Annotated in this window: 102 protein-coding genes, 3 tRNA genes and 1 pseudogene (1 of these 106 only partly in view); 39 read left to right on the top strand and 67 right to left on the bottom strand. The window is 71.6% G+C overall.

The genetic code is table 11. From position 1 onward, the window contains the following. Positions 1-70: 70 nt before the first annotated feature. Positions 71-2,365 (bottom strand): polyribonucleotide nucleotidyltransferase, encoded by a 2,295-nt coding sequence (locus Q9R26_RS11010; RefSeq protein ID WP_209133385.1) that lies wholly within the window; start codon positions 2,363-2,365, stop codon positions 71-73. 281 nt (positions 2,366-2,646) lie between these two features. On the opposite strand from Q9R26_RS11010, the gene Q9R26_RS11005 reads away from it, so the two are divergent. Beyond that, positions 2,647-3,864 (top strand): hypothetical protein, encoded by a 1,218-nt coding sequence (locus tag Q9R26_RS11005; RefSeq protein ID WP_262137407.1) that lies wholly within the window; start codon positions 2,647-2,649, stop codon positions 3,862-3,864. A 34-nt stretch (positions 3,865-3,898) separates the two neighbouring features. On the opposite strand, the gene Q9R26_RS11000 is transcribed toward Q9R26_RS11005, so the two are convergent. The 8 genes from Q9R26_RS11000 to Q9R26_RS10965 all read right to left on the bottom strand — a co-directional run bounded on the left by Q9R26_RS11000 (position 3,899) and on the right by Q9R26_RS10965 (position 9,097). Further along, on the bottom strand, positions 3,899-4,156 hold the full coding sequence (locus tag Q9R26_RS11000; protein WP_311227288.1) for a ferredoxin: 258 nt from the start codon (positions 4,154-4,156) through the stop codon (positions 3,899-3,901). Continuing rightward, positions 4,153-5,457: an NADH-ubiquinone oxidoreductase-F iron-sulfur binding region domain-containing protein gene (locus tag Q9R26_RS10995; protein WP_311227287.1), complete on the bottom strand. Its 1,305-nt coding sequence runs from the start codon at positions 5,455-5,457 to the stop codon at positions 4,153-4,155. Before Q9R26_RS10995 ends, Q9R26_RS11000 begins: the two co-directional genes overlap by 4 nt. Next, positions 5,454-6,011: a ferric reductase-like transmembrane domain-containing protein gene (locus Q9R26_RS10990; RefSeq protein ID WP_311227286.1), complete on the bottom strand. Its 558-nt coding sequence runs from the start codon at positions 6,009-6,011 to the stop codon at positions 5,454-5,456. Before Q9R26_RS10990 ends, Q9R26_RS10995 begins: the two co-directional genes overlap by 4 nt. Then, positions 6,011-7,009, bottom strand: a complete 999-nt coding sequence (locus tag Q9R26_RS10985; RefSeq protein WP_311227285.1) for an FAD:protein FMN transferase — start codon at positions 7,007-7,009, stop codon at positions 6,011-6,013. The genes Q9R26_RS10990 and Q9R26_RS10985 overlap by 1 nt, the downstream gene beginning before the upstream one ends. Further along, complete coding sequence (locus Q9R26_RS10980; RefSeq protein ID WP_311227284.1) at positions 7,006-7,362, bottom strand: hypothetical protein; 357 nt, start codon at positions 7,360-7,362, stop codon at positions 7,006-7,008. The genes Q9R26_RS10985 and Q9R26_RS10980 overlap by 4 nt, the downstream gene beginning before the upstream one ends. Before the next feature lie 141 nt (positions 7,363-7,503). Continuing rightward, positions 7,504-8,121, bottom strand: a complete 618-nt coding sequence (locus Q9R26_RS10975; RefSeq protein WP_182066710.1) for a CE1759 family FMN reductase — start codon at positions 8,119-8,121, stop codon at positions 7,504-7,506. A 156-nt stretch (positions 8,122-8,277) separates the two neighbouring features. Next, positions 8,278-8,547 carry a 30S ribosomal protein S15 gene (gene rpsO / locus Q9R26_RS10970; protein ID WP_017885935.1) on the bottom strand — a complete coding sequence of 90 codons (270 nt, stop codon included), beginning with the start codon at positions 8,545-8,547 and terminating at the stop codon, positions 8,278-8,280. A 100-nt stretch (positions 8,548-8,647) separates the two neighbouring features. Continuing rightward, positions 8,648-9,097 carry a VanZ family protein gene (locus Q9R26_RS10965; protein WP_084741173.1) on the bottom strand — a complete coding sequence of 150 codons (450 nt, stop codon included), beginning with the start codon at positions 9,095-9,097 and terminating at the stop codon, positions 8,648-8,650. A gap of 183 nt (positions 9,098-9,280) precedes the next feature. Between Q9R26_RS10965 and Q9R26_RS10960 the strand changes: the two genes are divergently transcribed. From Q9R26_RS10960 to Q9R26_RS10950, 3 genes are read left to right on the top strand one after another with little or no spacing between them, the layout of a single operon-like run. Then, the gene (locus tag Q9R26_RS10960; protein WP_311227283.1) at positions 9,281-10,357 is read left to right on the top strand and encodes a glycoside hydrolase family 6 protein; all 1,077 of its coding nucleotides are present in this window, start codon (positions 9,281-9,283) and stop codon (positions 10,355-10,357) included. Between the two features lie 59 nt (positions 10,358-10,416). After that, positions 10,417-11,466: a M4 family metallopeptidase gene (locus Q9R26_RS10955; protein WP_311227282.1), complete on the top strand. Its 1,050-nt coding sequence runs from the start codon at positions 10,417-10,419 to the stop codon at positions 11,464-11,466. Positions 11,467-11,495: 29 nt separating this feature from the next. Further along, positions 11,496-11,765: a protealysin inhibitor emfourin gene (locus tag Q9R26_RS10950; protein WP_182066713.1), complete on the top strand. Its 270-nt coding sequence runs from the start codon at positions 11,496-11,498 to the stop codon at positions 11,763-11,765. Positions 11,766-11,908: 143 nt separating this feature from the next. Here Q9R26_RS10950 and Q9R26_RS10945 read toward each other — a convergent pair whose 3' ends face one another. From Q9R26_RS10945 to Q9R26_RS10935, 3 genes are all read right to left on the bottom strand, one after another. Beyond that, positions 11,909-14,152 carry an ATP-binding domain-containing protein gene (locus Q9R26_RS10945; protein WP_307804553.1) on the bottom strand — a complete coding sequence of 748 codons (2,244 nt, stop codon included), beginning with the start codon at positions 14,150-14,152 and terminating at the stop codon, positions 11,909-11,911. Positions 14,153-14,230: 78 nt separating this feature from the next. Beyond that, on the bottom strand, positions 14,231-15,067 hold the full coding sequence (locus Q9R26_RS10940) for an aldo/keto reductase (protein ID WP_182066715.1): 837 nt from the start codon (positions 15,065-15,067) through the stop codon (positions 14,231-14,233). Next, positions 15,067-15,438, bottom strand: a complete 372-nt coding sequence (locus Q9R26_RS10935; protein ID WP_182066716.1) for an FKBP-type peptidyl-prolyl cis-trans isomerase — start codon at positions 15,436-15,438, stop codon at positions 15,067-15,069. Before Q9R26_RS10935 ends, Q9R26_RS10940 begins: the two co-directional genes overlap by 1 nt. 69 nt (positions 15,439-15,507) lie before the next feature. Here Q9R26_RS10935 and Q9R26_RS10930 point away from each other — a divergent pair, with 69 nt between their 5' ends. Both Q9R26_RS10930 and Q9R26_RS10925 read left to right on the top strand, forming a co-directional pair. Next, a complete protein-coding gene (locus Q9R26_RS10930) occupies positions 15,508-16,827 on the top strand; it encodes an MFS transporter (RefSeq protein WP_182066717.1) in 1,320 nt (439 codons plus the stop codon). 186 nt (positions 16,828-17,013) lie between these two features. Beyond that, positions 17,014-18,099 carry a YihY/virulence factor BrkB family protein gene (locus Q9R26_RS10925; protein ID WP_311227281.1) on the top strand — a complete coding sequence of 362 codons (1,086 nt, stop codon included), beginning with the start codon at positions 17,014-17,016 and terminating at the stop codon, positions 18,097-18,099. Positions 18,100-18,165: 66 nt separating this feature from the next. Here Q9R26_RS10925 and Q9R26_RS10920 read toward each other — a convergent pair whose 3' ends face one another. The 3 genes from Q9R26_RS10920 to Q9R26_RS10910 all read right to left on the bottom strand — a co-directional run bounded on the left by Q9R26_RS10920 (position 18,166) and on the right by Q9R26_RS10910 (position 21,922). Continuing rightward, positions 18,166-19,626, bottom strand: coding sequence for an aspartate ammonia-lyase (locus Q9R26_RS10920; RefSeq protein ID WP_259362931.1), 1,461 nt, complete (start codon positions 19,624-19,626; stop codon positions 18,166-18,168). 743 nt (positions 19,627-20,369) lie between these two features. After that, positions 20,370-20,666 (bottom strand): hypothetical protein, encoded by a 297-nt coding sequence (locus Q9R26_RS10915; protein ID WP_182066720.1) that lies wholly within the window; start codon positions 20,664-20,666, stop codon positions 20,370-20,372. Then, positions 20,666-21,922 (bottom strand): inorganic phosphate transporter, encoded by a 1,257-nt coding sequence (locus Q9R26_RS10910; protein ID WP_111023186.1) that lies wholly within the window; start codon positions 21,920-21,922, stop codon positions 20,666-20,668. Before Q9R26_RS10910 ends, Q9R26_RS10915 begins: the two co-directional genes overlap by 1 nt. 115 nt (positions 21,923-22,037) lie before the next feature. Between Q9R26_RS10910 and Q9R26_RS10905 the strand changes: the two genes are divergently transcribed. The 3 genes from Q9R26_RS10905 (at position 22,038) to Q9R26_RS10895 (ending at position 25,561) form a co-directional block, all read left to right on the top strand. Further along, positions 22,038-23,726: a sodium:proton antiporter gene (locus Q9R26_RS10905; protein WP_311227280.1), complete on the top strand. Its 1,689-nt coding sequence runs from the start codon at positions 22,038-22,040 to the stop codon at positions 23,724-23,726. 229 nt (positions 23,727-23,955) lie between these two features. Next, a complete protein-coding gene (locus tag Q9R26_RS10900; protein ID WP_311227279.1) occupies positions 23,956-25,257 on the top strand; it encodes an ABC transporter permease in 1,302 nt (433 codons plus the stop codon). 16 nt (positions 25,258-25,273) lie between these two features. Beyond that, the gene (locus Q9R26_RS10895; protein WP_027464737.1) at positions 25,274-25,561 is read left to right on the top strand and encodes a hypothetical protein; all 288 of its coding nucleotides are present in this window, start codon (positions 25,274-25,276) and stop codon (positions 25,559-25,561) included. A 3-nt stretch (positions 25,562-25,564) separates the two neighbouring features. Here Q9R26_RS10895 and Q9R26_RS10890 read toward each other — a convergent pair whose 3' ends face one another. Next, complete coding sequence (locus Q9R26_RS10890) at positions 25,565-26,083, bottom strand: 8-oxo-dGTP diphosphatase (RefSeq protein WP_311227278.1); 519 nt, start codon at positions 26,081-26,083, stop codon at positions 25,565-25,567. Between the two features lie 64 nt (positions 26,084-26,147). Here Q9R26_RS10890 and Q9R26_RS10885 point away from each other — a divergent pair, with 64 nt between their 5' ends. Next, complete coding sequence (locus Q9R26_RS10885; RefSeq protein WP_027464736.1) at positions 26,148-26,498, top strand: tryptophan synthase subunit alpha; 351 nt, start codon at positions 26,148-26,150, stop codon at positions 26,496-26,498. A gap of 19 nt (positions 26,499-26,517) precedes the next feature. Continuing rightward, entirely contained in the window at positions 26,518-27,408 is an 891-nt protein-coding gene (locus Q9R26_RS10880) for an aminodeoxychorismate lyase (RefSeq protein ID WP_311227277.1), read from the top strand. 88 nt (positions 27,409-27,496) lie between these two features. On the opposite strand, the gene Q9R26_RS10875 is transcribed toward Q9R26_RS10880, so the two are convergent. Further along, on the bottom strand, positions 27,497-28,696 hold the full coding sequence (locus Q9R26_RS10875) for an amidohydrolase (protein ID WP_311227276.1): 1,200 nt from the start codon (positions 28,694-28,696) through the stop codon (positions 27,497-27,499). 161 nt (positions 28,697-28,857) lie between these two features. Here Q9R26_RS10875 and Q9R26_RS10870 point away from each other — a divergent pair, with 161 nt between their 5' ends. Beyond that, on the top strand, positions 28,858-30,057 hold the full coding sequence (locus Q9R26_RS10870; protein WP_311227275.1) for a Fic family protein: 1,200 nt from the start codon (positions 28,858-28,860) through the stop codon (positions 30,055-30,057). A gap of 29 nt (positions 30,058-30,086) precedes the next feature. Beyond that, on the top strand, positions 30,087-32,258 hold the full coding sequence (locus Q9R26_RS10865) for a S9 family peptidase (RefSeq protein WP_311227274.1): 2,172 nt from the start codon (positions 30,087-30,089) through the stop codon (positions 32,256-32,258). Between the two features lie 122 nt (positions 32,259-32,380). Here Q9R26_RS10865 and Q9R26_RS10860 read toward each other — a convergent pair whose 3' ends face one another. Beyond that, the gene (locus Q9R26_RS10860; RefSeq protein ID WP_311227273.1) at positions 32,381-33,910 is read right to left on the bottom strand and encodes a CYTH domain-containing protein; all 1,530 of its coding nucleotides are present in this window, start codon (positions 33,908-33,910) and stop codon (positions 32,381-32,383) included. 58 nt (positions 33,911-33,968) lie between these two features. Between Q9R26_RS10860 and Q9R26_RS10855 the strand changes: the two genes are divergently transcribed. Then, entirely contained in the window at positions 33,969-34,241 is a 273-nt protein-coding gene (locus tag Q9R26_RS10855; protein WP_182066730.1) for a mycoredoxin, read from the top strand. Between the two features lie 110 nt (positions 34,242-34,351). On the opposite strand, the gene Q9R26_RS10850 is transcribed toward Q9R26_RS10855, so the two are convergent. Beyond that, a complete protein-coding gene (locus Q9R26_RS10850) occupies positions 34,352-36,478 on the bottom strand; it encodes a DEAD/DEAH box helicase (RefSeq protein WP_209133412.1) in 2,127 nt (708 codons plus the stop codon). 452 nt (positions 36,479-36,930) lie between these two features. Further along, positions 36,931-38,175, bottom strand: a complete 1,245-nt coding sequence (locus tag Q9R26_RS10845; protein WP_182066732.1) for an aminoglycoside phosphotransferase family protein — start codon at positions 38,173-38,175, stop codon at positions 36,931-36,933. A gap of 80 nt (positions 38,176-38,255) precedes the next feature. Between Q9R26_RS10845 and Q9R26_RS10840 the strand changes: the two genes are divergently transcribed. Continuing rightward, on the top strand, positions 38,256-39,350 hold the full coding sequence (locus tag Q9R26_RS10840) for an aromatic acid exporter family protein (protein ID WP_259581054.1): 1,095 nt from the start codon (positions 38,256-38,258) through the stop codon (positions 39,348-39,350). Positions 39,351-39,422: 72 nt separating this feature from the next. On the opposite strand, the gene Q9R26_RS10835 is transcribed toward Q9R26_RS10840, so the two are convergent. Then, on the bottom strand, positions 39,423-39,761 hold the full coding sequence (locus Q9R26_RS10835) for a hypothetical protein (protein WP_027464726.1): 339 nt from the start codon (positions 39,759-39,761) through the stop codon (positions 39,423-39,425). A 171-nt stretch (positions 39,762-39,932) separates the two neighbouring features. Between Q9R26_RS10835 and Q9R26_RS10830 the strand changes: the two genes are divergently transcribed. Together Q9R26_RS10830 and Q9R26_RS10825 are read left to right on the top strand one after the other, a co-directional pair. After that, positions 39,933-40,610 carry a response regulator transcription factor gene (locus tag Q9R26_RS10830; protein ID WP_017885962.1) on the top strand — a complete coding sequence of 226 codons (678 nt, stop codon included), beginning with the start codon at positions 39,933-39,935 and terminating at the stop codon, positions 40,608-40,610. Next, a complete protein-coding gene (locus Q9R26_RS10825) occupies positions 40,607-42,115 on the top strand; it encodes a HAMP domain-containing sensor histidine kinase (RefSeq protein ID WP_311227272.1) in 1,509 nt (502 codons plus the stop codon). Before Q9R26_RS10830 ends, Q9R26_RS10825 begins: the two co-directional genes overlap by 4 nt. Positions 42,116-42,173: 58 nt before the next feature. On the opposite strand, the gene Q9R26_RS10820 is transcribed toward Q9R26_RS10825, so the two are convergent. The 15 genes from Q9R26_RS10820 to rplU all read right to left on the bottom strand — a co-directional run bounded on the left by Q9R26_RS10820 (position 42,174) and on the right by rplU (position 58,423). Beyond that, positions 42,174-45,584, bottom strand: coding sequence for an error-prone DNA polymerase (locus tag Q9R26_RS10820; RefSeq protein WP_209133416.1), 3,411 nt, complete (start codon positions 45,582-45,584; stop codon positions 42,174-42,176). Positions 45,585-45,612: 28 nt separating this feature from the next. Further along, positions 45,613-47,241 carry a DNA polymerase Y family protein gene (locus Q9R26_RS10815; protein ID WP_182064812.1) on the bottom strand — a complete coding sequence of 543 codons (1,629 nt, stop codon included), beginning with the start codon at positions 47,239-47,241 and terminating at the stop codon, positions 45,613-45,615. Continuing rightward, a complete protein-coding gene (locus Q9R26_RS10810; RefSeq protein ID WP_311227271.1) occupies positions 47,238-48,077 on the bottom strand; it encodes a hypothetical protein in 840 nt (279 codons plus the stop codon). Before Q9R26_RS10810 ends, Q9R26_RS10815 begins: the two co-directional genes overlap by 4 nt. A 75-nt stretch (positions 48,078-48,152) precedes the next feature. Beyond that, entirely contained in the window at positions 48,153-49,670 is a 1,518-nt protein-coding gene (locus tag Q9R26_RS10805; RefSeq protein WP_311227270.1) for an anthranilate synthase component I family protein, read from the bottom strand. Next, a complete protein-coding gene (locus tag Q9R26_RS10800) occupies positions 49,649-50,572 on the bottom strand; it encodes an aldose 1-epimerase family protein (RefSeq protein ID WP_311227269.1) in 924 nt (307 codons plus the stop codon). Before Q9R26_RS10800 ends, Q9R26_RS10805 begins: the two co-directional genes overlap by 22 nt. A 103-nt stretch (positions 50,573-50,675) precedes the next feature. After that, positions 50,676-50,748: transfer RNA gene (locus Q9R26_RS10795), tRNA-Ala, on the bottom strand. Positions 50,749-50,856: 108 nt separating this feature from the next. After that, positions 50,857-51,231 carry a ribosome silencing factor gene (gene rsfS / locus Q9R26_RS10790; RefSeq protein ID WP_027464721.1) on the bottom strand — a complete coding sequence of 125 codons (375 nt, stop codon included), beginning with the start codon at positions 51,229-51,231 and terminating at the stop codon, positions 50,857-50,859. Between the two features lie 132 nt (positions 51,232-51,363). Next, positions 51,364-52,842, bottom strand: coding sequence for a hypothetical protein (locus Q9R26_RS10785; RefSeq protein WP_262137369.1), 1,479 nt, complete (start codon positions 52,840-52,842; stop codon positions 51,364-51,366). Then, the gene (nadD, locus tag Q9R26_RS10780; RefSeq protein ID WP_110859233.1) at positions 52,839-53,438 is read right to left on the bottom strand and encodes a nicotinate-nucleotide adenylyltransferase; all 600 of its coding nucleotides are present in this window, start codon (positions 53,436-53,438) and stop codon (positions 52,839-52,841) included. The genes Q9R26_RS10785 and nadD overlap by 4 nt, the downstream gene beginning before the upstream one ends. 11 nt (positions 53,439-53,449) lie before the next feature. Next, entirely contained in the window at positions 53,450-53,650 is a 201-nt protein-coding gene (locus Q9R26_RS10775) for a hypothetical protein (RefSeq protein WP_110859232.1), read from the bottom strand. A gap of 40 nt (positions 53,651-53,690) precedes the next feature. Then, on the bottom strand, positions 53,691-54,956 hold the full coding sequence (locus Q9R26_RS10770) for a glutamate-5-semialdehyde dehydrogenase (protein WP_071405563.1): 1,266 nt from the start codon (positions 54,954-54,956) through the stop codon (positions 53,691-53,693). Between the two features lie 401 nt (positions 54,957-55,357). Then, complete coding sequence (gene proB, locus Q9R26_RS10765) at positions 55,358-56,176, bottom strand: glutamate 5-kinase (protein WP_259581043.1); 819 nt, start codon at positions 56,174-56,176, stop codon at positions 55,358-55,360. A 7-nt stretch (positions 56,177-56,183) separates the two neighbouring features. Beyond that, positions 56,184-57,746, bottom strand: coding sequence for a GTPase ObgE (obgE, locus tag Q9R26_RS10760; protein WP_182064819.1), 1,563 nt, complete (start codon positions 57,744-57,746; stop codon positions 56,184-56,186). A gap of 104 nt (positions 57,747-57,850) precedes the next feature. Then, positions 57,851-58,102: a 50S ribosomal protein L27 gene (rpmA, locus tag Q9R26_RS10755; RefSeq protein WP_017885976.1), complete on the bottom strand. Its 252-nt coding sequence runs from the start codon at positions 58,100-58,102 to the stop codon at positions 57,851-57,853. A 12-nt stretch (positions 58,103-58,114) separates the two neighbouring features. After that, positions 58,115-58,423 carry a 50S ribosomal protein L21 gene (gene rplU, locus Q9R26_RS10750; RefSeq protein ID WP_027464715.1) on the bottom strand — a complete coding sequence of 103 codons (309 nt, stop codon included), beginning with the start codon at positions 58,421-58,423 and terminating at the stop codon, positions 58,115-58,117. A gap of 179 nt (positions 58,424-58,602) precedes the next feature. Between rplU and Q9R26_RS10745 the strand changes: the two genes are divergently transcribed. After that, a complete protein-coding gene (locus Q9R26_RS10745; RefSeq protein ID WP_110859229.1) occupies positions 58,603-58,875 on the top strand; it encodes a DUF4031 domain-containing protein in 273 nt (90 codons plus the stop codon). A 112-nt stretch (positions 58,876-58,987) separates the two neighbouring features. Here Q9R26_RS10745 and Q9R26_RS10740 read toward each other — a convergent pair whose 3' ends face one another. Both Q9R26_RS10740 and Q9R26_RS10735 read right to left on the bottom strand, forming a co-directional pair. Then, entirely contained in the window at positions 58,988-59,809 is an 822-nt protein-coding gene (locus Q9R26_RS10740) for a hypothetical protein (RefSeq protein ID WP_311227268.1), read from the bottom strand. Position 59,810: 1 nt separating this feature from the next. Continuing rightward, entirely contained in the window at positions 59,811-62,771 is a 2,961-nt protein-coding gene (locus tag Q9R26_RS10735; protein ID WP_311227267.1) for an Rne/Rng family ribonuclease, read from the bottom strand. A 347-nt stretch (positions 62,772-63,118) separates the two neighbouring features. Between Q9R26_RS10735 and Q9R26_RS10730 the strand changes: the two genes are divergently transcribed. Both Q9R26_RS10730 and Q9R26_RS10725 read left to right on the top strand, forming a co-directional pair. Beyond that, positions 63,119-63,721 carry a vitamin K epoxide reductase family protein gene (locus tag Q9R26_RS10730; RefSeq protein WP_311227266.1) on the top strand — a complete coding sequence of 201 codons (603 nt, stop codon included), beginning with the start codon at positions 63,119-63,121 and terminating at the stop codon, positions 63,719-63,721. A 31-nt stretch (positions 63,722-63,752) separates the two neighbouring features. Further along, on the top strand, positions 63,753-64,616 hold the full coding sequence (locus Q9R26_RS10725) for a thioredoxin domain-containing protein (protein ID WP_311227265.1): 864 nt from the start codon (positions 63,753-63,755) through the stop codon (positions 64,614-64,616). Positions 64,617-64,686: 70 nt separating this feature from the next. Here the strand turns inward: Q9R26_RS10725 and Q9R26_RS10720 are convergent, their stop codons facing one another. The 5 genes from Q9R26_RS10720 to ileS are packed head-to-tail and all read right to left on the bottom strand — an operon-like array spanning position 64,687 to position 71,165. Beyond that, positions 64,687-65,535, bottom strand: a complete 849-nt coding sequence (locus tag Q9R26_RS10720; protein ID WP_182064823.1) for a thioredoxin domain-containing protein — start codon at positions 65,533-65,535, stop codon at positions 64,687-64,689. 14 nt (positions 65,536-65,549) lie between these two features. Next, entirely contained in the window at positions 65,550-65,969 is a 420-nt protein-coding gene (ndk, locus tag Q9R26_RS10715) for a nucleoside-diphosphate kinase (RefSeq protein WP_017885984.1), read from the bottom strand. A gap of 35 nt (positions 65,970-66,004) precedes the next feature. Next, on the bottom strand, positions 66,005-66,421 hold the full coding sequence (locus tag Q9R26_RS10710; RefSeq protein WP_311227264.1) for a DUF4233 domain-containing protein: 417 nt from the start codon (positions 66,419-66,421) through the stop codon (positions 66,005-66,007). After that, positions 66,418-67,911 carry a folylpolyglutamate synthase/dihydrofolate synthase family protein gene (locus Q9R26_RS10705; protein WP_311227263.1) on the bottom strand — a complete coding sequence of 498 codons (1,494 nt, stop codon included), beginning with the start codon at positions 67,909-67,911 and terminating at the stop codon, positions 66,418-66,420. The genes Q9R26_RS10710 and Q9R26_RS10705 overlap by 4 nt, the downstream gene beginning before the upstream one ends. Further along, positions 67,908-71,165 carry an isoleucine--tRNA ligase gene (gene ileS, locus Q9R26_RS10700; protein WP_311227262.1) on the bottom strand — a complete coding sequence of 1,086 codons (3,258 nt, stop codon included), beginning with the start codon at positions 71,163-71,165 and terminating at the stop codon, positions 67,908-67,910. Before ileS ends, Q9R26_RS10705 begins: the two co-directional genes overlap by 4 nt. A gap of 243 nt (positions 71,166-71,408) precedes the next feature. Between ileS and Q9R26_RS10695 the strand changes: the two genes are divergently transcribed. Further along, on the top strand, positions 71,409-72,431 hold the full coding sequence (locus Q9R26_RS10695) for a cation diffusion facilitator family transporter (protein WP_311227261.1): 1,023 nt from the start codon (positions 71,409-71,411) through the stop codon (positions 72,429-72,431). Between the two features lie 31 nt (positions 72,432-72,462). On the opposite strand, the gene Q9R26_RS10690 is transcribed toward Q9R26_RS10695, so the two are convergent. Further along, positions 72,463-73,062 (bottom strand): TetR family transcriptional regulator, encoded by a 600-nt coding sequence (locus Q9R26_RS10690; protein WP_182064829.1) that lies wholly within the window; start codon positions 73,060-73,062, stop codon positions 72,463-72,465. A gap of 32 nt (positions 73,063-73,094) precedes the next feature. Here Q9R26_RS10690 and Q9R26_RS10685 point away from each other — a divergent pair, with 32 nt between their 5' ends. The 5 genes and pseudogenes from Q9R26_RS10685 (at position 73,095) to Q9R26_RS10665 (ending at position 78,183) form a co-directional block, all read left to right on the top strand. Beyond that, positions 73,095-74,714 carry an ABC transporter substrate-binding protein gene (locus Q9R26_RS10685; protein ID WP_311227260.1) on the top strand — a complete coding sequence of 540 codons (1,620 nt, stop codon included), beginning with the start codon at positions 73,095-73,097 and terminating at the stop codon, positions 74,712-74,714. A 5-nt stretch (positions 74,715-74,719) separates the two neighbouring features. Continuing rightward, positions 74,720-75,715 carry an ABC transporter permease gene (locus Q9R26_RS10680; RefSeq protein ID WP_311227259.1) on the top strand — a complete coding sequence of 332 codons (996 nt, stop codon included), beginning with the start codon at positions 74,720-74,722 and terminating at the stop codon, positions 75,713-75,715. Continuing rightward, positions 75,712-76,611: an ABC transporter permease gene (locus Q9R26_RS10675; RefSeq protein WP_110864858.1), complete on the top strand. Its 900-nt coding sequence runs from the start codon at positions 75,712-75,714 to the stop codon at positions 76,609-76,611. The genes Q9R26_RS10680 and Q9R26_RS10675 overlap by 4 nt, the downstream gene beginning before the upstream one ends. After that, a pseudogene (locus tag Q9R26_RS10670) lies at positions 76,515-77,084 on the top strand (ATP-binding cassette domain-containing protein); the annotation flags it as partial. The gene Q9R26_RS10675 and the pseudogene Q9R26_RS10670, both read left to right, overlap by 97 nt. 322 nt (positions 77,085-77,406) lie before the next feature. After that, positions 77,407-78,183, top strand: coding sequence for an ABC transporter ATP-binding protein (locus Q9R26_RS10665; RefSeq protein ID WP_311227258.1), 777 nt, complete (start codon positions 77,407-77,409; stop codon positions 78,181-78,183). A gap of 148 nt (positions 78,184-78,331) precedes the next feature. Here the strand turns inward: Q9R26_RS10665 and proP are convergent, their stop codons facing one another. Next, positions 78,332-79,909, bottom strand: coding sequence for a glycine betaine/L-proline transporter ProP (proP, locus tag Q9R26_RS10660; RefSeq protein WP_247737501.1), 1,578 nt, complete (start codon positions 79,907-79,909; stop codon positions 78,332-78,334). A gap of 287 nt (positions 79,910-80,196) precedes the next feature. Between proP and valS the strand changes: the two genes are divergently transcribed. Then, the gene (valS, locus tag Q9R26_RS10655) at positions 80,197-82,791 is read left to right on the top strand and encodes a valine--tRNA ligase (protein ID WP_311227257.1); all 2,595 of its coding nucleotides are present in this window, start codon (positions 80,197-80,199) and stop codon (positions 82,789-82,791) included. Between the two features lie 65 nt (positions 82,792-82,856). Continuing rightward, entirely contained in the window at positions 82,857-83,108 is a 252-nt protein-coding gene (locus tag Q9R26_RS10650) for a hypothetical protein (protein ID WP_027464702.1), read from the top strand. 119 nt (positions 83,109-83,227) lie between these two features. On the opposite strand, the gene Q9R26_RS10645 is transcribed toward Q9R26_RS10650, so the two are convergent. Next, positions 83,228-84,067 (bottom strand): alpha/beta fold hydrolase, encoded by an 840-nt coding sequence (locus Q9R26_RS10645; RefSeq protein ID WP_209133439.1) that lies wholly within the window; start codon positions 84,065-84,067, stop codon positions 83,228-83,230. Between the two features lie 122 nt (positions 84,068-84,189). Here Q9R26_RS10645 and Q9R26_RS10640 point away from each other — a divergent pair, with 122 nt between their 5' ends. After that, positions 84,190-84,771, top strand: a complete 582-nt coding sequence (locus Q9R26_RS10640; RefSeq protein WP_209079827.1) for a TetR/AcrR family transcriptional regulator — start codon at positions 84,190-84,192, stop codon at positions 84,769-84,771. A gap of 244 nt (positions 84,772-85,015) precedes the next feature. Then, positions 85,016-87,040: a M3 family metallopeptidase gene (locus tag Q9R26_RS10635; protein ID WP_311227256.1), complete on the top strand. Its 2,025-nt coding sequence runs from the start codon at positions 85,016-85,018 to the stop codon at positions 87,038-87,040. 104 nt (positions 87,041-87,144) lie between these two features. Here Q9R26_RS10635 and clpX read toward each other — a convergent pair whose 3' ends face one another. Further along, positions 87,145-88,425, bottom strand: coding sequence for an ATP-dependent Clp protease ATP-binding subunit ClpX (clpX, locus tag Q9R26_RS10630; RefSeq protein WP_182064836.1), 1,281 nt, complete (start codon positions 88,423-88,425; stop codon positions 87,145-87,147). 235 nt (positions 88,426-88,660) lie between these two features. Here clpX and Q9R26_RS10625 point away from each other — a divergent pair, with 235 nt between their 5' ends. Both Q9R26_RS10625 and Q9R26_RS10620 read left to right on the top strand, forming a co-directional pair. Next, a complete protein-coding gene (locus Q9R26_RS10625; RefSeq protein ID WP_311227255.1) occupies positions 88,661-89,380 on the top strand; it encodes a YcnI family protein in 720 nt (239 codons plus the stop codon). 50 nt (positions 89,381-89,430) lie between these two features. Beyond that, positions 89,431-90,048 (top strand): copper resistance protein CopC, encoded by a 618-nt coding sequence (locus Q9R26_RS10620; protein WP_311227254.1) that lies wholly within the window; start codon positions 89,431-89,433, stop codon positions 90,046-90,048. A gap of 62 nt (positions 90,049-90,110) precedes the next feature. On the opposite strand, the gene Q9R26_RS10615 is transcribed toward Q9R26_RS10620, so the two are convergent. The 5 genes from Q9R26_RS10615 to Q9R26_RS10595 form a co-directional block, all read right to left on the bottom strand. Further along, positions 90,111-90,770 carry an ATP-dependent Clp protease proteolytic subunit gene (locus Q9R26_RS10615; RefSeq protein WP_027464696.1) on the bottom strand — a complete coding sequence of 220 codons (660 nt, stop codon included), beginning with the start codon at positions 90,768-90,770 and terminating at the stop codon, positions 90,111-90,113. A gap of 26 nt (positions 90,771-90,796) precedes the next feature. After that, complete coding sequence (locus Q9R26_RS10610) at positions 90,797-91,426, bottom strand: ATP-dependent Clp protease proteolytic subunit (RefSeq protein WP_182064839.1); 630 nt, start codon at positions 91,424-91,426, stop codon at positions 90,797-90,799. Between the two features lie 168 nt (positions 91,427-91,594). Next, on the bottom strand, positions 91,595-92,902 hold the full coding sequence (tig, locus tag Q9R26_RS10605) for a trigger factor (protein ID WP_182064840.1): 1,308 nt from the start codon (positions 92,900-92,902) through the stop codon (positions 91,595-91,597). A 53-nt stretch (positions 92,903-92,955) separates the two neighbouring features. After that, positions 92,956-93,032: transfer RNA gene (locus Q9R26_RS10600), tRNA-Pro, on the bottom strand. A 93-nt stretch (positions 93,033-93,125) separates the two neighbouring features. Continuing rightward, positions 93,126-93,401 carry a hypothetical protein gene (locus tag Q9R26_RS10595; RefSeq protein ID WP_111054863.1) on the bottom strand — a complete coding sequence of 92 codons (276 nt, stop codon included), beginning with the start codon at positions 93,399-93,401 and terminating at the stop codon, positions 93,126-93,128. 54 nt (positions 93,402-93,455) lie between these two features. Here Q9R26_RS10595 and Q9R26_RS10590 point away from each other — a divergent pair. Together Q9R26_RS10590 and Q9R26_RS18605 are read left to right on the top strand one after the other, a co-directional pair. Further along, positions 93,456-93,526: transfer RNA gene (locus Q9R26_RS10590), tRNA-Gly, on the top strand. Positions 93,527-93,560: 34 nt separating this feature from the next. Further along, entirely contained in the window at positions 93,561-93,698 is a 138-nt protein-coding gene (locus Q9R26_RS18605) for a DUF3761 domain-containing protein (RefSeq protein WP_396136824.1), read from the top strand. Between the two features lie 47 nt (positions 93,699-93,745). Here the strand turns inward: Q9R26_RS18605 and Q9R26_RS10585 are convergent, their stop codons facing one another. From Q9R26_RS10585 to Q9R26_RS10550, 8 genes are all read right to left on the bottom strand, one after another. Then, a complete protein-coding gene (locus Q9R26_RS10585; RefSeq protein WP_311227253.1) occupies positions 93,746-94,078 on the bottom strand; it encodes a hypothetical protein in 333 nt (110 codons plus the stop codon). Between the two features lie 348 nt (positions 94,079-94,426). Further along, positions 94,427-94,717: a DUF1905 domain-containing protein gene (locus tag Q9R26_RS10580; protein ID WP_311227252.1), complete on the bottom strand. Its 291-nt coding sequence runs from the start codon at positions 94,715-94,717 to the stop codon at positions 94,427-94,429. A gap of 283 nt (positions 94,718-95,000) precedes the next feature. Beyond that, positions 95,001-95,969: an endo-beta-N-acetylglucosaminidase H gene (locus Q9R26_RS10575; protein ID WP_311227251.1), complete on the bottom strand. Its 969-nt coding sequence runs from the start codon at positions 95,967-95,969 to the stop codon at positions 95,001-95,003. A 28-nt stretch (positions 95,970-95,997) separates the two neighbouring features. After that, positions 95,998-99,018: a glycoside hydrolase family 38 C-terminal domain-containing protein gene (locus Q9R26_RS10570; RefSeq protein ID WP_311227250.1), complete on the bottom strand. Its 3,021-nt coding sequence runs from the start codon at positions 99,016-99,018 to the stop codon at positions 95,998-96,000. Between the two features lie 14 nt (positions 99,019-99,032). Beyond that, on the bottom strand, positions 99,033-100,430 hold the full coding sequence (locus Q9R26_RS10565; protein WP_311227249.1) for a glycosyl hydrolase: 1,398 nt from the start codon (positions 100,428-100,430) through the stop codon (positions 99,033-99,035). After that, positions 100,430-101,398: a carbohydrate ABC transporter permease gene (locus tag Q9R26_RS10560; protein WP_311227248.1), complete on the bottom strand. Its 969-nt coding sequence runs from the start codon at positions 101,396-101,398 to the stop codon at positions 100,430-100,432. The genes Q9R26_RS10565 and Q9R26_RS10560 overlap by 1 nt, the downstream gene beginning before the upstream one ends. Continuing rightward, entirely contained in the window at positions 101,395-102,273 is an 879-nt protein-coding gene (locus tag Q9R26_RS10555; protein ID WP_182064847.1) for a carbohydrate ABC transporter permease, read from the bottom strand. Before Q9R26_RS10555 ends, Q9R26_RS10560 begins: the two co-directional genes overlap by 4 nt. A 33-nt stretch (positions 102,274-102,306) precedes the next feature. After that, positions 102,307-103,581: a sugar ABC transporter substrate-binding protein gene (locus Q9R26_RS10550; protein WP_311227247.1), complete on the bottom strand. Its 1,275-nt coding sequence runs from the start codon at positions 103,579-103,581 to the stop codon at positions 102,307-102,309. Between the two features lie 118 nt (positions 103,582-103,699). Here Q9R26_RS10550 and Q9R26_RS10545 point away from each other — a divergent pair, with 118 nt between their 5' ends. Further along, a complete protein-coding gene (locus Q9R26_RS10545) occupies positions 103,700-104,731 on the top strand; it encodes a LacI family DNA-binding transcriptional regulator (protein ID WP_311227246.1) in 1,032 nt (343 codons plus the stop codon). Between the two features lie 209 nt (positions 104,732-104,940). Here the strand turns inward: Q9R26_RS10545 and Q9R26_RS10540 are convergent, their stop codons facing one another. Next, positions 104,941-105,429, bottom strand: a complete 489-nt coding sequence (locus Q9R26_RS10540) for a helix-turn-helix domain-containing protein (protein ID WP_311227245.1) — start codon at positions 105,427-105,429, stop codon at positions 104,941-104,943. 442 nt (positions 105,430-105,871) lie between these two features. On the opposite strand from Q9R26_RS10540, the gene Q9R26_RS10535 reads away from it, so the two are divergent. From Q9R26_RS10535 to Q9R26_RS10525, 3 genes are read left to right on the top strand one after another with little or no spacing between them, the layout of a single operon-like run. Beyond that, entirely contained in the window at positions 105,872-107,449 is a 1,578-nt protein-coding gene (locus tag Q9R26_RS10535) for a histidine kinase (protein ID WP_311227244.1), read from the top strand. 39 nt (positions 107,450-107,488) lie between these two features. After that, positions 107,489-108,151, top strand: coding sequence for a response regulator transcription factor (locus tag Q9R26_RS10530; protein WP_027464682.1), 663 nt, complete (start codon positions 107,489-107,491; stop codon positions 108,149-108,151). Then, positions 108,148-109,005: a DMT family transporter gene (locus tag Q9R26_RS10525; RefSeq protein WP_182064853.1), complete on the top strand. Its 858-nt coding sequence runs from the start codon at positions 108,148-108,150 to the stop codon at positions 109,003-109,005. The genes Q9R26_RS10530 and Q9R26_RS10525 overlap by 4 nt, the downstream gene beginning before the upstream one ends. A gap of 67 nt (positions 109,006-109,072) precedes the next feature. On the opposite strand, the gene Q9R26_RS10520 is transcribed toward Q9R26_RS10525, so the two are convergent. Together Q9R26_RS10520 and Q9R26_RS10515 are read right to left on the bottom strand one after the other, a co-directional pair. Continuing rightward, complete coding sequence (locus tag Q9R26_RS10520; protein WP_017886018.1) at positions 109,073-109,225, bottom strand: hypothetical protein; 153 nt, start codon at positions 109,223-109,225, stop codon at positions 109,073-109,075. A 102-nt stretch (positions 109,226-109,327) separates the two neighbouring features. Continuing rightward, complete coding sequence (locus Q9R26_RS10515; protein WP_035807629.1) at positions 109,328-109,657, bottom strand: hypothetical protein; 330 nt, start codon at positions 109,655-109,657, stop codon at positions 109,328-109,330. Positions 109,658-109,803: 146 nt separating this feature from the next. On the opposite strand from Q9R26_RS10515, the gene Q9R26_RS10510 reads away from it, so the two are divergent. Continuing rightward, positions 109,804-110,385, top strand: coding sequence for a hypothetical protein (locus tag Q9R26_RS10510; protein ID WP_311227243.1), 582 nt, complete (start codon positions 109,804-109,806; stop codon positions 110,383-110,385). A gap of 18 nt (positions 110,386-110,403) precedes the next feature. On the opposite strand, the gene Q9R26_RS10505 is transcribed toward Q9R26_RS10510, so the two are convergent. The 4 genes from Q9R26_RS10505 to Q9R26_RS10490 form a co-directional block, all read right to left on the bottom strand. Next, complete coding sequence (locus Q9R26_RS10505; protein ID WP_311227242.1) at positions 110,404-112,065, bottom strand: ABC transporter ATP-binding protein; 1,662 nt, start codon at positions 112,063-112,065, stop codon at positions 110,404-110,406. After that, the gene (locus tag Q9R26_RS10500; protein WP_311227241.1) at positions 112,062-112,649 is read right to left on the bottom strand and encodes a MarR family transcriptional regulator; all 588 of its coding nucleotides are present in this window, start codon (positions 112,647-112,649) and stop codon (positions 112,062-112,064) included. The genes Q9R26_RS10505 and Q9R26_RS10500 overlap by 4 nt, the downstream gene beginning before the upstream one ends. Then, complete coding sequence (locus tag Q9R26_RS10495) at positions 112,646-114,055, bottom strand: serine hydrolase (protein ID WP_259362703.1); 1,410 nt, start codon at positions 114,053-114,055, stop codon at positions 112,646-112,648. The genes Q9R26_RS10500 and Q9R26_RS10495 overlap by 4 nt, the downstream gene beginning before the upstream one ends. 89 nt (positions 114,056-114,144) lie before the next feature. After that, on the bottom strand, positions 114,145-114,168 hold the 3' portion of the coding sequence (locus Q9R26_RS10490; protein ID WP_311227240.1) for an ABC transporter permease. 867 nt of this gene lie beyond the right edge of the window; the window shows 24 of its 891 coding nt (coding positions 868-891); its start codon lies beyond the right edge, outside the window — the gene reads right to left on this strand; it ends in the stop codon at positions 114,145-114,147.

Raw genomic sequence — 114,168 nt, 5'->3', positions numbered from 1 at the left:
CCCCGCAACGCCGAACGGCCGCCGCCCCGGAAGGGACGGCGGCCGTTCGTGCGTCAGGACGCGGAGAGGATCAGCCCTCGGCCGGGTCCTCGGCGTGGGCGCGGACCGTCTCGGCCGAGGTGGAGTCACCCTCGGTCTCGTCGGTCACGACCGGCGCGAGCGACAGCTTGCCGCGGTCGTCCACCTTGGTGACCTCGACGAGGACCTTCTGACCGACGCCGAGCACGTCTTCGACGTTCTCCACACGCTTGCCACCGGCGAGCTTGCGGACCTCGGAGACGTGGAGCAGACCGTCGCGGCCCGGGAGCAACGACACGAAGGCGCCGAAGGTGGCGATCTTCACGACGGTGCCGAGGAACTGGTCCCCGATCTCCGGGTTGGTCGGGTTCGCGATCGCGTTGACCTGGGCACGAGCGGCCTCGGCCGACGGACCGTCGACGGCGCCGATGTAGACGGTGCCGTTGTCCTCGATCGAGATGTCGGCACCGGTGGTGTCCTGGATGCCGTTGATCGTCTTGCCCTTCGGGCCGATCAGCTCGCCGATCTTGTCGACGGGGATCTGCACCGAGATGACGCGAGGAGCGGTGTCCGCCATCTCGTCGGGGGCGTCGATGGCCTCGTTCAGCACACCGAGGATGGCCGAGCGGGCCTCCTTGGCCTGCTTGAGCGCGGCGTCGAGGACGGACGAGGGGATGCCGTCGAGCTTCGTGTCCAGCTGGATGGCCGTGACGAAGTCCGAGGTGCCGGCGACCTTGAAGTCCATGTCGCCGAGGGCGTCCTCGGCACCGAGGATGTCGGTCAGCGCCGCGTAGCGGGTCTGGCCGTCGACGGTGTCGGAGACGAGGCCCATCGCGATGCCCGCGACCGGGGCCTTGAGGGGCACACCGGCGTTGAGCAGCGAGAGGGTCGAGGCGCAGACGGAACCCATCGACGTGGATCCGTTCGAGCCGAGGGCCTCGGAGACCTGACGGATCGCGTAGGGGAACTCGTCGCGCGACGGCAGCACCGGAACGAGGGCGCGCTCGGCGAGGAAGCCGTGCCCGATCTCGCGACGCTTCGGCGAACCCACGCGGCCGGTCTCACCGGTCGAGTAGGGCGGGAAGTTGTAGTGGTGCAGGTAGCGCTTCTTCGTGACGGGCGACAGCGAGTCGATCTGCTGCTCCATCTTGAGCATGTTCAGCGTGGTGACGCCAAGGATCTGCGTCTCGCCGCGCTGGAAGATCGCCGAACCGTGGACGCGCGGGATCACGGCGACCTCGGCGTCGAGCGGACGGATGTCGGCGAGGCCGCGGCCGTCCATGCGGACCTGCTCGGTCAGGATGCGACCGCGGACGACCTTCTTCGTGACCGACTTGTACGCACCGCTGACCTGGCCGTTGGCGCTCTCCGGCAGCTCGCCGGCCTCGACCTTGGCCGCGATGGCCTCCTTCACGCGAGCCTTCAGGGCGTCGTCCTTGTCCTGACGCTCGAGCTTGCCGGCGATCTGGTAGACGTCCTTGAGCTCGTCGAGCGCGATGGCCTCGACGGCGTCATAGACCTCGGGCGCGTACGGCGGGAAGACCGGGTAGTCCTGGATCTCCTTGGCCGACTGCGCCGCCATCTTGGCCTGCGCCTCGACGAGGACCTTGAGGAACGGCTTCGCCGCCTCGAGACCCTGGGCGACGATGGCCTCGTCGGGCTTGGTGGCGCCGCCCTGGATGAGGTCCCAGGCGTGCTCGGTGGCTTCCGCCTCGACCATCATGATCGCGACGTCCTCGTTGCCCGCTTCGTCGGTGACGACACGACCGGCGACGGTCAGGTCGAACACGGCATCGGCGAGCTGCGAGGCCTTCGGGAACGCGACCCACTGGTCGGTGCCGTTGGACCCCGGGATGAGCGCGAGGCGCACACCGGCGATCGGGCCGGAGAACGGCAGACCGGAGATCTGCGTCGACGCGGACGCGGCGTTGATCGCCAGCGCGTCGTAGAACTCGTCCGGAGCGATGCTCAGGACGGTGATGACGATCTGCACCTCGTTGCGGAGGCCGTCGACGAACGACGGACGCAGCGGCCGGTCGATCAGACGGCAGACGAGGATGGCCTCGGTCGACGGACGGCCTTCGCGACGGAAGAACGAACCGGGGATCTTGCCGGCGGCGTAGGAACGCTCCTCGACGTCGACGGTCAGCGGGAAGAAGTCGAATCCTTCACGCGGGTGCTTGCCGGCGCTGGTGGCCGAGAGGAGCATCGTTTCCTCGTCCAGGTACGCGGCGACCGCGCCCTGGGCCTGCTGTGCGAGCCGACCGGTCTCGAACCGGACGGTGCGCTTGCCGTACTTGCCGTTGTCGATGACGGCTTCGGCGAACTTGATCTCGGGACCCTCCAAAAGGGCGCCTCCTTGATGTGTGTTCGGCAGGCCGTGGCGACGGCACTCGATGGTGCGTGCGCGCCGATCGTTCCGGACGCATGTCTGGCCAGCAGTAGAAGCACTCGGGAAACCGTTCCGGCCCGCGAGCCACCACCGATGACCAGCTCCGTGCCCAGCCTGCGCAGTGTTGTGTGTGACGTCCGGGGAATGAGTCCTCGGACACGTTGGACTTTACCAGTCCACAGGCTGTCAGCGGCGCGGCTCGCAGGACTCCTGGTGAACATCGGTAGCCTGCCGACATGCGCCTCACCCCCTCGCGGGGCGTGCTCGTCGCGGCCGCCGTGGTCGTCGGCGCGCTCGTCGCCCCGGCCCTGACCGCTGCCCCCGCGAACGCCACCGAGTACCCCACGTGGCAGGACGTCCAACGCGCCAAGGGCAACGAGACCGCGAAGCGCGCCGAGGTGCAGAAGGTGCAGGCGGCGCTGCAGTCGGCGCAGGACGAAGCGGCCGCGAAGTCGCAGGCCGCCCTGGTGGCCTCGTCGAAGGCGGACGCCGCCGAGGCGGAGTTGGCGTCGGCCACCCAGGCCGCCACGAGCCTCCAGGCCCAGGCGCAGCACGCGAGCGAGACGGCGGACCGGGCCCAGCAGCGGGCCGGCCAACTGGCCGCGAACCTGTACCGCGACGGCAGCACGAACCAGATGACCACCCGCATCGCGACCGCGAAGGACCCGGACCAGCTGCTCTACCAACTCGGCGCGCTCGACCAGCTGTCGGAGACCTGGTCCGGCGTGATGGACGAGGCGTCCGTCGCGGCCGGGACGGCATCGTCGCTGCACGAGCAGGCCGAGCGGGCCGAGACGGAGCGCGCGACGCGCGCGCAGGCGGCCGAGGAACGCTCGGCCGCGGCGAAGTCGGCGGAACAGGCGGCGGACGCCGCCGTCGAGTCGACGGAGCAGCACAGCGACGAGCTGTACGCACAGCTCGCGTCGCTCAAGGACAGCACCGCGAAGCAGGAGGCCGGGTACGAGCTCGGCCAGCGGGTCGCCGCGCAGAAGGCGGAGCAGCAGCGCAAGCGGGCCGCAGCGGCGGCGGCCGAGGCGGCGGCGAACGCAGCCGCGGCGAACGCCGGCAGCAGCGCCTCCAGCGGCGGTGCCACGAGCGGCGGCACCGGCTCGTCCTACCCGAGCACCGGGGGCGTCGCCGTGGACCCCGCAGCCGCACAGGCCTACGCACGGAGCGCGCTCGGGTCGTACGGGTGGGGCTCCGACCAGTTCTCGTGCCTGGTGTCGCTCTGGACGCAGGAGTCCGGGTGGCGGGCGAACGCCCTGAACGCCTCGAGCGGCGCCTACGGCATCCCGCAGTCGCTGCCGGCCGAGAAGATGGCCGTCGCCGGAGCCGACTGGCGCACCAACGCGAACACGCAGATCGACTGGGGGCTCGCGTACATCAAGAGCGCCTACGGCTCACCCTGCGCGGCGTGGGGCCACGAGATGAGCGTCAACCCGCACTGGTACTGAGCGCCGGGCCGGCCGGGCGCCAGTCTCCGGCCGCTCACCGCTCCACCAGTCTGAGCGCCTGCAGGGGGCACATCGCGACGGCGTCGGCCGCAGCGGCCCGCTCGTGCGGACGGACCGGGACGTCGCGGGTGCCGGCGCCGGAGGCACCGGGGTCGCCGGCCCGGGCGATCGGGTAGCCCCACTCGTCGCGCTCGAGCCGTTCGGCGAACAGTTCGGTGCAGAGTCCCCGGCCCCGACAGCGCGTCCAGTCGACGTGCAGCGAGACGTCGCCCGTGGCCGCACCCCCGCTCACCGCGCACCCCCGCGCTGCAGGCACCCGCCGCCGAGGTGCGCCTGCACGTCGTCGTGGAACACGTCGATTGCGCTCCGCACCATCCGCGCCACCCCGTCCGGGTGGTGACAGGCCCCTCGACCGTCGACCAGCGCGGCGACCCGACGCACCTCGCCCGCCAGGTCCCCGGCTGCTCGCCCCGAGGCGACGCTCCCGACGTCGGCTCGTCCCGACGCCAGGTCCCCGACGACGTCGGCGATCCGCGGCAGCCCGTTCACGCACGGTCCGCACCGTCCGGCCGACGCTCCGGCGAGCGCCGTCGCCAGCCGTGCCGTCACCGCGATCGGGCAGGTCCGGTCGTCGAGCACGGCGAGCACGCCGGCCCCGGGCACCGCACCCCACCGAGCCAGCCCCTCGGGGTCGAACGACGCGTCGAGGGCCGCGGCCGGCAGCCACGTCCCGCCCCATCCGCCGACCAGCACGGCGCGTGCGTGCGCCGGATCGGTCACCGGCAGCCGGGAGGCCCGCAGCAGGTCCCCGAGCGGCGCACCCCCGGCGGTCTCCAGCACCACCGCGGTGGTCGGGTCCGTCACGTCGCTCACCGTGACGAGCCGGGTGCCTGGTGCACTCGTGCTGCCGACGCCCCTCGCCCACGCCGCACCGAAGCGCACGACGAGTGCCGCCTGGGCCAGGGTCTCGACGTTCGACACCAGGGTCGGTCGCCCGCTCGGCCCCCGTTCGGCGAGCCGCACCACGCGGTCCTCGGGCAGACCCCGGCCACCGGCGACGGCCGACGCGAGGGCGCTGGCCTCCCCGGAGACGAAGGAGGCGTGGGGCAGGACCCGCACGCTGATCGGGACCGGGCCGGCGACTCGGCCGACGCCGCGGTCGGCGCGTTCCGCCAGGGCCCGGCGGACAGGACCGGCGAGTCGGTCGCTCGTGGCGAGGACGGCCTCGGACGCCCCGATCGCGGCGGCCGCGACGACGATGCCATCGAGCACCAGGTGCGGTGCGCGCTCGAGCAGGACGGCGTCCTTGCGGCTGGCGGGTTCCCCCTCGGCGCCGTTCGCGACCACGAGGGGCGCACCCCGGCCCCGACGGCGGCCGCGGGCGGTCACTGCGGCGAGCTTCCGGGCGAGCGGGAAACCGGCTCCGCCGCGACCGTCGACGCCGGCGCGTCCGAGTTCGTCGACCACCCACAGGCCGAGTTGCGGCAGCGGGCCGAAGGCGTCCTCGTGGTCGATGCGCGCCGGACCGGGTGCGGCCAGGAGCCGTCGGGTGCCCGTGGGCGGGACGACGGTGCGGGGGTGGGTCAGGGTCATCGGACGACCTCCAGCTTCGCGGAACGGAACTCGGTGACACGGGCGGTGCAGCGCCAGACGACGGCGGCGACGACGGCCGCGGTGCAGCCGCCGGCGAGCACGAGGAACCACACGGAGGTGCCGTCGGTCCCCGTGCCGACCGCGTGGGCCAGGGCGATCGGCCACATGGCGTAGGCCGCCCGGTGCACGGCGCGGAAGACCCGCGGGCCGATCGCACGGCGGAGCAGTGCGGTGACGACGAGCACGACGAGCAGGTCGACGGCCAGGGTGCCGAGCCCCAGCCAGAACCACCGGTACGCGCCGACGAACGGCACGACCGTGTCGAGCAGGCGGAGCTCGGCCTCGGTGTCGAGCAGCAGCGACCCCACGTGCACCGCGACGAACACGGTGGCGGCGAGGGCGACGTCCCGGTGCACGAGCTGCACGGCGAACCGGGGCAGTCCGGGCAGCGGTCGTCCGCCCCTGGTGACGATGCCGAGGAGCACGGTGAGGGTGAGGAGGAGGACGGCGGTGACGCCGGTGCCCCGGCCGACCACCCAGAGCGCGGTGTCCATCAGGCGACCGCCGATCGGTCGTCGTCGGGCCGCTCGTCGGGCTGCTCGTCGGGCCGCTCGTCGGCGCGCTGGTCGTCCGTGCCCTGGTCGTCGGGCCAGCCGCCGAGCCGCACGACCGTGCCGTCGGCGGCGACGAGCCGGGCGGCGCGTCCGCTCTGCCGGAGCCACTCGGCCGCGGTGCGACCGCGCACGACGGCGGCGGTCGTCATCGTGTTGGCGGTCGTGCACGACGGGGCGACGACGGTCACCGTGCGCCAGACCGGCTCGGCGGGCAGACCCCACCGTGGGTCGAGGATGTGGTGCCGGGTGGTGCCCTCCTGCTCCCAGCGGCGCTTCTGCGTGCTCGAGGTCGCGACGGACCACCCCGAGGCGATCCGGACGTGGTCGACCGGGTCACCCTCGAGGTCCTGCACCCGCACCTGCCAGCCGCCGGACGGATCCGGGCCGGCGGTCGCGACGTCGCCGCCGAACGACACCAGCGCACCGATGCCGAGCCGCGCGGTGATGCTCGCCGCAGCCATGTCGGCGGCAGCGGCCTTCGCCGTGGCACCGAGGTCGAGCGTGACGCCCTCGGGGATGCGCAGGAACGTGCCCGACAGCAGGATGCGCTGCCACGCCGGACGGTCGTCGAGTGCACGCGACAGGGCCTCGGGCGACGGGACCGGCCGGGCGTCGGCGAAGGCGGCGTCGTACCCGAGGGACACCATCCGGCGCCCGAGGGTCGGATCGACGTCGCCGTCGGAGAGCCGCGCTGCGTCGAGCGCCTGGTGCACGAGTGCGGCGAGGAGCGGCGACACCTCGGCGCCACGCACCAGGTCGTCGGCGCGTGCGGTGAGTTCGGAGTCGTCGCGGAATCGGCTGCACGCGGCGTCGACGGCGGAGGTGACCCGCCGGACGCAGGACTCCGCGGCGGCGAGGTGCCGACGGTCCCGGTGGTCGAGGACGACCCGGGCGGTCGTGGTCCAGAGGTCCCACTCGGTGGTGGCGCGCACGGTCACGACCCCGTCGTCGTGGTGTCGGAGGTCCCGCCGGTGGTGCCCTGCGAGACGCCGGTGTCCGAGTCGGTCGTGTCCGAGTCCGTCGTACCGGAGTCGGTCGTTCCGGAGTCGGTCGTCGAGTCGGTCGCGGCGTCGGTCGGCTGGGTCGACGAGTCGGTGTTCGTGCTCGTGTCGGCGCTGCTGCTGGACTCACTGCTGCTGGAGCTGCTCGTACTCGTGTCACTGCTCGTGCTCGCCTGCTCGTGCCCGAGCCAGAGCCCCGCACCGGTGACCATCGCCACCACGAGCCCGCCCGTGCTGACGATCGCACTCGTGATCCGTGCGGATCGCCTGCCGCTGCCTCTGGTGTCCATCGGTCCTCCTCGTCGTCATGACGAGGTTCCCGAGGGCACCGATGAGCGAGCCGCGCACCCGCCGCGCACCGACCGTACGAACCCTGTGGTCCGCCTAAGAGCACGCGCCCCCGGCGACGGCGGCGGCGACGGGCCCCCGGGTCAGTGGCCGAGGCCGCCGAGCAGGCTCGCGAAGTCCGGGGTCGCGGGGAGCGCGTCGGCTTCCCGCGGCGCCCGCCTGGAGGCCCGGATCGCCCAGGCCAGGTCGGCTCCGGCCCGGCGGATGCGACCGTCCAGGGCGGCCGCGTCACCGTCGGTCCCCCAGTCGTCGGTCGCGGCGAAGACCCCGGTGGGCACGATCGCTGCGCGCAGGTACGCGAAGACGGGCCGCAGGGCGTGGTCGATCGCGAGGGAGTGCCGCGAGGTCCCGCCGGTGGCACCGAGCAGGACGGGCATGTCGGCCATCGAGTCCTTGTCGAGCACGTCCAGGAACGACTTGGCCAGTCCGCTGACGCCGGCGGTGAAGATCGGCGTGACGAACACGACGGCGTCGGCCTCGACCACCGCAGCCGTCGCTGCCGAGAGCGCCGGGGCAGCGAAACCGGTGAGCATCGCGTCGGTGATCTCGTGCGCGAGCGGCCGGAGCTCGACGTGCACGACGTGTGCCGGGGTGCCCTCGGCGACGAGCGACGCCACGGCGGCCTCCCCCAGACGGTCGGCGAGCAGGCGGGTGGAGCTGGGCTCGGAGAGCCCGGCGGAGACGACGGCGATGGTGGTCATGATGCTTCCCGACTTTCGATGCGTTTGCATGAACATAGCATCCAACCCGGTTCTGCTCACAACCATTCCCGTCGCCACGGCCCGCGCCCTGGAACGAAGAACGCCCCGGTCCTCACGAGGAGGTCCGGGGCGTTCGGTCAAGCGTGTGTCGGTCGACTAGCGACGCAGGCCGAGGCGCTCGATGAGCGTGCGGTAGCGGGCGATGTCGACGTCGGAGAGGTAGCCGAGGAGACGGCGACGCTGACCGACCATGAGGAGCAGGCCACGACGCGAGTGGTGGTCGTGCTTGTGCTCCTTGAGGTGCTCGTTCAGGTCGTTGATACGACGCGTCAGAACGGCGACCTGGACCTCGGGGGATCCGGTGTCGCCCGGGTGGGTCGCGTACTCTTCGATGATCTCCTGCTTGACCTGTGCGTCAAGTGCCATGGTGATCCCCTTCCTGTCCGTTGCGCGGTGCCCGTGCCTGATGCACGAGCGCTCTTCGTCCGCGGCCGTTCGACGGCAACCGCACAAGACTACCAGAGTCCTAGGCGGTCCTGGGGTGCAGACGGCGTCGGCGGCGACGCTCCGGCAGCAGACTGCGGACGAGTCCGACCAGCGTCGCACCGAGCAGTCCACCGAGGCCGTTCGACAGCACGTCGCGCGGGTCCGCGACCCGGTACGGCAGGTAGGTGGCCTGCGCGAACTCGATGCCAGTGGACAGCGCGACCGCGACGAGCGCGCCGAGGATCCACCAGCGCCGGGGCAGCCACAGCGCAGCGAGCATCCCCACGGGCACGAACATCGCGATGTTCGCGAGGAACTCGGTGCGCTCGTACGTGAACCAGGCTCCGTGCGGCAGCTGCTGCACCCAGGCGATCGCGTGCAGCACGAGCGAGTTCTGGGCCGAGGTGAAGACCTGCGGGGTCAGCGTCATCCGCCAGATCACCCAGGCGTAGCCCGCGGTCAGGGCGAGGAGGAGGAGTCGACGGAACATCCGCACAGTGTGCTGCACGGTCCTGCGCGGTCGCTGGAGCGCTCCTGTCAGCCACCGGCGCGACGCCTGGGCGATCACGGTTCGGCCCTGGTCAGGACTCCCCCGCACCTGTCAGCATGGGTCCGGGCGCGCTCGGCGCCCGCACCCCCCGACACCGCACGGGCAGATCAGGAGCACCGCAGCATGCCGGAGCACGAGGCACCCAGCACCGGACGCCGTCCCCGCGGGAGCGGCCTGCGGCAGTGGGGGTGGATCGCCGCTGCGGCCGTCGTCGTCGCCGCGGTCGTCACGACGCTCGTCGTCGTCGGCCCGTGGAACGGCGGCCGGCCGGACGGCGACGGCACCCCGAGCGGGCGTCCCGTCGCCGAGCGGAAGTCCGCGGCCGAGGCGTTCCCGGGCGGGCTCGCGCGCCAGCCGACCGCGGTGAACCAGGCCGGCATCCGCGAGCGCCAGGCCCGAGCCGACGGTGACACCCGGATCGCCGAGCAGATCGCCGTGATCGCCGACCAGCCGATCGCGACCTGGCTGACGAACACCTCGCGGGCCGAGACCCGATCGACGATCCGGTCGGTGGTCGGCACGGCCGAAGAACGCGGCGCCACCCCCGTGTTCGTCCTCTACAACATCCCCGACCGCGACTGCGGCAGCTACTCGAAGGGCGGCACCGAGGACGACGCCTACCTGCCGTGGGTCCGTTCCGCCGTCCGAGCGATGGCCGGTTCGCACGCCGTCGTGCTCGTCGAACCCGACTCGATCGCCCAGATCCAGAACTGCGAGCGGCTGCGCGACGAACGCCTGCCCCTGCTGCGGAAGGCCGTCGACGCGCTGACCGGCCACGGGCTCACCGTGTACTTGGACGGCGGCAACGAGAACCGTGTGCCGACCGCCACCATGGCGGACTGGCTGCGGCAGGCCGGCGTCGACGAGGTGCAGGGGTTCTTCACGAACGTCTCGAACTTCTACCGCGTCGACCAGGAGCGCGCGTACGCCGACGAGCTTGCCGACGCGATCGGCGGCGACCCGCACTTCGTCATCGACGTCTCCCGCAACGGGCAGGGGTGGCGGGGAACCTGGTGCAACCCCGAGGGCGCCGGCCTCGGCCAGGAGCCGCACGTCACCGGCGGCAGCACCCGGCTCGACGCGCTGCTCTGGGTGAAGACACCCGGGCTCAGCGACGGCACCTGCAACGGCGGCCCCGCGGCGGGCCAGTGGTGGGAGTCGTACGCGCTGGCCCTCGTCGAGCACCGCAAGCGCGACTGACGACCGCCGGCCGACGGCCCACGCGGGGCCGTGTCGGTGCCCGGTGGTTGCATGTGCGCATGACCGCGACCGACCGCATCCGCTCCGTCGTCCCGCCCTACCTGCTCCGCGCCGTCGCCGATGCCCAGGCGTTCCCCCGGGCGGCCTCGGCGGCACGCACCGCGCTGGCCTCGCTCGACGCCGTGCAGGCGCCGAAGCACGAGCACCTGGTCGCACCGCGCGGCGTCAGCGGTGCCGTGGACCACTCCCCGCGGCGGACGATCACCGACGCGCACGGCACCACGACGCTGCCCGGCACCGTCGTCCGTCGCGAGGGCGACGCCGTTTCCGGTGACGCCGCGGTCGACGAGGCCTACGCGGGCCTCGGCGCCACGCACGCCTTCTGGCTCCAGGTGTTCGACCGGGTGTCGATCGACGGCGCCGGCCTCCCCCTCGACGCGACCGTGCACTACGGCCAGGAGTACGACAACGCCTACTGGGACGGCAGCCGCATGGTGTTCGGCGACGGTGACGACGAGGTCTTCCGCCGCTTCACCGTCGCGCTCGACGTCATCGGCCACGAGCTCGCGCACGGCGTCACGCAGTACACCGCCGACCTGACCTACCAGGGCCAGTCGGGCGCCCTCAACGAGTCGATCAGCGACGTCTTCGGCTCACTGGTCGCCCAGTACGCCGCCGGTCAGACGGCGGAGCAGGCGAGCTGGCTCATCGGCGAGGGGCTGTTCACCGACGCCGTGCAGGGCGACGCGCTGCGGTCGATGCGGGCTCCCGGCACCGCGTACGACGACCCGGTGCTCGGGAAGGACCCGCAGCCGGCGACCATGGCCGGCTTCGTCGTCACCACCGACGACGCCGGCGGGGTCCACACGAACTCCGGCATCCCGAACCACGCCTTCTTCCTGGCGGCCACGGCCATCGGCGGCCCCGCGTGGCTGGGCGCCGGTGCCGTGTGGTGGGACGCCCTGACGTCGCCCGAGGTGACCGCCTCGATCGACTTCGCGGGCTTTGCGACCGTCACCGTCGACGCGGCCGGGCGACGATTCGGGGACGGATCCGCCGAGCAGACCGCGGTCCGTCAGGCCTGGCAGCGGGTGGGCGTGCTCGACTGATCGCGCCACCCGGGCGTAGCGTCGAGGGCATGCGCATCGAGGTCCGCCGCTCCGGGGGCTTCGCCGGCACCACACGGCGCTGGCGGGTCGACACCGACACGAGCAGCGACCCCACGGCGTGGTCCGACGTCCTCGACGCGCTGCAGCGCACCCCGGCGCCGACGGCAGCGCCCGTCCCCGACGACTTCAGCTGGACGATCACCGTCGAACGCACCACCGTGACGATCCCGGGTCGCCGCCTCGACGGGCCGTGGGCGGACCTGGTCGCGCGGGTGCGGTCCGAGGGCGACCCGACCTGAGCCGGGAGGCCCGTGGCGGGCCCGCACCGGGCCTCCCGTCCGCCCCGCGGTGACGCCACCGCCCACCGCCGTGCGCAGGAACGGTCGCGTGGGACCGACGGACCCGCCCGTTCCTGCTCACGAAGTGCGCGGGGACGCGACCGTCAGTCGACGTCGATGACCGTCAGACGACGGGTCGGACGCGTCATCGCGACGTACACCGCGGCGGCGGCACGGGCGGCGTCGGCGCCGACGCCGTCCGGGTCGACGAGCAGCACACCGTCGAACTCCAGGCCCTTGGCGTCCGCACCCGTCAGCACCGTGAGCGAGCCGGCGTTCGGCGAGGCGAGGCCCCGGACGTCGGCTTCGGTGCGGGCGAGCCGCTGCCGGATCGTGTCGACCTGGGCCTCGGGGACGATGACGCCGATGGTGCCGGACCCGATCCGCGCACGCTCGGCGTCGGCGACCGCCACGACGGTGTCGAGCAGGTCGGCCCGGGCGACGCGGACGCGCTCGACGGGGTCGCCGTCGCGCACGGCCTCGTTGCGGGTGACCGTGAGGCCGGCGCTGTCGGCGAAGGCCCCGGCCGCCTCGACGATGGATCGCGGGGTGCGGTAGTTGACCGTGAGCTGCTCGATGCGGTGGTCCAGCGGCACCTGCGGGGCACGGCCGCGTCGACGACGCGCGAGCGCCCCGATGACGTCGTCCCAGGTGCGTGCGGCACCCGGCGAGGAACCCTGCGCCATGTCGCCGACGATCGTGAACGAGCGCAGCGGGTTGCGGCGGGCGAGCACGCGCCACTGCATCGGCGAGAGCTCCTGCGCCTCGTCGACGACGATGTGCCCGTAGGTCCACTCGCGGTCGTCGGCGGCGCGCTCGGCCGTGGAGCGGGGGTCGCCGCCCTCGGCGAACGAGCCGGCGACCTGCTCGGCGCTGACGATGCCCTCGACACCCATGTTCTCGATGGCCTGTCGGGCGTTCTCGATGTCGCGGTTCCGGCTGGCCTTCGCTGCGCGCTTGGCGGCACCGCCGGTCGGGTCGAACGGGCCGAGCAGTTCGGCGGCCTCGTCGAGCAGGGGGACGTCCTCCACGGTCCAGGCCGTACCGCGGGCACGCTGCAGCAGGGCGCGGCGCTCGGCGGTCCAGTCGGGGGTGAGCGAGGCGAGCCAGTTCGGCCGGGCGTACAGGTCCTCGAGGAACTTCTCGGGCGGCAGCGGCAACCACGCGGTGTTGAGCAGCACACGGGCGTCGTACGAGCTCCGGATGTCCTCGCGCAGGACCTTCTCGTCGGCCTCGTCCACCGTGGTGCCGCGCTCCCGCAGCTGCTCGGCGAGCAGTCGGGTCATCGCGTCGAGGGCGATCTTGTTGAACGTGACGCGGGCGACGTTGTGCGGCTTGCCGCGGTCCTGCGCACGCTTCATGGCGTCGGCGACGAGCTGCGGCGGGACGACGAGCCGCTCGCCCTCGACGTCGAGCGTGACCGACTCGGTCGGCACGACCTGGCGCGAGCGCACAGCCCGCCGAAGGAGTGCGGCCATCTGCGCGGCACCCTTCACCGCGGCGACGTCGCGGGTGTCGTGGGTCGTCGCGTGCACGGTCGGGTAGAGCGACCCGAGCGACGCCATCACGACACCGGTCTCGCCGAGCGACGGGAGCACCTGCTCGATGTACGTCAGGAACGCCGGGGACGGGCCGACCATGAGCACGCCGGATCCGCGCAGGCGCTCGCGGTACGAGTAGAGCAGGTAGGCGGCCCGGTGCAGCGCCACGGCGGTCTTGCCGGTGCCGGGCCCGCCCTGCACGATGAGCACGCCCTCGAGCGGGGAGCGGATGATGCGGTCCTGCTCGCCCTGGATCGTCGCGACGATGTCGGTCATCCGGCCGGTGCGTTCGGCGGTGACCGCGGCGAGCAGCGCCCCCTCGCCCTGCAGGTGGGTGCGCTCGTCGTCGTAGAGCGAGGCGTCGAAGACCTCGTCCTCGACACCGACCACCCGACGACCCTGCAGGGACAGGTGCCGGCGGGACCGCATGCCCATCGGGTGCGCCGCGGTGGCCTGGTAGAAGGCACTGGCACCGGGGACGCGCCAGTCGAGCAGCAGCGGGCGGTGCTCGGCGTCGCGCAGTCCCACGCGGCCGATGTACCGGAAGGTGTCGTCGGCGTCGTCGGGCTCGGCGACCTCGAGCCGGCCGAAGACCAGACGGTCCCCCACCCGTTCGAGCGTCGCGACGGTGTCCTCGTAGAGCCGCGCGTACGCGTCGCGCTCGCTGCGGCTCTGGTGGTTCCCGCCGACCGCCTGTCGGCGGGTCTCGGCGAGGCGCTGTTCGGCCTCGGCGGTCAGCTCGTCGAGACGACGGAAGAGGCCGTCGACGTAGCCGCGTTCACGGTCGATCTCGGTCGGTTCGGACACACGCAACCCTTCGGGAAGAGGGGGAACCAGTGTACTGCCCACCGGGAGCCCCGCTGTCCCCGAAGGGTCGCGTCCGGGTCACATCTCTTCGTGCGTGTCCGGGTCGCCGTCCCACAGGCGGCCGCGCTCGAGCGCGGAGATCGCCTGCACCTCGTCGTCGGTCAGCTCGAAGCCGAAGACGTCGAGGTTCTCCTTCTGGCGGGCGGCGTCGCCCGACTTCGGCACCGGCACGGCACCGAGCTGGACGTGCCAGCGCAGCACGACCTGGCCGGGGGCCACACCGTGTGCCGCGGCGGCGTCGGCGATCGGCCGCTCGGTGAGCAGTTCCGACCGCTTCGCGAGCGGGCTCCAGCTCTCGGTCACGATGCCGAGCTCCTGGTGCACCTTCCGCAGTTCCGCCTGGGGGAAGTACGGGTGCAGCTCCACCTGGTTGACGGCCGGGGCGACCCCGGTGGCGTCGACGATGCGGCGCAGGTGTTCCGGTGTGAAGTTCGAGACGCCGATCGAGCGGACCTTGCCGCTGTCGCGGAGGTCGACGAACGCCTTCCAGGTGTCGACGAACTTGTCCACCGACGGGTTCGGCCAGTGGATCAGGTACAGGTCGACGTGGTCGAGCCCCAGGTTGCCGAGGGTCTCGTCGATCGAGCGGTGCGCCTCGTCGTAGCCGTGGTGCCGGCCGGGCAGCTTCGACGTGACGACGAGGTCCTCGCGCGCCACCTCGGACTCGCGGACGGCCTTGCCGACGGCGTCCTCGTTGCCGTAGTTCAGCGCCGTGTCGAGCAGCCGGTAGCCGCTCGCGATCGCGGTGCCGACCGCCGCAGCGCCCTCGTCGCCGTTCAGGCCGTAGGTGCCGAGGCCGAGCTCCGGGAAGCGGTGGCCGTCGTTCAGCTCGATCGTCGGGGCACCGACCTGCATCAGCGGACCCCGAGCAGGTCGATCACGAAGATGAGGGTCTTGCCCGACAGGAAGTGGCCACCACCGGCGGGGCCGTAGGCGAGCTCCGGCGGGACGACGAGCTTGCGACGACCGCCGACCTTCATGCCGGGGATGCCCTCCTGCCAGCCGCGCACCAGGGCCGCGAGCGGGAAGTCGATGGGCTCGCCGCGGTTCCAGGAGCTGTCGAACTCCTCGCCGGTCTCGTACTCGACGCCGGCGTAGTGGACCTTGACGGTCGAGCCGGCGGACGCTTCATCGCCGGAACCCTCGACGATGTCGGTGACGACGAGCTCGGTGGGGGCGGGGCCCTCGGGGGCGTCGAACTCGGGCTTGCTGTTCAGGTCAGTCATGCCGATCAGTCAACCAGAGCGCGCACCGGGCACGCGCAACGAGCGTCCAGCCCGCAGAATGGTTCCACCGTGACACCATCGACTCCCGCACCGCCGCGCCGCCGCCTGCTCGCCGACCTCACCCCGCTCCGCCGCTCCCCCGCCTTCGCCCGACTCTGGGCCGGCACCGCGATCGCCGGCATCGGCACCCAGATGACCACCGTCGCCGTCGGTCTCGAGGTCTACGAGATCACCCGCTCGACCTTCGCCGTGGCCCTGGTCGGTGTGATCGCGCTCGTGCCGATGATCGTCGCCGGCCTGTACGGCGGGATGCTCGCGGACGCCTTCGACCGACGCCTCGTCGCGCTCGTCTCGTCGATCGTCGCGTGGGTCGCCGTGGCTCTGATCGCCACGCACGCCTGGCTCGACCTGCACAGCGTCGCACTGCTGTACGTGCTCGCGACGGTGAACGCCGTGGCCGCCACCGTCAGCAACGCTTCCCGCTCGGCCATCGTCCCGCGACTCGTCGGCACCGACCTGCTGCCCGCGGCGAGCGCCCTGGGCGGGATCGCGTCCGGGTTCCAGGTCACCGTCGGTCCGGCGATCGCCGGCGTGCTCATCGCGAGCGTCGGGTTCGCGCCGACCTACACGATCGACGTCGTGCTGTTCACGTTCGCGTTCCTCGGGGTGTTCACACTGCCGCGGATGGCCGCCGACCACGACGCGCTGCGGCCCGGACTCGGCTCGCTCATCGAGGGTGCGAAGTTCCTGCGGCGGTCGCGCAACATCACGATGACGTTCGTGCTCGACATCATCGCGATGACCTTCGGGCAGCCTCGCGTGCTGTTCCCCGCGATCGGCGCGCTCGTCATCGGCGGTGGGTCGATCACCGTCGGCACCCTGACCGCCGCGTACGCGATCGGGGCGCTGCTGTCGAGCGTGTTCTCCGGGCCGCTCGGGCACGTCCGACGCCAGGGTGAGGCCGTCGGCTGGGCCATCACGGCGTACGGCGGCGCGATCGCGGCGTTCGGGGTGGTCATCGCGCTGGCGCACGTGCTCGGCGGCCGCTCAGGCGAGGCGTTCGGGGTCGAGATCCTGCCGGCACTCGGGCTCGCGGCGCTGTTCCTGGCGATGGCCGGCGGTGCGGACAACGTCAGTTCGGTGTTCCGGAACACGATCCTGCAGGCGGCGTCGCCGGACGGCATGCGCGGTCGGCTGCAGGGCATCTTCATCGTCGTGGTCACGGGCGGGCCGCGGCTCGGTGACCTGTACGCCGGCCTGGTCGTCGCGGCCGGCATCGCGTACCCGCCGGTCATCGGCGGCGTGCTCATCATCGGCCTCGTCGCGCTGCTCCTCCGGATGGTCCCGTCCTTCCGCCGCTACGACGCCCTGCACCCCCACGCCGACTGACGGCGGCGGCGCGAGCGTGCCCGCAAGACACCGGTGTTCGCGCGTGGAACACCCGCGTTCCGCGGTGCGGAGCGTGAACACCGGTGTCTTGCAGGGGATCGCGACGCGACCAAGGGGCGGACGGGAGGCGCGGGGCGGGCCCGCCACGGGCCTCCGGGCCGTCACGTGTCGGGTACCGTACGGGACATGCCGGACAGCGCATCGCGCGACCTCCAGCGGACGGGAGTCCGCGCCGTCGTCCGGCGCACCTACCACTCGGTCATCCGGCACCGCGTCGTCGACGCGGCCGCGTCGCTGACGTTCTTCGCGCTGCTGACGGTGTTCCCGACCGCGCTGGCGGTCGTGTCGGCGCTGTCCATCGTCGACCGCAAGGGGGACAGCCTGACCGACATCGTGGAGGTCCTCGGGTTCATCGTCCGACCGGAGACCGCCGAGCACCTCGAGGGGCCGCTCCGGCAGCTGCTGACCCTGGACAACCCGTGGCTCGGGTTCACGATCGGTGTCGCGCTGACGCTCTGGTCGCTGTCCGGCTACGCGACGGCCTTCGGACGGGCGATGAACACCGCCTACGAGGTCGAGGAGGGCCGACGGATCTGGAAGTTCCGCAGCATGATGCTCCTCGTCACGCTGCTCGTCATGGTCGGCGGTGCCGTCGCCATCGTCATCCTGCTCGGCACGCCGACGATCTCCGAGGCCGTCATCCGACAGCTCGGGTGGGCGCCGTGGATCGACGACGTGTGGAACGTCGTGAAGTGGCCGGTGCTCGCGGCCGACCTCGTCGTCATGGTGGCGGTGCTCTACTACGCGACGCCGAACGTGAAGACCCCGCAGCTGCGGTGGGTGTCGGCCGGTGCCGCGTTCGCGATCGTGACCTGGGCCATCGCCACGGTGGGGTTCGCGCTCTACGTGGAGACCCTCGGCGGCGGGAACCGCGCCTACGGGTGGCTCGGTGGCGCGATCCTGCTGCTCGTGTACCTCTACATCTCGAACTTCGTGCTCGTGGTCGGCGGGGAACTCGACTCCGAGGTGATCCGGATGCGGCAGCTGCTCGCCGGCATCGAGGCGGACGAGTCGATCCGGCTGCCGCTGCGGGACGTCACGCGGAACTTCACGCTCGCGCGGTGGCGAGACCAGGACATCGCGGCCGCGCAGCACGTCCGGGCCGAGGCCGCGCGGGTGGCCGGGGACGAGGACGCCGAGTCGACCCCGGGCGAGGAGCACCTGCGGGCGATGGCGCAGCAGGTGCGGGTGGGCGAGCGACCGCTGCCCTGACGGTGTGTGCGCGGGTGCGGGTCGTGCGACCGTGCCGCGTCCGGGCGTGCGCGCGCTTGCCCGGCGTCAGCGCTTTCGTGCCTCGGCGTCCAGCATCTCCTCGGTGATGACCGGGATCGCACCCGTCGCCAGCTCGATGCCCGACAGCCGGGCCGGGCTGAGCACCCGCATGACCTGGTCCTCCTCCATCAGCCCCGCAGCCACCACGAGCGTCGAGATCGGCGTCGAGGTGGTCAGCGCCGTGTGCGCGATCGACGCCGCGGCCGCGTACCCGATGTACGGCGTGAGCGCGGTGACGACGCCGACGTTCGTGTCGACCTGGGCGGCGAGCTTCGCCTCGTTCGCCTCGATGCCGACGACGCAGTGCTCACGCAGGGTCGCGCAGCCACGGGACATCCACTGCAGCGACTGCAGGATCGAGTGGGCGATGATCGGCTCGAAGGCGTTGAGCTGCAGCTGCCCGCTCTCCGCCGCCATCGTCACGGTGGTGTCCGCTCCGGCGACCGCGTAGGCGATCTGGTTCACGACCTCGGGGATCACCGGGTTGACCTTGCCCGGCATGATCGACGAGCCGGCCTGGCGAGCGGGCAGGGTGATCTCACCGAGACCCGCCTGCGGACCGGACGACAGCAGCCGCAGGTCGTTGCAGATCTTCGAGAGCTTCGCGGCGCTGCGCTTCACCGTGCCGGACAGGGTCATGAACGCACCGGCGTCGCTCGTCGCCTCGATGAGGTCGGGGGCGGTGACGACGTCGATGCCGCTCGCCTCCTGCAGCTGCCGGCGGACCTCGTCGCGGTAGAGCGGGTCCGCGGTGATCCCGGTGCCGATCGCCGTCGCACCGAGGTTCATCTCGGCGAGCAGCGGCATCACCTTGCGGAGCAGGTCCGCATCCTCCTGGATCGTGTGCGAGAACCCGGTGAACTCCTGCCCGAGGGTCATCGGCACGGCGTCCTGCAGCTGCGTCCGGCCCACCTTCAGCACGTCGGCGAAGGCGCGGCCCCGCTCGGCGAACGCCGCGGAGAGCTCCTCGAGCTGCTCGATGAGCCGTCGGACCCCGAAGATCATCGCGATCTTGATGCTCGTCGGGTACGTGTCGTTCGTCGACTGGCTGCGGTTCACGTGGTCGATCGGGTGCAGGTACCCGTAGTCGCCCCGCTCCCGCCCGAGGAGTTCCAGGGCCCGGTTCGCGAGCACCTCGTTCGTGTTCATGTTCGTGCTCGTCCCCGCGCCGCCCTGCACGACGTCGACGACGAACTGCTCGCGGAGCGCCCCGTCGCGGACTTCCTGCGCCGCACGATCGATCGCGTCGGCGCGCTCCTCGTCGAGGACGCCGATCGCCCGGTTCGCCCGCGCCGCAGCCTGCTTCACCGTGACGAGCGCCTCGATGAGGTCCGGGTACACGGCGATCGGCACGGAGGTGATCGGGAAGTTCTCGAGCGCCCGCAACGTGTTGATGCCCCAGTACGCGTCCTTCGGGACCTCGCGTGATCCCAGCGAGTCGCTCTCGGTCCGCGTCGTCGTCGTCACAGGTGCCTCCTCGTTGCCGGTCACACGTCGAGGCTAGTCCCGTCCGTCCGGCCGGTCCGGGAACGCGCCGGGCTTGTGTGACCGGCGGCGTTCCTGCGCGAGCGGGCGAAATGCCACGGTGGCCTCCGCGACGCACGCTGGCATCCCGCCCGCTCGCCCGGCGACGGCCCGGAGGCCGGGCGCCGGGCCGCCACGGGCCTCCCGTCGCTTCGTGAGCAGAAAACGTCGGCTCCCGCACCGCGACCCGACATCTTCTGCTCACCAAGCGCGCCGCCCGCGCGAGCGGGCGGAACGGCGCGGTCGTCCCAGCAACGCACGCCGGCATTCCGCCCGCTCGCCCGCGACGGCCCGGAGGCCCGGTGCCAGGCCGCCACGGGCCTCCCGTCGCTTCGTGAGCAGAAGATGTCGGGTCCCAGACCGCGACGCGACATCTTCTGCTCACCAAGCGCGCCGCCCGCGCGAGCGGGCGGAATGGCGCGGTCGTCCCAGCAACGCACGCCGGCATTCCGCCCGCTCGCCCGTGGCGGCCTGGAGGCCCGGTGCCCGGCCGCCACGGGCCTCCCGTCCGCCCCGCGGGCACGCCCGGAACGCGAGCGGGCGAAACGGCGTGGTTCCCGCGCGCGGAGACGCGGGCATCCCGCCCGCTCGCGCAGCGCACGCGGCGCACGCGCGACGAGTGAGCAGAAGACGCCGGGTCGCGAAGGGCGACCCGGCGTCTTCTGCTCACCCGGTGAGCATGCCCGTCAGTGGAACTGCGGGACGATGAGGTAGATGCCGTAGAGCACGACGGCGCCGCACACGACGAAGCACGCGATGGCCGCCGCACGGAGCGCACGTGCGGCCGCCGAGACTCCGGCGGGGTTCGGGAAGCCGGCGGTGGCCGGGCCGATCGTGCCGTCGTCCTTCACGGTGAACTTGCCCTCGCGGGTGTCGGCGGCGCTCCAGAGACGGAGGCCGACCGAGTACACGGCGACGACGAAGCACGACGAGACCACGGCGACGAGCGCCACGGTGAGGAACGCGAACCAGTCGATGCCCATCAGCGACGGCCTCCCTTGCGGGCCGCCATGCGACGGAGCGTGCGCTCGCGGCTGAGTTCGGCGCGACGCTGGGCGACCGCGTCGGCACGCTTCTTGCGCTGCATGTCACGCAGCTCCTTGCGGGTCAGGACCGCGTTCGCGGCGACGTCGACCTCGATCGCGGAGGCCTGCTCGTGCGGCTTGCGGAGCGACCACAGGTACAGGCCGAGGATCACGACGGCACCGATCACGGCGTCGAGCACGAGCCCGACCACGCCGAGGCGGGCGATGCCCGAGGCGACCGCACCGACCGCGGCAGCCGCGGGCAGGGTGATGAACCAGGCGATGACGATCTTGCCGGCGGTCGACCACTGGATCTTCGAGCCGCGGCGGCCGAGCCCGGCACCGATGATGGAGCCCGAGGACACCTGCGTGGTCGACAGCGCGAAGCCGAGGTGGCTGGAGGCGAGGATCGTGGCGGCGGTCGAGGCCTCGGCGGCGAAGCCCTGCGTCGCACGGATCTCGGTGATGCCCGAGCCGAGGGTGCGGATGATCCGCCAACCGCCCGTGTAGGTACCGAGGGCGATCGCGAGGGCACAGGCGACGACGACCCAGAACTGCACGCCCTGGTTCGACGACTGCGCGCCCGAGGCGATGAGGGTCAGCGTGATGACACCCATCGTCTTCTGCGCGTCGTTGGTGCCGTGCGCCAGGGACACCATCGAGCTGGTGAAGACCTGCCCGATGCGGAAGCCGCCGCGCTCGTTCGGGAACACCGGACGCTTCGTGATCCGGTACGCGATGCGCGTCGACAGGAACGACACGAGCGCGGCGATCACGGGCGAGGCGAACGCCGGGATGATCACCACCGTCAGCAGCGCGACGTAGTTGACCGACTGGAACCCGGCGCCGACGATCGCGGCACCGATCAGCCCGCCGAACAACGCGTGCGACGACGACGACGGCAGCCCGCGGAGCCACGTGATCATGTTCCAGACGACTGCCCCGATCAGGCCGGCGAAGATCATCTCCGGGCTGATGGCGACGCCACCGGGCCCCTCGTTGATCAGTCCGTGCGAGATCGACGTCGCCACGGCGGTGCTGAGGAACGCACCGACCAGGTTGAGCACCGCAGCGACGGTGACCGCCACCTTGGGCTTCATGGCGCCGGTCGCGATCGGGGTCGCCATCGCGTTGGCGGTGTCGTGAAAACCGTTTGTGAAGTCGAAGAAGAGGGCCAACGCGATGACCAGGACGACTATGAGTGTGATGTCCACCGCGGGCAAGTGTCCCAGGCGTCGGCCCTTCGAGCAAACCTGATCGGCAACCTGTTGTTCACCGCAGCTTCACACTCGTTCAGCTTCGGAACCATGCCGATGGGAGAATGCACCCATGGACACCGCCGAGCTCCTCATCCTGCTGATCGGATCGCTCGCGGTGACGGGGTTCGCCCGGGCCAAGGGACTCCCCGCTCCACTGCTCGTCACGGCGGTCGCCCTCGCCGCCTCGTTCCTGCCCGGGCTGCCGCCGATGGAGATCGACTCCGAGGTCATCCTCACGGTGATCCTGCCGCCGCTGCTCTACTCGGCGGCCCTCGACGTGTCGTGGCAGAGCTTCCGCGGCTCGATCAAGCAGATCCGACGGCTCGGCATCTTCCTGGTGATCGTCACCGCCCTGGTCGTCGGCGGAGTGGCGTACCTGCTCATCCCGGACATGACGCTGCCGGCGGCGATCCTGCTCGGCGCGATCGTCGCCCCGCCGGACGCGGTGTCCGCCGCCGCGATCGGCCGGAAGCTCGGACTCCCCCGCCGCGTCATGACCGTGCTGTCCGGCGAGAGCCTGATCAACGACGCGGCCTCGCTGACCCTGGTGCGGGTGTTCACACTCATCATCGCGGGCACGTCGCTGACGATCTGGCAGGACCTCGGCATCTTCGGCCTGGCGATCGGCGTCGGCCTGGCCGTCGGCATCGTGCTCGGCGTCGTTGTGCACTGGATCCGCATGCGCATCAACGACCCCGTGGTCGAGACGATCATGAGCATCCTGCTGCCCTTCGTCGCCTACATCGTCGCCGAGGACCTGTCCGGCTCCGGGGTCATCGCGGTCGTCACGGCCGGCCTGTACATCGGCTACAACTCGCCGAAGGAGGGGTACGCCACCCGCCTGCAGGAGCGCCCGCTCTGGACGAGCATCGACGTCATCCTCGAGGGCTTCGTGTTCGCGCTCATCGGCCTGCAGCTCAACACCGTCGTGCAGGACCTGGTCGAGAGCGAGCGGAGCCTCGGGCAGACGCTCACCGCCGCGGCCGTCGTGCTCGCGGTGGTGATCCTGGTCCGACCGCTGTTCGTCTTCGAGTCCTACGCGCGCAACCGGTTCAACGGGAAGTGGCTCCGGCCCCTGCGGATCAAGCTGTCCCGCGGGCATCCCTCGCTCCGGTGGATGCGCGGCTCCGCCGAGCCGAAGCTCAACTGGCGGGAGCTCACCGTCATCTCGTGGACGGGCATGCGCGGCGTGGTGACCCTGGCCGCAGCCGTGTCGGTCGTCGCGAACCCGACGCACATCCCGGCGCAGGACACGATCTTCATCATCGCCTTCTTCGTCACCGTCGGCACCCTGCTGCTGCAGGGACTCACCCTGCCGTTCGTCATCCGCGCGCTCAAGGTGCAGGACCCGGCCGAGGGCGAGGAGGACGTGCGCAGCGAGATGCGGCTCAACCAGCGCACCACGGAAGCCGCGATCGAGCTGCTCGAGAAGCGGCGTCCGGCGTGGGCGAAGCAGTACGGCTCGGAAGCCGTCGACTCGGTGGTCAACCGGCTGAAGGCGCGACTCGAGCGTCAGGCCGAGACGTTCCGTCAGGACGCCGAGGAAGAGGAGGACGAGGGGCGGAACGTCGCACTGCGCCTGCGTGGCTCGCAGATCCAGGACATCCGGCGCGAACTCCTCGACCGACGACGCGAGATCGTGCTCGAGGAGCGGGAGAAGGGGAACCTCGACGAAGAGGTCATGCGCCGCGTGCTCGTGACCCTCGACGCGGAGGAACTCGCGATGGACTCGGCGCAGGCGTCACGCAGTCGCTCCTGAGCACCCCGGGCGTATCCTGGCGCTCCGATCGAGAGCAGGAGCAGAGCGCCGAGTGAGCACGCCGCGGAACGACGTCCCCAGGAACGACGACGGACCGGAGCGCCCCGGCGGTTCCCGACCGACGCCGCCGAAGCCGCGCGGGACCCGGCCCTCCGCACGTGGGACCAAGCCGCGACGTGGTGGCAAGGTCGCCGGGCACACGCGATCGGCACCCAGGCGGCAGGCTCCGGTGCCCGCGCCCCAGCAGCACGGCGCCTACCGCCGGTGGTACTCGACCCTGCACCCGTCATTGCAGCTGATCGGCCTGCAGCTCTGGATGCCGCTGTTCTTCATCGTCGGGTTCTGCCTGTGCTACGTCTTCGCGTTCCACGCCCCGCACCCGCACGACGTCCCGATCGCCCTGGTCGGCAGCGATCCGACGTTCGTGCAGGCGGTGCAGCGGGCGTTGCCCGGCGAGTTCGTGTTCCACACGTACGACTCGCTCGCGCAGGCGAAGCGCGACGTGGTGGGTGGCTCGATGGCGGTCGCGTACGACCCCGCTGCGAACGAGTTCTTCACGGCGAGCGCGCACCAGTTCCAGGTCGCGAGCCTCGTCCCGGCCACCCTCACCGCGGTGCTGACCGGCCTGGGCGTCGCGACCCCGAAGGTCACCGAGCTCGCACCCCTGCCTGCCTGGGACGAGTACGGCACCGTGGCGATGTACGTCATGCTCGCGTGGTGCATCGGCGGCTACATGGTCGCGATGTTCATCGGCATCATGGGCGGCCCGCTCCGGCACCGCACCCGGATGACGGTCATCGTGGTCGGCGGCCTCGTCATCTCGCTCATCACGAACACCCTCGCCGGACCGGTGCTCGGCGCCATCCACGGGCACTGGATCCAGCTCGTGCTCATCGCCTGGGGCTGGATCGTGGCGATCGGCCTGGCGGTGAACGGCCTGAGCTACTTCGTCGGCCGGTTCATCGCCGCACCCGCGATGATCTGCTTCGTCTTCCTGTCCATGCCGTCGTCCGGCGGTGCCTACCCGAAGTGGTTCATGCCCGAGCCCTTCGCCTGGCTGAACAACGTCGTCGTCGGCTCGAGCATGGTCGACATGATCAAGCACCAGGTCTACGGCGTCGGCCCCGGCCCGGCCCGCGGCCTGATCACGATGGCGTGCTACGCCACGGCCGGCCTGGTGCTGATGTACTTCGGCAAGAAGTGGTGGGAGCGCCGACGGATCCGTGCGATCGTCACCGGCCGGACCACGATGTTCCAGGACGCCAACACCGCCAACCGCGAGTTCCTCGGCCGGCAGCGCGACGCCGAGCTCGAGCGCCACGGCCTGACCTCCACCGAGACCGGCACCCTGAGCGTGCTGCGGGACGGAGACTGGGAGGACGACCGCACCGGCGGGGACGTCTTCACCGGCGGGCGCGACGGCCTCGAGCCGGACGCGACACCGACCGGCCGCATCGCCGTGCAGCGCCCCGCGAACCGGAAGGAACCGCGGCCGGCGGCGGCGCAGCACGGCAAGCACGCCGACCGCTGACGCGTATCCTGATCGGATGAACCCGCGCATCACCTGGCACCGCGTCCTCATCACCGTCGTCGTCGTGTTCCTCGTGCTGACGGTCGGTTTCTACGCCGCGAGCGTCCTGCTCGCGCCCGCCGACGGCCGCGGCACCGCCGGGCTGTTCGTCGGGTGGGCGATGTTCTCGATGATCGGCGCGATCGTCGTCGGCATCATCGACTTCTTCGTGCGGCCCCTGGGCGGCCGGAGCGGCGACGCCGACGTCATGGCCGCCGCCGAGGAAGCGCGCACCGGCAGCACCCGCACCCAGCAGCCGCGCTAGCAGCTAGTCGCCCACTCCGACGCCCGTCCCGGTGAACCCGGCGACCGTCGCGTCGTCCGCGGCGAACGTGAACCGCGCGCGGACGCTGCCGCCGGCGAGCACCCCAGGCAGCCAGTACCGGGCGTCGTCCCACATCGCGTCGTAGGGCACGGAGTCGACCGCGATCCACCGCGGCTCCAGCTCGTCGGAGCCCGACGGGTCTCCCTGCCAGCGGCGGCAGACGAAGACGTCCGAGACCTGCGACCAGGACGGTCGGTACGGGAACCGGTAGTCCAACGTGCCACGGGCCTCCAGGTCGACCGCGTCGAGCCGCAGGCCGACCTCTTCACGCACCTCGCGCACGGCGGTCTCGACCGCGGACTCGCCGGGCTCGCGCTTGCCGCCGGGGCCGACCAGACGGCCCGCGCCGAGGCCGCGGCGCTTCTCCCCCACCAGCACTTCCGTGCCGGCCGAACCGTCGCGCAGCAGGTACACGACCACCACCCGGGGATGCTGGGACTTGCTCTCGTCGCGAAGGGTCACGCGTCCAGTGTGACCGATGGAGTGTCGTACGCTCTTCCCATGGCAGGCGTGCTGCGGGGGCACCATGGCTGAGCCCCGCAGGACCGGGCGCAGCCTCGAAGTGCTGCGCGCCGAGGCTGCCGAAGAGATCTCGATGCTCGTCGAGCACCGGAGCCGCCAGGGCGAGGACCCGTGGGAGTTCATGCCGACGCTCCCCACCGTCGACGAGCAGGTCGTGCTGATCCTGCGCGCGGACGCCGTCGACCTGGACGAGGCGATCGGCAAGCGGCACGCGCAGTGGTCGAGCCACCCGGCGTCGGGGCAGGGCACCCGGCTGGGCGAGGAGTACCACCGGCTGCGCCGGATCGCGCTGCAGCACCCCGAGCTGACGCCCGCCGTGTGGAAGCTGCTGGGCGCGCTGCCCGAAGCGGGCTGAGCTGCGGTTGGATGGAGGCATGACCGAAACCGTGCTCGCCGTCCTCAACCAGCCCTCCCGCGACGCCGCGCCGCACGACCCCGCGGCCGAGGCCTTCACCTGGGCGAAGCCGCTCGAGGAGCACGTGCAGGTGCAGGACCTCGGCGTCACGCGCGGCGACGGCGTGTTCGAGACGATCACGGTGATCGACGGCCGACCACAGGCCCTCGAGGCGCACCTCGCCCGGTTCGGCCGCTCCGCGGCGATGCTCGACCTGCCCCCCCCCGACCCGGAGGCCTGGCGCCGGGCCATCGAGGCCGTCTGTGCCCGCCTCGACCCGGTGCGCGAGGCCTTCGCCAAGACCGTCCTGACCCGCGGCGTCGAGGGCACCGAGCGCCCGACCGGGTGGGTCTACGCCGCGCCGTCGGGCGACTCCACGGCCGCACGTACCGAGGGCATCTCCGTCGTCGTCCTGGACCGCGGGTACCGGCACGACGTCGAGCGCACGTCGCCGTGGCTGCTGCAGGGCGCGAAGACGCTGTCGTACGGCGTCAACATGGCCGCCCTGCGCGAGGCCGTCCGCCGCGGCGCCGACGACGCCCTGTTCGTCTCGAGCGACGGCTACGTGCTCGAGGGCACGCGCGCCAACCTGATCATGAAGGTCGGCGACCGGCTCGTCACGCCCCGCACCGACATCGGGATCCTGGCCGGCACGACGCAGGCCGACGTGTTCCGCTTCGCTGAGCAGGAGGGCATCGAGACCGCCTACGAACTCGTCACCCTCGCCGACCTGGCGGCGGCGGACGCGCTCTGGCTCGTGTCGAGCGTGCGGCAGGCGGCCCCGATCCGTTCGGTGAACGGCGACGTGCGGCCGATCGACGCCGAGCTCACGACGCGCATCAACGACTTCCTGCTGGCGCGCGAGGTCTGAGCACGCGGCACCCCCGGCGCAACGGCCTGGAGGCCCGGATCGCGACCCGCAGGCACGTCGCGATCCGGGCCTCCCGGCTCTGCACCCGCTACCAGCGCGGGGTGGTGACGCCGGTTCCGTCGGACCACGTGAAGACGGGCTCGCCGTCGATCCAGACGCGCGTCGCGCGGCTGGCCGCATCGAGCGGGTCGCCGTCCCAGAGCACGAGGTCGGCGTCGTACCCCTCGGCCAGGCGACCGACGCGGTCCCCGAACCCGAGGAAATCGGCCGGGTTGACCGTCAGCGCCTCGAGTGCGGTCTGGGCGGGCAGACCCTCCTTCACCGCGGCGGTCGCCTGGTCGACGAGCATGTTGATCGGCACGACCGGCGCGTCCGTCGTGATGGCGACCCGGACCCCTGCCGCCGCGATGGTCGCGAGGTTCGGGATGCCGCGGTCGCGGAGCTCGACCTTCGAGCGGCTGGTGAAGAGCGGGCCGTAGATGACCGGGATGTCCTTCGCGGCCAGCACGTCGGCGATCTTGTGCGCCTCGGTGCCGTGGTCCACGACGAGCCGGTAGCCGAACTCCTCGGACAGTCGGATCGCGGTGGCGATGTCGTCGTGGCGGTGGGTGTGCTGGTCCCAGACGAGTTCGCCGTCGAGCACCCGGACGAGCGTCTCCTTCGTCAGGTCACGGGCGAACGGCTCGTCCTTCGCCGCGGCGGCGTCACGGGCGGCCCGGTAGTTCTGCGCCTCGACGAAGGCGTCGCGGATGATCTTCGCGACACCGAGCCGGGTCGAGGGCGTCTGGCCCTTGCCCCCGTAGACGCGCTTCGGGTTCTCGCCGAGGGCGCTCTTCACGCTCACCGAGTCGGAGATGAGCTGCTCGTCGATCGTGCGGCCGCCCCACGTCTTGATGGCGACGCTCTGACCGCCGATGGGGTTGCCGGAGCCGGGCTTGACGACGATGCTCGTGATCCCGCCGGAGAGCGCGTCCCGGAAGCCCTCGTCGTCGATGTCGATCGCGTCGATCGCCCGGACGCCGGCCATGTTCGGCGCGGTCATCTCGTTCGTGTCGTTGCCGGCCTCACCGTTGGCCTCCTCGTGGATGCCGACGTGGCCGTGCGCCTCGACGAACCCGGGCACGAGCCACGAACCGGTGGCGTCGATGACCGCCATGCCGTCGGGCGGGGTGACGTCCGGACCGATCGCGGTGATCCGGCCGTCCTCGACGACGACCGCGCCGCCGTCGAAGGCGGGAGCGGAGACGGGGACGACGTGGGCACCGGTGATCGCGAAGGAGTTGCTCATGGCACCAACGGTACGCGCGGGCGCGGGCGCGGGCGCGGGCGCGGGGGCGGAGCGGGGCACGGCGAGCGGGCGAGCGGGCGAGCGGGCGAGCGGGCGAGCGGGCGAGCGGGCGAAATACCGATTCCTGGCGTCGAGCGTCGGGGCGGCCCTACCGTCGCGGGATGGCACACCGGAGCGACACCTGGCCCACGCACGAGCGCAGCGAGCGACCGTGGCGGAGTGCCGTCCGCGGGTGCCGAGACGACCGGCTCGTGACCACCGTGCAGGTGTCGCTGCCCCCGTCCATCGCGAGGGCTCGGTGGACACCCGACGACGACACCGTCGCACTGCTCGACCGGAGCGCCACGGCCCTGCGCGCCCTCGACGTCCACCACGGCTCCCGGCTCGCGCCGCTCGGGTCGGTGCTCGGCCGGACCGAAGCCGTGGCGTCGTCGCGGATCGAGGACGAGTCAGCGACGATCGACGACCTGGCACGGGCCCTCGTCGGCATCCGGGCGAACGTGGGCGCCACCGCGGTCGTCCGGGCCGGCGGCGCCGTCGAGCACCTGGTGTCCGGAGCCGACTCGGGCACCGTCACCGAGGCATCCCTGCTCGAGGCACACCGCCTGCTGATGCGCGACGACCCGGTGGACGGACGGTACGCCGGCAGGTACCGCGCCGTGCAGAACTGGATCGGCGGCGGCGCCGCACCCCGCGACGCCGTGTACGTGCCACCGCCGCCCGAGCTCGTGGCACCGCTGATGGCGGACCTGTTCGCGTTCGTGCACCGCGTGGACCTGCACCCGATCGCACAGGCCGCGATCGCCCACGCGCAGTTCGAGTCGATCCACCCGTTCACCGACGGCAACGGTCGGATCGGGCGGGCGCTGATCGGTGCCGTGCTGCGGCGACGTGGGGTGACGACCACGGTCACGGCACCGGTGGCCACCGCGCTCGCTGCGGGCCGGCGGCGGTACTTCCGACACCTGGAGCAGTACCGCGACGGCAGGGTCACCGGGTTCGTGGTCGACCTGGCCCTCGCGATCGGGACGGTGTGCGACGAGGCGACGCTGAGCGCCCTGCTGCTCGCCGAGCACGACGCCGACCGGTCCGGAGGCCCCTGCGCCTCGGGCCCGCACGCCGTCGTCGGCCGTGCGCTCGCCGACGACCCCGTCCTGACCGAAACGCACCTGGACACCCTGCTCACCGCTGACGAGGTCGAGCGCGTGACCGACGACCTGGTGTCGGCGGGAGTGCTCCGTCCGGTCACCGGTCGTCGCCGTGACCGCGCGTGGGTGGCACCCGCCGTGGTCGACGAGCTCGAGGCGTTCGAGCAGCGCGTGCAGGCGGCGGTGGGCGGGCGCGAGCACACGGCGGCCTGACCGGGGGTGCGGGCGAATAGGGTGGGACGGTGAGCAACGAGCACACCGCATCCACCCCGCCCAGCGCCGCCAAGCGGCCCGTGACACGGACCCACCACGGCATCGACTTCGTCGACGACTACGAGTGGCTGCGGGACAAGGAATCCCCCGACACCCTGGCGTACCTCGAAGCCGAGAACGCCCACACCGACGCCGCCACCGCGCACCTCGCGCCGCTGCGGGACCGCATCTTCGCCGAGGTGAAGAGCCGCGTGCAGGAGACCGACCTCTCGGTGCCGGTCCGCATGGGCGACTGGTGGTACTTCACCCGCACCGCCGAGGGCAGCCAGTACGGTGTGCACTGCCGCGTGCCCGTCGCCGGCCCCGACGACTGGACACCGCCCGCCGTCGTCGAGGGCGAGTCGACGCTCCCCGGCGAGCAGGTGGTCCTCGACGGCAACGCCCTGGCCGACGGCCACGAGTTCTTCTCCCTCGGCACCTACGACATCAGCGACGACGGCACCCGCCTGGTCTACGGCATCGACGTCGAGGGTGACGAGCGGTACACCCTGCACGTGCGCGACCTGGCCACGGGGACCGACCTCGGCGACGCCATCCCGAACACCGGGGCCGGCGCCACCTTCGACCCGGCCGGACGCTACGTGTTCTACCCCACGGTCGACGAGTCCTGGCGTCCGGACAAGATCTGGCGGCACGCGGTCGGCACCGCGGCATCGGACGACGTCCTGGTGTTCGAGGAGCCCGACGACCGCTACTGGGTCGGTGTCGGTGTCACCCGCTCCTCGCAGTACATCGTCATCGAGCTCGGCTCGAAGATCACGTCCGAGGCGCACGTCCTCGACGCCGCCGACCCGACCGGTGAGTTCCAGGTCGTCTGGCCCCGCCGCGAGGGCGTCGAGTACGAGATCGAGCACGCCATCGTCGGCGGCAGCGACCGGTTCCTGGTACTGCACAACGACGGCGCCGAGAACTTCGAGCTCGTCGACGTCCCCGCCGACGACCCGACGTCCGAGCGTGACCGCCGCGTCGTCGTGGCGCACCACACCGAGCGCCGCATCGAGTCGGTCGACGCCTTCGCCGGACACCTCGCACTGGAGTACCGCTCCGAAGCGCTCCCCCGCGTCGCGATCATCCCGATCGAGGGCGACGGCTACGGCGATGCACACGAGGTCCCCTTCGACGAAGCACTGTTCTCGGCGGGTCTCGGCGGCAACCCGGAGTGGGAGCAGCCGACGCTCCGCATCGGGTACACGTCGTTCGTGACCCCTTCCGAGGTCAGCGACCTCGACCTGGCCACCGGTGAGGTCACCGTCCTGAAGCGCCAGCCCGTCCTCGGCGGCTACGACCCGGCCGACTACGTGCAGGAACGCGACTGGGCGACCGCGTCGGACGGCACCCGTGTGCCGATCTCGCTCGTCTGGCGTCGTGACGCCGTCGAGGACGGCTCCCCGGCACCGCTGCACCTGTACGGCTACGGCTCGTACGAGCACTCGATCGACCCCGGCTTCAGCGTCATGCGCCTGTCGATGCTCGACCGCGGTGTCGTCTTCGCCGTCGCGCACGTCCGTGGTGGCGGTGAGCTCGGCCGGCACTGGTACGAGAACGGCAAGACCCTGACGAAGAAGAACACCTTCACCGACTTCGTCGCGGTCGCCGAGCACCTGATCGAGTCCGGCCGGACGAGTGCCGACCGGCTCGTGGCCGAGGGTGGGAGCGCAGGCGGGCTCCTGATGGGTGCGGTCGCGAACCTCGCACCCGAGCGGTTCGCCGGCATCCTGGCCGCCGTGCCGTTCGTCGACGCGCTGACGAGCATCCTCGACCCGGACCTGCCCCTCACCGTCATCGAGTGGGACGAGTGGGGCGACCCGCTGCACGATGCCGAGGTCTACCGCTACATGAGCGAGTACACCCCGTACGAGAACGTCCGCGACGACGTGCAGTACCCGCAGATCCTCGCCGTGACGTCGATCAACGACACCCGCGTGCTCTACGTCGAGCCCGCGAAGTGGACCGCGAAGCTCCGCGAAGTCGGCGCTCCGGTACTGCTGAAGACCGAGATGTCCGCCGGCCACGGTGGTGTCAGCGGTCGCTACGCGTCCTGGAAGGAGCGGGCGTTCGAACTCGCCTGGCTGCTCGACGTGCTCGGGCTCGCCGACGAGACGCCCGCCGCCGCGACCGCCGACCCGATCGCCGCGGGCTGAGCCGCACCGCGCAGTTGGTGAGCAGAAGAGGTCGGGTCCGAACGTCGGACCCGACCTCTTCTGCTCACCAAGCGAACCAAGCTCACCAAGCGAACCAAGCGCACCAAACGCACGCAGCGCGCTCACACGCGGTTGAGCGCGTGCACCGCCTCGTCGTAGGACTCCTCGGCCAGGCGCACCCGGTCCCCCGCGAGCACCCCGTACCCGAACGTGCCCTCACCCCCGCGCTCCGCGATCGCCGCGTTCGCCCGGAGGATGTCGAGGGCGTGCAGGGACCGCACCCGCTCGGTCAGTACGTCGGCTGCGGTACCGATCCGCTTCCACAGCGCGTGCGGGAACGCGTCGTCGCCGAGCACGTCCATCGCCATCCGGGCGCGCATCGTCTCCTGCCACGCGGCTTCGGTGGTGGTGCGGTCGGCGGCCTCGCGCTCGGCGGCGGTGTCCGAGGTGTCGTCGGCGACGGCGGCCCGGACGAGCTCGCGCACGCGCGGCTTCACGTCGGCGCCGACGTCCTGCGCGACCTGTTTCGGTGCGCGGAGCGACCACGCCGTCGGCGCCGGGCGCTCGGCCGCGTCGTCGAGGGCGTCGAGCAGTTCGAGGAACGGCTCGCCGTGCAGGAACGCGACGACGTCCCGCACCGCCTGGTCGCGACGTTCCCGGGTCGAGGCGAGGATGCGCTCACGGGTCATCGCGTCGACCAGGTCGTCCTGCGCCGGCGACGACGCCCGCGGCAGCCGGTCGATCAGGTACTCGGCCAGCGCCGCACGCGCGGTGACGCCCGCCAGGCCGTCCGCCGCCTCGGCGGCACGGTCGACGGCATCGCCGTCGGGGAACGCCGGGCGGTAGGCACCCAGGATCGCGGCGATCTCGAGGGTGGTGTCGGCCGTCTGCCGGAGGTCGGCCGTGTCACCGGAGCGGAGCCGGGCCTCCTGGCCGAGCAGCGCGACGCGCAGCTTGCGCACCCGCTTCGCCAGGATGCGTGCGGTCGTGCCCTTGGCCGGCTTCTCCTCGGTCTGGAGGCGCGGTGCCGGTGCTCCTGCCAGCCCGCGTGCCAGCTTGGACGCGACGGCGGCGGGGCCGGCGCCGACGGCCGCGAAGCGCCCGTCGAGGGCCGCGAACAGCTCGTGGGCGATCTGCGGGTCGACGCCGTCGACGGTCTCGACCTCGACCTCGCGCCAGGTGCGCGGTGTCTCCGGAGCATCGTCGTCGAGGCGCTGGGCGGTGACCTGGTCGTCGGCGAGTTCGGCGATCTGGTCGCCGTCCTCGTCGAGCAGTCGGGTGACGGTGCGGGTGGTGGTGATCTGGACGACGGGGCGCAGCCCGCGGCCGCGACGCTCCGTGAAGAGCGCGGCGAGGACCTCGTCGGGCACCGTGTCGGCGTCGTCGGTCAGGGGGAACTGCTGCTCGTGGCGGACCGTGTCCGACTCCGAGCGCTTGATGTGCCAGCCGGCGTCGGGGCCACCGGTGCGGCGGCGCACGGTCACCCGCGCGGCCACCAGGTCGTACCGCTCGGTGTCCCAGTAGGTCGCGTCCAGTCCGAACGGCTCCTGGTGCTCGGTGCGGAGGATGCCGCCCGCGCCGACGAGGTCGGGGAGGGCACCGCCCTCTGGCAGGTCGTAGGTGCGCTCGATCTCGAGGTGCGTGTGGCTCACACGCTCTTGTCTACCAGGCACTGCGAGGTTTCCCCGCACCCGGGGTTAGCCTGCAGGGATGAGCGACACGATCACCCGCGAGCAGTTCACGCCCGAAGCCGGCGGCGTCACGATGTTCACCACCACGTGGTGCGGCTACTGCGCCCGGCTGAAGAACCAGATGGCGAAGGCCGGGGTGCCCTTCACCGAGGTCGACATCGAGCAGACCCCTGGCACGGCCGAGCTCGTCGCCGAGGTCAACGGCGGCAACCAGACCGTGCCGACGCTGGTGTTCCCCGACGGCTCGACGGCGACCAACCCGTCCCTGGCCGAGGTGCAGTCCCGCATCTGAGCAGGTGCTCCTCGCAAGACACCGGTGTTCACGCTCCGAACACACGCATGACGCGGTTCAGAGTGTGAACACCGGTGCTTTGCTGTCCGGGCAGCGCCGGACGCGCCCGCCTAGCCGCCGAGCGCCTCGGTCAGCAGCGCGGCCATCGCGTCGAGCTGGATGTCACCGGAGTCGACGACCTCTTCGTCCGAACCGTCGAGCGCGCGAGCGGCCAGGGACGCCTTCGAGTCGATGAGCTCGGCGATCTTGGTGTCGATCGTCTGCGCGGCGATGATGCGCCACGCGGTGACGGGCTCCTCCTGCCCGATGCGGTGCACGCGGTCGATCGCCTGGGTCTGCTCGGCGCTCGTCCACGACAGCTCGGCGAGCACGACGTTCGACGACACCTGCAGGTTCAGACCGACACCGGCCGCGGTCAGCGAGCAGACGATGACCGCGACGTCGGGATCGTTCACGAACGAGTCGATCTCGGCCGTGCGCTGCGTCGGGGTCTGGTCGCCGCGGATCGTGGCGGTGCGCAGGCCGCGACGGGCGAACACCTCTTCCGCCTGGTCCATCACGTCGAGGTGCTTCGCGAAGAACACGACCTTGCCGACGTTCGAGGCGAGCTGTGCCGCGTAGTCGGCCGCGAGCTGGGCCTTGGCCCGGCCGATGCGGCGGACCATCGAGAACACGTTCTCGCCGGTCGACGAGGCGTCCTGGTCCTCGAGCTCCCAGCGCGCGACCTGGCGGACCAGCTTGTGGTCGATGCCGACGACCGGGTCCTGCCCGGTGCGGGCGTCGAGCGCCTGGTGGTAGCGACGGACGAGCTTCGCCGTGAGCTCGCGCTCGGCGTCGCGGATGGAGCGACCCTCGTCACCGTCGAGCTCGACGGGGATGTCGGCGATCCGGCGGGCGGGGATGTCGGCGGCGACGTCGACCTTGCGGCGTCGGACGATGCCCTGGTCGATGACAGCACGGCGGGCCTCGACGAAGAACCCGGGGTCGGCCGGCGTCAGGCCGATCTCTTCGAGCTCGTTCATGAGCTTCGCGCGCGGCTTCTTGTCGTCGATCCAGCCGAGGTACTCCCAGATGGTGCGGAAGTCCTCGACCGAGTTGATCAGCGGGGTACCGGTCAGCGCCATGAGCAGCGGTGCGGCGGTGCGCTGCCGGATGCGCTCGGCGATCTGCAGCACGAACCGGGCGCGCTGGGAGTCCTTGTTCTTGATGAAGTGCGCCTCGTCGACGACCATCCCCTTGAACCCGAAGTTGCCGAGCCACCCGGCGTGCCGGTCGAGGATCTCGTAGTTCACGATGACGATGTCGGCGAACCCGTCGAGGTCGTTGCCGTCACCGTGGATCACCGTGGCGCGGTGGTTCGGCACCCAGCGTTCGGCCTCACGCGCCCAGTTCGTCTTGACGACGTTCGGCACGACGACGAGCAACGGGAACGCGTTCGCGGCATCGGCGGCGAGCAGCGACTGTGCGGTCTTGCCGAGACCGGGCTCGTCGGCGAGCAGGAACGTGCGGTGCCCCTGCGCCGCGGCGGCGACGAGCTCCGCCTGGTGCTTCATGAGCGTGGTGCCCGAGCGCGAGTGCAGCGTCGTGGGCTCCGGCAGCGGCATCGTCGCCGCTCCCCCGCCCGCGCCGTACTCGAACGACTTGAACAGCGGCCCGAACAGTTCCCAGTTCGCCAGGCGACGCGGGTGGGCGACGGGCTGGTCGGCGAGGGCGAAGTCCGGCGGCATGAACGGGTTCGCCAGCTGGCGCTGCACGACCGCCTGCGGCACGACGGCCCGTACCGGGGTCTCGACCACCGCGGCCGGCTCGGAGGCGATGACGAGGTCCTCCGGCTGCAGTTCCATGCCGCCGGCGATCATCATGTCGCGCTTGACCGCACGCGTCGCCTCGGACACCTGCACCTCTTCGGCGAGGAGCTGGATGACGCTGGTGTCGCGCGCCGCCGTCTTCGCCAGGATCGTGGCCACGCCGTCGAGCCGCTTGAGCTGCTCGGCGCGCTGCGCGTCGGTGAGCTCCGTGTCGGCCTTCACCCGCGCGCGCTCTTCGCGCATGAGCAGGGCGACGGCCTGGAACTTCGACCGGTTCGATGCCTTGAGCGGTCCGCGCTGTGCCGCGGCCTCGACCTCGCGCACAGCGCGGGCGAGGACGGGGATGACGCCGTCGTTGTCCAGCGGCCTGGTGCGACGTGACGCGGTCCGCGTCCCGCCGGCAGCACGCCGGGTGCCTGATCGAGCCAACGCTCCTCCTGTTCCGCCCACACGTCGGGGCGATCCGCCCGTGGGGCGGGAAGTCCTGCACCGGCGCCTGGCGCGGCTCCGGTTCGGCTGCGGGCCACCGTGGCCCACCGCATCGCCGGTCCCCGCTTCGGGACGTCCGGTGGACTCCCGCGAGCCGTTCCACACGAGCACCTGCCGGGAGCAGGTTCGGACGGTCCGCGCCGGGATCCGGCGTCGTCACACGCACGTGATGCCCCCTCGGGGCGGTCACGGCCCGGTCCCCGCGTCGATCAAGTGATCGACGGCTGCGTCCGGAATCGACGCGGCACGCGGGAACGCGGTGCGTGCGCGCTCAGTTTACTCCCGGACCACCGACAGAGGCGACCGGCGCGTTGCCCGCGCGCGTCGCGACGGCGGACGGGAGGCCCGTGGCGGGCCCGACCCGCGCCTCCAGTCCGTCCTTCGGTCGCGTCTCAGACCTGCGGTGCGGACCGCGGGCGGGTCGAACCACCGGTCGGGAGGCTCGGGGCCGCGTCCGCCAGGGCGGCCTGCGTCGCGGCGAGGAGCTGCTGGGCGGTCTGGATCCCGTTGGCGGAGCCGGTGGTCGCCTGGCCGCCGGCGTGGGCGAGCAGCTGGGCGCCGATGGCGGGTCCGATGCGATCGGCTTCGCGCGGGTTGCGCGCGACCCAGTCGCGGGCGATCGCGTCGGCGAGGCGCTCGGCGGCGGCACCGCGCTCGGCATCCCCGCGGGACCGGTGCCAGAGCCCGGTGACGACGAGGTGGGCGACGACGGCGCCGACGTCACGGACCGGGAAGCCCCAACCCGCGGTGTCGATGTCGAGCAGCCCGGAGATGCGCCACGGCTCCTCCTCGTCGACGAAGACCTGCTCCAGGTGCAGGTCGCCGTGCACGACCTGCTTGGTCGAGCTCGACCAGCCGATGGAGCGGCGACCGATGGCGTCGTACAGGCGGTCGATCTCCTCGGCGTCGCGCGGCAGGGCGGCGATGAGCGTGCGACGGTGCCAGTCCGCGTGGTCCATCGCGTCGGCGCGGGCCTGCTGGGTCATCGGGACGCTGGCGACCCGGCCGCTCAGCGCGGCGAGCGACGCCACGAAGCGGGGGTCGTCGGCGATGTCGAGGATGCGGCTGCCGGCGGGCACGCCGCGGATGCGCTCGAGCACGAGCAGGCCGTCGCCTCGACTGGACAGCACACGCGGCACCGGCAGACCGGCCGCGACGAACTGCTCGTGCGACTGCACGATCGGTGCGACGCGGTGCGGACGGACGATCTTCAGGAACAGCGTGCGCTCCGGGGCGTCGACGCGCACGACCGCGCGCTTGCCGGGCCGGTACGCCGCCACGGTGAGCACCGGGTCGGTGACGGGCATGCCGAGCGTGGTCAGCAGCTCGGCGACGGCATCGCGGTAGGTGACCTGCGGCAGCACCGGCAGGCCGGGGTCGTTCGGGTACGCCCACACCGACACCGGCTCGCCCGTCGCCGGGTCGGTGACGATCGCGCTGTTCTGGTCGTGGGTGCCGCCGGTGTCGACGTAGGTCAGCACCGTGGCGCGCTGGCCGTTGCGGTCCACCGTGTCGACCTCGTAGCCGTACAGGTACCCGTTGCCCGAGGGCTCGACGGAGTGCGCCCGCGCGGCCACCACCGAGGTCCCGGAGCCGGCGAAGGCCTGCGGGATGACGCGCTCATGGTTGGGCCACACGACATCAGTCAACCGTGTCGCGCGGGTTTCGTCGCGTTCGTGCACGGCTCGGCGCGGGGCCGGTGGCTACCGTGGTCGGTGTGAACCCGGTCGCGCGCCTCCGCAGCTCCAGTCGCACGCCGTTCCTGCAGGTCGTGAAGACCGCCGTCGCGGTGGTCGCCGCCGTGCTCCTCTGCCGCCTGGTCATCCAGGGGCCGTTCCCCACCTTCGCGGCGATCGCTGCCCTGCTCGTGGTGCAGCCGAGCATCAACCAGTCGTTCGTGAAGGGGCTCGAGCGGAGCGCCGGCGTCGTGATCGGCGTCGTGCTGGCCACCGGGTTCCACCTGCTGCTCGGCGACGGCGTGTTCGTCGTGCTGCTCGTCATCGTGCTCGCGATCCTCATCGCCTGGGCGCTCCGGCTCACCCCGACCTCGGCCACCCAGGTGGGGATCAGCGGGATGCTCGTGCTCACCGCCGGGGTCGTGACGCCGAACTACTCCGCCGACCGGATCCTCGAGACCGTGATCGGTGCGGTCGTCGCCCTGGTCGTGAACGCGCTCATCGTGCCGCCCGTGCTGCTCGAACCGGCGCACCTCGCCGTCGCCCGGCTCGCCCGCGACACCGCGGTGGCGTTCGAGCGGATCGCGATCGGCCTGACCGAAGGGTGGGACCGCGAGCGATGGGACGAGGCGCTCGTCGCCGCCCGTGCACTGCGGCAGCAGCACGCCAAGGCCGAGGCGTCCCTGGGGTCGGCGCGCGAGTCCCTGACCATGAACCCGCGCGGCGGCCGGCACCGGACGATCCTCGACCGCGACGTGGTGACCACCGACCACCTGCGCGTCCTGGTGACCCGTGTCACCGGGATGACCCGGGCGATCCGCGACAACACCGCACCGGACCTGCGCGACGACCCGGTGGTGCACGGCATCGCGACCGAGGTGGCACGGATCGGTGCGGACGTCCGGACCCTCGGTGCGCGGGTCGAGTCGACACGGCTCGACCCGGTGGCCGGGGTCGGCCGGGTGGACGCCGTCGCCTTCGGATCGGACGCCGAGCCGTGGGCGGAGGCCTCGGAGCCGGCGCTCACCGCGCCGCTCGAGGTGGTGCGGCCGAACTCCCGGCACTGGGTGCTCATCGGCGCGCTGCTCGAGGACATCCGACGGGTGCGTGGCGAGCTGCTCGGCGAGGACGACTAGTCAGGCCGCTCCAGCGCGCTGCGCAGGCCGCTCGGTCCGCGTCAGCGCGCTGCGCAGGCCGCTCGGTCCGCTTCAGCGCGCTGCGCAGGCCGCTTCCGACGCTGTCCGGACGACGTCCGACCAGATCACCGCGGTCGGCACGACGTCGGTCGCGGTCGCACCCGGGATGCCGGCGTCGGCGTACCGGCTGATCTCGGCGACGACGGCCTCGGTGCCGACCTCGCGTGCAGCACGGCTCGCCACGTCCGGCACGGCCGTCCGCAGTTCCGCGACCACGCGGTCGCGCGGTGCGTCCTCCAGCTGCGCGAGCGCGCCGATGCCCTTCCACGCGGCGTCCAGTTCGGCGCGGAGGCGCACGATGGCCGGGTGGTCGATCGAGTCGTTCATGATCCCCCAGTGCGGGCGGCGCATCGGGTCGCGCTGTCCGCTGCCGGAGCCTAGCAACGAAGCAAGCGGCACTCACGTCCCTAGAACGTGGGACAGACCGTTCTGCCTCGTCCTGTGACGAGATTCAGCGAGTCGGGCCCGGAGAACGACCCTCCGCGGCGGTTCGATGCCACGATGGGTCCGAGGAGGTCCACTATGCGGCTGTTGGTGGTCGAGGACGACGACGAGATGCGTGCCCTGATGGAACGCGGACTCGCGGCTGAGGGGTACCGGGTCACGGCGGTCGAGAACGGTGTCGAGGCGCTCATCGCCCTCGGCGAGCAGGCCTTCGACCTGGCGGTCGTGGACGTGATGATGCCCGGGATGTCCGGCTTCGAGCTCGCCCGGCGGATCCGTGAGCGCGAGGACCCCGTGCGGATCCTGCTCGTGACCGCGCGTGATGCCGTCGACGACCGCGTGTTCGGGCTCGACGCGGGCGCGGACGACTACCTCACCAAGCCCTTCGCCTTCGCCGAGCTCACCGCCCGGCTGCGTGCGCTCGGCCGTCGCGAGTCCGCCGGGGCGCCCCGCACGATCGAGGTCGGGGACGTCTCCATCGACTCCGAGGCCCGCCGGATCTCGATCAAGGGACAGCGCGTCGCCGTGAGCCCCACCGAGTTCGCCCTGCTCCGCCTGCTCGCCCGCTCCGCCGGCAGTGTCGTCGACCGCCCGAAGATCCTCGAAGAGGTCTGGGACGGTTCGCAGCACGTCGACCCGAACGTGGTCGAGCAGTACATCTCGTACCTCCGCAAGAAGCTCACCGCGCACGAGGCAACCGTCGCCATCGCCACGGTCCGCGGTCGCGGGTACCGCCTGGATCTGCTCGGGGCGTGAACGGGGCCGATGCCCCACGATCGGACCGCCGACGCGGCGGTCCGATCCGGCCGCTGCGTCGGCTGTCGCTGCGCGCCCGGATCACGATCGGCTCGACGGCGATCGCCGCGATCGTCATCCTGCTGCTCGTCCTGGTGATGCGCTTCCAGGTCGTGAGCGTCGTCGCGAGTGCGACCCGCACCCTGCTCGACGCCGATGCCGACCCGTACGTCGCCACGCTCGAGGTCGACAGCGACCCCGACCTCTCGCCGCCGGGCAACGCGCAGCTCGTCGCCGTCGTGTCGCCGTCCGGCGAGATCGTGCTGTCGACGATGCCCGATCGTGTCGAGCAGGCGCTCGGCAGTCTGCGGTCCACCCCTGCCGGCACCTCGATCATCACGGCATCCGGCTCGGCGTACCGCGTCGTGGTGGAGCACCCCGTCAACGAGGCCGGCCGCTGGACCGTCGTCGCCGCCCGCAACTCGCAAGCCGAGGCCATCGTCGTCGACGACCTCACGACGACCCTGTCGCTGACCGGCCTGGCCATCCTGCTCGCCTTCGGTGTCGCGTCCTGGGTGCTCGCGACCACCGCGCTGCGCCCGGTGAACCGGATGCGCCGCGAGGCTGAACGGCTCTCCGTCGCCCCGGAGCGTGCCGAACTGCCGGTGGGCCCCGCCCAGGACGAGCTGGCGTCCCTGGCGACCACGCTCAACGCCTTCCTCGCGCGGACCCGGCAGGCGACCGAGCGTGAACGCCAGATGGTGTCGGACGCCAGCCACGAGCTCCGGACGCCCCTGGCGATCCTGACGACCCAGCTCGACCTCGCCTCGCTCGACGGCAACGACGCCGCTGCCCTCGCCGCCCACATCGAACGCGCGAAGCACAGCGTCGCGCGGTTGTCTCGACTGGCGAACGACCTGCTCGCCCTGTCACGGATCGAGGAGTCGGAGCGCCGCGAACAGGACGGCGACCGGCGCCCCGAGACCGCGTGGTCGGACCTCGGCGACGAGGTGATGGCCGCGGTCGACCGCGTCCGGCTCATCGCGTCGACGAAGGACGTCACCGTCGACTTCGACCTCGAGCCGCCCGTCGCCGTCGGCGGTTCCGGCCCGGGCATCGGTGGCGGCACCGTCGAACCGCGGTACCGGATCGACACCGGCGGGATGGCCCAGCTCGTCACGAACATCGCGGGCAACGCCGTGGCCGCGCTCCCCCGCGGCGGCGGCATCTTCGTGTCCTGGCGGAGCACCGGCGGCGAGGGCGTGCTGCAGATCACCGACGACGGCCCCGGCGTGCCCGAGTCCTTCATCCCGGTGGCGTTCGACCGCTTCACCCGTCCGGACGAGGCCCGGACGTCCCGCCCGAACCCGGACCCGTCGACCGGTGCCGGCGCCCTGCCCGGCGGCTCGGGGCTGGGACTCGCGATCGTGCGTGCGGTGGCGGAACGGGCGGGAGGCACGGCGTCGCTCCGCAACGTGCCCGCCGGTGGACTCGAGGTCACGATCAGCCTGCCCGAGGTGCGCTGAGCACGACCGCCCACACGCACGCTCGCCCGCGCACGACCGCTCGCCCGCGCACGACCGCTCACTGGAAGTCCCGCGAGCGGGTGCGGACGGACAGCGACAGGTGCTCGATGCGGTCCGCCACCAGGTTGACCACCCCGTCGGGCGAGCGCTCGAGGATGCCCCGGACGATCACCGCCGGGGACTCCCGCGCCACCCGGCGGAAGCGTCCCCAGACCCCGACGCTGCAGATGACGTTGACCAGCCCGGTCTCGTCCTCGACGTTCAGGAACGTGATGCCGGAGGCCGTCGCCGGACGCTGCCGGTGCGTCACGATCCCGCCGACCTCGACCCGTCGTCCGGTCTCGGCGGTCGCGGTGTCCTGCACGCTGAGCACCCGGCGGGCGGCGAGGCGGTCGCGCACGTGCCGGACGGGGTGGTCGTCGGTCGTCATGCCCGTCGACCACATGTCGGCGATGAGCACGTCCCCGCTCGTCATCTGCCCGAACAGCGGCGGCTGCACGAACACCTGCGTGTCCGGCAACTGGTCCGGACGCTCGGCGGCCGCCTGGGCAGCCGACCACATCGCACCGCGGCGGTCGATGTCGAAGGGGGCGAAGGCGTCGGCCGCGGCGAGGGCCTCGAGCTGCGGCGTGGTGAGTCCGACCCGCCGGGCCAGGTCCGACATGTCGTGGAAGGGGCCGTTCGCGTCCCGCTCCGCGACGATCTTCTCGGCGCTCTTCCGGCTGAGCGACGCGACCTCGGCGAGCCCGAGCCGCACGGCGAAGGCACCGTCGCGCCGGTGGCTCGCGGTGTCGTCGGGGAGCGCCTTGTCGAAGGGCAGCACCGGGGGCTGCTCGGTGGCCAGGCACGCGTCGTCACCGGCCGGAGCGTCCCCGTCCGGCAGCGGTTCGAGCGTGGCGTCGACACCGGACCGCAGGATGTCCGGTCGCAGCACGCGGACGCCGTGCCGTCGGGCGTCGGCGACCAGGGTCTGCGGTGAGTAGAACCCCATCGGCTGCGCCCGGAGCAGCGCCGCCAGGAACGCCCCGGGGTAGTGCAGCCGCATCCACGCGCTCGCGTAGACGATGAGGGCGAAGCTGATCGAGTGGCTCTCCGCGAAGCCGAAGTTCGCGAAGGCCTGGATCTTCGCGTAGATCGCGTCGGCGTCCGCGCCGTGGATGCCGTTGTCCGCCATCCCCGTGTAGAGCTTGTCGCGCAGCCGGTCGATCTTCTCGTGCCCGCGCTTGGACCCCATCGCCCGTCGCAGCAGGTCGGCGTCGTCACCGGAGCAGTTGCCGACCGCGATCGCCATCTGCATGAGCTGTTCCTGGAACAGCGGGACCCCGAGGGTGCGTTCGAGCACGGGTTCGAGCGCCGGGTGCATGTACGTGATCGGTTCCTCACCCGTGCGCCGGCGGATGTACGGGTGCACCGCGCCGCCCTGGATGGGCCCGGGTCGGACGAGTGCGACCTCGATCACCAGGTCGTAGAACCGCCGCGGGAGCAGTCGGGGCAGGGTGCCCATCTGCGCGCGGGACTCCACCTGGAACACCCCGATCGTGTCCGCGCGGCAGAGCTGGTCGTAGACCCCCTGTTCCTCCTTCGGGATGGAGTGCATCTCCCAGCGCTCCCCACAGTGCTCTGCCGCCAGGTCGAACGAGTACTGCAGGGCAGCGAGCATGCCGAGGCCGAGCATGTCGAACTTCACGAGCCCCATGTAGGCGCAGTCGTCCTTGTCCCACTGCAGCACGGTGCGGCCGTCCATCCGGGCGTGCTCGATCGGCACGACCTCGCCCACCGGGCGGTCGGTCAGCACCATGCCGCCGGAGTGGATGCCGAGGTGCCGCGGGAACCCGAGGACGTCGCTCGCGAGTCCGACGACCGCCGGTGGGATGTCGTGGTCCTGGCTCTCGGTCACCGAGCCCCACCGCTCGACCTGCTTCGACCAGGCGTCCTGTTGCCCGGGGCTGTGGCCGAGCGCCTTCGCCATGTCACGCACCGCACCCTTGGGGCGGTAGGTGATGACGTTCGCGACCTGGGCGGCGTTGTGCCGGCCGTACTTGGCGTACACGTACTGGATCACCTCTTCGCGGCGGTCCGAGTCGAAGTCGACGTCGATGTCGGGTTCCTCGTCGCGCATCGCCGACAGGAACCGCTCGAACGGCAGCCCGTACCGGATCGAGTCCACCGCGGTGATCTCGAGCAGGTAGCAGACCGCCGAGTTCGCCGCCGAGCCCCGCCCCTGGCAGAGGATGCCCCGACCGCGGGCGTACTGCACCATGTCGCGCACGATCAGGAAGTACCCCGGGAAGTTCTTCTCCTCGATCACGGACAGCTCACGCTCGATGCGCTCCCGCTTACGGGGGTCGACGCCGTCGGCACTGCCGGGGTAGAACCGCCGGGCACCCGTCCACGTCAGCTCGCGGAGCCACGACATCGCGGTGTGTCCGTCCGGGACGTCGAGGTCGGGCAGCCCGGGCTGCACGGTCTTCAGCCGGAACCCGAGCTCGTCGGCGAGCTCCACGGTCCGCTCGATCGCGCCGGGGTAGCGCCCGAACCGTCTGGCCATCTCGGCACCGGAGCGCAGGTGGGCGGTGTCCGCGGCCGGCAGCCAGCCGTCGATCTCGTCGAGGCTGCGGCGGGCGCGCACCGCCGCCAGCGCGGTCGCCACCGGGAACCGGTCGGGGGTGGCGTAGTGCACGTTGCCGGTGGCGACCAGGGGCAGCGCGTGCTTCGCGGCGAGGGCGGCCAGGGCGTCGTTGCGAGCGCTGTCGAGCGGGTCGCCGTGGTCGAGCAGCTCCACGACGACGTTGCGGCTGCCGAACCGGTCGAGCAGCACCCGGAGCGCGGTCTCGGCGGCGGACTCGCCACCCTGCTCGAGGGCTTGCCGTACGGAGCCCTTCCGGCACCCGGTCAGGACCCGCCAGTGCCCGTCCGCCCGCGCGGCGAGGTCGTCGAGGTCGTACTGCGGGCTGCCCTTCTCGGACCCGGCGGCCAGGTGCGCGCTCGTCACCGCGCCGGCGAGCCGGTGGTAGCCGTCCTGGCCGTCGGCGAGCAGGAGCAGGTGCGAACCCTCGGGGTCGGGCACACCGTTCTGCGGTTCGGTCAGCCCCAGGGACAATTCGGTGCCGAAGACGGTGCCGACCTGCGGGTACGACTCGGCGACCTCGGCCATCCGGGCGGCCCCGTAGAAGCCGTCGTGGTCGGTGAGCGCGAGGGCGTGCAGTCGGAGCCGAGCAGCTTCTTCGAACAGGTGCTCGGGCTGACTGGCGCCGTCGAGGAAGCTGAAGGCCGAGTGCGCGTGCAGTTCGGCGTACGGCACCACGGGCCCGCCGTCGGTGTCGAGCGGTGACGGGACGTACGGCTCGCGCTTCCGCGACCACGCTGGGCTGTCGCCGCCGTCGCCGTCGTGCGCCGTGCCCGGGCTCCGCTTGTCGGACAGCGCGCGCTCGAACTGCGACCACGGGATGGGTGGGTTGCTGTAGCCCATCAGGTCACGCTCCTGTCAGTGGTCGGGGTCACGTCGCGATCGCCTCGGCCCACCAGCGGTGGTCCGCCAGCACCAGGTACCAGGCACGCCCCTCGGCGTCGACGAGCTGCAGCCGGTGCAGGCGTCGGCCGCCGGACTCCCACCACCGGACGACGAGCGGCCACGGACCCGCCCAGGCCGTCACGGCCGAGAAGCCGCCGCCCCGGTCGCCCTCGGCACGGAACCGTTCGGGTGCTCCGGACAGCACGCCACGCTCGTCGACGTCGACGCTCGCACCACCGACGGCGACGACGTCGACCGGTCGGGGGCGCTCGAGCACGGTGGCGGGGGGCGGGCCGGGCAGCTTGCCGGGCCACGGGCGGTCACGGACGGTCGCCAGGGCTCGCTCACCACCGGCGGGTGCGTCGCCCCACGGCACGAGCACCACGCGCTCGGACAGGGTGCGGCCCCCACCGATGCGCGGACTCACCACACCGTCGTGGCCGACCATGCCCTGGATCCGGGCGAGGCCGTGGTGCACGCGCTCGTCCGGGCCGGAGCCCCACAGCCCGCGTTCGTGGTTCGCCATGTCGTCGACGGCGACCGGCTCGAGCACGACCGAGGTGACCGGCGCCTCGAGCCCGCTGGGGTCCACCCCACCGGCGAGCTGCCACCGCACCCGGTCGACCACGTCGGCGGCGTCGAACCAGCGCGGGTGCGCCCAGGTCCGTTCGAGCAGGATGTCGCGCTCGTCGACGATCCCCACTCGGATGGTCGTCGCCACGAGCCCCGCGGCCCGGAGTCGCTCGGCGAAGTCGTCGGCGGATCGCCGGAACGCGAACGCGATCTGGTCGGCACGGTCCAGCGGGGGTTCGAACGACGCCTCGACCCGGAGTTCCGGCGGGATCTCCCGCGCCGCGATCTCGCGGGGGTCACGGCCCCCGGCCAACCGGTGCAGGAACGCCCCGGCCACGCCGAAGCGGTCTCGCACCTGTTCGTCGCCGAGTGCCGCGAAGTCGCCGAGCGTGGTGATGCCGAGCCGGTCGAGCACCGTCGTGAGGTCGGGGTCGCCGAGCACGCCGAGCGGCAGGTGTGCGAGGAAGTCCGCCGATCCCCCGACGGGCACGAGCCGCACCCGCTCCCCGGGACGCACCGGACGGGCCCGGGCGGCCTGGTCCGCCGCGAACGGGGTGTCGGCCACCCCGGCCCGCACCGCGGGGGCGCCGTGGTCGGCCGCGATGCCGGCAAGGGTCGCCGCCGCCGCGCGCTCCCCGCCGTAGTACCGGGCCGGCCCGCGGGCGCGGAGCGCGAGGGTGCCCGGCCGCAGGACCTCGACCCCGGGGACCGCCGCCTCGACCGCACGGATGACGGGCTCGAACGCGCGGTGGTCGAGGGCGTCGTCGTAGGGCTGCACGAGGAGGTCGGGGCACCGCGCCTGCGCCTCACGCACGCGGAGCCCCCGCACGACACCCTGCTCACGCGCGGACGCGGAGCTCGCGAACACGAGTCCCTTGGCGGTCAGGGCGAGGGGCTGCTCCGGCGGTGTGCCACCGGCCCGAGCCGCCGCGATGACCGGCCAGTCCGGGCACCAGAGCACGATCGTCCGGGTCGGGGGTGGTTCGGGCAGCGCCGCTCCCCGCGTGATCGCGTCGGTCCGGACGCGCCCGGAGGCGATCACGACGCCACCGCCACGGGCCGCAGCACGCGGGTGTCCCCGGAGCCCACCGTCGGCACCGGTGTGGCGGCCCGGACCGCTCCGTCGGCCGCGGGCAGGAGCAGCTCGGCGGTCGCCGGACGCACCGCGCCGGCACGCCCGGTCGCGGTCACGGTGGCCCGGCGCTCCGTCAGGTGGCCGTGGCCCTGACCGATGCCGCTCCACGTCGAGGACGTGACCCGCAGCGTGACGTCCGCCCCGGGCCAGGAGCCGAGCGCGACGAGTGCGCCACCGCGCTGTCGCAGCCGGGCCGACAGCCGTGCCACGTCGCCCGGCACGACCCGGCCGAGCGGTCGGGTGAGGACGATCTGGGCGACGTCGGCCATCGCCGCCGTCACGGCGAGCCACTGGTCACCCGGATCGGGGACGAGCACGAGCCGTTCGAGGTCGATCCCCGCGGCGGCGGCGGCTTCGATCCCGAAGGACGGCACTCCGACGACCGCACACCACGCCCCGGCCGCCGAGGCCGCCTGCAGCATCGTGATCGCGAGCAGCACCGAATCGGGGACGGCATAGGTGCCACCGACCCGGATCGCGCCGCCGGGCAGCAGGGGCTCGAGCGCCGGGGCCGTGGGGAGCCCGGCGGTGTCGACCCGGGTGGACTCCATGTCGGCCACCCGGGACCGCAGGGACGTGATGCGGTCGAGCGCGGCCCGGGCATCGCTCAGGTGGTCCGTCCCCCGGCGCGCACCACCACTGCCCGCACCGCTGCCGCCGCGTGCGGCACCGCTCCGCCCGCCCCGGTCCGGGGTGGGCGACCGGAGTGCCGCCGCCGTCTGCATGCCCTCATATTCGAACATGTGTTCGATGATGTCAATCGCGTCCGACATCCGTGGACAGTCACGATCGAACACGTGTTCGGATCGGGCTTCAGTTCACCAACTGGCGACCGCCCCGACCCCGTCGAGCACCGACCGCGTCTTGGTCTCGACCTCGTCCGCCTCGTCCACGGGCACCGACGACCAGGTCACCGCTCCCCCGGCTCCGAGGGTCCGGGAGCGCACCGTCCCCGATCCGTCGAGCACGGTCACGAGGCTACGGATCGCCACCGACAGGTCGACCGCCCCGCTCGCCGAGAAGTACCCGATCGCCCCCGAGTACACCCCGCGCGGCGCCCCCTCGAGCCGGTCCGCGATCGCCGTGGCACTGCTCTTCGGCGCCCCGGTCATCGATCCCGGCGGGAACGCCGCGTGCACCACGTCGGCCCGCGACGTCCCCGGCGGCAGCACCGCCCCGATCGTCGAGACCAGCTGGTGCACGCTGGCGTACGTCTCGACGGCGCACAGCCGCTCGACGTGCACCGACCCGGGCACCGCGGTCCGCTGCAGGTCGTTCCGCAGCAGGTCGACGATCATCACGTTCTCGGCACGGTCCTTCGGACTCGCCGCCAGGTCGTTCCGCGCGGCCGCGTCCGCCGAAGCGTCGGCGAGCCGCCGCCGCGTGCCCTTGATCGGCTCCGCGAGCACCGCTCCGGCCGCGTCGATCCGCAGGAACCGCTCCGGTGACCGGCTCGCCACGCGCAGCGGGCCGAGCCGCAGGAACGCGCCGAACGGCACCGGGTCGGACGCCCGCATCCGCAGGTACTCGCCCAGGTGCGGGTCCGTACCGGGGCCGCCACGGGCCTCCAGGCCGACCGCGAAGGCGGTGGTGAGGCAGACCTGGAACGCGTTCCCCTCGCGGATCTCCGCGCGGCACACGTCGACCGCGCGCTCGTAGGCGGCGCGCGTCACGCGTCCGGTCGCCGCGGACACCCCGGCCGGGAGGCCCGTGGCCGCGTCGGCGACGCCGACCGACGTCGCGGGGGTGGTCGCCTCCTCGAGCCACGCGCGGTTGTGCGCACTGGCCGCCGGTTCCGCGTCGGCGACGAGCGCGAGCGCCCAGGCGCCACCGGTGTGGTCGACGACGACCGCTCGGTCGACGAACCGCAGGTCGGCGTCGGCGTGCCCGTCGGCGGTGCGGTCCGGGCCGCCGGACTCGCGGCCGAGCTCGTAGCCGAGGAACCCGACCCAGCCCAGCGCGAACCCGCACCCGACGACCGGCTCGGGCAGGCGGGGCGTGCGTCGGAGCAGGTCCGCCAGCACCGTGAAGGCCGGACGCTCCTCGGATCGGGCAGGCCCGAACCACTCCTCGGCGGGCGCGGCGACCGTCAGGTGCGCACGACGGTCCTGGTGCCGGAACCGGGCGGCGAACGGTCCGTCCGTCCACGCCAGCACGGACCAGCGCGCCCGGGGCCGAGCCGTGGCGGGAGCACCGTCCGGCAGGCCGGAGTCGAGCCACACCAGGTCCCCGGCGACCTGCGCCGCCAGGGCCGCGAGGTCGGGGACCGGGTCGAACCGGCGGACCTCGACGCGGACGCCGGGGTCGGGGGTGCTCAGATCGCGGCGATCGTCCATGCGGCGGCGTGCGAGGCACCGGACGCGAGCACCACGAGGCCGCGCTCCTCGCCGTCGTTGAAGGCGTCCGGGGCGCACGTCATCGGCTCGACGGCGAGACCGGCGCGGTGGTACTCGGGGACGACGTGGTCGGCGGTGTGCACCTGGACCCAGCCGCACTCCGTCCCGAAGGTCGCACGGACCCCGTGACCGTCCGCCGCCGTGACCGCGATGGTGGCGAGGCCGGCGGCGTCGCGCTCGAAGCCGGTGAAGGCGTGGTCGATGAACCGGTCGCCGATCAGCGTGGGCGTGCGCAGGTCGAACTCGTCGTGGACGGGGACCAGGTCGGTCGGGACGAGCCGGTCCGACGTCACCTCGAGCACCTGGGCGGCGGGGAGCGTCAGGGTCCAGTCGTCGACGGTGCCGGCACCCGCGACGAGGTACGGGTGCGGGCCGGTCCCCCACGGTGCGTCCTCGGCCCCGGTGTTCGTCCCGGTGATCGTGGTGTGCAGCCCCTCGGCGTCGAGCCGGTACTCCACGGTGACCTCGACGCGGTACGGGTAGCCCTGCTGCGCCTGGACGGTCGTGACGAGCACGACGCGGTCGTCCGCCTGCTCCTGCACGCGGAAGTCCGTCCACGCGACGAGTCCGTGCAGGGCGTGGTGCCGGGCGGGCTCGGTGAGCGCCAGCTCGTGGTCGACGCCGCCGAACGAGTACTCGCCGTCGACGATCCGGTTCGGCCACGGGGCCAGGACGGCACCGCGGAAGACCGGGCGGACCTCGTCGGCGTCGAACGGGACGACCAGGTCTCGGCCCTCGTACCGCAGGGTCCGCAGCGTCGCTCCGACGGTGGCGATGTCGGCCGAGTACCCGGCGGAGGCGATCGTCAGCGGGGACCCGGACAGCGGCGCGTCGTTGCTCATGCGCTCAGCGTATCGGGCCACCGAGCGCTGTCGGACGCACGAGAGGCACTGTCGGACACACGAGAAGACCCCCGCCGTTCCGAAGAACGACGGGGGTCGAGGGTGGATCTGAGGGGACTCGAACCCCTGACCCCCTGCATGCCATGCAGGTGCGCTACCAGCTGCGCCACAGACCCAGATCGTGTTGCTCTCGCACCAACCGGTTCCCCGGAGGCACCATAGAAGCGTACACCATGCGAACGCCGGGCAACGAAATCGAAGCCGTCACCCGGGCGCGTCGCTGATCAGGCGGTGTGGTCCACCGGGAGCTCGAGTGGGATCGTCGGGCAGTCGGCCCAGAGACGCTCGAGCGAGTAGTACTGGCGGTCTTCGTCGTGGAAGACGTGCACGATGATCTCGCCGAAGTCGATGAGGACCCAGCGGCCCTCGGTACGGCCTTCGCGACGGAGCGTCTTGGCACCGAGCTCGAGGAGGCGTTCCTCGACGGCATCGGCGATGGACTGCACGTTGCGCTCGTTCCGACCGGTTGCGAGCAGGAACACGTCCGTGAGCTGCAACGGCCCGGTCACGTCGAGAGCGACGAGGTCCTCGGCCTGCTTGGCGTCGGCCGCGAGTGCTGCGGCCTGCACGAGTTCCAGTGCGCGAGTGGAGGCGGTCACGGATTCCTTCCGGTCGTCGAACCGACGGACAGCCGGTTCGCTTGATGGGTCACGATCATAAGCCACCCCGCCGACAGCGGCCAGGCCAGGGTCGGCGGGGTGGTGGAGAACGGACGTCGAGGACGGCAGCGGTCAGCCGCCGAACGCGTGGGTGGTGAGCAGTGCGGTGATGATGACACCGGCCGCAGCCAGCCCGACCGCGCCGACCGTCACACCGAGGATCAGCGGCGTGCGCGACTCCTTCGGCTTGGCGGCCGCGAGCACGACCTGACGGGTCGAGGTGTGACTGGACACCGCACGGCTGGCCCGGACCGGGCTGGCATCCGTCTCGGGTTGCTCGTCCTGCTGCTCGAGCAGGCGGTCGACCTCGGCGCCGTCGATCGGCCGGTGCGATCCCGTCGACGACAGCGATGCCGGCAGGTCGATCGACCCGGTCAGGATCACCTCGCCCGTCGCGTTGAGGGCGCCGGTGGGGTCGGCCAGGGCCGAGTTCGGCAGGATGATCGCGTTCGTGTTCGTCACCGCGACGCGGCGGGTGCCGGTCTCGGCGTCGTGCACCTCGGAGTCGTTCGAGTCGTGCGCCTGCTGCGACCAGTGGCCGGCGGGCGGCGCGAAGGCCGTGGTCACCGGCTTCGGCTCGGTCGGACGCTGGAACGCGGCGGGGACCTTCGGGGCCTCGGTCGCGGGCTCGGGCAGCGGCACCTCGTTGGTGTCGTCGTCCTCGGCGTCGAGCGAGAGCGGGAACACCGCGGGGGTCGCTGCGGCGGCGTCGGTCGGGATCGGTACCGACGTGACGGGGGGCTGTGACCCGGCAGCGGGAGCGGGGACGTCGTCGGCCGAGCGGGCCGGAGCGTTCTCGGACGACTCGTCCGCCGTGGCGACGTCGGTCGTCTCGTCCGCAGGCGTGTCGGTCACCGGCACATCGGACTCGGGGACGTCGGTCGCCGACGCGTCGGACTCTGGGACGTCGGCGGGCGGCGACCACGTCGACCGGTGGCGGCGGGGCTCCTCGGCGTGCGCGGCGGCCTCGTCGAGGGGCTCGAGCGCGTCCGGGGACCCGTCGGCCTCGGTGGCCTGGGCGACCGCGGCCTGGTCGAGGACCGTCGGGGCAGCCGGCTGCTCGTCGTGCTCGGCCTCGGCGTCCGGAGCGCTCTGCGGCGCCGCGGCGGGGTCGATCGTGTCCACCGACCCGAGGACGTCCTCGACGGTGCGGTCGGACGACTGGGGCGTGGGGTCCTGCAGCGGGACCGGCAGGACCGCCTGGCGCTCGGCGGCACGGAGCTGCCGGATCTGTCGACGGGTGAGTCCACCGCTGCCAGGGACGATCTCGGTCGCGGAGGCCGGCGGGAACGGTGACACACCGGCCGCGGGCGCCGACGCCGGGGCGGACCCCGGCGCGACCTGGGCAGATGCCGACACGGACGACTGGGCGGGGCCACCGGGGGCCGGGGCGACGTGCGACCCGGGGCGGCGACGGGACTCGGGGGTCTCGGCGGCGGGTGCGGCGACGGTCGGGGGCGGCGTCGCGGGCTGCGAACCGGCCGCGGCGGCACGCTCCCGCTCGCGCGCCTGGCGCCGCGACAGGGGCGGCTGCGCGTCGGACGAACTCATGCAACGCTCCGATACAGATGGTGCTTGGAGATGTACTGGACGACGCCGTCGGGAACCAAGTACCAGACGGGGAACCCCCGTCGAACCCGGTCACGGCAATCCGTCGAGGATATGGCCAGTGCAGGGACTTCGAGCAAGCTTACGTCCCGCTCGGGCAATCCGGTGATGCTCAAGGCGTGTCCCGGACGCGTCACGGCCACGAAGTGCGCGAGGTCCCAGAGACCATCATGGTCTTTCCAGTCGACGATCTGCTGAACGGCGTCTGCGCCCGAGATGAAGACGAGCTGGGCATCCGGCCGCTGTTCGTGCAGGTCGCGCAGGGTGTCGACGGTGTACGTCGGCCCCGGGCGGTCGATGTCCACGCGGCTGACGGTGAACATCGGGTTCGACGCGGTGGCGATCACGGTCATCAGGTACCGGTGCTCGGCGTCGGTGACGTCGGACTTCATGTACGGCTGTCCGGTGGGGACGAAGACGACCTCGTCGAGGTCGAACGCCCGCGCCACCTCGGACGCCGCGACCAGGTGCCCGTGGTGGATGGGGTCGAACGTGCCACCCATCACGCCGATGCGTGGCCGTCCGGTGGTCTCGAGCATCGAGTGGTCGGTCAGATCTTGGTGTGACCGAACTCGTCGACACCCGTCTCGTGGTGGCGGGTGGCCTCGAACTTCTGGGAGTGGCGGTAGGCCACGTCGCGGAAGCTCCAGGTCACGAAGCCGAGGAAGATGAAGAAGAGGGCACCGACCATCGGGAACACGAACGCGGGCGCCCCGGAGGCGTGCTCAGCAGCTTCTGCGAGGAAGGTCATCGTTCGTGCTCCGTTCGGTCGGGGAAAGACGCCGTTCAGTCTAGCCGCGGATCTGTCCGGAGCCGCGCACGATCCACTTCGTGCTCGTGAGCTCCGGCAGGCCCATCGGACCGCGCGCGTGCAGCTTCTGCGTGGAGATGCCGACCTCGGCCCCGAACCCGAACTCGCCGCCGTCCGTGAACCGGGTCGAGGCGTTCACCATCACGACCGCCGAGTCGACGGTCGCCAGGAACCGCTCGGCTGTGTCGACGTCGTTCGTGACGATCGACTCCGTGTGGTGCGTCGACCACCGGGCGATGTGCGCCATGGCCGCGTCGACGTCGGGCACGACGCGGATCGACAGGTCGAGGTCCATCGACTCGGTGGCCCAGTCGTCGTCGGTGGCGCGGAGCACCCCGGGCACGATCGCCCGCGTGGCGTCGTCGCCGCGCAGCGTGACGCCGGACGCCCGCAGCCGGTCGGCCAGCAGCGGCAGGAGCCGTTCGGCCGCGGCCTCGTGCACCAGGAGGGTCTCGAGGGCGTTGCACACGCTCGGCCGCTGCACCTTGCTGTTCAGGACGATGTCGACCGCACGCTGCTCGGGCGCGGACGCGTCGAGGAACACGTGCACGACGCCCGCACCGGTCTCGATGACGGGCACCTGCGACTCGGTGACGACGGTCTGGATGAGCGCGGCGCTCCCCCGCGGGATGAGCACGTCGACCAGGCCGCGTGCGCGCATGAGCTCGGTGGCACCGGCGCGGCCGAACTCGTCGATGGTCTGCACCAGGTCGCGGGGCAGCCCGACCGACTCGACCGCGTCCTGGATCCGGGCGACGAGCACGGCGTTCGTGTGCTGGGCCGCCGACCCGCCGCGGAGCACGACGGCATTGCCCGACTTGAGCGCGAGCGAGGCGATGTCGACGGTGACGTTCGGGCGTGCCTCGTAGATGGCCCCGACGACACCGAACGGTACGCGCACCTGGGTGAGCTGGAGTCCGTTCGGCAGCTGCGACCCGCGCACGTGCTCGCCCACGGGGTCGGTCAGCCCGACGACGTGCTCGACCGCGGCGGCGAGGGCCTCGATCCGGACGGGGTCGAGTCGCAACCGGTCGAGCAGCCCGGAGGAGAGCCCGCCGTCCTCGCCGGCGACGAGGTCGTCGTGGTTCGCGGCGACGATCTCGTCGGTCGCGGCACGCACCGCCGAGGCGATCGCCCCGAGGGCCGCGTCCTTGACGGCGGTCGTCGCCGTGGCGAGCGCAGACGAGGCGGCCCGTGCCGCCACGAGCTTGTCGGTCAGGGTCGGGGCGGGCGCGATCGACGACATGGACCGATTGTAGGTCCGCCCATCGGTTCGTGACGGGCGTTCCGGACACGCACCGTGCCTCCGGGCCCGGTCCGCCCCACCGACCGGTCACGACACGTCGTGCCCCTCCGCCGAGCGGTCACAGACCGTCGCTCCGCGCCGACCGCACCGACGGTTCCCGACCACACGACCGCGTCCCGACGGGGAGTCGTGACCGCCTGGAGGCCCGGCACCGGTCCCCGGGACCCGCACCGGTCCTCCAGGCGGTCGCGTCCACCCCGCCGGCCGGTCACGACACGTCGTCCTGCGCCACGCGAGCGGTCGCAGACCGTCGCTCCGCGACGCCCGTGCCGACGGTCGCCGACCACTCGGCGCCGTCCCGACGGGGAGTCCTGATCGCTGCGGGCGTGGTCCGGGCTGCGTCAGCGACGCGGTGCGGCGTGGAACCAGGTGCCGAGGTGTTCGCCCGCCAGCGCGCGGTCGACCAGCGCCGTGTCGGTCACGAGCACCGCGGTGCCCGCCTCGGCCGCGAGCCGCGCGGCGGCGACCTTGGTCCCCGCTCCCCCGGTGCCGACGCCGGCGGTACCGATCGAGCCGAACGTGACCCCGGCCAACTCGTCGCCGAACGGCACCTCGTCGATGCGGGTCGCGCCGGGCTGCTCCGGGGGTGCCGTGTAGAGCGCCTCGACGTCGGAGAGCAGCACCAGGGCATCGGCCTCGAGCAACCGGGCCACCAGGGCCGCGAGCCGGTCGTTGTCGCCGAAACGGATCTCGTGCGTGGCGACCGTGTCGTTCTCGTTCACGATCGGGAGCACGCGCAGGGCGAGCAACCGGTCGATGGCGCGCTGGGCGTTCACCCGGTGCGTGGGGTTCTGCAGGTCGCCGGCGGTGAGCAGGATCTGCGCCGCGACGACACCGTGCCGGTCGAGTTCCTTCTGGTAGCGGAACATCAGGACGTTCTGCCCGGTCGCAGCCGCCGCCTGCTGCGTGGCGAGGTCGTCCGGCCGGCCCTCGAGCCCGAGGAACGGGAACCCGGTCGCGATCGCACCGGACGACACGAGCACGACCTCGGTCCCGCGGCCGTAGGCAGCGGCCAGGGCGTCCACCAGGGGGCCGATCTGGCCGGCGGCGTCACCGCTGACCGAGGACGAGCCGACCTTGACCACGATCCGCCGCGCACGCGGGATGTCCTCGCGCCGGGTGACGGGTCCGAGGTCGGTGCGGGCGGTCGTGTCGGTCATGCCGCGGTCAGTCCTTCTGGTCGCTGGTCTCGACTTGGTCGCTCGTGCCGAGCTGGTCGCTGGTCACCACGTCGTCGTCCACCCAGAGCCCGGAGACGCGCTCCTGCTCGAGCTCGGCACGAGCGGCCGCCTTGGCGTCCATCCGCTCGAAGTACTCCTCGCGCCGCTCGTTGCGGGTCGGGCGCGAGGTCGCACCGATACGGGCGTCGGTCCCACGGGCGCTCGTGATGAGCTCCGCGGTCGACGTGAGCGTGGGCTCCCAGTCGAACACCATGCCGCCGTCGCCACCGATGACGACGGTCGAGCCGGCGACGGCTCCGGCCTTGAACAGGCCGTCCTCGACGCCGAGCTTCGCGAGCCGGTCGGCCAGGTAGCCGATCGCCTCTTCGTTGGTGAAGTCGGTCTGCTGGACCCAGCGCTCCGGCTTGGCGCCGCGGACGCGGTAGAAGCGGTGCTCCTCGCCGCCCTCGGCGCGCACGGTGAACGGCTTCTCGTTGACCGATCGGGGGCGGAGCACGATGCGCTCCGGCACGGGCTCGGCCGCACGGGCGGCGCGGGCCTGCTCGACGATGTCGGCCAGGGCGAACGTCAGCTCACGGAGCCCCTTGCGGGACGCCGTGGAGATCGGGAAGACGCGGTAGCCGCGGCCCTCGAGCTCCGCGGTGACGAACTCGGCGAGCTCCTGCGCCTCGGGCACGTCGATCTTGTTCAGGGCGATGAGCTGCGGGCGCTCGAGCAGCGGCACCTGGCCCTCGGGGACCGGGTAGCGCTCGAGTTCGCCGAGGATCACGTCGAGGTCGCTGATCGGGTCGCGGCCCGGATCGAGCGTGGCGCAGTCGATGACGTGCAGCAGCGCTTCGCACCGCTCGACGTGGCGCAGGAACTCGAGGCCCAGACCCTTGCCCTCGGACGCACCCTCGATCAGACCGGGGACGTCGGCGACGGTGAACCGGGTGTCACCGGACTCGACCACGCCGAGGTTCGGGGTGAGGGTCGTGAACGGGTAGTCCGCGATCTTCGGCTTCGCGGCGGAGACGGCCGCGATCAGCGAGGACTTGCCGGCGCTCGGGAACCCGACGAGGGCCACGTCGGCGATGGTCTTCAGCTCGAGGCTGATGTCCCCCGCCCAGCCCTCGGTGCCGAGCAGCGCGAAGCCGGGGGCCTTGCGCTTCGTGGTCGAGAGCGCCGCGTTGCCGAGGCCGCCCTGTCCACCGGGGGCCACGACGACGCGCATGCCGGGCTCGGTGAGGTCGGCGATGACCTCGCCAGACTCGTCGTACACCACGGTGCCGACGGGCATCGGGAGCTCGAGGACCTCGCCGCTGACACCGCTGCGGTGGTCACCCATGCCGGGCTGCCCGTTCTTCGACGAGCGGTGCGGGGAACGGTGGTAGCCGAGGAGTGTCGTCACCTGCGGGTCGGCCACGAGCACGATGTCGCCGCCGTCACCGCCGTTGCCGCCGTCGGGCCCGGCGAGGGGCTTGAACTTCTCACGGCGGACCGACACGCAGCCGTTGCCGCCGTGCCCCGCGCTGAGGTGCAGGGTCACGCGGTCGACGAAGGTCGCCATGGGTCCACTCCAGGTGTTTCGTTGTGCCGACGGGATCGTCGGCGGGAAAAGCGAAGGAGGGGCGGGCACTCGGCCCGCCCCTCCAGCTGCAGTCGTTCGAACGACTACGCGTTGACGATGTTGATGACCTTGCGGCCACCCTTGGTGCCGAACTCGACCGAACCGGACGAGAGGGCGAACAGCGTGTCGTCGCCACCGCGGCCGACGTTGGCGCCCGGGTGGAAGTGCGTGCCGCGCTGGCGGACGATGATCTCGCCGGCGTTGACGACCTCGCCACCGAAGCGCTTCACGCCGAGGCGCTGTGCGTTCGAGTCACGACCGTTGCGAGTGGAACTCGCACCCTTCTTGTGTGCCATGAGTTGACTCCCTTACGCGATCTTGGTGATCTTGACGCGGGTCAGCTCAGCGCGGAAACCCTGGCGCTTCTTGTACCCGGTCTTGTTCTTGAACTTCTGGATGATGACCTTGGGACCACGGAGGTCGTCGAGCACCTCGGCGGTGACGGTCACGTTCGCGAGCTCGGAAGCCGCCGACGTGATCTTGTCACCGTCCACGAGGAGCACGGGGGCGAGGTCGATGTTGCCCTTGTCGTCCGCCTTGGCACGGTCGATGGTCAGGATGGTGCCGACCTCGACCTTCTCCTGACGGCCGCCGGCGCGCACTACTGCGTAAACCACGTGGAAATCCTTACGTAACTCTGCTTGAGGGAAGTCTCGGGTGCCCACTTCTGCACGAGCGGCTCCCGGAAGGCCGGGCCCGATCGGCGACGCAGGCAGAACGGCCCGCTGACACCAGGGACCGAGAATACTCGATCACCCTGGGTCCGGTCAAACGGCGACACCCGTACCATTGCACGGTGACCGTGTTGATCGACCCACCGACGTGGCCCGCCCACGACACACTGTGGTCGCACCTCGTCAGTGATGAATCCTACGCGGAACTCCACGCGTTCGCCGCGCGGGCCGGTGTGCCGCGGCGTGCGTTCGACCACGACCACTACGACGTCCCGCTCGCGCGGTACGACGAACTCGTGGCCGCCGGTGCCTCGGCCGTGACCGGTCGCGAGCTCGTGCTGCGGTTGATCCGCAGTGGGCTGCGCGTGGCGCAGCGCGACAAGCGCGGCCTCTGAGCGCGCGTCCGCACGGCCGGGAGGCCCGGTGCGGGTCCGCCCCGCCCGGCGCCTCGCACGGTGCGCGGCGGGCACGCAGGGCTGCGCGCACGGTGGGCCGACGGGGGCGGGCTCAGCGGGGCGCTGGACCACCCCAGGGGTTCGCCGGTGGCTGCTGCGGTGCCTGCGGCTGGATCGTCGACGGCGGGACCGCGTCGGCGGGTCGGACGGTACCCGGCATCCCCGGGGTCGTCGACGTGCCTCGTCCGCGGCGCGGTCGACCGAGCCAGAGCCATGCGGCCGTGGCGGTCGCCAGGAGCATCACGGTGAACGGCAGGCCGTTCTGCAGCGGTCGCGTGAGCACGTCGATGACGAGCTGGGAACCGCCGGCGGTGGCCGCTCCGAACGAGCCGGTGAAGACCCCGACGAGCATCAGGGCGACCGTGCCCGCGGCGCCGGCGAGGACGACCCGGAGCAGGAGCCTCGGCAGCGGGCTGCGGCGGTCGATCGGCGTCAGGAACGCCAGGGCCAGGAACGCGCCCACGTAGTACGGGAACGGCGCCACGAAGACCCCGGTCGTGAAGCTGCCGAGCAGGCTCGTGCCGGCGCCGTAGTGCCGGAACGGACTGACCACGAGCGAGGTGCCGAGCAACCCGAAGAGCCCGGACACGAACTCGACGAGCACCAGGGCCACCACGGCGATGAGCGCACCGGCCGTGTTCGACACCGAGGCGCCGGGCGCGAAGGCCCCACGCGGGTCGGCGGCAGCGCGGGGCGGCCGCGGCGGGGCGTACGGCGCGCCGGCACCGGGCTGACGCCCGTACTGCGGCACACCGCCCTGCTGCGGCGGCACCGGCCCGCCGGGCTGCTGGGCACCCGGGCCGGGCGGTGCGGGCTGGGACCAGCCCGCACCGTAGTACCCACGCTGCTGCTGCGGGTCGCCCGGGTTCGTCACGTCAGTTCCCCAGGATCACTGCGCCGTCAGAGCCGTCGGCGGCGTCGGTCGACTCCTCCGTCGGCGTGGCGGGAGCGCTGATGCTCGGCGACGAGACCCGGCGGGAGCGCGAGCGCCCCTGTCCGGGCTGCTTCGGCTCCGGGAGCGCCTGGAGCACCGAGTCGAGCAGGGACTCGGCGTCCGGGGCGACCGCGCGGGGCTCGCGCTGGGGCGCCGCGGCGATCGGGATGTCCAGGATCGCCACGGTGTTGTCGGTCGGCGTCACGGTGGCGCTCGAGCTCACGCGACGGCGGGCCGGGGCCTTCGCCTTCGGTGCGGCCGCGGGCTCGGTGACGGCCGGAGCAGCACCCTCCGGCGCGCGCACCTCGGGCTCGACGGTCACGGCGGGCTCGGCGGTGACCGGCGACTCCGGCGCATCGGACTGCTCGGCGGCAGGTGCCTGCGCCGCATCGGTGGCTCGGGCGTCGGCAGCGGCCTGCTGGTCGCCGCTCTGCTGGTCTCCGCTCTGCTGGTCGGCCCCGCGGCCGCCACGGCCACGGCGACGGCGCTTCGAACCGGTCGGCTGCTCGCCACCCGTACCGTCCGTTCCGGTCGACGCGTCGGACGACGACGGTGCCGTGGCCTCCGTCGCGGTCGTCGCGGCGGCTGCCGCCTCCTGCTCGTCGTGCGACAGGGTCGAGGCGGCGATCCGCGACAGCGCGTTCTTCACGTCGTCGGTGATCTGGTGCGCCTGGCTGGTCGCGCCGTTCGACGACCCCGACGACCCCGAGTTGCCGTTGCCGTTGCCGTTGCCGCCGGACCGGCCGTTCTCGTTGCCGTTCCCGCCACGGCCCTTGCGACGACCCTTGCTCGGGCCCGGGTCGGCGTTGTTGTCGTTGATCTTGGCGTTGACCTCGTCGAGGGACTCGCGCAGACCGACACCGATCTTCTTGCGGGTCATCTGCACGAGGCCGAGCGAGGTGATCTCGGCGACCTGGTGCTTCGTGCGGTCACGGCTCAGGCACTCCACCAGACGGCGGAGCACGAGGTCGCGGTTCTCCTCGAGCACCATGTCGATGAAGTCGACGACGATGATGCCGCCGATGTCCCGCAGGCGGAGCTGCCGGACGATCTCCTCGGCGGCCTCGAGGTTGTTCTTCGTGACCGTCTCCTCGAGGTTGCCGCCGGAGCCGACGAACTTGCCCGTGTTGACGTCGACGACCGTCATGGCCTCGGTCCGGTCGATGACGAGCGAACCACCGGAGGGCAGCCAGACCTTGCGGTCGAGCGCCTTGTCGATCTGCTCGTTGAGGCGGAACTCCTCGAAGGAGTCGGGGCCCTCGTACCGGACGACGCGGTCCTTGAGGTCCGGGGCGACAGCCGACAGGTACTCGTCGATGGTGCCGCCGGCGGCCTCGCCGTCGATGATCAGCTTCGTGAAGTCCTCGTTGAAGACGTCGCGGACGATCTTGATGAGCAGGTCGGGCTCGGAGTGCAGCATCACCGGGGCGTGACCACCGGCGACCTTCTTCTGGATGGCCTCCCACTGGCTGGTCAGGCGCTGCACGTCGCGGGTGAGCTGCTCCTCGGTCGCGCCCTCGGCAGCCGTGCGCACGATGACGCCCGCGTGCTCCGGCAGGACCTCCTTCAGGATCTTCTTCAGTCGGGCGCGCTCGGTGTCCGGCAGCTTGCGCGAGATCCCGTTCATCGAGCCGTTCGGCACGTAGACCAGGTAGCGGCCCGGCAGGGAGATCTGGCTGGTGAGGCGGGCGCCCTTGTGGCCGACCGGGTCCTTCGTGACCTGCACGAGGACCTTGTCGCCCGGCTTGAGCGCTGCTTCGATGCGGCGACCGTGGTTGCCGGTCTCGACGGAGTTCCAGTCGACCTCGCCGGCGTAGAGCACGGCGTTCCGGCCACGACCGATGTCGACGAACGCGGCCTCCATCGAGGGCAGGACGTTCTGCACCTTGCCGAGGTAGACGTTGCCGATGAGCGACACGTTCTCGGACTTGGTGATGTAGTGCTCGGCGAGGATGCCGTCCTCGAGCACGCCGATCTCGATCGTCGACGAGCTGGAGCGGACGATCATCTGGCGGTCGACGCTCTCGCGGCGGGCGAGGAACTCGTCCTCGCTGACGACCTGGCGGCGGCGTCCGGCGTCGCGGCCGTCACGACGGCGCTGCTTCTTCGCCTCGAGCCGGGTCGAGCCCTTGATGCGCTGCGGCTCGGTGATGAGCTCCGGCTCGCGGCGGCGCGGCTCCTGGTGGTCGCGCGGCTCGCGGGCCTCGCGGTCGGCGCTCGAACCACGGCGACGCGAGCGACGGCGTGAGCCGCCCTGGTCGTCGCGGTCGTCGCGATCGAAACGGTCCTCGCGGTCGTAGCGGTCGTCCTCGTCACGCTCACGGTCACGGTCGAACCGGGGCGCGCGCTGCGGCAGCTCCGGCAGCACCGGCGCGTGGAAGATCAGGCTGAGCGTGCTCGTGGCCTTCGGCACGAACGGCTCGTCGGCGGGCGCGGCGTCGTCGCTCGCCTCGGCCGTCGGTGCGGCGTCGGCCGGACGGGAGGCGCGGTCCGCGTCCGCCCCGTCGGTCGCGGCGGCCGCCTGGTCGCCCGTCACGACCGGCAGGTCACCGGTCAGCGTGCTCACGTCGTGCGGCTCGGCACCGCTGTCGGCGACGGCCTCGACCGCGACGGAGACCGCCCCGGTGTCGGTCGACTCGACGGGGGACGCCGGCGAGGCCGGGGAGTCGGGCGAGTCCGGCGATCCGGGAGAGTCCGGCGAACCGGCCGACGCGACGCTGGCCGCGGGACGGGCGTCAGCGCCGCCCGTCAGCGCGAGGGTCTCGTCGGCGTGGGGTGCCTGCTCGGCGCCCCCACGGGCCTCCTGGCCGGACGACCGGGCGCGGCGACCGCCGAACAGGCGGCTCCGGCGCTTCGGCGCGTTCTCGTCGTTGGTCGTGTTGTCGTTGTTCTGCTCCACCATGGACTGGTGCACTCCTCGGCCCCACTCGCACCCTTTCGGGTGGCGGGAATTCTGTGTCGTGGCGGGCGGCGTCGACGCCCCCGCGCTCGCTGTCTCGTGATCGGTCCGCGTCAACTTCTCGTTGCGTCCGCGCCCGTTCCGGTCCGGGCACCCGGCCCGGTCCGGCTCGGCGTCGGAGTGACGCTGCCCGACCACAGTGCGCTCTCACCGCACCGGATCGTCCGGGTTCGGCCCGGTGGGGCGTCACTCGGAAAGCTCTCTTCGGTGTGCGGTTGGCCGCACCACCTCCAGGCATTATCGCATGCCGCACCCGGAAAGCACCGGAACCCGCATGCGATGATGACCGCGTGACCGCGTCCGCACCTGCCCCCCGTCGTCCGATCGCGATGGCGGTCTTCCTGCTCGTCACCGGGATCGTCGGCCTGTTCGGCTCGTTCCGGCTCGTCCTCGACGAGTTCACGAAGTACGAGAACCCGAAGGCCGTCCTCAGCTGTGACGTGAACCCGTTCATCAACTGCTCCGACGTGATGGCCAGCTGGCAGGGGCACCTGTTCGGCTTCCCGAACCCGCTGCTCGGCGTCATGGGGTTCGTCGCCCCGATCGCCGTCGCGGTGCTGCTGCTCGCCGGGTTCCGGAACGGTTCGCGCTGGTTCTGGATCGCGTTCAACGCCGGGGTCTTCCTGGCGTGGGTGTTCGTGACCTGGCTGTTCACGCAGACCGTCTTCGTCATCGGCGCCCTGTGCCCGTGGTGCATGCTCGTGTGGTCGATGACCATCCCGATGTTCTGGGTGTTCACGATCTGGAACATGGCGCAGGGTCGCTTCGGCGCCGGGGTGCAGCGCGTCGGGCGATCGCTCCTGCCCTTCAGCTGGGCGTTCGCCCTGGCGAACTACCTGGTCATCATCGTCACGATCATCATCAAGTTCCCCGCGGTCCTCACCAGCTTCTGAGCCGTCCCCGCTGCCCCTACGCTCGGGATCGATGAGCGAGATCGAGAGCAGCAGCGCGCGCCGGCTGGCCGCGCGGGAACGCGCGCGAGCGGCACGGGCGGCGGAGCAGTCGCGCCGACGCCGCCGTCGCACACTCGGCATCAGCGGGATCATCGTCGGCGGCCTCGCGGTGGTCGCGGTGGTCGTCCTGGTGATCGCGAACTCCGTGCAGCCCGCCGGGCCGGGTCCGCGGAACGCGGCGAGCGACGGCGTCCTGCTCACCGGGGTGCACGGCAGGATCGTGCCCGTCGAGACGAGGGCGGTGCCCGACGGCGGGACGCCGACGCCCACCGAGCAGGACGGCTCGAAGACCGCGATCACGATCTACGCGGACTACATGTGCCCGTACTGCAACCAGTTCGAGACGGCCCAGATGCCCCGGATCCGGCAGTGGGTCGAGGACGGCACCGCGACCCTCGAGCTGCACCCGCTCGGGCTGCTCGACCGCGTGTCGCTCGGATCGCGGTACTCGACCCGCTCCGCCGCGGCTGCCGCGTGCGTCGCGGACCACGACCCGGATGCGTTCCTGGCGTTCAACACCTCGCTCTACGAACACCAGCCGTCGGAGAGCACGCGCGGACTCACGAACGACGAGCTGGCGTCCCTCGCGCGCGAAGCCGGAGCGACGGACCCGGCCGTGACACCGTGCATCACCGGGCAGGACTTCGCCGGGTGGGTCGCCGACGCCACGAACCGGGCGATGAACGACCCGGTGCCGAACTCGTCGCTCGACGGGATCACGAGCACGCCGACCATCATCGTCGACGGCGAGCAGTACAACGCGGACGGCGCGGCGTCCCTCGCCGACGTCGACGCGTTCGCGGCGTTCGTCCGGGAGCACAGCCGGGCGTCCTAGCCTTCTCCGCTCACGACGAACGGCCCCCGCTCCCGGATGGGAGCGAGGGCCGTCGGTCGTTCGGAGAGTGCTACTTCGCCGCGGCGTCGATCGCGGTGATGACGGTGCTCAGGTCGTCCAGGCGCTTGCCGTCGACGACGATCGTCGGCGTGCCGAAGCCCTGCGCGCCCGCGAGCGCCTCGTTCGTGGTGACGGCCTGCGTGGACTTCGTCACCCAGCCCTTGAACTGCTCGGTGGACAGGCACTCGGACAGGTCCGAACCAGTCGCGCCGCCTGCCTTGACGAGCTTCGCGATCTCGGAGTTGGTCAGGCCCTTCGTGCCCTCGGCCGGCTGGTTCTCGAAGAACTGCGTCTGCACGTCGAGGAACTTGTCCGGTGCGTAGTTCGCCACGCACATGGCGGCGTTCGCGGCGCGGCTGGCGTAGCGGGAGCCCGCGTAGCTGCGGTCGAGGATCGACACCGGCTGGATCGCCAGGGTCGCGTCGCCCGACTTCACCTTGTCGAGGATCTGGTCGGAGTAGGCCGCCTCGAACTGCTTGCAGACCGGGCAGGCCCAGTCGACGTACTCGGTGACCGTCACGGCGCCGTCGCTGTTCGCCGTCGGGACCGGCGAGGCCGAGCCCGTCGCGGAGACGGCCGGCGTCGTCACCGGGGTGACCTCGCCGTCCTGGCCGGTGAACTGGATCGCACCGGTGGCCATGTTCTTCGGCCCCGCTGCGGACACCACGGGCGCGTTGTTCACGTTCACCACGACGATCGCGATGATCGCGGCGATCGCCACGATGCCCAGGCCGATGCCGCCCTGCAGGAACCACTTGTTGCGGCGCTTGCGGCGCTTCTCGGCGTCGGCGCGCTGCCGTGCGACCTCTCGGGCGTGCTGACGACGCTCGTTCTTGGTGGGTCGGTCGTTGTTCGTCACGTCGTCCCCGTCGTTCAGGCGAACCAGAGCGCGAGCTCGCGCGCGGCCGACTCGGGGCTGTCCGAACCGTGGACCAGGTTCTGCTGCACCTTGAGGCCCCAGTCGCGACCGAGGTCACCACGGATGGTGCCGGGTGCGGCCGAGGTCGGGTCGGTGGTGCCGGCGAGCGAGCGGAAGCCCGCGATCGCACCGTTGCCGGCGACGCGCACGGCGACGACGGGACCGGACTGCATGAACTCGACGAGCGGCTCGAAGAACGGCTTGCCCTGGTGCTCCTCGTAGTGCGCGTCGAGCAGGTCACGCGGCGCGGTGAGCATCTTCAGGTCGACGAGCTCGTAGCCCTTCGCCTCGATCCGGCGGAGGATCTCACCGGTCAGCTGGCGGGCGACGCCGTCGGGCTTGACGAGGACGAGGGTCTCTTCGAAGTCGGACACGCAGTACTCCCTGTGTTCGGGGTCGAATGTGGTGGTCAGTCCTCGCCCATGGCCGCTCGGCGCGCGGCGTTCTGACGGTCCAGTTGACCGCCCTTGACGAAGCAGAAGACCCACAGCGCCAGGAACACCACGGCGACCGCGAACATGAACGGTTCGATGAACCCGGTGGCGAGGATGGCCGCCTGCAGCAGCCACCCGAACCATACACCGGCTCGGTTGCCCGTCAGACGTGAGGCAGCTGCGAGGACGATGATCGCGCCGATGCCGCCGCCGAAGGCCGCGGCGGGCGGCAGCGTGCCCTTGCCGAAGACGACGAGCATGGGGAAGAAGAACATGATCGCCTCGAGCACGAGCGTGATCGACAGCAGGCTCTCCTGCGCCCCGCGTTCGCGGCGCGGCTTGCGGGTGCGCGGTGCGCGGCCCGGCCGGGAGGCTCCCCCTGCGTCCGTCACTTCGCCTCGCCTTCGCGGTGCACGAGGTCCATGACCGCGCCCACCATCACGATGGAGCCCGCGACCAGCACCAGGGCGTCCTCGGCGTCCGCCTCGTCGGCCAGGCTGCGCGCTTCCTGCAGTGCGGACGCCAGGGAGGGCTCGACGACGACGCGGTCCTCGCCGACCTCGTCGACGACGACCCGGGCGAACTCGTCCGCGTCGAGCGCACGCTCCCCCGGCGGCTGCGTCACGACGAACGTGGCGACGGTGTCCTTGAGCGCGCGGACGAACCCTCGTGCGTCCTTGTCACCGAGGATCCCGACGACGCCGACGACGTGCTCGGACGGGAACGCGACCGGCAGCGCCTCGGCCAGGGCCTTCGCCCCGTGCGGGTTGTGCGCGGCGTCGACGACGACGGTCGGGTCGGTCGCGATGGGCTGCAGACGGCCGGGGCTGGTCGTGCCGGCGATGCCCTCGGACAGGACGTCCTCGTCGAGGGCCTGGGCCCCGCGGCCGAGGAACGACTCGACCGCCGCGATCGCCACGGCGGCGTTGTCGGCCTGGTGCCGGCCGAACAGCGGCAGGAACAGGTCGTCGTAGCGGCCGGCGATGCCCTGCACGGTGACGAGCTGTCCGCCCACGGCCGGGGTGACGTCGACGACGCTGAAGCCCGCGCCCTCGACGGCCAGGGTGGACTCGGTGAGCTCGGCGGCACGCTCCAGTTCGGCGAGGGCCTCGGGGACCTGGCGGCTCGACACCACGGCGGACGACGGCTTGACGATGCCCGACTTGGTGCGGGCGATCTCGGCCACCGTGGCACCGAGCTGCTTCGCGTGGTCGATGGCGATCGGCGTGAACACCGACACCTGGCTCTGCACGACGTTGGTGGAGTCCCACTCGCCGCCCATGCCGACCTCGATCACGGCGACGTCCACCGGCGCCTCGGCGAAGCACGCCAGGGCGAGCACCGTGAGCGCCTCGAAGAAGGTCAGCGGCAGTTCGCCCTTGTCGGCGAGCTCACGGTCGGTGATCTCGAGCACCGGGGCGATGTCGTCCCAGTTCTCGACGAACCGGTCCGCCGCGATCGGCTGGCCGTCGACCACGATGCGCTCCCGGATCGACACCAGGTGCGGGCTCGTCATCAGCCCGGTGCGCAGACCGTGGGCCCGGACGATGCTCTCGATGGTGCGCGCGGTCGACGTCTTGCCGTTCGTCCCCGTGATGTGGATCACCGGGTACGCCAGGTGCGGGTCGCCGAGCAGCTCGACGGCACGGCGGGTGGCGGTCAGTCGGCGCTCCGGGGCCTGTTCGCCGATGCGGGCGTACAGGGCGGCCTCGACGCGGCGGACCTCGTCGTCGTCGCCACCGTAGGGCACGGCGTCGGTCGGAGCGTCGCCGGAGGGGCCGACCGGGATCCGGATGCCGTCCTCGTCGCGTCCATCGAACTCGTCGTGTCCGACGAACTCCTCGTTCGCCTCGTGGTCGTCGTACTGGCCGTCGTCACTCATGCGCGTGCTACCTCCACGGATACCTTCGCACCGTCACCGACGTCGGTGGTGGTGTCGTCCGCCCCGAGGGGCACGATCTCGACGCTCGTCGCCAGGGTCTCCCCGGCGATGAGTTCCTGGTGCGCGCGGACCGCGCCGTCGGCCGTGTCGTCCACCCGGAGGGTCAGGGCGATGCGGTCGCTGACGTCGAGGTCGGCGTCGCGGCGCGCCTGCTGGACGGCGCGGACGACGTCACGGGCGAGCCCCTCGGCCTCGAGCTCGGGCGTCGTCACGGTGTCGAGCACCACGAAACCGCCCTCGTCGAGGAACGCCACGGCCACCGAGGCGTCGGCCACGGTGAGGTCGAGCGAGTACTCGCCCTCGATCAGGTCGACGCCACCGACGGTCACGCCGGACTCGGTCGCGGTCCAGTCGCCCTTCTTGGCGGCCGGGATCACCTGCTGCACCTGCTTGCCGATGCGGGGGCCGGCGACGCGGGCGTTCACGGTGAGCTTCCGCTCGATGCCGTACTGCGCCAGCGATTCCTCGGCCTGGGCCTCGAGCACCACGCGCTTGACGTTGAGCTCGTCGCGCAGGATGTCGGCGAACGGTTCGACCGCGGCCGGGTCCGGTACCACCAGGGTCAGCGTGGCGAGGGGCAGGCGGACGCGCTTGCCGGTGGCCTTGCGGAGCGCCAGCCCCTTCGAGGCGACGTCGCGCACCCGATCCATCGCGTCGACGAGGGCGTCGTCGGCGGGGAACTCGTCGGGGTCCGGGAAGTCCGTCAGGTGGACGCTGCGCCCGCCGGTCAGGCCCTTCCAGATCTCCTCGGTGACGAGCGGCGCGAGCGGGGCAGCCACACGGGTCAGGGTCTCGAGCACGGTGTACAGCGTGTCGAACGCCGCACGGGTCTCGGCTCCCGCGTCCGCGTCGGCCCCGGTCCAGAACTTGTCACGCGAGCGGCGGACGTACCAGTTCGTGAGCACGTCGGCGAAGTCGCGGACGGCCTGGGCCGCGAGCGGGGTGTCGAGCGCGTCGAGGTGCGTCCGGACGTCGGTGACGAGGACCCGGGTCTTCGCGAGCAGGTACCGGTCGAGCACGTCGGTCGAGTCGGTCCGGCGCTGGGCCCGGTACCCGTCGGGACCCGAGGCGTTCGCGTACAGGGTGAAGAAGTAGTACGTCGACCACAGTGGCAGCATGAACTCGCGGACGCCCTGGCGGATGCCCTCTTCGGTGACGACGAGGTTGCCGCCGCGGATCACCGACGACGACATCAGGAACCAGCGCATGGCGTCGGCACCGTCGCGGTCGAAGACCTCGGAGACGTCCGGGTAGTTCCGGAGCGACTTCGACATCTTCTGGCCGTCCGAGCCGAGGACGATGCCGTGGCTGATGACGTTCTGGAACGCCGGCCGGTCGAACAGCGCGGTGGAGAGCACGTGCATGACGTAGAACCAGCCGCGTGTCTGCCCGATGTACTCGACGATGAAGTCGGCCGGGCTGTGCGACTCGAACCACTCGCGGTTCTCGAACGGGTAGTGCACCTGGGCGTAGGGCATCGAGCCGGAGTCGAACCACACGTCGAACACGTCGGTGATCCGGCGCATCGTCGACCCGCCCGTGGGATCGTCGGGGTTCGGCCGCGTCAGGTCGTCGATGAACGGCCGGTGCAGGTCCACTTCGCCCTCGGCGTTCACCGGCAGGCGACCGAAGTCGCGCTCGATGTCGGCGAGCGAGCCGTACACGTCGGTGCGCGGGTACTCGGGGTCGTCGGACTGCCACACCGGTATCGGCGTGCCGAAGTAGCGGTTGCGCGAGACCGACCAGTCGATGGCGTTGCCGACCCACTTGCCGAACTGGCCGTCCTTGACGTTGTCCGGCACCCAGTTGATGTCCTGGTTGAGCTGGCCCATGCGGTCGCGGAGCTCGGTGACCCGGACGAACCACGACGACACGGCCTTGTAGATGAGGGGCTTCCGGCACCGCCAGCAGTGCGGGTAGCTGTGCTCGTAGGACGCCTGGCGGAGCAGCCGCCCGGCGTCGCGGACAGCCTTGGTCAGCGGCTTGTTCGCGTCCGACCAGAGCATGCCGGCGACCTCGCCGAACTGCGACGTGAAGACGCCACCCTCGTCGAGGGACAGCACGACGGGGATGCCGGCTGCGGCGCAGACCTCCTGGTCGTCGGCACCGTAGGCCGGAGCCTGGTGCACGACGCCGGTGCCCTCACCGGTCTCGACGTACTCGGCGACCAGGACGCGCCACGCGTTCTCGTAGCCTTCCTGGTCGGCCAGGAAGTCGAACAGGCGCTCGTACTCGACGCCGTCGAGCTCGGCGCCCGTGAGCGTGCGCGCGACGGCGGCGAGCGCCTCGTCACCCGAGGCGTAGCCGAGCTCCTTCGCGTGCGCGGCCACGGTGTCGGACGCGAGGAGGTACGAGGCGGAACCCGCTTCGCCACCGTCGGCCGCGCCTCCAGGCCCTGCCGGGACGACCGCGTACGCGATGTCCGGGCCGACCGCGAGGGCGGCGTTCGTCGGGAGGGTCCAGGGGGTCGTCGTCCAGGCGAGCGCACGCACACCGGTCAGGTCGAGCGCGGAAGCGCGGTCGCCGTGCAGCGGGAACGAGACGGTGACCGACTGGTCCTGGCGCATCTTGTAGACGTCGTCGTCCATGCGGAGCTCGTGGTTGGACAGCGGCGTCTGGTCGTTCCAGCAGTACGGCAGGACCCGGAAGCCCTCGTACGCCAGGCCCTTGTCCCAGAGCTGCTTCCACGCCCAGAGCACGCTCTCCATGAAGGTGACGTCGAGGGTCTTGTAGTCGTCCTCGAAGTCGACCCAGCGCGCCTGACGGGTGACGTACTCCTGCCACTCGTCGGTGTACTGCAGCACGGACTTCTTCGCAGCGGCGTTGAAGACGTCGATGCCCATGGCGTCGATCTCGTGCTTCTCGGTGATGCCGAGCTGGCGCATCGCCTCGAGCTCGGCGGGCAGGCCGTGGGTGTCCCAGCCGAAGCGGCGGTGCACCTGCTTGCCGCGCATGGTCTGGTAGCGCGGGAAGACGTCCTTGGCGTACCCGGTCAGCAGGTGCCCGTAGTGCGGCAGGCCGTTGGCGAAGGGCGGGCCGTCGTAGAAGGTCCACTCCGGGCAGCCCTGCCGCGCGTCGATCGACGCCTGGAACGTGTCGTCGCGCTTCCAGAAGGCGAGGATGCCCCGCTCGACGGCGGGGAAGCTCGGCGAGGGGACGACGCCGTCGGCATCGGCGTTCAACGGGTACGGCACCGGGACTCCTTGTGGGTTCGCTCGATCTCCACGAGGACGAAAGCAGGTTCCGCGGTACCACCTCGTTTGCCGCCCAACGTGCGCTGTGCGACCACTCTGTGTCGGGGTGGTGACGGTCCCGAACCCGCCCGGTTCTACTGACGGAGGCGCTGGTGCGCTCCGCGTTCTTCCGGAAGCTCCCCGGTGATGGCCGGATCGATGCTCTTGGAACACGACTTTACCGGACGGGAGCATGCTTGAGCGATGCCCGCAGAAGAACGCCCCGAGTCACTCGTCACCGTCCTGATCGCGTTCGGGGCGAACCTGCTCGTCGCGATCGCGAAGACCGTCGCCTCGCTCGTCTCGGGTTCGGCGTCGATGGTGGCCGAGGCGGCGCACTCCTGGGCGGACACCGGCAACGAGGTGTTCCTGCTCGTCGCCGAACGACGGGGCGGCAAGGAGCGGGACACCGCGCACCCGCTCGGGTACGGGCGCGAGACCTACATCTGGTCGATGTTCGCCGCGTTCGGCCTGTTCACGGCCGGCGCCATCGTGTCGATCTCCCACGGCATCTCGGAGTTCGGGGACACCGGGCCGGCCGAGGACGTCGTGCTCAACTACGTCGTGCTCGGGGTCGCGTTCCTGCTCGAGGGCACGAGCTTCCTGCAGGCGTACCGGCAGGCACACGGTGCCGCGACGAAGCGCAAGGTCCCGGTGCTGCGGCACGTGCTGCAGTCGTCGAACCCGACGCTCCGTGCGGTGTTCGCCGAGGACGCGGCGGCGCTGATCGGCCTGGTCGTGGCGTTCCTCGGGGTGTTCCTGCACCAGGTCACCGGGCTGGCGGTGTTCGACGCGCTCGGCTCCATCGCGATCGGCGTGCTGCTCGGGGTCGTCGCGATCGTCCTGATCAACCGCAACCGCCGGTTCCTGCTCGGCGAGAGCACGTCCCCCGAGCTCGAGAACGCGGTGCTCGTCGAGCTGCTCGGCCGGTCGCAGGTCGAGCGGGTCACCTACCTGCACCTGGAGTTCGTGGGGCCGTCGCGGGTGTACCTGGTCGCTGCCGTCGACCTGACGGGCAACGAGACCGAGGAGCACGTGGCGGTGCGGTTGCGTGACGTGGAGAAGTCGCTCGAGGACAGTCCGTACATCGAGGAGGCCGTGCTCACCCTGAGCTACCCGGGCGACGAGTCCCTGGTGCCGACCGACGGCGACGTGCCCGAGGTCGTGCGGGACGGCACCGTGGAGGACGTGGCGTCCGGCGGTGCGGGGACCCTGCGCACGGAGTGAGGGTGCGGGGATCCCGCGCACCGCGTGAGCGTCAGCGGGCGTCGAGGCCCGCGACCACCGGGGCGAGCGCCGCCGCGACGTACTCGACGAGCGCACGCCGGCCGACGCCGTCGGTGACCCACACCCCGAACGCCGCGGCGGCGGCCCCGAGCATCGCGCCGGACACCGTCTGCGGCCAGAGCGCGCGCGGCTGGTCCCCCGTGCGACCCGCGACGAAGGCGGCGACGGCCTCGTGCTGTGCCGTCACCCGGACGGCGACACCGGCCACCAGCTCGGGTCCGATGCCCATCACCTCGGCCTGCGCGACGGCCCACGGCACCCGCTCGGGGTCGTGCGCACGAGCGGCGGCGAGGAGCGCCTGCTCGACCGCCCGGACTGCGCTCGGCTCGGTCGACGCGGCGAGGTACCCGGGCAGCCCGGCGACGGCGGCGTCGAGTTCGAGCCACATCACGTCGGCCTTCGCCGGGAAGTAGTTGAAGAACGTCGCGCGGCTGACCCCGGCGCGGGCAGCGATCTGGTCGACCGTGGTGCGTCCGTACCCCTGCTCGAGGAAGAGCTCGGCGGCGGCGTCCGCGAGGACCTCGGCGCTCGAGCGTCGGGGTCTGCCACCGCGGCGGATCGGTTCGTCCATGGGCCCCAGTTAACCGCTAGACTCGTTCCGCCATGATCTTGGACTCAGTACAGAAAACCCTCGCCGCAGCCGCGGGCGCCTCGGCGGTCCTGCTCGTCCTGGCGGCCTGCAGCGGACCGGGCACGAGCACCGGGAGCAGCACCCCGGTCGCGGGCGGCACGCTCACCTACGCCTCCGGCGACGCCGAACCGACCTGCCTCGACCCGCACGTCGGCGGCAACTACCCGCAGGCGCTCCTGGCGACGCAGTACATCGAGGAGCTCGTCGGCCTCGAGGACGGCAAGCCCACGCCGGAACTCGCGACGAAGTGGACCACGAGCGACGACGGGAAGACCCTGACGTTCACGCTGCGTGACGACGTCTCCTTCACCGACGGCACGCCGTTCGACGCCGCCGCGGTCGTGGCCAACGTCGAACACGTGCAGGACCCGGCCACCGCCTCGAGCACCGGCTACCTGGCGCTGCAGTCCATCACGAAGGCGACCGCCACCGACGAGCACACCGTCACGCTGACGCTGAGCCGGCCGGACAGCGCGCTGCTCGAGTCCTTCTCGCAGCCCTGGGTGGGCATGGAGTCCCCGAAGGCGCTGGAGCGGAAGCAGGCGACGAACTGCGAGTCCCCCGTCGGCACCGGCCCCTTCGAGGTCACCGGCTGGAAGCACGGCGACCGCGTCACCCTGACGAAGAACACCGACTACTGGGGCGCGACGAAGCCGCGCCTGTCCGGCATCACGTGGCGGTTCCTGCCGGACTCGACCTCGCGCTACGCCGCGCTGCAGTCGGGCCAGGTCGACGTGATCGACAACGCCCAGCCCGACCAGCTGAAGGCCGCGTCGGCGAAGGGCGCCATCCGCGACCTCGACGCCCCGCGTCCCGGCGCCTCGAACCGGCTCGAGCTGAACTCCGGGCACGGGGTGTTCCGCGACGAAGCGGTGCGCCAGGCCTTCATCGCCGGTGCCGAGATCGATCCCGGCCTGCAGTCGCTCTTCCTGGGTACCGCGGAGCGCTCGTACTCGGTGCTCTCGAGCGCCGAGCCGCTCGCGTACTCCGAGAAGAGCCGGTTCGACTACTCCCCCACCAAGGCGAAGCAGCTCCTCGACGACGCCGGGTGGAAGGTCGGGTCCGACGGCATCCGCGAGAAGGACGGCCAGCAGCTCACCGTGACGTTCCCCGTCTCGACGAACCAGTCGGTGCCGGCCGAGCGCAGCCTGTTCCAGCAGATCCAGGCGTCCGAGAAGGCGGTCGGGTTCAAGGTCGTGCTCGACGAACTCGACCTGTCCAGCTGGTACGCCGCCCTCGCAGCGAACGACTACGACGTCGTCAGCGCCCCGTACACGAAGGTCGGCCCCGACGTCCTGCGGATCCTGTACGACAGCGCGAGCATCGAACCGGCACCGTCCGGCTACTTCGCGAACCTGGCCCAGCTCGACGACCCCGCCGTCGACCGGCTGCTCGAGCAGGCCGCCCGCACCTCGGACGCCGACGAGCGCGCCGACCTGTACGAGCAGGCGCAGCAGGCGATCCTGGCGAGCGACACGGTGCTCCCCCTGTACGACCAGCAGAACCACTTCCTGGTGCGCTCGGCCGTGCACGGCATCCGGACGACCCCGGTCTCGACGCCCTGCTTCGGCACCGCCTGGATCGACCGCTGACCCGGATGCGATGGGTCTGGTGGGCCGTCCGGCGGCTCGCCGGAGGGATCGGCGTGCTCTGGGCCGTCGCGACGATCGTCTTCGTCGCGATCCGGCTCATCCCCGGTGACCCGGCGCTCGCGATCCTCGGCGGACCGGGGTCGCAGGCCTCGGCCGAGGCCGTCGCCCAGGTGCGGCACGAGTACGGCCTCGACCAGCCCGTCCTGGTGCAGTACGCGGTGTTCCTCGGACGGCTGGCGACCGGACAGCTCGGCGACTCGTTCGCGTTCCGCACCCCGGTCGCGACGCTCCTCGCCCAACAGCTTCCCGTCACCCTGACGCTCGCGGTCGCCGGCCTCGTCGTCGCCTGGGTGCTGGCGATCATCGCCGCGTGGGCCTCGACGCAGCGCGGCCGGATCGCCGCCGGGCTCACCGGCGCACTGAGCGTCACCGCGAGCGTGATGCCGCACTTCTGGCTCGGCAGCGTGCTCATCGTCGTGTTCGCCACGTCCCTGGGGTGGGTGCCGGCGGTCAGTGACGGCACCGCGCGCGGCTGGGTGCTGCCGGTGCTGACCGTGGCCGTACCGGTCGCCGGGTACCTGGCTGAGACCGTGCGCGACGGCGTGGTCGACGCGCAGCGCTCCGCCTTCGCCCTCGCCGCCCGGGGCCGGGGCGAGACCCGCCTCGGACTGTTCGGACGGCACCTGCTCCGGCACGCCGCCCTGCCCGGGATCGCGCTGTCCGCGTGGGCATTCGGGTCGCTCGTCTCCGGGGCCGTGGTCGTCGAGTCCGTGTTCGCCCTGCCCGGCATCGGCCGCGCCCTGGTGACCGCCGTCACCCAACGGGACATGCCGCTCGTCGCCGGCATCGCGATGGTGTCGGCGGCCGCGTACGTCGTCGTGCTGGCCGTGGCCGACCTCGTCGAGCGGGTCGTCGACCCGCGCAGCACCGCCCGGAACGCGACCTCCCGCCCTGGCGGTGCGCGACGCCGTGGAACCGGCCGTCCGGCGGGCGCGCGGTGAGCGGGATCGCCGACCCGGGCCTCCAGACCGGAGCACCCGGCCACCAGACCGCCGCCGGCACCGAGCGCGTCCGTGGGGGGACGCTCGGCGCCGGCGGCATCGCCGCGGGGGTGGTCGTCCTGGTCGCCGTCGTGGCGGCGGCCTGGCCCGCCCTGCTCGGCGGCGGTGACCCGCTCGCGGTGCACCCCGCGGATGCCCTGGCCGCACCGAGCGGCGCGCACCCGTTCGGCACCGACGAGTCCGGCCGCGACGTCCTGGCACGGGTGGTCGCGGGCACCCGCGCATCGCTCGTCGTCGGCGTCGCCGCGACCCTGATCGGCGGCGGCGTGGGCGTCCTGCTCGGCGTCGTCGCCGGGCTCGGAGCCGGGGCCGGGCGGCTCGGACGCCTGCTCGACGCCGTCATCGGCCGCGTCACCGAGGTCGCGTTCGCCCTGCCGCTGCTGCTCGTCGCCCTGGTCGTCATCGCCGTGACCGGCCCGGGTCCGGTGCCGGCGGTGCTCGCGGTCGGGTTCGCGACCGCTCCCGGGTACGCCCGGATCGTGCGCGGCCTGGTCCGAGCCGCCCGGAGCTCGCAGGTGGTCGAGACGGCGGTGCTGCTCGGCCGCTCACCCGTCCGCACCGTGGTCCGGCACGTGCTGCCGACGGCGCTCTGGCCCGTCGTCGCCGTCGCCACGCTCGGGGTCGGGCAGGCGGTCGTGTGGGCCTCGGCGCTGAGCTACCTCGGCGTCGGCACGCCCCCGCCCGCACCGGAGTGGGGCGCGATGCTCGCTGACGGCCGCACCTACCTGCAGACCGCACCGTGGATGAGCACCTTCCCCGGGCTCGCGATCGTGGTGCTCGCGACCGCCGTCACCGTGCTCGGCCGAGCGATCCGACGGACCGGGGCCGCGCGGTGAGCGGCGTCCTCGACGTCCGCGGGCTCACCGTCACCATCGGCGGCACCCCGATCGTGCACGGTGTCGACCTGCGCGTCGACGCCGGCGAGTGCGTCGCCCTGGTGGGGGCGTCCGGCTCCGGCAAGACCGTCACCGCCCGCGCCGTGCTCGGCCTGTCCGCGCCCGGCGCCGCCGTGCACGCCGACGTGTTCTCGGTCGACGGCGTCGACGTCGGTGGGTACACGGACCGGCGGTGGCGACGGCTGCGGGGCTCGCGGGTCGGCTACGTCGGCCAGGAGGCCCTGGGCGCGTTGGACCCGCTGCGCCCCGTCGGGCGCGAGGTCGCCGACAGCCTCCGCCTGCACACCGAGATGCGTGCGGCCGAGCGCGTGGACGCCGTGCGCGATGCCCTGGCCGCGGTGGGCCTCGACCCGGACATCGCGAACGACGGCCGGCTCGCCGGGACCCTGTCGGGCGGGATGCGACAGCGGGCCCTCATCGCCGCGGCCACCGTCGGGTCCCCCGCGCTGCTCGTCGCCGACGAACCGACGACGGCGCTCGACGCCGGGGTCGCGGTCACCGTGATGGAACAGCTGCGAGCGGCGCAGACGCGGGGCGCCGGGCTGCTCGTCATCACGCACGACCTGGGGCTCGTCGCAGGGTGGGCCGACCGGGTCGCCGTCGTGCACGAGGGCCGGATCGTCGAGCAGGGTGCGGTCGCCGAGGTCTTCACGGCGCCCGTGCACCCCGCGACCCGGGCGCTGGTGCGCGCGGCCGGTGCTGCCGCGGTGCCCGGGGCCGTTCGGTGCGAGGGGGGTGCTCGCGGCGCAGGGGCTCTCGCGGGAGTACGACGGGATGCTCGCGGTCGACGACGTGTCGTTCGCGCTCGAGCGCGGCCGGGTGCTCGGGGTGATCGGTGCCTCGGGCTCGGGCAAGACGACGCTCGCGCGGATGCTCCTCGGGCTCGAGACACCCGACGCCGGCACGGTCACGCTCGACGACGAACCCTGGGTCCCGCTGCCCGAGCGCGAGCGACGCCCCCGACGGCACCGGGTCACGGCCGTCGTGCAGGACCCCGGGGCGACGTTCGACGAACGGTGGAACGTGGAGCGGGTCCTCGCCGACGCGTTCTCGCGCGGTGACGAACGGCGGGCACGCGGTGCGCTCGGCGAACGGGTCGACGCGGCACTGCGGCGGGTCGACCTCGACCCTGTGCTGCGGTCCCGCTCCCCCCACACCCTGTCCGGCGGGCAACGACAGCGGCTCGCGATCGCCCGTGCGCTGGCGACCGACCCCGAGGTGATCGTGCTCGACGAGCCGGTGACCGCCCTCGACGCCACGGTGCAGGACGCCGTGCTGCGGCTGCTCGAACGGCTCCGTGACGAGACCGGGGTGGCGATGGTGTTCGTGTCGCACGACCTGCGAGCGGTCCGTCGGATGGCCGACGACGTGCTCGTCGTGCACCAGGGAGCCGTCGTCGAGCACGGCCCTGCCGCCGAGGTCTTCGCGCGCCCGGCGCACCCGGTGACCGCGCGGCTGCTGCACGCCGCGGAGCGGCTGGCGGCGGGCCCCGCCGCCGACCTCGTGGGCTGAGCGACAGTCCACGCTCACGCGCGCCCGTGGACTGTCGCTGTGCGCGTGACGTCAACGACGACCCCGGAACGGCCAGGAGGCCCGGCGCGCGTCCGTGACGGACGTGCACCGGGCCTCCTGGCCGGGTTGCCGCGAGGCGGCCCCGTGGTCACGAGCCGGCGGGTTCCTTCTTCTCGCCGCCCGACGCTGCGTCGGCCGAGATGATCGGGATCTCGCTCGTCGAGAACTCCTTCGCCCAGTCGGACTGCGCGAGCTCCGACGTCGGGTCGTTGTAGTCCTCGATGACGCCCGCGACCTCGTCCTCGGAGCCGACCGTCGGGCCGGACCCCATGAGCGGGCTGGCGGCGGTCTCCTTGGTGAAGTACACCGCGACCAGGCCGATCACGGCTGCGAGCATCAGGTAGAACGCGGGGATGTCCTCGGCCCAGCCGTACCCGGCGTCCTTCGCGGCGTTGATGAGCGCCGAGGTCGCGAGCGGGGTGGTCCCGCCGAAGAGCGACACCGACACGTTGAACGCGATCGCCAGGGCGCCGTAGCGGATGATCGTCGGGAACAGCGCGGGGAGCGTCGACGGCATGGTCGAGGTGAACGTGACCAGCACGACGCCGAGGATCAGCAGGCCGGCGAAGACGCCGACCCCGGTGCCGGTCTGGACCAGCTTGAGGGCCGGCCAGGACAGCAGGATGAAGCCGATGCAGCCGGCGGCGAGCACCGGGCGGCGCCCGAACTTGTCGGACAGGCGGCCGCCGAAGGTGATGACGACCATCATGAGCAGCATCACGATGACGATGAGGATCAGGCCGAACGTGGCGTTCTGGCCGAGGTTCTGCTCGAGGTAGGTCGGCATGTACGACAGCAGCATGTAGTCGGTCACGTTGAAGACCAGCACCAGGCCGATGCAGATGATGAGCGAGCGCCAGTTCTCGGCGAAGAGCTTGAGGAACGGGGTCTTCTGGCCCTCGCGCTCGGCTGCCTGCTCCTGCTGCTTCTGGAACGCCGGGGTCTCCTCGAGCTTCAGCCGCAGGTAGAGGCCGATCAGGCCGAGGGGGCCCGCGATGATGAACGGGATGCGCCAGCCCCAGCTGAGCAGGGCGTCCTCGGACAGGCCGAACTGCAGGCCGGTGACGATCGAGGCGCCGAGCACGTACCCGGCGAGGGTGCCGAACTCGAGCCACGAGCCCATGAAGCCACGGCGCTTGTCGGGCGAGTACTCGGCGATGAAGGTCGCGGCGCCGCCGTACTCACCACCGGTCGAGAAGCCCTGCACGAAGCGGGCGACCAGCAGCAGGACCGGTGCCCAGAAGCCGATCGTGTCGTACGACGGGATCAGGCCGATCATGAGCGTGCCCGCGGCCATCAGGATCATCGTCAGCGCGAGGACCTTCTGTCGGCCGATCTTGTCGCCGATCGGCCCGAACACGGCTCCGCCGATCGGACGCACGATGAACGCGGCGGCGAAGAAGCCGAACGTGGCGACGATGTTCGCGGCCGGGTCGCCCTGCGGCAGGAACACCTGCGAGATGGTGACGGTCAGGTACGCGAAGATGCCGAAGTCGAACCACTCCATGGCGTTGCCGAGCGCGGCAGCCGCGACGGCACGCTTGAGCAGCGACTCCTCGACGACGGTGACGTCGTCCTTCGTGAGATCGCGACGAGCGCGCTTCGCAGCGCCCTTCGTGCGCAACGGCCGATCGCCGTGCGGGTGGGGTGCGTCGTTCGGTGCCAAGTCGTTCCTCCGGGGTGCGGTGCTTCCTTCGGGCGTCCGGCGGACGGCGACGTTGCAGCTCCTGCGAACCCTGCGTTCGCCGGACAAACTCCGACAGACTAGCAGGCTCTTGGCGTGTCCGACAGGTCGGTGTGGTAATCGGCACCCGGCCGGCAGCCGCGGACGCCCCGTGGCCAGGCTCCCGACGTGTACGCGGCCGCTACGATTGGGGCACCGCGCGTCAGGCGCGCAACACTCAGGCACCTCATCACGGACTCGGTGCCGCACACACGGACGGAAGGCGCACCATGACCAAACCCATGCCCGAGAAGCCGAGCGTCGACGGACTGGAGCAGGTCTGGGGGCCCGTCTGGGAGCAGGACGGCACCTACCGCTTCGACCGCGACGCCGCCGGTCACCGCGACGCCGTCTGGTCGATCGACACCCCGCCGCCCACCGCCTCCGGCTCGCTGCACATCGGCCACGTGTTCTCGTACACGCACACCGACCTCAAGGCCCGGTTCGAGCGCATGCGCGGCAAGCACGTCTTCTACCCGATGGGCTGGGACGACAACGGCCTGCCCACCGAGCGCCGCGTGCAGAACTACTACGGCGTCCGCTGCGACCCGACCCTGCCGTACGACCCCGAGTTCACGCCGCCGTTCGAGGGCGGCGACGGCAAGTCCTCGAAGGCCGTCGACCAGCTGCCGGTGTCCCGCCGCAACTTCATCGAGCTGTGCGAGCGCCTGACCGTGCAGGACGAACAGCAGTTCGAGGAGCTCTTCCGCACGCTCGGCCTGTCGGTCGACTGGACCCAGTCGTACCGCACCATCGACGACACCTCGCGGGCCAGCGCCCAGCGCGCGTTCCTGCGCAACCTGGAGCGCGGCGAGGCCTACCAGGCCGACGCCCCGACCCTGTGGGACGTCACGTTCCGCACCGCGGTCGCGCAGGCCGAGCTCGAGGACAAGGAGATGCCCGGCGCGTACCACGGCATCGCCTTCCACCGCACCGACGGCGGCGACGACGTCGTCATCCAGACCACCCGCCCGGAACTCCTGCCCGCCTGTGTCGCCCTGGTGGCCCACCCGGACGACGAGCGGTTCCAGGACCTCTTCGGCACCACGGTCCGCTCCCCCCTGTTCGACGTCGAGGTCCCGGTGCTCGCACACCACCTGGCGCAGAAGGACAAGGGCGCCGGCATCGCGATGGTCTGCACCTTCGGTGACACCACCGACGTCGTGTGGTGGCGCGAGCTGCAGCTGCCGAACCGCGCGATCATCGGCTTCGACGGCCGCGTGCGTTCGGAGGAGCCCGCCTGGATCGAGTCCGCGACGGGCCAGGAGCTCTACGCCGAGATGGCCGGCAAGACCGTGTTCTCGGCCAAGAAGGTCGTCGTCGACGCGCTGACCGAGTCCGGCGAGCTGATCGGTGACGTCAAGACCATCCAGCACCCGGTGAAGTTCTTCGAGAAGGGCGACAAGCCCCTCGAGATCGTGTCGACCCGCCAGTGGTACATCGTCAACGGTGCGCGCGACGAGCAGCTGAAGAGCACGCTCCGCCAGCGCGGCGAGGAGATCGCGTTCCACCCGGACTTCATGCGCGTCCGCTACGACAACTGGGTCGGTGGCCTGTCCGGTGACTGGCTCATCTCGCGCCAGCGCTTCTTCGGTGTGCCGCTGCCCGTCTGGTACCCGCTCGACGCCGACGGCAACCCGGTGTTCGACCAGCCGATCGTGCCGACCGAGGCGCAGCTGCCCGTCGACCCGGCCTCCGAGCCCGCCCCCGGCTTCACCGAGGACCAGCGCGGCGTGCCCGGCGGGTTCCAGGGCGAACTCGACGTCATGGACACCTGGGCGACCTCGTCGCTGACCCCACAGCTCGCGGGCAAGTGGGAGACCGACCCGGCGCTCTACGACCTGGTGTACCCGTACGACGTCCGCCCCCAGGCCCAGGACATCATCCGCACGTGGCTGTTCACGACCGTGCTCCGCAGCCAGCTCGAGGCGGACGTGGTGCCGTGGAAGCACGCCTCGATCTCCGGCTTCATCGTCGACCCCGACCGCAAGAAGATGTCGAAGTCGAAGGGCAACGTCGTCACGCCGCTGTCCATCCTCGAGCAGCACGGCGCCGACGCGGTCCGATACTGGGCGGCCTCGTCCAAGCTCGGCACCGACGCGGCGTTCGACCCACAGAACCCGAAGCAGATCAAGGTCGGCCGTCGACTGGCGATCAAGGTGCTCAACGCGGCGAAGTTCGTCTACGGCTTCCCGCTGCCCGAGGGTGCCACGAGCGTGACCGAGGCCCTCGACGTCGACATGCTCGCGGAGCTCGGCGCGGTCGTCGAGCAGGCCACCGCGGCGTTCGACGGCTTCGACCACGCCCGTGCCCTCGAGATCACCGAGCGCTTCTTCTGGACCTTCTGCGACGACTACCTCGAGCTCGTGAAGGAGCGCGCCTACGGCACCGCTTCCGACGCGACGCACGAGACGCAGGCGAGCGCGGTCCTGGCGCTGCGCGGCGCGATCGACGTGCTGCTCCGACTGCTGGCACCGTTCCTCCCGTACGCGACGGAAGAGGTCTGGGCCTGGACCCACGACACCAGCGTGCACCGGGCCTCCTGGCCGACCGCGACCGACCTGCCGACCGACGCGGCCCCCACGGGGCTGCTCGCGGCCGTCGGGCAGGCGCTGATCGGGATCCGCGGTGCGAAGACGGCGGCGAAGGCGTCCCAGAAGACGCCCGTGACGCGTGCGGTCGTCGCGGCGCCCGCCGAGACGCGTGCGCTCATCGAGCGCGCGGCGGTCGACCTGGCGGCCGTCGGCCGCATCGAGAACCTGTCGTTCGTCGACGGCGACGAGCTCGCCGTCACCGAGATCGAGCTCGCGGAGCAGCAGGCGTAACGTCGCCTGCCCGGGCCGGGTCGCGACCGCGACCCGGCCCGTCAACCACCGGATCGGAGGCACGGATGCAGTTGGGCACACGCTGGAACGTGGGTGGGGAACCGCCTGCGCGACTGCCCGAGACGATGGTCGTCGCCGTGCGCGGGGTCGAGGACGAGCTCGCGGCGGAGTCCGTCGACACGGCGACGTGGGGATGGACCCTGACGTTCCTCGAGGGGAAGCCGATCGTCGAACTCGACGACGGCACCTCGATCCACCTCGACGCGCTCGGCCACGCCCAGGTCACGAACCCGGACGACGCGGGCGAGGAGGACTAGCGCGCGCTGCGCGGTTCGCTTGGAGAGCAGGAATGGTCGGGTCCCCGGTGGGGACCCGACCATTCCTGCTCACGATGCGGGCGTCCCCGCCGGGGAGCGTCCGCGTGATCGCCGAGGGATCAGGACTCGGCGAGCCAGGTGCGCAGGACCTCGTTCACCTCTGCGGTGTGCGTGGTGAGCAGGCCGTGCGGGGCGCCCTCGATCTCGACGTACTCCGCCGCGGGCAGTGCCTGGGTGAAACGTCGGCCGGTGGCGTCGATGGGCAGGATGTTGTCCGACGTGCCGTGCACGATCAGGGCGGGGACGGTGACCTTCGGGATGTCCTGGCGGAAGTCGGTCGGCCAGGTCAGGGGTGCGGCCGCGGACGCGATCGAGCCGGAGCCGGCCGCGACGTTCCAGGCGTTGCGGACCTGCTCCTCGGAGATGCGGCTGCCGAGGTTCTCCGACAGGTTGAAGAAGTCCTGGTAGAAGTTCGTGAAGTACGCGTAGCGGTCCTTCGCCACGTCGGCGGCGATGCCCTCGAAGAACGACATCGGGCCGGCGCCGTCGGGGTTGTCGTCGGTGATGGCGAGGAAGGGCTCGAGCGAGGCCAGGAACGCGACCTTCGCGATCCGGTCCTCGCCGTGGCGGCCGATGTAGCGGGCGATCTCGCCGGTGCCCATCGAGAAGCCGACGAGGATCACGTCGCGCAGGTCGAGGGTCTCGAGGACCGTGTGCAGGTCGTCGGCGAAGGTGTCGTAGTCGTAGCCGGTGGACGGCTGCGAGGACTGGCCGAAGCCACGGCGGTCGTACGTGATGACGCGGTAGCCGGCCTCGAGGAGCATCGGGACCTGCCCCTCCCACGAGTTGCCGTCGAGGGGGAAGCCGTGGATCAGCACGATCGGCTGCCCCTGGCCCTTGTCCTCGTAGTGGAGTTCGATGTCGACGCTGTTCTCGGTTCCGACGGTGATGGCACCCATGATCGTTCCTTCCCTGAGTATCGCGGAGAACGATCGTTCTCCGCCGATGTGCACTACAGTAGAGAACGCCCGTTCCCAGCGCAACTCGAGAACGGTGAACACTCAGGGAACCGGGTACACACATGGCCACCAGCACCGTCGAGCCGGACGTCCGAGCACACATCGTCGAGGTCGCGGACCAGCTGTTCTACACGCGCGGGATCCAGTCCGTCGGGATGGACGAGATCCGCACGGGCGCGGGGGTCTCCCTCAAGAAGCTGTACGCGGCGTTCCCGGGCAAGGAGCAGCTCATCGCCGCGGTGCTCGCCGGTCGCCACGACATGTGGGAGCAGGGTGTGCACGGCGCGGTCGAGGCTGCGGCCAGCCCGCGCGACAAGCTCCTGGCGGTCTACGACTTCCTCGAGTCGTGGTTCGGCGACGACACGTTCCGCGGCTGCGGGTTCATCAACGCGTTCGGCGAGCTCGGCGCGACCTCGCCTGCGGTCGCCGAGATCGCGCGCGAGCACAAGGACTCGTTCCAGCAGTTCGTGCAGCAGCTCACCGCCGAGGTCGTCGCCGACCCCGAGCACGCCGAGGAACTCGCCGCGCAGCTCGCACTACTCGCCGAGGGCGCGCAGACCACCGCGGCCATCGCCGGCACCACGGCGCCTGCCGCGCACGCGCGCCGTGCTGCGGTGACCCTGATCGACGCAGCGATGCGCTGACACGCGACCGACGACGGACTGGAGGCCCGTGGCGGCGCCGCACGGGCCTCCAGTCCGCTCGCTGGTCGCGCCGGGCGCTAGTGCGCTCGCCGGGCCGATCCGGGCGTACCTGGTCGTTCCGGGCGTACCTGGTCGTTCCGGGCGTACCTGGTCGGTTCTTTCGACCAGGGACGCCCGTTCCCGCTTCCCAGTCCGGGCGTCATGGGAAGGAACGGACTCCAGCACCCGTGCATAGGGTGGGCAGATGGCAACCCCGTTCGACGTCCCGAGCACCCTCCCCTACGCCCTGCCGCCCTTCGGCGACGTGCGACTCGAGCACTACCGACCGGCGTTCGAAGCCGGCATGGCCGAGCAGCGCGCCGAGGTCGAGGCCATCGCCACCGATCCACACGCCCCGACGGTCGAGAACACCCTGGTCGCACTCGAGCGGTCCGGGCAGCTGCTCACCCGCGTCAGCCACGTGTTCTTCACGCTGTCGTCGGCCGACTCCACCCCGGAGCTGCACGACCTCGAGGCCGAGGTCTCCCCGCTCCTCGCCGCACACCGCGACGCGATCACGCTCGACTCCCGGCTGTACGCCCGCGTGCAGGAGGTGCTCGACGGCGCCGAGGCCGCCGGACTGACCGGTGAGGCACTGCGGCTGGTCGAGCGGACCCACGCCGAGATGACCCTGGCCGGCGCCGGTCTCGACGACGAGGGCAAGGAGCGTCTGACGGCGATCAACCAGGAGCTCTCGACCCGCACGACGACCTTCGAGCGGAACCTGCTCGAGGACACCAACGACTCCGCCGTGCACGTGACCAGCGAGGACGAACTCGAGGGGCTCGACGACGGGGCGAAGTCCGCCGCCGCCGCCGCTGCCGCCGACCGGGGCCTCGACGGCTGGCTCATCACACTGCCGCTCTACACCGGACACCCGTGGCTGTCCTCGCTGGCGAACCGTGCCCTGCGCGAGCGGATCATGCGCGCCTCGCTCGCCCGCGGTCGTCGCGGCAACGAGTACGACAACCGCGAGGTGCTGCTCCGCATCGTCCGGCTCCGGGCCGAGCGGGCCGAGCTGCTCGGGTTCCCGAACCACGCGGCCGTGGTCACCGCCGACGAGACGGCGAAGACCCCCGAGGCCGTCGACGGACTGCTGTCCTCGCTCGTCGGCGCCGCCGCACGGAACGCCGACGACGAACGCGCGGTCCGGTCGCGCACGGTCGGGTTCGACATCGAGTCGTGGGACTGGGCGTACGCCACCGAGATCCTGCGCGGCGAGCAGTTCGCCGCGGACAGCACCGCGCTCCGCCCGTACTTCGAGGCCGACCGGGTCCTGCACGACGGGGTCTTCCACGCCGCCGGCGCCCTGTACGGCCTGACCTTCACCGAGCGCCCGGACCTGCACGGCTACAACGACGAGGTCCGGGTCTTCGAGGTCACCGGCGACGACGGCGAGCCCGTCGGGTTGTACCTGCTCGACCTCTACACGCGCGACGGCAAGCGCGGCGGCGCGTGGATGAACCCGGTCGTCGAGCAGTCCGAGCTGCTCGGCACCCTGCCCGTCGTGGTCAACAACCTCAACGTCGCGAAGCCCGCTGCCGGCTCCCCCACCCTGCTCATCCAGGACGAGGTCGAGACGCTCTTCCACGAGTTCGGGCACGCCCTGCACGGCCTCATCGCCCGCACCACCTACCCGCGGTTCTCGGGCACGAACGTCGAGCGCGACTTCGTCGAGTTCCCGAGCCAGGTGAACGAGATGTGGCTGTCGTGGCCGTCCGTGCTGGCGAACTACGCGAAGCACCACGAGACCGGGGCGCCCCTGCCGCCCGAGCTCGTCCTGGGGCTCAGCGAGTCCGAGGGGTTCAACGAGGGCTTCGGTACGACCGAGTACCTCGCCGCAGCGCTGCTCGACCAGGCGTGGCACCGGCTGTCGGCCGCTGAGGCGGCCGCGGTGACGTCCGTCGAGGACTTCGAACGAGACGCCCTCACAGCCGCCGGCATCGCCGTCGAGGCCGTGCCGCCGCGGTACTCGTCGACGTACTTCGCGCACACGTTCTCGGGCGGGTACGACGCCGGGTACTACGGGTACATCTGGTCCGAGGTGCTCGACGCCGACACGGTGGAGTGGTTCCGCGACAACGGCGGGCTGGACCGTGCGGCCGGCAAGCGGTTCGCTGAGCGTCTGCTCGGGGTCGGCGGGGCGAAGGACCCGCTCGAGGCGTACCGGGACTTCCGCGGCCGTGATGCCGAGGTCGGTCCGCTGCTGCGGCGCCGCGGGCTGGAGTAGCCGGCCCCTCGGCGGGACACGACCAGAACGACAGAACACCTCGAGATCTCGAGGTGTTCTGTCGTTCTGGTCGTGTCCGTCGTGGACGGCGAAGGGGCGGCGCGCTACGCCGACTTCTCGACGCGCTTGGCCCGGGGTCGCGGCACGATCGTCGGCGCGGCGTTCTCGAGCACGGACTCGCGGGTGATCACCACGCGGGCGACGTCGTCGTCGGACGGGACGTCGAACATCACCGGGCCGAGGACCTCTTCGAGGATCGCCCGGAGGCCACGGGCACCCGTCTGGCGCAGCACCGCGAGGTCCGCGATGGCCTCGAGCGCACCCTGGTCGAACTCGAGCTCGACGCCGTCGATCTGGAACATCCGCTGGTACTGCTTGACGAGCGCGTTCTTCGGCTCGGTCAGGATCTGCATGAGCGCCGCCTGGTCGAGCTGCGACACCGTGGTGACGACGGGCAGACGACCGATGAACTCGGGGATCAGACCGAACTTGTGCAGGTCTTCCGGCAGCACCTCGGAGTACAGGTCCTGGTGGTCGGTGGCGCTGTGCAGGGGTGCCCCGAAGCCGATCCCGCGCTTGCCGACGCGTGAGGACACGATGTCCTCGAGCCCGGCGAACGCACCCGCCACGATGAACAGCACGTTCGTCGTGTCGATCTGGATGAACTCCTGGTGCGGGTGCTTGCGGCCGCCCTGCGGCGGGACCGAGGCGACCGTGCCCTCGAGGATCTTGAGCAGCGCCTGCTGCACGCCCTCGCCCGAGACGTCGCGGGTGATCGACGGGTTCTCGGCCTTGCGCGCGATCTTGTCGACCTCGTCGATGTAGATGATGCCGGTCTCGGCGCGCTTCACGTCGTAGTCGGCGGCCTGGATGAGCTTGAGGAGGATGTTCTCGACGTCCTCGCCGACGTAGCCGGCCTCGGTCAGGGCGGTGGCGTCTGCGACAGCGAACGGCACGTTGAGGCGCTTGGCGAGGGTCTGCGCCAGGTACGTCTTGCCGCAGCCGGTCGGGCCGATGAGCAGGATGTTCGACTTGGCGATCTCGATGTCGTCGCGGTCTTCGGCGGCGGTGATCTGGCCCTGGGCGCGGACGCGCTTGTAGTGGTTGTACACGGCCACCGCGAGGGCACGCTTGGCCGGGTCCTGCCCGATGACGTACTCCTGCAGGAAGTCGAAGATCTCCCGCGGCTTGGGCAGTTCGAAGTCCCCGCTCGCGGTGTCCTCGCCCGCCTCGGCCAGACGTTCCTCGATGATCTCGTTGCAGAGCTCGACGCACTCGTCGCAGATGTAGACGCCCGGTCCGGCGATGAGCTGCTGGACCTGCTTCTGGCTCTTGCCGCAGAACGAGCACTTGAGGAGATCGCCGCTCTCTCCGATGCGTGCCATTCCCGTGCCTCCCTGATTGGACATGCCGGCCGCGCTGTCGCACCACCGCTGGTGCACCGCTGCTGGTGGGCACCTCGTCGTGGACACGAGCCTAACCGCAACCGGTGACACCGACCGCGATGCCCCTCCGGGATCCGCCCGCGCGTTCGCCCAGGGCGTGCGAGCCTGCTACGGTGATCCGGACTTCTCTACATCTTGTAGAACAGCAGTGCAGGACCACCCCGGAAGGAACCCCATGCAGAAGCGTCTCGCCACCGGCGGCGCCGTCACCTTCGGTGTCGCAGCCGTCATCGTCCTCGGCAGCGCCACGGCGGCCAGCGCGCACGTGTCCGCCACGGCCACGTCGACCGCAGCGAACTCGTACACCACGGCGACCTTCTCGGTCCCGCACGGCTGCGACGGCTCCCCCACGACGAAGATCGAGTTCCAGGTGCCGGAGTCCGTCATCGAGGTCACGCCCACCGTGAACCCGAACTGGAAGATCACGAAGGCGACCGAGCCCTACACCGACCCGTCCGCCGCCGACGACGAGCACGAGGCCGCCGCCGAGCGCGTCACCAGCGTCACGTACACCGCGAAGACCCCCCTGCCCGCCGACGAGCGCGACACCTTCGCCCTCTCGTTCTCGCTGCCGGACGGCAAGGCCGGTGACCTCGTCGAGTTCCCCGCGATCCAGACCTGCGAGAAGGGCAGCGTCGAGTGGAACCAGGAGCAGCAGGCCGGCGAAGCCGAGCCCGAGCACCCGGCACCCTCGATCACGCTGACCGCCGCCGAGGCGACGGACGACGACGGTGACCCGATCGCCGCGACCCCGACGGCCGAGGCCGCCGGAACGACCACCTCGAGCGACCCCGACCTGGTCGGTCGGTTCCTCGGCCTCGGCGGCCTGGTGCTCGGCGCCGTCGCCCTGGTCGTCGCCGTCGCCGGCACGCGTCGTCGGAGCTCCGCCAAGTGACGCAGCGCGGTTCGCGTCGGTCCCGGCCGTGGTCCTCTGCCCGGAGGCTCGTGGCCGGGACCGCCGCGGCCGTCGCGATCGCCGGTGGTGCGGTCCTCGGGCTCGCCGGCCCCGCCAGCGCGCACAACTACCTGATCTCGTCGGACCCGGAGGTCGGCGGCACCCTGACCGAGCTGCCGGAGACGTTCGACATCACGACGAACGACAGGCTGCTCGACATCGGCGACTCGGGGTCGGGTTTCGCGTTCCGCATCGTCGGCCCCGACGGCAGGTACTACGAGGACGGCTGCGTCGACGTCGAGGGGCCGTCGATGACCACGGCCGCCGCACTCGGCGACTCGGGCAAGTACACCGTCGAGTGGCAGATCGTCTCCGCCGACGGGCACACCGTGTCCGACGAGTACCCCTTCACGTGGAAGGCGCCGTCGGGCTTCACGCCGGCCTCGGGCGCGGCGAAGCCCCCGACCTGCGCCACCGCGGGTGACGACGACGCCGGCTCGGACACCACGACCGGCACGGCCTCGGGGTCGAGCGACTCGGCCGCGTCCGACGCGATCTGGATCGGCGCCGGTGGCGTCGTGCTGGTCGGCGTCGTCGTAGCGGTGCTGCTGCTCTTGCGCCGCAAGCCGGCCCCCGAGTCCGACGACACCGACGACACCGACGACTGACCACCGCACGACGACGAAGGCCCCGCACCGTCCGGTGCGGGGCCTTCGTCGTTCTGCTGGTGCTACTTGACGAGCGCCGGCAGGTTCTTGCGGCTGGTGAGGACCTGGTCGATCAGGCCGTACTCCACGGCTTCCTGCGCGGACATGATCTTGTCGCGCTCGATGTCGTGGTTGATCTCCTCCGGCGTCTTGTTGGAGTGCTTCGACAGCGTCTCCTCGAGCCAGGTGCGCATGCGGAGGATCTCCGCCGCCTGGATCTCGATGTCGGACGCCTGACCGCCACCCTGCTGGGTCGCGGGCTGGTGGATCAGCACACGGGCGTTCGGCAGTGCGAGGCGCTTGCCGGGCGTGCCACCGGCGAGGAGCACCGACGCGGCCGAGGCAGCCTGGCCGAGGCAGACCGTCTGGATCTGCGGACGGATGTACTGCATCGTGTCGTAGATCGCCGTCATCGCGGTGAACGAGCCACCGGGCGAGTTGATGTACATCACGATGTCGCGGTCGGGGTCCATCGACTCGAGCACGAGCAGCTGGGCCATGACGTCGTCAGCCGACGCGTCGTCGACCTGCACGCCGAGGAACACGATGCGGTCCTCGAACAGCTTGGCGTACGGGTCCTGGCGCTTGTAGCCGTAGGCCGTGCGCTCTTCGAAGCTCGGCAGGATGTACCGATTGGACGGAGCCGGGACGTTCTGCGCGCCACCGAGCATGGGGAGATGCATTCTCGTTTCCTTTTCTTCGGTGGTGATCAGGACTGGGCGTCGGGCTCGGCTGCGCTGGTGGGCGTCTCGCCGTCGCCGACGGTGCCACCACCGCCGATGACCTCGGCGCTCGAAGCGCGGAGGTGGTCGACGAAGCCGTACTCGAGCGCTTCCTGCGCCGTGAACCAGTTGTCGCGGTCGTTGTCCTTGAGGATCTGCTCGATCGACTTGCCGGTCTGCTCGGCCGTGAGCTCCGCCATGCGCTGCTTCATGTCGAGGATGACCTTGGCCTGCGTCTGGATGTCGGCCGCGGTGCCGCCGAAGCCACCGGACGGCTGGTGGAGCAGCACGCGCGCGTTCGGCGTGATGTAGCGCTTGCCGGGCGTGCCGGAGGACAGCAGGAACTGTCCCATCGACGCGGCGAGGCCGATGCCCACGGTGACGATGTCGTTCGGGACGAACTGCATCGTGTCGTAGATCGCCATGCCGGCGGTGATCGAACCACCGGGCGAGTTGATGTAGAGGTAGATGTCCTTCTCAGGGTCCTCGGCGGCGAGCAGCAGCAGCTTGGCTGCGATCTCGTTCGAGTTGTCGTCGCGGACCTCGGAGCCGAGCCACACGATCCGGTCTCTCAGAAGGCGGTCAAAAACACTGGGGTTCAGTGTTGCTTCGGCCATGGAAAAGCTCCCGTTCAGTTGTCGCTTGTTGTCGAACTTATCGGGTGCAACGCACCAGTTCTCGTCTGTTCGCTGTCGGCAATGCGAAGGTGCGGAAACAACGGACGGGAGGCACGGTGCCAGCTGGCACCGTGCCTCCCGTCCTTCGTGCTGGTGGCGTCGAGATCGTTACTCGGCGTCGCCTGCCGGCTCCTGCGCGACGCCCGCCGTGAAGGCGGACAGGTCGACGGCGTCGCCGTTGGTGTCCTTGACGGTCACCTTGGACAGGACGGTCGCGACCGCCTTCGAACGAGCGACCTCGCCGACCATGCCGGGGATCTGGCCGTTCTGGTCGATGACCTTGATGAACTCGGCCGGCTCCATGCCGTACTGCGCGGCGGCCTGGATGAGGTACTGGGTCAGTTCCTCCTGCGAGACCTGGATCTCTTCCTTCTCGGCGATCGCGTCGAGGAGGATCTGCGAGCGGAAGGCGGTCTCGCTGGACTCGGAGACCTCCTTGCGGTGCTCCTCGTCCTCGAGGCGGTTCTCCTGCTCGAGGTGACGGTGCACCTCGTCCGCGATGAGCTGCTCCGAGATCGGGATGTTGACGTCCTCGGTGAGCTTCTCGACGAGCTTGTCGCGAGCCGCGGCACCCTGTCCGAAGGTCTTGGACTTCGCGATCTGCTCCTTGAGGTCCGCCTTGAGCTCGTCGATGGTGTCGAACTGGCTGGCGATCTGGGCGAACTCGTCGTCGGCCTCGGGGAGCTCGCGCTCCTTGACGGCGGTGACGGTGACGGCGATCTGGGCGGTCTCGCCCTCGCGGTCGCCGCCGACGAGCTTCGACTCGAAGGTCGTCGACTCACCGGCGGTCAGGGACTCGAGCGCCTCGTCGATGCCCTCGAGCAGGTCGCCGGAGCCGATCTCGTAGGAGACGCCGGTGGCCGAGTCGACCTCGTCGTCACCGATGGTGGCGGTGAGGTCGATCTGCGCGAAGTCGCCGGTCTTCGCCGGACGGTCGACCGTCACGAGCGTGCCGAAGCGGGTGCGGAGGTTCTGCAGTTCCTCTTCGATCTCGTCGTCCGACACCTCGACGGCGTCGACGGTGAGCTCGTACGAGGAGTAGTCCGGCAGGTCGAACTCGGGGCGGACGTCGACCTCGAAGGTGAGGACGAGGTCACCGGTGAAGTCCGCGACGTTCGGCAGCTCGGCGACGTCGGCCTCGGCGCGACCGAGGATACGCAGCTCCTGCTCTTCGACCGCCTGGCGGTAGAAGTTGTCGATGGCGTCACCGACGGCGTGGTTCAGGACCTCGCCGCGGCCGACGCGCTGGTCGACGATCGCCGGCGGGACCTTGCCCTTGCGGAAGCCGGGGATGTTGATCTGCTCGGCGATGTGCTTGTAGGCGTGGTCGATGCTCGGCTTGAGATCGTCCGGCGTCACGTTCACGGTGAGCTTGACGCGGGTGTCGCTCACCTTGTCGACGGTGCTGGTGGCCAAGGGATGTTCTCCTGTTGGTTGACGTTCGTGTGGTCGGTGGTGCTCGAAGGACCTGGTCGGGGCGACAGGATTTGAACCTGCGACCTCCCGCTCCCAAAGCGGGCGCTCTACCAAGCTGAGCTACGCCCCGTTGGTCTGTGCCAGGGATCGGCCGCGCACGCGCAGGGCGCATGCGACCCCGGTGAGTCTAGCGGTCCGACGGCGCGCTGTTCCCGGGGGTTGCTCAGTCGTCCTCCGCGGCGCGTCGCAGACCCCGCCGCCACCGGATCCCGACGGCCACCTGGACCCCGAGGGCGGCGACCGCGAGCAGCAGCCCGACGACGATCCGCCAGACGTGCAGCAGTGCGTGCGCGGGCTGCGACTGCGGATCGCCGAACAGGTCGGGGCGCAGGGACAGCACCGCGGCGGCGAGGACCACCAGCACGTACGAGACCACCCGCGACCAGCGGATGGTGCGCTCGGCACCGGCGTCCGGCTTCGGGATGACGCGCGTCGGCATGTCGGTGCTCGTTCGTCCGCTACGATGGTCGGGCTGCGCCTGGTGCGCAGGCGCGGGGATGTAGCTCAATGGTAGAGCCCCAGTCTTCCAAACTGGCCACGCGGGTTCGATTCCCGTCATCCCCTCTCTTCTTCCTCCTGCCCCGCGCTTCGTCGGCTGATGCACGGTTGCACGCTCGGTGCGAGGTTCTTCCGGTGCACCGAGGGATCAACCTCGTGCGTCGACGGTGCCTACAGCTACAGCCAGTCACGGCGAGGGACCTGCTCCGGGCACGGCGGCGTCGCCACCTGGTTGTGACGCACGACAGCTGAGACGACGAACGGTCGCTCGCTCCCCAGCCTCCCCTAGAGCGCTCCGAGCGGCGCTTCTCCGACTTCCTGCCGCAGCATCCGGTAGTGCTGCTCCCAACCGGGAGTGCCGCGTCCAGCGACGTGCAGCGCGGTCCGGACGGCACCGAGCGCACGGTCGAGCGCACCGGACTCGTCGTCCGCGTCGACACCGATCGAGAAGGTGAGCGTGCCGGTCGACAGGTCAGCGGTCAGGTCCTGGTCGCGCACGTCGTCGAGGTCGAAGAGTGCTTCCGCGATGGCGTCGAAGTCCGCCGAGAGGGCTGCGCGCGGATCGTCCGCTGCCCCGAGTTGCGCCACGCACTCGAGCCGCACGAGGTAGTTCGTCATCACGTTCTCCCGTCCTCACAGCCCGTTCGCGCGAGCCGATACTTCAGATGCACAACGTACCAGGGGTTCGACGGCGTCAAGTGGACCGTGTGCAGGTGTTCGCCGCACGGGCAGTACGCCTTGTAGTACTTCCTCCCCTTCGCGAAGCGCCATCCCCTCGCCTCTGCCCCGCGCATGACCCGTTCGATGTCCTTCTTGGGATGTCGTGGTCGTTCGACCATCGCCACCTCCCCTCCACACCTTCGACGGTAGGGAGCAGGACCGCGACACCGGGGCCCGACGTCGATGGCTGTGCGGAGGTATCGCGATCGACGGACCTGTGGAGGACTGGCGGTCGGTGGCTCTCCGTCAGGGGCCGGCGAACTCGAGGGTGATCTCCGGGGAGTCGCCGAGTTCCACCCGGGCACGCTTCCGCTCCGCCGCACGCAACGGCACGAGGTACCCACCGTCCTTCGGGAAGAGCGACGTCGTCCACGTCGCCGAGCCGATCGTCACGCGTGCCGGGATCACACCCCACCCGTAGGTGAGCACCGGTGCGAGGTCCGCGATGACCTCGGCGGCGTCCGGTGGCACGACGGCGAAGAAGAACGGTGACGGGCCGCGCCACTCGATCACCTCGCCGCGGAACTCGAGCTCCATGCGGCGATCGTACGGCCGCGCACCTCGCACGGTGCGAGGTCCGCCGAACTCCGTGCGAGGTTCCGCACTCGGTGCGATGGCCGCGTGCTCGCACCGAGTGCGCAACCTCGCACCAGGGCGAACCCTGGGTCCCCAACCTCGCACCACGCCAAGCGCCGAACGCGGGACCCCTCGCACCGCGCCGCGGGAGCCAGACCGGCGGGACCCGGACGACGGACGCGCCCCGCGCCTCCAGGCCGGAGCCGGGGAGCACAGGGCGCGAGCCGCCGTCAGGACGGAAGCATCAGCGGTACGACGCGGCCTGTCCGTACAGCACCTTCGTGAACGACGAGACGTAGGCGGACTCGTCGCCTCCCGGCAGGTTGTACGTCATGAACACGCCGTACCCGTCGGCCTTCGTGCGCTGCGCGAGCGAGACGGCGGTGGCCTCGGGGGTGTTCTGGATGTCGACCGCGGCGGCGGACAGCTTCGACTTCGGCAGGCCCGGGATCGTCGGCGCCGTGTAGGTGCCGTAGTACGGGTTCCAGGCGTAGTCGAGCTTGCCGCCGATCGACGGGTTCGCCGTCTTCAGGGCGTCGGACGACGGGCCGATGTCGTAGAACGAGATGATCTTGCCCGGCATGTCCGCACGCAGGGCACTGATGAGCCAGCCGATCGACTGCTGGTTCGGCTGCGGGGTGCCGCCCACGCCGTAGTCGGAGTACTCGTCGTCCAGGTCGACGCCGTCGAGTCCGTACTTCTCGACGGTCGCCGACACCTGCGCCGCGAAGTCCCGTGCGGCTGCCTTCGAGGTGAAGTTCGCCAGCCCGGTGCCCTGGTGGTTGCCGAGCACCGAGAGCGTCACCTTGATGCCCTTGGCCTGCAGCGGGCGGATCTGCGTGGCGGCCTGGTCGAGGGTTCGCTGCACGTTCTCGTTGGCGTACAGGACCGCCTTGCCGTCCGCGTCCCGGTTGATGTTCGCGGCGAAGATGATCGCCACATCGAAGGCGTTCGCACCGTTCTCCAGCGTGTACCGCCCGACGTTGGCGAGCTCGTCGTTGTTGACCTCGACGTAGGCGATGCTCGTCGGCCCCGACTTCGTGGGGACGGCGTGGTGCCCGTGTCCGTGTCCGTGGCGTCCGCCGTGTGACGTGCCCTGCCCGTGGCTGGCCCCGGACGAGGACGGCGCCGCGGATGCTGCAGCGGGTACCAGTGGTGCCGCGAGCATGGCGACCAGTGCGGTCGCGATGCCGAACTTCGTGGACTTCTTCATGGCGTTCCTCCTTGCGTGGATGGATGGATCACTTGCGTGGGAAGCGGAAGGTGCGGACCTCGTAGGCGTCGACGGCGAACGAGGACGCGTCGACGGTGCCGGCCGAGGCCAGCGCCTCTTCGAGCAGGGTCACCTCGGCAGCCGGCCCGAACGCAGCACCGTCGGCCTCGGACAGGGCGATGGCCGCCGTCCCCCGCTGCCCGGACGGCTCGTACACGCGCACGACCAGGTCACCCGACCGGTCGTCGGCGAGCTTGACGCTCGACAGCACGACGTCGCCGGAGACCTGCACCAGCGGGTCGAAGCCGTGCGCTCCGGTGATCGTGCGTGCGCCCGCGTTCATCCGCACGCCGGCCGATGTGGCTCCGAGCTGGTCGGTGCCGATGACGATGCCGTACCGGTGCGTCTGCACGCCCTGGTCGGTCTCGGGGTCCGGGAACCGCGGTGCCCGCAGCAGCGACAGCCGCACGGTGGTGGTGACGTGCCCGTCGACGGCGTCGCGCGTGGTGTCGAACCCGTGGATCGAGTCGTTCACGAGCGCGACGCCGAAGCCCGGCTCGGACACCAGCACGTAGCGGTGCATCGAGGTCTCGAACTTCGCGGCCTCCCACGAGGTGTTCGTGTGCGTCACCCGCTTCTGCGCGCCGAACTGCGTCTCGGCGACGGTGTGCTCGGCGCGGACGTCGAGCGGGAACGCGACCTTGAGGAACTTCTCGGTCTCGTGCCAGTCGGTCACCTGGTCGAACTCCAGCGTGCGCGAGCCGGGTGCCAGGACGATCTCCTGGCGGACCGTCGAGTCACCGAACGCCCGCTCGACGACCACGCGGGCGACCCCGGCGTCGTCGACCGACGCGGTCAGCCCGGTGGTCGACACGAGGTCCTCGACGCGGTTGCGGTAGTACCGGTCGACGTCCCACGCGTCCCACATGTTCGGGAAGTCCTGGTGCAGCTGCAGCAGGTTCGCCGCCTGGCCGGCCGCGATCGCCTCGCGCCCGCTCGCCAGGTCGACGGCGCTCGTCACGAGCCCCTGCGCGTCGACGATGACCCGCACCAGGTCGTTCGCCAGCACGTACCCGCCGTCCTGCTCGGTCAGGGACACGGCGGTCGCCGCCGGCACGTCGGTCGCCACGACGGCGCCCTGCGCGGGTGCACCGGCCTGGAGGAACGGGGCCGGGTTCACGACGACGGCCGTGTCCCCGGCACCGGCGAGCGCCGAGAGCGCCTGGTCGATGATCGCGGTCAGCGCCGCGGCCGTCTCGGCGTAGCGTTCGACCGCTTCGCGGTGCACCCACGCGATCGAGGTGCCCGGCAGGATGTCGTGGAACTGCTGGAGCAGGACCTGCTGCCACAGGGCGTCGAGCTCGTCGTACGGGTAGGTGAAGTCGGTGCGGGCGGCGGCGGTCGCGGCCCAGAGCTCGGCCTCGATGAGCAGCTGCTCGCACCGGCGGTTGCCCTGCTTCGTGCCGTGCTGCGACGTGAGCGTGGCCCGGTGCAGTTCGAGGTACAGCTCCCCCACCCACACGGGCGGGTCGGTCAGCTCGGCCCTTGCGCGGTCGAAGAACGTGTCCGGGTGCTCCCACCGGACCTTCGCGCTGCCCTCGAGGTCCGCCAACCGCGCGGCGGTGCCGGTCATCTCGCGGGTCGTACCGCCACCGCCGTCGCCCCAGCCGACCGGGGCGATCGATCCGGTGGCGAGCCGGTTCTCGCGGAACTGGCGGGAGGCCTTCGCGACCTCGCTGCCCGACAACCGCGAGTTGTAGGTGTCCATCGACGGGAAGTGCGAGAACACCCGCGACCCGTCGATGCCCTCCCACAGGAACGTGTGGTGCGGGAACTTGTTCACCTGGTTCCACGAGATCTTCTGCGTGAAGAACCACTCGAAGCCCGCGCGGCGCATGAGCTGCGGCAGCGCCGGCGAGTACCCGAAGCTGTCGGGCAGCCAGACGCCCTTCGGTCGGATGCCGAACTCGCGCTCGAAGAACCGCTGCCCCTGCGAGAACTGCCGGACGATGCTCTCGCCGGTGGGCATCACGGTGTCGGACTCGACCCACATGCCTCCGATCGGCAGGAACCGGCCGGCCTCGACCGCCGCCTTGACCCGGGCGTAGACCTCGGGGCGGTGTTCCTTGATCCACGCGTACTGCTGCGCGCTCGACATGCCGTACAGGAAGTCGTCGGTCTGGTCGATGAGCTCGGTCATGGTCGACGTGGTGCGGGCGACCTTGCGGACGGTCTCGCGCACGGGCCAGAGCCAGGCGGAGTCGATGTGGGCGTGCCCGACGGCCGAGATCGTGTGCGCGGAGGCCTCGGCGGGAGCGGCGAGCACCTCGGCGAGCGCCGCGCGGGCGTCCCCGGCGGTCTCCGGGATGTGCTGCAGGTCGAGCGCGTCGAGGGCGTCGTCGAGGGCCTGCAGGATCCGCATGCGTCGGGGCCCGGCGGGCAGCTCGGCCTGCAGCTCGAGCAGGACGTCGATGTCCAGGGCGAGCTCGTGCACCTCGGACTCGAAGACGGCGAGCTCCATCCGGCGGGTGGCGTAGAGGCGCTTCGAGGACGAGGTCTGCACGTCGCCCTCCTGCGTCGGCAGGAAGGGGTGGTAGTCGAGCAGGACGGGGTTCGACGCGGCCTCGACGAAGAGCTCGACGGTCTCGCCACCCTCGGCCCGCTCGGTGACCAGGACCCACTGGTTGCGTGGGTTGATCGACTTCACGGGGGTGCCGTCGGCCAGGTACACGAGCCCCTCGCACTGGAACCCGGGCATGTTCTTGTCGAAGCCGAGGTCGATCACGGCCTCGACCCGGCGTCCGGCCCACTCGGTCGGGACCGTCCCCGTCAGCCGGAACCACGTCGTGCCCCAGGCCGCGCCCCACGGGGTGCCGACCTCGTAGGGCTCGAACGTGAGCGCGAGCCCCTCGGCCGGCGGGACCGGCTCCCCCGGCAGCTCGTGCCAGGCGGCCTGGAGTGCCGTCGTGGTCGCGTGCACCGCGGGGGTGATCCGCTCGTCGAGCACCCGTCGGGCGCGTCCGGTGGTGAGGGGGATGTCGTCGTGCATGGGGCCTTCCGGGGTCAGGGCGTCGTCGCCGGGTGGGCGACGCGGACGGTGGTGGTGTCGAGGTCGGACGGCACGTCGACGCAGCGGTCGATGCCTCGGGCGGCCAGCAGCGCGGTGTCCGACAGTCGGGAGCGCAGGACGACCTGCGGGCCGCGGCCGTCCGGTGCGGCCTCGGCCAGGGCGAGCCAGGCGGCGGCGAACCGACCCCCGGGGGCGCAGTCGGCGCGGGTGCCGTGCCGGACGGTGCCGTCGGAGAGCACGTCGTCGAGGACGAGCGCGGTGGTCGTCGGTGCGGCACGGGCGTCGCGGGTGTGCTCGCCGCGGGCGAGGGCGGCGAACGCCTCGCCGGCGGGCTTCAGTCGTCCGTCGTTCGTGAACAGCCCGAGGTCGTACTCGAGCTCGGGGAAGTCGGCGAGCGACCGGGCGACGTCGTGGGAGCACCACCAGGTCACCCCGAGCACCTGCTGCGCGTCGAGCACGTGCCGGATGGTCTGCTCGGTGAACGCGGCGGCGTCGGCGGGGTCGACGACGTTGGTGGGGGCGCCGACCTCCTGCAGCCAGTTCGGCCGGGCGGCGTCGTGGTTCCAGGCGGCGGCGAGCTGGAGCAGGTACTCCCCGTGCCGCACCGACCCGGCCCCGAGTGCGCCGTGCAGTGCCGCGGAGCCGTTGAACACCCACGAGTGCGTGACCGTGGCGTCGCCGTGGTCCGCCGCGTGCTCCGGGCCGAAGGGCTGGGCGTCGTCGTACCAGGCCGCGTCGTACTGCGCGACGGTGACCAGCGGCCCGGGACGCGACCCGTTGGCGGGCGGGACCGACGAGGCGGGGTCGAGCCGCGCCTCCAGGCCGACCGACACGGACGACGCAGGCAACGCCGATGATCCGTCCGACAGCCCCGCTCGCGCCGCCGCGACCATCGCCGCCGCCCACGCGTGCCCCTGCTCCGCCGTGATCGCGTGCGGTGCGGGGTGCGGCGCGTGCGCGAACTGGTTGACCTCGTTGCCGATGGTGATGCCGAGCAGGTTCGGCCTGTCGGCGACCGCTCCGGCGAGCGCCCGGACGTACGCGGCGGTCGAGGCGACCACGTCCGGGTCGGTGAACATGTTGCGGCGGTGCCAGCTGTCCAGCCAGGACGGCACGAAGTCGAAGCTCGACAGGTGCCCCTGCAGCGCGTCCACGTTGACGTCGAGCCCGAACGACCCGGCGAGGTCGACGACCGTCGCGACGTCGTCGAGGGCCTGCTGCCGGATGAGCGTCCGGTTCGGCTGGACGACCGGCCAGAGCGGGAATATCCGCACGTGGTCTGCGCCGATCGACGCGATCGCCTCGAGGTCCCTGGCGGTGTCCGACCGCGAGAAGTCGAGCCACGAGTGGAACCAGCCGACCGAGGGCGTGTAGTTGACCCCGAAGCGCATCAGCCCTTCACACCGCCCTCTTCGACGCCCTTGAAGAAGAAGCGCTGCAGGACGGCGAAGATCACGGCGATCGGGATGAAGGCGATCATGGTGCCGGCCGCGATCATCCGCTGGTCGGTGGCGAACGTGCCCTGCAGGTACTGCAACCCGACGGTCAGGGTGAGGTTCTCGGGCGACTGCAGCACGATGAGCGGCCAGAGGAAGTCGTCCCACGCGCCGATGAACGAGAAGATCGCGATGACCGCGATGGTCCCCTGCACGGCGGGCAGCGAGATGTACCGCAGGCGTTGCAGGGCGTTCGCACCGTCCATCACCGCCGCCTGGTCGATCTCCTCGGGGATCTGCCGGAACGCGTTGAACATCAGCAGGACGTTGAGTGCCGCGATCATGCCGGGCAGGGCGACGCCGACCAGGTTGTCGGCCAGGCCGAGGTCCTTCACGGTGACGAACTGCGAGATGATCGTCGCCTCGCCGGGCAGCACCAGGGTGCCGAGGAACAGGCCGAGCACGAGCTTCCGGTGCCGCCACTGCAGACGGGCGAGGGCGAAGCCGGCCAGGGTCGCGAACACGATGTTGCCGAGCACGTCGATCGCGGCGACGAGCAACGAGTTGCCGATGTACCGCCACACCGGGATCGCGGCGGCGACCTTGAGGTAGTTCTCGAAGGTCGGCTCCGTCGGGATGAAGGACGGGTTCGCGGTGTAGATGTCCTCACCGGCACCCTTGAGCGACGTGGACAGCTGCCACAGGAACGGGCCGATCGTGATGAAGAGCACCACGATGAGCAGGACGTAGCGGACGACCTTCTCGCGCGTGGACATGACGCCCCAGACCGCGCGGCGCCGCCCGCGTCCGTTCTGCCTGGAGGCCCGTCCCGCGTCGGTCGCGCCGGTCACGTCCGGCGTCGGGCTGGCAGCACCCTGCGCGCCGCCGACGACGGGTTCGGTCGTGCTGGTCGTGTTCGTCACTTGTCCGCCTTGCTGTTCATCCGGGCGAGGGCCAGCATCGGGACGAGCGTCACGACGAAGAGCAGGAGGCTCAGGGCGGACGCGTAGCCGAGGTTGCCGGTGAAGCCGCGGGCGTACTGCTGGATGAGCATGACGAGCGAGTTGTCCTGCCCGCCGGGCCCACCGGTGCCGTTCGTGAGGATGTAGAGCTCGCTGAACACCCGGAGGGCAGAGACGCACACCAGGATCCCGACGAGCGTCATGGTGCCGCGGACCCCGGGCATCGTGACCGACCAGAAGCGTCGGACCGCGCCCGCGCCGTCGAGCGCGGCGGCCTCGTGCAGGTCCTTGCCGACGTTCCCGAGGGCGGCCAGGAAGATGATCATGTAGTAGCCGAGCCCCTTCCACACCGTCAGGCTGATGGCGCTGAGGAGCAACAGCCAGCGGTCGGTCAGGAACGGGACGCTGCCCTGCACGACGCCGAGGGCCTGCGCCATCTCGTTGATGACACCGCGGTCGTCGAGGATCCACGTCCAGATGAGCCCGACGACCACCGCGGACGCGATGACCGGCGTGTAGAACGCGGTGCGGAAGAACGCGATCCCGGGCAGCTTCTGCTGCACGAGCACCGCGATGAGGAGCGGGAGGACCGTCAGCAGCGGCAGGCACACCGCCATGTAGATGACGCTGTTGAGCAGCGCCTCCCACACCTGGGGGTCGGCGAGCAGGGTCTGGAAGTTCTGGACCCCGACCCATTGGCTGACGCCGCCGAGCGGGCTGGCGTTCGTGAACGACAACCGGACCGTGTTGATCGAGGGCCACAGGCTGAACGCGACGAGCCAGATCAGTGCCGGCAGGACGAGCAACCAGGGCGTGTACCAGCGGTTCGCACGCATGACGATCCTCCCTCTTCCTTCTCCGGGACCGGATCAGCCGTTGGCCAGCAGGCTGTTCATCTTGGTCTGGGCGGTCTGCAGCGCCTTCTCGGGCGACACCTGGCCCTTCATCGCGAGGGCGATCTGCTGGTCGAGGAAGTCCGTCATCGCGGAGTTCGCCTCGACCGGGTTGATGACCTTCGCCGTCTTCAGGGCCTCGTTCGCCAGGACCCGGGCCTCGCCGTTCACGGTGCCGTCGTCCTTCGAGAAGTACGGGTCGGACTGCGACGACGTGGTGGACGGGAAGATGTTCACCTTGTGGGCGAACGCCTCCTGGTTCTTCGCGTTCGTCATGAACTCCGCGAAGGCCTCGGCGGTGGCGAGGTGCTTCGACTTGCTCGAGACCGACAGGCCCTGCACGTAGAGCGGCGGGGTGTCGAGTGCGGGGCTGACGGTGACCTTGCCCTTGAGCGACGGGTTGTTCTTCTCGAAGTCGGCGAGCGAGGTGGCCCCACCGGTGGTCCAGGCGACCTTGGCCTGCGTGAAGAGGGTGGAGTTGCCGAGGTAGTCGCTGTTCAGCACGTTGGAGGGCATGTAACCGTCCTGGTACGCGTCCTTGTAGCGCTCGATCAGGTCGGCGGCCTTCGACGAGTCGGCGAAGGTGAACTTCGTGCCGTCGGCGTTGAGCACCTTGACGCCGGCGAGCGTGAAGTCGCCGAGGCCGGGCTTCCGGCTCATCAGGTAGTCGGTCGGGCAGTTGTCGTGCATGGTCTTCGCCTGCGTGAACAGCTCGTCGGTGGTCTTCGGCGGGTTCTCCGCGTCGAGGCCGCACTTGGCGAACATCGTCGAGTTCCAGTAGTTCACGTCCGTGTTGAGGTACCAGGGGTACCCGAACGTGCCGTCCACTCCCTTGTACTTGTAAGAGTCCACCGCGCCGGCGACGTACGTGCTGGCGAGCTTCGAGTCGTCCTTCGCGACGTCCTGCAGGAACCCGCGCTTCGCGAGCGGCAGGGCGATGTCCGGCGGCAGGTTGATCACGTCGGGCAGGCTGTTCGACGAGGCCTGGCTGAGCACCTTGTCGGCGTACCCGTCGCCGGGCTGGTCCTGCAGCTTGACCTTCGCGTCCGGGTGGGCCTGCTCGAAGTCCTTGATGACCCCGTTGAGGTAGCCCGTGTAGGTCGGCGTGAGCGCCCAGGTCTGCAGGGTGATGGTGCCGCTGATCTCGCCGCCGCCGTTGTCGGCCGCGTTCCCGCCGCTCGAGCAGCCGGTCAGGACGAGCGCCGTGGCGGCGGCCGTCGCGAGCAGCGCGGTGGCGCGGCCCCTCGTCATGCGTGTGGTGGTCCTCATGGCGTCTGACTCCCTCGTCATAGCTGAACCGATTCAGCAGCAATCACCGAACCCGGGTGTGGCAGCCACTGTGGATGACTAAAGCGCTATAGTCAACCCCGTGGCCACCAAGCGTCGAACGACGATCGCCGACATCGCCGCGCGGGCCGGTGTGTCCATCAGCGCGGTGTCGTTCGCGTTGAACGATCGCCCCGGCGTCTCCGACGAGACCCGTCGCCGCGTGCGCGAGATCGCCCGCGAGCTCGACTGGCAACCGCACACCGCGGCCCGGGCGCTCGGCGGCGCGAAGGCCGGTTCCATCGGGTTCGTGCTGAACCGCCCGGCCCGGACCCTGGGCACGGAGTCGTTCTTCGGCGACCTGATCTCCGGTATCCAGCTCGGGCTCGCCGGCACCCACGTCGGCATGAACCTGCTCGTCGCGCGCGATGCCGAGGAAGAACTCGAGACCTACCGGGACTGGTGGCGCGGACACCGTGTCGACGGCGTGATCGTGATCGACCCCCGTCGCGACGATGCCCGGCTCGCCCTGCTCGCCGACCTCGGCATGCCGACCGTCGTCGTCGGCTCGCACCCCTCCCCCGACGGTGCCGCTCCCACGGTCTGGATCGACGACTCGGACGCCACCGACACCGTTCTGCGGTACCTGCACGCCCTCGGGCACCGACGCATCGCCCACGTCGCCGGGCGGCCCGAGTTCGAACACACCGCCATGCGCATGGACCGGCTCCGGGCGTTCGCTGCCGACGAGGGGCTCGACGACGCGGTCTCGGTGCCGACGGACTACTCGGCCGAGGCCGGCGCGAGCGTCACCCGCACCCTGTTGTCCCGGAGCGTCCGACCGACCGCGATCGTCTACGACAACGACGTGCTCGCCGTCGCCGGGCTGGGCGTGGCGAGCGAGATGGGCGTCGCGGTGCCCGGCGACGTCTCGATCGTGTCCTTCGACGACTCGGCGATGATCCGGCTCGTCCGCCCGGCGATCACCTCGCTCACCCGCGACACCGTCGAGCTCGGGCAGCGCGCGGCGACCCTGCTGCGCGCGCAGATCGACGCCAGCGCCCCGCTGCCGTCACGCCCGGGCCCGTCGCTCACCCTGAGCGTCCGCGAGTCCACCGGCCGCGCCCCCGTCTGACCCGCTCCGGAGGTCGGCCCCGACGACTCGCTCCCCGCTCCCGCCCACTCGTGCTGCCGCCGCGACCGGCGCGCCGCACCGCACCTGCGCCGGCACGGGACGACGTGGTCTTCTCCGCGCCGTGACGGTTCTGGTTCACGAAACCCGAGGATCGTGAACCAGAACCGTCATCGATGTGGAGCGGAACCTCCGTACCCCGCGGTCGACGGTCACCGACGGTTCGCCGGGGGTCGGACCCGCTCGAGGGCCCGCCGCATGGACGACGTCGTGCTGAAGCCGAAGCGGGTCGCGACGTCGGACGGGCGGTCTCCATGACTGAGCGCGCTCCGGACGGCGAGACTGCGGTACCAGCGGCCGAGCTGCGCGGCCGAGCATCCCGTCGCTGCGACGCACCGGCGCTCGAGGGTGCGCGCCGACATGTCGATGCCGACGAGGAGCTCCCGCAAGGATGGTCGACCGGCGGGATCGAACAGTCGGTCGAGGACCCGCGCGAGACCGTTGTCGCCGAGCATCGGGGGCGGGTTGTCGCGGAGCACGGTCGTGACGACGATTCGGGCGAGGGCCTGCTGCTGGGCGCCGTGCCACCTCCCGCCGTCGAGGTGCCCGACGTGGCGGAGCGCGAGGCCGACATCGGGCGAGGGAGCCCCGGGCGGACCGGTCGGCGAGGGGTCCGAGCGTTGCGGCGCCGACGAGGACACCGGTGAGCGCGAAGAGTGCCTCGTGCGGGAGCGCGTACGTCTCCGCGGCCCGGGGTGGGCCGGAGCGCTCCGGGCCCGAGCTGATCGTGATCGTCGCGTGCCCTTCGACCAGGGCAGCGGTTCCGGCGTCGACGAGCGCGAGGTCGTGTCCGCGCCGGACCCACACGGAGCGGGATCGCGTCGCCACCCAGGCGTGGGTGCCCGTCGGTTCGACGTCGAGCGTCCACGCCTCGTCGTCGGACCGGACCTCGGCGCCCGGCCCCACCTGGAGCCCGACGGCGTCGATCAGTGCTCGGAGCGCATCACCCATCCGACGAGCGTGATCCACGGGCAGGACGCGGGGGCGTGGATCGGGCGGACTGTGGAAGAGGGGGGATAACCCCACCCGGGGTGGGGAGAGGGCAGGATGGGGGAACGGCTCCGCGATCGCGAGGCTGGATGCATGACCGACACCGACCGCCTCGACCAGGCGCGAACCGTCCCGCTGGACGACGTCACGCCTTCGCCCGACCAGGCCCAGACCGTCCCGCTGGGCGACTCCGTGCCCCCTGGAGCCACCAAGCCGATGCCCCAGTACCCGCGCCAGCACCACCAGGACCCCCAGGACGCCCAGGACGCCCCGCAGTCCCCGCCGGCGTCGTGGAGCGCCACCCCGCGGGTCGGGTCCGGCCCGGTCGGTGGTTCCGGTCGCGGGTCCGGCATGACCGCCGGGCAGTTCTACCGCGACGCGTGGAAGCGCCTGCCGCGGGACTTCGGCTACATGGCGCTCACCGCCGTGCTGCTCTGCACGCTGTACTTCGCCTTCCCGACCGCGATCTTCGGTGGCGGCTTCCGGGACCTGTTCAACCCCTTCGTCCTGCTCATGTTCTTCATCGCGCTGTTCGTGGCGCGGTGGCTCGGACAGTTCGAGAAGCTCCGCATGAGCTGGGCCGACCCGAGGCCGATCCGGCCGGTGGACTGGACGCCCCGCTGGCAGCAGAACTGGTGGACCCGCACGGGGTCGGCCGTCGCCAACCCGCACCACTGGCTCTACCTGCTGCACGCAGCGGTCGTGTACCCGCTCGTCGCGGTCTTCACCGTGGGCGCCGGAGCCCTGCTGATCGTCGGCTTCCTCTGGCCGGTCGCGCTCGCGGTGGTCGCGTTCGCCAACGGGTTGAGCGCGCAGTACTTCGGGTGGGACATGACGGCCGCCGTCGGGTTCGGCGCCCTCGGGCTGCTGTCGATGGCCGCCTCGGTCGTGCTCTTCCCGCTCTGGGCCCGCGGGTCCGTCCTCGCGCACTACTGGGTCGACTTCGGCCTGCTGGGTGGCTTCCGTGCCGAGCAGCTCGAGCAGCGCGTCGCCGGCCTGCAGGCCTCCCGCGCCGGTGCCGTCACCGCCGAGGGGCAGGCACTCCGCCAGATCGAGCGCGACCTGCACGACGGCCCGCAGCAGCGGCTGGTGCGACTCCGCATGGACCTGTCCGCCGCCGAGCGCGCCTTCGAGAAGGACCCCGAGAAGGCCAAGCAGCTCATCGGTGAGGCGTCCGAGCACGCCCAGGACGCCCTCGACGAACTGCGCGCCCTGTCACGCGGCTTCGCTCCGCCGATCCTGCTCGACCGCGGACTCGTCGCGGCGCTCGAGGCACTGGTCGCCCGCACCCCGATCCCGGTGGGCCTGGACGTCCGACTGCCCGAGGGCCTGGAACTCGCCACGGAGATCCAGCGCAACGTGTACTTCACGGTGAGCGAGCTCCTGACGAACACCATGAAGCACGCCGGCGCAACCACCGCCGGGGTGTACCTCGGCTTGGTCGTCGACGCCTCAGGCCTCTGGTACCTCACCGTCAGCGTCACCGATGACGGCCGGGGTGGTGCCCGACCGCAGCAGGGCCACGGGATCGAGGGCCTGATCGGCCGCATGCGGGCCCTCGACGGCGACCTGGTCGTCTCGAGCCCCGAGGGCGGCCCGACCGAGGCCACCGCCCGGATCCCCCTCGGCGCCCTGAACGGCGTCCCGACGGCGGCGAACCAGCGGCCGTGACCCCACCGGGGCGTCCGCGCTCCCACTAGGCTGGTCGGCATGACAGACGGCCCGGATGCAGCACGCATCCGGGCCGTCGTCGTCGACGACGCCGTCCTGCTGCGCGAGGGCCTGGCCCGCGTGCTCGACGAGGCCGGCATCGACGTCATCGGGCAGTACTCCGACGCCCGGGCCTTCCTGGCGACGCTGCCCGAGGGTGCGCCCGACGTCGTGGTGATGGACGTGCGGATGCCGCCGACCTTCACCGACGAGGGTGTCCGCGCCGCCGTCGAGACCCGCCGGATCGCTCCACGGACGGGCGTGCTCCTGCTCTCCCAGTACGTCGAGGCCACCTACGCCGAGGACGTCCTCGCCGCCGGTGCGACCGGCATCGGGTACCTGCTCAAGGACCGTGTCACCCGGCTCGAGGAGATCGACGACGCCGTTCGCCGGATCGCCGCCGGGGGCACCGTGCTCGACCCCGAGGTCGTCACGCAGCTGATGAGCCGCCGTCGCGACCCGCTCGCAGCCCTGACCCCGCGCGAACGTGACGTGCTCGGGCTGATGGCCGAGGGCCGCACGAACGCCGCCATCGCCCGCGCCCTGGTGATCGGTACCGGTGCCGTCGAGAAGCACGTGTCGAGCATCTTCGGCAAGCTCGCACTCGAGGACACCGGAGAGGACCACCGCCGCGTCCTCGCCGTCCTCGCGTACCTGGGATGAACCGGGTCCCCGCGCCCCTGCTGGCCCTCACCGCGATGGTGTCCGTCCAGCTCGGCGCCGCGATCGCGAAGACCCACTTCGACGACGTCGGCGCGGTCGGGGCCGCCACGCTCCGGCTCGTCATCGGCGCCGTCGTGCTCGCCCTCGTGGTCCGTCCCCGCGTCCGGCACTGGACGCGGGCACAGTGGCTCGGTGCGGTCGGCCTCGGTCTGGCGCTCGGCGGCATGAACGTCTGCATCTACCTGTCGTTCGCGAGCATCCCGATCGGGGTCGCCGTGACGATCGAGTTCCTCGGGCCACTCGCCCTGTCGCTCGTGCACACCCGGCGCTGGCGTGATGCCCTGTGGGCCGTGCTGGCGCTCGCCGGGGTCGTGCTGCTCGGTGTCGGCCCGACCGCAGTGACCGAGGTGGGTGGTGTCGTCTGGGCGGTCCTCGCGGCCGGGTGCTGGGCGGGCTACATCGTCATGAACCGGCGCGTCGGCGCCGCGATCCCCGGTGTCGACGGGCTCGTCGTGTCGATGGTGGTCGCGATGCTCGTGTCGTTGCCGTTCGGGCTCCGGTCCGCCGTCGACGGCGTCGTGCGGGAACCGACGCTCCTGGTCGTCTTCGGCGCCGTCGCCGTGCTGTCGAGCGTGCTGCCGTACGCCCTCGAGATGCTCGCGCTCCGCCGGATGCCGACACGGGTGTTCGGGGTGCTGCAGAGCCTCGGCCCGGCGATCGCCGCCCTGGCCGGCCTCGTCGTGCTGGCCGAGGGGCTGTCGGTACTCGAGACGGTCGCCCTGGCGTGCGTCACCGCCGCGAGCGTCGGTGTGACGCTGTCGGCCCGTCGCCGACGCGGCGGACCGGTGGGGTGAACGAAGAGGAGGCCCGGATCACGTCCGCCGACGGCGGTGCGTGATCCGGGCCTCCTGAGAAGACCGTCTACTCGTCGCGCAGGAAGTCTGCGTACGTGGGTTCCGACTGCTCACCCGACAGGAGGGCCGGATCGTTGATCCGACGCTCGACGTAGGCGCTGATGACCTCGGGCGGGGTGAGCACGTGGGCGACCCAGGACGGCACCGCTGCGTTCTTCATGGTGCCTCCTTCGTGAGCACGGGGTCCGGACCGGATGCCTCGATCAGTGAGTTACTTGCTGAACCCGCGTTCGCTAAACCATCCTCGGGGTGAAGACGGAAGTCAACGCAGTGCGTTCTGCGGACTCCGGTTCGCGCTGTCCCGATCGGCACGGAGCGTGCGGTGCTTCACCGCGGAGCGCCACACCCACGCCTCGGCCTGCTGTCCGAACTGCGCCCACTCCACCAGCACGGCATCGCGGGTCCAGCTCTTCGCGAAGGCCTTCACCCGGACATGGAAGGTCGGGAACTGGATCCACGCCCAGACCGGCTTCGGGGTGACGGCGTGGCAGACGTCACCGCCGCGGGCATCCTCGGACAGGGAGTACGCGCGCGGACGCTCGACCTCCGGGTGTTCCGGGGGCTGCCACCGGTTCTCGCGACGCCGTCCCACGACGGTATTCGAACGTGTGTTCGAACAGCAGTCAAGTCGACCGCGCCGTCTGGACGAGCACCCGGGGCCGGACGGGCGTGTCGTCGGGGCGCCGAACGGTGGGGAGCGGGTTCCTCTGGCGGGGTCCCGGGGCATAGGGTGCGGGCATGCAGAGCAGCACGGGGGTACGGGTCGTGTCGGCGGCCGCGGTGGTGGCGGCGCTGGTGTTCGGAGCGGCCGGACTGGTCGGGACGGTCTGGTTGGCGCCCTGGGACCTCCCCCGCGGGCTGCTCCTCGGAGCCACGGTCCTCGGGGGCATCGCTGCCGTCGTCGTGCTCGTCGCCGCGGTACGTGCTCGAGACCGCCGGGCGCTCACGTTCGCGGTGTCCGTGCTCGGGTTCGCGCTCGTTTCGCTGGTTCCCGGACTGTTGATCGACGTGTTCCTCGTCGTCGCGCAGGCGGCGCTCGTGGCCTTCGGCGTCGTCACCGTCCGGAGTGAACCGGGCGTGCAGCGGGCCTTCGGCTGGATCGTCACGGTGACGGCTGCGGCGTGGTTCGTCACCGCACTGCTGTCGGGGACCGTGCTCCTCACGGCGCTCCCGCAGGAGTCGCTCGGCGTCGCCTTCGCGGTCCCGGGCCTGCTGCAGACCGTCGCCTACCTGGCCGCGGCCGTGCTCGTCGCGGTGCCGCTGCTGCGCCCGGTGGGCCGCGGGGCCGGCGTGCTGTGGGCCTCGGCCGAGGTGCGCTGAGCCGGCCTCCCGCCCGCCTCAGCCCGCGCGAGCGGCCAGGCGCTCGGAGCGTCGGCGTGCCTGCTCCCCGGGGTCCGGCACGGGGGCGGCCTGGATGAGCCGTCGCGTGTACGGGTCCTGCGGAGACCGGAGGATGGCGTCGCGCGTCCCGTGTTCGGCGACCCGGCCGCCGTGCAGCACGACGACCCGGTCGCACAGGGTGTCGACCACGGCGAGGTCGTGCGTGACGAACAGGCACGCGAACCCGAGGCGCTCCTGCAGCTCGCGGAACACGTCGAGCACGCGGGCCTGCACCGACACGTCGAGCGCACTCGTCGGCTCGTCGGCGATCAGGAGCGCGGGGTCGAGCGCCACCGCGCGGGCGATCGCGACGCGTTGCCGTTGGCCCCCGGAGAGTTCGTGCGGGTAGCGCTCGGCGTACCCGCCGTCGAGGCCGACGTCGGCGAGGAGCCGCTCGACACGCTCCTCGACCTGGGCCGCCGGCAGCCGGAGGATCTGGCGGAGCGGCTCGGCGACGGTCTGCCCGACGGTGTACCGGGGGTTGAGCGACCGGAGCGGGTTCTGGAACACCACGCCGACGTGCTGGCGCATCTGCCGGCGGGCGGCTCGTCGTGCGCCGGCGACGTCGGTGCCGTCGACGACCACCGAGCCGGAGGTGATCGGCGCGAGGCCGACCGCGGCCCGGCCGATGGTGGTCTTGCCGCTGCCGGACTCCCCCACGAGGCCGACGATCTCGCCACGGCCGACGGTGAACGACACGTCGTCGACGGCGCGGAAGCGCCCGCGCAGGGCACCGCCGTACTCGACCACGAGGTGCCGGACGTCCAACACGGCGGCCGGGGGCTCCGTGGCGGAACCGAGACGGGCCTCCTGGCCGGAGCCGGTGCCCATCCGCGGGACCGCAGCGAGGAGTTCCCGCGTGTACTCGGCGGACGGTGCGGCGAAGACCGCCGCGGCGGTCCCGGTCTCGACGACGCGTCCGCGGCGCATCACGACCACGCGGTCGGCGAGGTCCGCGACGACACCCATGTCGTGGGTGATGAGCAGGATCGCGGTGCCGGTGCGCTCGCGCAGCGCGCGGAGGACGTCGAGCACCTCGGCCTGCACCGTGACGTCGAGGGCGGTCGTCGGCTCGTCCGCGATGAGCAGGTCCGGGTCGGCGGCGAGCGCCATCGCGATCATCACGCGCTGGGCCTGCCCGCCGGAGAGCTCGTGCGGGTACTGGCCCAGGCGGCGTTCGGGTTCCGGGACCTCCACGGCGCGGAGCAGCTCGAGCGAGCGCTCCCGGACGCCGGCGCGGTCGTGCGGGCCGTCGGTGCGTCGGACGGCCTCGGCGAGCTGGAACCCGATGGTGAACACCGGGTTCAGGGCCGCGGACGGGTCCTGGAAGATCATCGACACGCTGCGGCCCCGGACCGACCGGAGCGTGCGCTCGTCGGTGCCGATGACCTCGAGGTCGCCGAGCCGGATGCTCCCCGAGGCGTGCGCACCGTCGGGAGCGATGCCCATCGCGGTCATCGCGGTCATGCTCTTGCCGGAGCCGGACTCCCCCACGACCGCGACGACCTCGCCCTGGGCCACGGTGAACGAGGCGTCGTCGACGGCGCGGACCACCTCGCCGTCGACGTCGAAGGTGACGGTGAGGTGCTCGACGGTCAGGACGTCGCTGGTGCCGCTCATGGGGTCTCCGGGGGGTCGGTGTCGTCGCGGGCAGCCTTGAAGGCCTCCCACTCCTCGAGCATCTTGCGGTGGTAGCCCTGCAGCCACTGCATGTAGTCGCGGCCGTTGAGCAGACGCTCGCGGACCTCGGCGTCCACGTCGCCCGTGCCGGTGCGGCCGGCGCCCTCGACGACGGCGAGCCCGCGGCCGATGATGTCGCGCTGCCGGTCGAGGTACTTCCGTTCGCTGGCGAGCCAGGAGCCCCAGACGTCGGCCTCGGCCCGGAAGTAGTGGCTGCGCTCGCCGGGGACGATGTGGCGCTTCACGAACCCGGAGTCGACGAGCCGCCGGGTGGCCATCGACACCGACCCCGAGCTGGCGCCGAGCGCTGCCTGCAGGTCGGACGACGACGAGTGCGGTGCGCGGGTCATCATCAGGTAGCCGAGCACCCGGGCGTCGGTGAGCGGCATGCCCGCGCCGTCGTTGAGCATCAGGGCGAACTCCTCGACGAACGCCTGGCGCTCCGGTCCGAGCAGCCGGTCGTCGTCGGGGGCGATGCCGGTGCCGGTGCCGGTGGTACCGGCGGCTCCCCGGTCGTCGGTCACGAGGCCAGCCCGGCGGCCACCTCGGGTCGTTCGTCCGGGATCGACCACGGCTCCTGCGACATGCCGCCACCGCCACGGATCGCCCGCACGGTGCCGTCGTCGTCGCGGGTGTAGGTGATGTCCTCGTCGACCGAGCCGAACCGGTTGCCGTGGGTCATCCGCAGGGTGTCGGCGTCGACGACCTCGAGTCGGGTGGGGGTGTCCATCGGCTCGGGGCCGGACGGGTCGACCTCGACGAGCCGGTCACCGATCCGGGCGACGTCGGTGACACCCCACGGGTTGGCGAAGCGTCCGGTGAAGGCGGCGGTGTCGACGTCGTCCGGCACCGGGGTCCCCGGGGCGTCGGCGTCGGCTGCGGCGTCGAGCATGGCAATGACCGCGGTGGCGATGAGCGTGGCCGGTCCGGCGGCGGCACTGGTCAGCACGGAGACGACGAGCCCGGACGCGGGGTCGAACATCGACTGGGTGATGTGTCCCGGGAACCCGCCCGAGTGCCCTCGGATCTCCCGTCCGCCGATCCGGTCGACGATGAACCCGGCGCCGTAGCCGCGCGCCGCGGGGTCGTCGGTGGCGCTCCAGGCCTTCCGCTGCGCGAGGCGCTTGGAGTGGTCGTCGAGCAGGGTGCCCTGCCCGATCACGTGCTGCGAGAAGTAGCGGACCAGGTCGGACGCGGTGCCGTGGAACCCGGTGGCGGCGGCCATCGCGCGGGTGTCGACGTGGTCGATGCGCTGCCGGTGCCGCGCGGTGTGGAAGCCGGTGTAGCCGACCACGAAGTCGTCGGCGCGCGCGGGGTCCCAGTCGGGGCCGGTGTTCCGCAAGCCCAGGGGTTCGGTGATCGACTCGCGCACGAAGTCGTTGTACGACTGCCCGGACACCGCCGCGATGACCAGGCCGAGCAGCGAGTAGCCGAGGTTCGAGTAGTTGAACGACGAGCCGGTCGGCACCTTCTGGCCGCGGTCGAGCACGAGCGCCAGGAGTTCCTGCTCGTCGGGGAACGGGCGGAGCAGGGACCAGTAGTCGCCGTCGTGTCCGTCGCGGATGACGCCGGCACCCATCTCCATGAGCTCGCGCAGGGTGGCGTCGGCGAGCGGGGAGCCGCCGTCGACCAGTGCGGGGACGTACGTGCCGACGGTGTCGTCGAGCCGGAGCGACCCGCGCTCGGCGAGCTGCAGCAGGGCCGTCGCGGTGAAGGTCTTCGAGTGCGAGGCGATGCGGAACAGGTCGGTGGTGGTCAGCCGACGCCCGGCCTCGACGTCGGCGTAGCCCCAGGCCTCGTCGAACAGGACCTCGCCGCCGTACCCGACGGCGACCTGCACGCCGGGCACCCGCAGCTGCCACACCTTGTACGACACCCACTCGCGGATGTAGGGCAGGGTCTTCCGGTACGCGGAGAGGGTGTCGGTCACGGTGGTCCTTTCGAGAGCGGTTCTGCAGCGAGTCTGACGCGTCGGTGTCGATCAGGGTCGGTGTCGATCGTGGTCAGTGTCGATCATGGTCAGCGCCGACGTGGGTCGAGTGC

The organism is Curtobacterium sp. BRB10 (assembly GCF_031844325.1).
Classification (GTDB): Bacteria; Actinomycetota; Actinomycetes; order Actinomycetales; family Microbacteriaceae; genus Curtobacterium; species Curtobacterium poinsettiae_A.
The sequence above is the reverse complement of the archived record's forward strand: the minus strand, read 5'-3'. Positions and strand labels throughout refer to the sequence as shown.

Bases quoted from the DNA above. Each gene is read 5' to 3' on its own strand.
- Q9R26_RS11005 (WP_262137407.1), top strand. From the start codon at position 2,647: ATGCGCCTCACCCCCTCGCGGGGCGTGCTCGTCGCGGCCGCCGTGGTC.
- Q9R26_RS10995 (WP_311227287.1), bottom strand. From the start codon at position 5,457: ATGACCCTGACCCACCCCCGCACCGTCGTCCCGCCCACGGGCACCCGA.
- Q9R26_RS10990 (WP_311227286.1), bottom strand. From the start codon at position 6,011: ATGGACACCGCGCTCTGGGTGGTCGGCCGGGGCACCGGCGTCACCGCC.
- Q9R26_RS10980 (WP_311227284.1), bottom strand. From the start codon at position 7,362: ATGGACACCAGAGGCAGCGGCAGGCGATCCGCACGGATCACGAGTGCG.
- Q9R26_RS10975 (WP_182066710.1), bottom strand. From the start codon at position 8,121: ATGACCACCATCGCCGTCGTCTCCGCCGGGCTCTCCGAGCCCAGCTCC.
- rpsO (WP_017885935.1), bottom strand. From the start codon at position 8,547: ATGGCACTTGACGCACAGGTCAAGCAGGAGATCATCGAAGAGTACGCG.
- Q9R26_RS10965 (WP_084741173.1), bottom strand. From the start codon at position 9,097: ATGTTCCGTCGACTCCTCCTCCTCGCCCTGACCGCGGGCTACGCCTGG.
- Q9R26_RS10960 (WP_311227283.1), top strand. From the start codon at position 9,281: ATGCCGGAGCACGAGGCACCCAGCACCGGACGCCGTCCCCGCGGGAGC.
- Q9R26_RS10955 (WP_311227282.1), top strand. From the start codon at position 10,417: ATGACCGCGACCGACCGCATCCGCTCCGTCGTCCCGCCCTACCTGCTC.
- Q9R26_RS10950 (WP_182066713.1), top strand. From the start codon at position 11,496: ATGCGCATCGAGGTCCGCCGCTCCGGGGGCTTCGCCGGCACCACACGG.
- Q9R26_RS10940 (WP_182066715.1), bottom strand. From the start codon at position 15,067: ATGCAGGTCGGTGCCCCGACGATCGAGCTGAACGACGGCCACCGCTTC.
- Q9R26_RS10935 (WP_182066716.1), bottom strand. From the start codon at position 15,438: ATGACTGACCTGAACAGCAAGCCCGAGTTCGACGCCCCCGAGGGCCCC.
- Q9R26_RS10925 (WP_311227281.1), top strand. From the start codon at position 17,014: ATGCCGGACAGCGCATCGCGCGACCTCCAGCGGACGGGAGTCCGCGCC.
- Q9R26_RS10915 (WP_182066720.1), bottom strand. From the start codon at position 20,666: ATGGGCATCGACTGGTTCGCGTTCCTCACCGTGGCGCTCGTCGCCGTG.
- Q9R26_RS10905 (WP_311227280.1), top strand. From the start codon at position 22,038: ATGGACACCGCCGAGCTCCTCATCCTGCTGATCGGATCGCTCGCGGTG.
- Q9R26_RS10895 (WP_027464737.1), top strand. From the start codon at position 25,274: ATGAACCCGCGCATCACCTGGCACCGCGTCCTCATCACCGTCGTCGTC.
- Q9R26_RS10885 (WP_027464736.1), top strand. From the start codon at position 26,148: ATGGCTGAGCCCCGCAGGACCGGGCGCAGCCTCGAAGTGCTGCGCGCC.
- Q9R26_RS10880 (WP_311227277.1), top strand. From the start codon at position 26,518: ATGACCGAAACCGTGCTCGCCGTCCTCAACCAGCCCTCCCGCGACGCC.
- Q9R26_RS10875 (WP_311227276.1), bottom strand. From the start codon at position 28,696: ATGAGCAACTCCTTCGCGATCACCGGTGCCCACGTCGTCCCCGTCTCC.
- Q9R26_RS10870 (WP_311227275.1), top strand. From the start codon at position 28,858: ATGGCACACCGGAGCGACACCTGGCCCACGCACGAGCGCAGCGAGCGA.
- Q9R26_RS10855 (WP_182066730.1), top strand. From the start codon at position 33,969: ATGAGCGACACGATCACCCGCGAGCAGTTCACGCCCGAAGCCGGCGGC.
- Q9R26_RS10835 (WP_027464726.1), bottom strand. From the start codon at position 39,761: ATGCGCCGCCCGCACTGGGGGATCATGAACGACTCGATCGACCACCCG.
- Q9R26_RS10830 (WP_017885962.1), top strand. From the start codon at position 39,933: ATGCGGCTGTTGGTGGTCGAGGACGACGACGAGATGCGTGCCCTGATG.
- Q9R26_RS10820 (WP_209133416.1), bottom strand. From the start codon at position 45,584: ATGGGCTACAGCAACCCACCCATCCCGTGGTCGCAGTTCGAGCGCGCG.
- Q9R26_RS10810 (WP_311227271.1), bottom strand. From the start codon at position 48,077: ATGTTCGAATATGAGGGCATGCAGACGGCGGCGGCACTCCGGTCGCCC.
- Q9R26_RS10805 (WP_311227270.1), bottom strand. From the start codon at position 49,670: ATGGACGATCGCCGCGATCTGAGCACCCCCGACCCCGGCGTCCGCGTC.
- Q9R26_RS10800 (WP_311227269.1), bottom strand. From the start codon at position 50,572: ATGAGCAACGACGCGCCGCTGTCCGGGTCCCCGCTGACGATCGCCTCC.
- Q9R26_RS10785 (WP_262137369.1), bottom strand. From the start codon at position 52,842: ATGAGTTCGTCCGACGCGCAGCCGCCCCTGTCGCGGCGCCAGGCGCGC.
- nadD (WP_110859233.1), bottom strand. From the start codon at position 53,438: ATGCTCGAGACCACCGGACGGCCACGCATCGGCGTGATGGGTGGCACG.
- Q9R26_RS10775 (WP_110859232.1), bottom strand. From the start codon at position 53,650: ATGACCTTCCTCGCAGAAGCTGCTGAGCACGCCTCCGGGGCGCCCGCG.
- Q9R26_RS10770 (WP_071405563.1), bottom strand. From the start codon at position 54,956: ATGTCGTCGATCGCGCCCGCCCCGACCCTGACCGACAAGCTCGTGGCG.
- proB (WP_259581043.1), bottom strand. From the start codon at position 56,176: ATGACCGACACGACCGCCCGCACCGACCTCGGACCCGTCACCCGGCGC.
- obgE (WP_182064819.1), bottom strand. From the start codon at position 57,746: ATGGCGACCTTCGTCGACCGCGTGACCCTGCACCTCAGCGCGGGGCAC.
- rpmA (WP_017885976.1), bottom strand. From the start codon at position 58,102: ATGGCACACAAGAAGGGTGCGAGTTCCACTCGCAACGGTCGTGACTCG.
- Q9R26_RS10735 (WP_311227267.1), bottom strand. From the start codon at position 62,771: ATGGTGGAGCAGAACAACGACAACACGACCAACGACGAGAACGCGCCG.
- Q9R26_RS10725 (WP_311227265.1), top strand. From the start codon at position 63,753: ATGAGCGAGATCGAGAGCAGCAGCGCGCGCCGGCTGGCCGCGCGGGAA.
- Q9R26_RS10705 (WP_311227263.1), bottom strand. From the start codon at position 67,911: ATGAGTGACGACGGCCAGTACGACGACCACGAGGCGAACGAGGAGTTC.
- Q9R26_RS10695 (WP_311227261.1), top strand. From the start codon at position 71,409: ATGCCCGCAGAAGAACGCCCCGAGTCACTCGTCACCGTCCTGATCGCG.
- Q9R26_RS10690 (WP_182064829.1), bottom strand. From the start codon at position 73,062: ATGGACGAACCGATCCGCCGCGGTGGCAGACCCCGACGCTCGAGCGCC.
- Q9R26_RS10685 (WP_311227260.1), top strand. From the start codon at position 73,095: ATGATCTTGGACTCAGTACAGAAAACCCTCGCCGCAGCCGCGGGCGCC.
- Q9R26_RS10680 (WP_311227259.1), top strand. From the start codon at position 74,720: ATGCGATGGGTCTGGTGGGCCGTCCGGCGGCTCGCCGGAGGGATCGGC.
- valS (WP_311227257.1), top strand. From the start codon at position 80,197: ATGACCAAACCCATGCCCGAGAAGCCGAGCGTCGACGGACTGGAGCAG.
- Q9R26_RS10650 (WP_027464702.1), top strand. From the start codon at position 82,857: ATGCAGTTGGGCACACGCTGGAACGTGGGTGGGGAACCGCCTGCGCGA.
- Q9R26_RS10645 (WP_209133439.1), bottom strand. From the start codon at position 84,067: ATGGGTGCCATCACCGTCGGAACCGAGAACAGCGTCGACATCGAACTC.
- Q9R26_RS10640 (WP_209079827.1), top strand. From the start codon at position 84,190: ATGGCCACCAGCACCGTCGAGCCGGACGTCCGAGCACACATCGTCGAG.
- Q9R26_RS10635 (WP_311227256.1), top strand. From the start codon at position 85,016: ATGGCAACCCCGTTCGACGTCCCGAGCACCCTCCCCTACGCCCTGCCG.
- clpX (WP_182064836.1), bottom strand. From the start codon at position 88,425: ATGGCACGCATCGGAGAGAGCGGCGATCTCCTCAAGTGCTCGTTCTGC.
- Q9R26_RS10625 (WP_311227255.1), top strand. From the start codon at position 88,661: ATGCAGAAGCGTCTCGCCACCGGCGGCGCCGTCACCTTCGGTGTCGCA.
- Q9R26_RS10615 (WP_027464696.1), bottom strand. From the start codon at position 90,770: ATGCATCTCCCCATGCTCGGTGGCGCGCAGAACGTCCCGGCTCCGTCC.
- Q9R26_RS10610 (WP_182064839.1), bottom strand. From the start codon at position 91,426: ATGGCCGAAGCAACACTGAACCCCAGTGTTTTTGACCGCCTTCTGAGA.
- Q9R26_RS10595 (WP_111054863.1), bottom strand. From the start codon at position 93,401: ATGCCGACGCGCGTCATCCCGAAGCCGGACGCCGGTGCCGAGCGCACC.
- Q9R26_RS18605 (WP_396136824.1), top strand. From the start codon at position 93,561: ATGCACGGTTGCACGCTCGGTGCGAGGTTCTTCCGGTGCACCGAGGGA.
- Q9R26_RS10585 (WP_311227253.1), bottom strand. From the start codon at position 94,078: ATGACGAACTACCTCGTGCGGCTCGAGTGCGTGGCGCAACTCGGGGCA.
- Q9R26_RS10580 (WP_311227252.1), bottom strand. From the start codon at position 94,717: ATGGAGCTCGAGTTCCGCGGCGAGGTGATCGAGTGGCGCGGCCCGTCA.
- Q9R26_RS10575 (WP_311227251.1), bottom strand. From the start codon at position 95,969: ATGAAGAAGTCCACGAAGTTCGGCATCGCGACCGCACTGGTCGCCATG.
- Q9R26_RS10570 (WP_311227250.1), bottom strand. From the start codon at position 99,018: ATGCACGACGACATCCCCCTCACCACCGGACGCGCCCGACGGGTGCTC.
- Q9R26_RS10565 (WP_311227249.1), bottom strand. From the start codon at position 100,430: ATGCGCTTCGGGGTCAACTACACGCCCTCGGTCGGCTGGTTCCACTCG.
- Q9R26_RS10555 (WP_182064847.1), bottom strand. From the start codon at position 102,273: ATGCGTGCGAACCGCTGGTACACGCCCTGGTTGCTCGTCCTGCCGGCA.
- Q9R26_RS10550 (WP_311227247.1), bottom strand. From the start codon at position 103,581: ATGACGAGGGGCCGCGCCACCGCGCTGCTCGCGACGGCCGCCGCCACG.
- Q9R26_RS10535 (WP_311227244.1), top strand. From the start codon at position 105,872: ATGACCGACACCGACCGCCTCGACCAGGCGCGAACCGTCCCGCTGGAC.
- Q9R26_RS10530 (WP_027464682.1), top strand. From the start codon at position 107,489: ATGACAGACGGCCCGGATGCAGCACGCATCCGGGCCGTCGTCGTCGAC.
- Q9R26_RS10525 (WP_182064853.1), top strand. From the start codon at position 108,148: ATGAACCGGGTCCCCGCGCCCCTGCTGGCCCTCACCGCGATGGTGTCC.
- Q9R26_RS10520 (WP_017886018.1), bottom strand. From the start codon at position 109,225: ATGAAGAACGCAGCGGTGCCGTCCTGGGTCGCCCACGTGCTCACCCCG.
- Q9R26_RS10510 (WP_311227243.1), top strand. From the start codon at position 109,804: ATGCAGAGCAGCACGGGGGTACGGGTCGTGTCGGCGGCCGCGGTGGTG.
- Q9R26_RS10505 (WP_311227242.1), bottom strand. From the start codon at position 112,065: ATGAGCGGCACCAGCGACGTCCTGACCGTCGAGCACCTCACCGTCACC.